Annotated in this window: 111 protein-coding genes and 1 pseudogene (1 of these 112 running past the window's edge); 55 read left to right on the plus strand and 57 right to left on the minus strand. The window is 69.6% G+C overall.

Translation table 11 applies throughout. From position 1 onward, the window contains the following. The 3 genes from urtC to urtA form a co-directional block, all read right to left on the minus strand. A protein-coding gene (urtC, locus tag OIE13_RS20575; protein ID WP_326637422.1) for an urea ABC transporter permease subunit UrtC crosses the window boundary here: on the minus strand, positions 1–1,003 show its 5' portion. Its footprint begins 107 nt before the window's first position; only the first 1,003 of its 1,110 coding nucleotides appear in the window; the start codon lies at positions 1,001–1,003; its stop codon lies off the left edge, out of view. Then, entirely contained in the window at positions 1,000–1,866 is an 867-nt protein-coding gene (gene urtB, locus OIE13_RS20580) for an urea ABC transporter permease subunit UrtB (RefSeq protein WP_326637420.1), read from the minus strand. The genes urtC and urtB overlap by 4 nt, the downstream gene beginning before the upstream one ends. Before the next feature lie 119 nt (positions 1,867–1,985). Next, a complete protein-coding gene (urtA, locus tag OIE13_RS20585) occupies positions 1,986–3,221 on the minus strand; it encodes an urea ABC transporter substrate-binding protein (protein ID WP_326637418.1) in 1,236 nt (411 codons plus the stop codon). A gap of 330 nt (positions 3,222–3,551) precedes the next feature. Here urtA and OIE13_RS20590 point away from each other — a divergent pair, with 330 nt between their 5' ends. The 6 genes from OIE13_RS20590 to OIE13_RS20615 all read left to right on the plus strand — a co-directional run bounded on the left by OIE13_RS20590 (position 3,552) and on the right by OIE13_RS20615 (position 8,082). After that, positions 3,552–3,854: an urease subunit gamma gene (locus OIE13_RS20590; RefSeq protein ID WP_326637416.1), complete on the plus strand. Its 303-nt coding sequence runs from the start codon at positions 3,552–3,554 to the stop codon at positions 3,852–3,854. A 22-nt stretch (positions 3,855–3,876) separates the two neighbouring features. After that, positions 3,877–4,203 (plus strand): urease subunit beta, encoded by a 327-nt coding sequence (locus tag OIE13_RS20595; RefSeq protein ID WP_326828578.1) that lies wholly within the window; start codon positions 3,877–3,879, stop codon positions 4,201–4,203. Next, entirely contained in the window at positions 4,193–5,908 is a 1,716-nt protein-coding gene (locus OIE13_RS20600) for an urease subunit alpha (protein ID WP_326637413.1), read from the plus strand. Before OIE13_RS20595 ends, OIE13_RS20600 begins: the two co-directional genes overlap by 11 nt. A gap of 29 nt (positions 5,909–5,937) precedes the next feature. Next, the gene (locus tag OIE13_RS20605) at positions 5,938–6,573 is read left to right on the plus strand and encodes an urease accessory protein UreF (RefSeq protein ID WP_326828579.1); all 636 of its coding nucleotides are present in this window, start codon (positions 5,938–5,940) and stop codon (positions 6,571–6,573) included. A 27-nt stretch (positions 6,574–6,600) separates the two neighbouring features. After that, positions 6,601–7,272, plus strand: a complete 672-nt coding sequence (gene ureG, locus OIE13_RS20610) for an urease accessory protein UreG (protein WP_326828580.1) — start codon at positions 6,601–6,603, stop codon at positions 7,270–7,272. A gap of 93 nt (positions 7,273–7,365) precedes the next feature. Beyond that, positions 7,366–8,082 (plus strand): urease accessory protein UreD, encoded by a 717-nt coding sequence (locus OIE13_RS20615; RefSeq protein WP_326637409.1) that lies wholly within the window; start codon positions 7,366–7,368, stop codon positions 8,080–8,082. Positions 8,083–8,173: 91 nt separating this feature from the next. Here OIE13_RS20615 and era read toward each other — a convergent pair whose 3' ends face one another. From era to OIE13_RS20650, 7 genes are all read right to left on the minus strand, one after another. After that, positions 8,174–9,094: a GTPase Era gene (gene era / locus OIE13_RS20620; protein WP_326637407.1), complete on the minus strand. Its 921-nt coding sequence runs from the start codon at positions 9,092–9,094 to the stop codon at positions 8,174–8,176. A gap of 17 nt (positions 9,095–9,111) precedes the next feature. Next, positions 9,112–9,444, minus strand: a complete 333-nt coding sequence (locus tag OIE13_RS20625) for a cytidine deaminase (protein WP_326637405.1) — start codon at positions 9,442–9,444, stop codon at positions 9,112–9,114. A gap of 81 nt (positions 9,445–9,525) precedes the next feature. After that, positions 9,526–10,086, minus strand: coding sequence for a hypothetical protein (locus OIE13_RS20630; RefSeq protein ID WP_326828581.1), 561 nt, complete (start codon positions 10,084–10,086; stop codon positions 9,526–9,528). Between the two features lie 434 nt (positions 10,087–10,520). Next, positions 10,521–11,822 carry a hemolysin family protein gene (locus OIE13_RS20635; RefSeq protein ID WP_326637401.1) on the minus strand — a complete coding sequence of 434 codons (1,302 nt, stop codon included), beginning with the start codon at positions 11,820–11,822 and terminating at the stop codon, positions 10,521–10,523. Further along, positions 11,819–12,301 (minus strand): rRNA maturation RNase YbeY, encoded by a 483-nt coding sequence (gene ybeY / locus OIE13_RS20640; protein ID WP_326637399.1) that lies wholly within the window; start codon positions 12,299–12,301, stop codon positions 11,819–11,821. Before ybeY ends, OIE13_RS20635 begins: the two co-directional genes overlap by 4 nt. A gap of 84 nt (positions 12,302–12,385) precedes the next feature. Continuing rightward, positions 12,386–13,450, minus strand: coding sequence for a PhoH family protein (locus OIE13_RS20645; protein WP_326637397.1), 1,065 nt, complete (start codon positions 13,448–13,450; stop codon positions 12,386–12,388). Positions 13,451–13,542: 92 nt separating this feature from the next. Continuing rightward, positions 13,543–13,893 (minus strand): histidine triad nucleotide-binding protein, encoded by a 351-nt coding sequence (locus OIE13_RS20650; RefSeq protein WP_326647007.1) that lies wholly within the window; start codon positions 13,891–13,893, stop codon positions 13,543–13,545. A gap of 283 nt (positions 13,894–14,176) precedes the next feature. Here OIE13_RS20650 and OIE13_RS20655 point away from each other — a divergent pair, with 283 nt between their 5' ends. Continuing rightward, positions 14,177–14,656 (plus strand): SigE family RNA polymerase sigma factor, encoded by a 480-nt coding sequence (locus OIE13_RS20655; protein WP_043655278.1) that lies wholly within the window; start codon positions 14,177–14,179, stop codon positions 14,654–14,656. Further along, on the plus strand, positions 14,653–15,348 hold the full coding sequence (locus OIE13_RS20660; protein ID WP_326637395.1) for a hypothetical protein: 696 nt from the start codon (positions 14,653–14,655) through the stop codon (positions 15,346–15,348). Before OIE13_RS20655 ends, OIE13_RS20660 begins: the two co-directional genes overlap by 4 nt. A gap of 202 nt (positions 15,349–15,550) precedes the next feature. Here the strand turns inward: OIE13_RS20660 and OIE13_RS20665 are convergent, their stop codons facing one another. The 3 genes from OIE13_RS20665 to hrcA all read right to left on the minus strand — a co-directional run bounded on the left by OIE13_RS20665 (position 15,551) and on the right by hrcA (position 18,558). Beyond that, positions 15,551–16,282, minus strand: coding sequence for a 16S rRNA (uracil(1498)-N(3))-methyltransferase (locus tag OIE13_RS20665; protein ID WP_326637393.1), 732 nt, complete (start codon positions 16,280–16,282; stop codon positions 15,551–15,553). Positions 16,283–16,393: 111 nt separating this feature from the next. Then, complete coding sequence (gene dnaJ / locus OIE13_RS20670) at positions 16,394–17,530, minus strand: molecular chaperone DnaJ (protein ID WP_326637392.1); 1,137 nt, start codon at positions 17,528–17,530, stop codon at positions 16,394–16,396. 14 nt (positions 17,531–17,544) lie between these two features. After that, positions 17,545–18,558 (minus strand): heat-inducible transcriptional repressor HrcA, encoded by a 1,014-nt coding sequence (hrcA, locus tag OIE13_RS20675; protein WP_326647003.1) that lies wholly within the window; start codon positions 18,556–18,558, stop codon positions 17,545–17,547. 183 nt (positions 18,559–18,741) lie between these two features. Here hrcA and OIE13_RS20680 point away from each other — a divergent pair, with 183 nt between their 5' ends. The 3 genes from OIE13_RS20680 to OIE13_RS20690 all read left to right on the plus strand — a co-directional run bounded on the left by OIE13_RS20680 (position 18,742) and on the right by OIE13_RS20690 (position 21,002). Beyond that, positions 18,742–19,482, plus strand: coding sequence for a hypothetical protein (locus tag OIE13_RS20680; protein WP_326637390.1), 741 nt, complete (start codon positions 18,742–18,744; stop codon positions 19,480–19,482). Positions 19,483–19,540: 58 nt separating this feature from the next. After that, positions 19,541–20,356 (plus strand): DUF3097 domain-containing protein, encoded by an 816-nt coding sequence (locus tag OIE13_RS20685; protein ID WP_326637388.1) that lies wholly within the window; start codon positions 19,541–19,543, stop codon positions 20,354–20,356. Between the two features lie 142 nt (positions 20,357–20,498). Next, complete coding sequence (locus OIE13_RS20690; protein ID WP_326637386.1) at positions 20,499–21,002, plus strand: DUF4870 domain-containing protein; 504 nt, start codon at positions 20,499–20,501, stop codon at positions 21,000–21,002. A gap of 13 nt (positions 21,003–21,015) precedes the next feature. Here OIE13_RS20690 and hemW read toward each other — a convergent pair whose 3' ends face one another. Then, positions 21,016–22,227, minus strand: coding sequence for a radical SAM family heme chaperone HemW (gene hemW, locus OIE13_RS20695; RefSeq protein WP_326637384.1), 1,212 nt, complete (start codon positions 22,225–22,227; stop codon positions 21,016–21,018). 264 nt (positions 22,228–22,491) lie between these two features. On the opposite strand from hemW, the pseudogene OIE13_RS20700 reads away from it, so the two are divergent. Continuing rightward, positions 22,492–22,931, plus strand: a pseudogene (locus OIE13_RS20700) (glycosyl hydrolase family 18 protein). A 90-nt stretch (positions 22,932–23,021) separates the two neighbouring features. Here the strand turns inward: OIE13_RS20700 and OIE13_RS20705 are convergent. Together OIE13_RS20705 and lepA are read right to left on the minus strand one after the other, a co-directional pair. Next, the gene (locus OIE13_RS20705; protein ID WP_326637382.1) at positions 23,022–23,657 is read right to left on the minus strand and encodes an MOSC domain-containing protein; all 636 of its coding nucleotides are present in this window, start codon (positions 23,655–23,657) and stop codon (positions 23,022–23,024) included. A gap of 234 nt (positions 23,658–23,891) precedes the next feature. Beyond that, a complete protein-coding gene (lepA, locus tag OIE13_RS20710) occupies positions 23,892–25,730 on the minus strand; it encodes a translation elongation factor 4 (RefSeq protein ID WP_326647001.1) in 1,839 nt (612 codons plus the stop codon). A 74-nt stretch (positions 25,731–25,804) separates the two neighbouring features. On the opposite strand from lepA, the gene OIE13_RS20715 reads away from it, so the two are divergent. Together OIE13_RS20715 and rpsT are read left to right on the plus strand one after the other, a co-directional pair. After that, a complete protein-coding gene (locus tag OIE13_RS20715) occupies positions 25,805–26,806 on the plus strand; it encodes a hypothetical protein (RefSeq protein ID WP_326637380.1) in 1,002 nt (333 codons plus the stop codon). A 168-nt stretch (positions 26,807–26,974) separates the two neighbouring features. Beyond that, positions 26,975–27,250: a 30S ribosomal protein S20 gene (rpsT, locus tag OIE13_RS20720; protein ID WP_326637379.1), complete on the plus strand. Its 276-nt coding sequence runs from the start codon at positions 26,975–26,977 to the stop codon at positions 27,248–27,250. Positions 27,251–27,492: 242 nt separating this feature from the next. Here rpsT and holA read toward each other — a convergent pair whose 3' ends face one another. After that, on the minus strand, positions 27,493–28,464 hold the full coding sequence (gene holA / locus OIE13_RS20725) for a DNA polymerase III subunit delta (RefSeq protein ID WP_326637376.1): 972 nt from the start codon (positions 28,462–28,464) through the stop codon (positions 27,493–27,495). A gap of 109 nt (positions 28,465–28,573) precedes the next feature. Here holA and OIE13_RS20730 point away from each other — a divergent pair, with 109 nt between their 5' ends. Further along, positions 28,574–28,729 (plus strand): hypothetical protein, encoded by a 156-nt coding sequence (locus OIE13_RS20730; protein WP_326637374.1) that lies wholly within the window; start codon positions 28,574–28,576, stop codon positions 28,727–28,729. Here the strand turns inward: OIE13_RS20730 and OIE13_RS20735 are convergent. The 4 genes from OIE13_RS20735 to hutI form a co-directional block, all read right to left on the minus strand. After that, positions 28,719–31,220, minus strand: a complete 2,502-nt coding sequence (locus tag OIE13_RS20735; protein WP_326637372.1) for a ComEC/Rec2 family competence protein — start codon at positions 31,218–31,220, stop codon at positions 28,719–28,721. The two genes, OIE13_RS20730 and OIE13_RS20735, sit on opposite strands and share 11 nt — an antisense overlap. Continuing rightward, positions 31,217–31,951 carry a ComEA family DNA-binding protein gene (locus tag OIE13_RS20740; protein WP_326828584.1) on the minus strand — a complete coding sequence of 245 codons (735 nt, stop codon included), beginning with the start codon at positions 31,949–31,951 and terminating at the stop codon, positions 31,217–31,219. Before OIE13_RS20740 ends, OIE13_RS20735 begins: the two co-directional genes overlap by 4 nt. A gap of 454 nt (positions 31,952–32,405) precedes the next feature. Further along, the gene (locus OIE13_RS20745; RefSeq protein ID WP_326828585.1) at positions 32,406–33,257 is read right to left on the minus strand and encodes a DegV family protein; all 852 of its coding nucleotides are present in this window, start codon (positions 33,255–33,257) and stop codon (positions 32,406–32,408) included. 58 nt (positions 33,258–33,315) lie between these two features. Further along, on the minus strand, positions 33,316–34,524 hold the full coding sequence (gene hutI, locus OIE13_RS20750) for an imidazolonepropionase (protein ID WP_326637366.1): 1,209 nt from the start codon (positions 34,522–34,524) through the stop codon (positions 33,316–33,318). 801 nt (positions 34,525–35,325) lie between these two features. Between hutI and OIE13_RS20755 the strand changes: the two genes are divergently transcribed. Further along, positions 35,326–35,517, plus strand: coding sequence for a hypothetical protein (locus OIE13_RS20755; RefSeq protein ID WP_326637364.1), 192 nt, complete (start codon positions 35,326–35,328; stop codon positions 35,515–35,517). 44 nt (positions 35,518–35,561) lie between these two features. Further along, positions 35,562–37,139, plus strand: coding sequence for a SpoIIE family protein phosphatase (locus tag OIE13_RS20760; protein ID WP_326637363.1), 1,578 nt, complete (start codon positions 35,562–35,564; stop codon positions 37,137–37,139). 78 nt (positions 37,140–37,217) lie between these two features. Here the strand turns inward: OIE13_RS20760 and hflX are convergent, their stop codons facing one another. Continuing rightward, on the minus strand, positions 37,218–38,585 hold the full coding sequence (gene hflX, locus OIE13_RS20765) for a GTPase HflX (RefSeq protein ID WP_326647000.1): 1,368 nt from the start codon (positions 38,583–38,585) through the stop codon (positions 37,218–37,220). Positions 38,586–38,820: 235 nt separating this feature from the next. Further along, complete coding sequence (locus OIE13_RS20770; RefSeq protein ID WP_326637362.1) at positions 38,821–39,510, minus strand: DUF4097 family beta strand repeat-containing protein; 690 nt, start codon at positions 39,508–39,510, stop codon at positions 38,821–38,823. Between the two features lie 230 nt (positions 39,511–39,740). Here OIE13_RS20770 and aceB point away from each other — a divergent pair, with 230 nt between their 5' ends. From aceB to OIE13_RS20800, 6 genes are all read left to right on the plus strand, one after another. Continuing rightward, the gene (gene aceB, locus OIE13_RS20775; protein ID WP_326637360.1) at positions 39,741–41,327 is read left to right on the plus strand and encodes a malate synthase A; all 1,587 of its coding nucleotides are present in this window, start codon (positions 39,741–39,743) and stop codon (positions 41,325–41,327) included. 109 nt (positions 41,328–41,436) lie between these two features. Next, positions 41,437–42,033 carry a DUF1016 N-terminal domain-containing protein gene (locus tag OIE13_RS20780; RefSeq protein WP_326637358.1) on the plus strand — a complete coding sequence of 199 codons (597 nt, stop codon included), beginning with the start codon at positions 41,437–41,439 and terminating at the stop codon, positions 42,031–42,033. 137 nt (positions 42,034–42,170) lie between these two features. Continuing rightward, a complete protein-coding gene (locus OIE13_RS20785; RefSeq protein ID WP_326828586.1) occupies positions 42,171–43,628 on the plus strand; it encodes an FAD-binding oxidoreductase in 1,458 nt (485 codons plus the stop codon). Next, positions 43,628–44,884, plus strand: a complete 1,257-nt coding sequence (locus tag OIE13_RS20790) for an FAD-binding oxidoreductase (protein WP_326828587.1) — start codon at positions 43,628–43,630, stop codon at positions 44,882–44,884. The genes OIE13_RS20785 and OIE13_RS20790 overlap by 1 nt, the downstream gene beginning before the upstream one ends. A 1-nt stretch (position 44,885) precedes the next feature. After that, on the plus strand, positions 44,886–46,133 hold the full coding sequence (locus OIE13_RS20795) for a (Fe-S)-binding protein (RefSeq protein WP_326828588.1): 1,248 nt from the start codon (positions 44,886–44,888) through the stop codon (positions 46,131–46,133). 61 nt (positions 46,134–46,194) lie between these two features. After that, entirely contained in the window at positions 46,195–46,965 is a 771-nt protein-coding gene (locus OIE13_RS20800) for an IclR family transcriptional regulator (RefSeq protein ID WP_326637353.1), read from the plus strand. Positions 46,966–46,998: 33 nt separating this feature from the next. On the opposite strand, the gene OIE13_RS20805 is transcribed toward OIE13_RS20800, so the two are convergent. Continuing rightward, the gene (locus tag OIE13_RS20805) at positions 46,999–47,931 is read right to left on the minus strand and encodes a hypothetical protein (protein ID WP_326637351.1); all 933 of its coding nucleotides are present in this window, start codon (positions 47,929–47,931) and stop codon (positions 46,999–47,001) included. A gap of 197 nt (positions 47,932–48,128) precedes the next feature. Here OIE13_RS20805 and OIE13_RS20810 point away from each other — a divergent pair, with 197 nt between their 5' ends. Beyond that, positions 48,129–48,425, plus strand: coding sequence for an RNA polymerase sigma factor (locus tag OIE13_RS20810; protein ID WP_326637348.1), 297 nt, complete (start codon positions 48,129–48,131; stop codon positions 48,423–48,425). Then, positions 48,397–49,074, plus strand: coding sequence for a CU044_5270 family protein (locus OIE13_RS20815; RefSeq protein WP_326637346.1), 678 nt, complete (start codon positions 48,397–48,399; stop codon positions 49,072–49,074). Before OIE13_RS20810 ends, OIE13_RS20815 begins: the two co-directional genes overlap by 29 nt. A 79-nt stretch (positions 49,075–49,153) precedes the next feature. Here OIE13_RS20815 and OIE13_RS20820 read toward each other — a convergent pair whose 3' ends face one another. Continuing rightward, entirely contained in the window at positions 49,154–49,699 is a 546-nt protein-coding gene (locus OIE13_RS20820) for a hypothetical protein (protein ID WP_326637343.1), read from the minus strand. A gap of 93 nt (positions 49,700–49,792) precedes the next feature. On the opposite strand from OIE13_RS20820, the gene OIE13_RS20825 reads away from it, so the two are divergent. Both OIE13_RS20825 and OIE13_RS20830 read left to right on the plus strand, forming a co-directional pair. Then, positions 49,793–50,476: a response regulator transcription factor gene (locus OIE13_RS20825; protein WP_326637239.1), complete on the plus strand. Its 684-nt coding sequence runs from the start codon at positions 49,793–49,795 to the stop codon at positions 50,474–50,476. Then, positions 50,473–51,732, plus strand: coding sequence for a sensor histidine kinase (locus OIE13_RS20830; protein WP_326828589.1), 1,260 nt, complete (start codon positions 50,473–50,475; stop codon positions 51,730–51,732). The genes OIE13_RS20825 and OIE13_RS20830 overlap by 4 nt, the downstream gene beginning before the upstream one ends. A gap of 87 nt (positions 51,733–51,819) precedes the next feature. Here OIE13_RS20830 and OIE13_RS20835 read toward each other — a convergent pair whose 3' ends face one another. Then, complete coding sequence (locus OIE13_RS20835; protein ID WP_326646999.1) at positions 51,820–53,676, minus strand: CheR family methyltransferase; 1,857 nt, start codon at positions 53,674–53,676, stop codon at positions 51,820–51,822. A 31-nt stretch (positions 53,677–53,707) separates the two neighbouring features. Continuing rightward, positions 53,708–53,947, minus strand: a complete 240-nt coding sequence (locus tag OIE13_RS20840; RefSeq protein ID WP_326637235.1) for a hypothetical protein — start codon at positions 53,945–53,947, stop codon at positions 53,708–53,710. Positions 53,948–54,053: 106 nt separating this feature from the next. Here OIE13_RS20840 and OIE13_RS20845 point away from each other — a divergent pair, with 106 nt between their 5' ends. Beyond that, positions 54,054–54,797 carry an STAS domain-containing protein gene (locus OIE13_RS20845; protein WP_326828590.1) on the plus strand — a complete coding sequence of 248 codons (744 nt, stop codon included), beginning with the start codon at positions 54,054–54,056 and terminating at the stop codon, positions 54,795–54,797. Positions 54,798–55,029: 232 nt separating this feature from the next. Next, positions 55,030–55,413, plus strand: coding sequence for a PepSY domain-containing protein (locus OIE13_RS20850; RefSeq protein ID WP_326828591.1), 384 nt, complete (start codon positions 55,030–55,032; stop codon positions 55,411–55,413). On the opposite strand, the gene OIE13_RS20855 is transcribed toward OIE13_RS20850, so the two are convergent. After that, a complete protein-coding gene (locus OIE13_RS20855; protein WP_326637230.1) occupies positions 55,414–56,088 on the minus strand; it encodes an HNH endonuclease family protein in 675 nt (224 codons plus the stop codon). 296 nt (positions 56,089–56,384) lie between these two features. On the opposite strand from OIE13_RS20855, the gene OIE13_RS20860 reads away from it, so the two are divergent. Further along, entirely contained in the window at positions 56,385–56,837 is a 453-nt protein-coding gene (locus OIE13_RS20860; RefSeq protein ID WP_326637228.1) for a peptidase inhibitor family I36 protein, read from the plus strand. 77 nt (positions 56,838–56,914) lie between these two features. Here the strand turns inward: OIE13_RS20860 and OIE13_RS20865 are convergent, their stop codons facing one another. The 5 genes from OIE13_RS20865 to miaA all read right to left on the minus strand — a co-directional run bounded on the left by OIE13_RS20865 (position 56,915) and on the right by miaA (position 62,343). Then, entirely contained in the window at positions 56,915–57,673 is a 759-nt protein-coding gene (locus OIE13_RS20865; RefSeq protein WP_326637227.1) for an SDR family NAD(P)-dependent oxidoreductase, read from the minus strand. A 150-nt stretch (positions 57,674–57,823) separates the two neighbouring features. Then, positions 57,824–60,100 (minus strand): tetratricopeptide repeat protein, encoded by a 2,277-nt coding sequence (locus OIE13_RS20870; RefSeq protein ID WP_326637225.1) that lies wholly within the window; start codon positions 60,098–60,100, stop codon positions 57,824–57,826. 171 nt (positions 60,101–60,271) lie between these two features. Further along, the gene (dapF, locus tag OIE13_RS20875) at positions 60,272–61,078 is read right to left on the minus strand and encodes a diaminopimelate epimerase (protein WP_326637223.1); all 807 of its coding nucleotides are present in this window, start codon (positions 61,076–61,078) and stop codon (positions 60,272–60,274) included. Between the two features lie 148 nt (positions 61,079–61,226). Continuing rightward, positions 61,227–61,421 carry a hypothetical protein gene (locus OIE13_RS20880; protein WP_326828592.1) on the minus strand — a complete coding sequence of 65 codons (195 nt, stop codon included), beginning with the start codon at positions 61,419–61,421 and terminating at the stop codon, positions 61,227–61,229. Positions 61,422–61,437: 16 nt separating this feature from the next. Next, complete coding sequence (gene miaA / locus OIE13_RS20885; protein WP_326637222.1) at positions 61,438–62,343, minus strand: tRNA (adenosine(37)-N6)-dimethylallyltransferase MiaA; 906 nt, start codon at positions 62,341–62,343, stop codon at positions 61,438–61,440. Positions 62,344–62,417: 74 nt separating this feature from the next. Here miaA and OIE13_RS20890 point away from each other — a divergent pair, with 74 nt between their 5' ends. Further along, on the plus strand, positions 62,418–62,690 hold the full coding sequence (locus OIE13_RS20890; RefSeq protein ID WP_326637220.1) for an antitoxin: 273 nt from the start codon (positions 62,418–62,420) through the stop codon (positions 62,688–62,690). A 36-nt stretch (positions 62,691–62,726) separates the two neighbouring features. Here OIE13_RS20890 and OIE13_RS20895 read toward each other — a convergent pair whose 3' ends face one another. The 5 genes from OIE13_RS20895 to miaB all read right to left on the minus strand — a co-directional run bounded on the left by OIE13_RS20895 (position 62,727) and on the right by miaB (position 67,432). Continuing rightward, a complete protein-coding gene (locus tag OIE13_RS20895) occupies positions 62,727–63,242 on the minus strand; it encodes a methylated-DNA--[protein]-cysteine S-methyltransferase (protein WP_326637219.1) in 516 nt (171 codons plus the stop codon). A gap of 171 nt (positions 63,243–63,413) precedes the next feature. Beyond that, positions 63,414–63,977 carry a hypothetical protein gene (locus OIE13_RS20900; RefSeq protein WP_326828593.1) on the minus strand — a complete coding sequence of 188 codons (564 nt, stop codon included), beginning with the start codon at positions 63,975–63,977 and terminating at the stop codon, positions 63,414–63,416. A 285-nt stretch (positions 63,978–64,262) separates the two neighbouring features. Further along, positions 64,263–64,931 (minus strand): hypothetical protein, encoded by a 669-nt coding sequence (locus tag OIE13_RS20905; protein ID WP_326828594.1) that lies wholly within the window; start codon positions 64,929–64,931, stop codon positions 64,263–64,265. Between the two features lie 111 nt (positions 64,932–65,042). Beyond that, entirely contained in the window at positions 65,043–65,609 is a 567-nt protein-coding gene (locus OIE13_RS20910; RefSeq protein ID WP_326828595.1) for a hypothetical protein, read from the minus strand. A 329-nt stretch (positions 65,610–65,938) separates the two neighbouring features. Next, on the minus strand, positions 65,939–67,432 hold the full coding sequence (gene miaB / locus OIE13_RS20915) for a tRNA (N6-isopentenyl adenosine(37)-C2)-methylthiotransferase MiaB (RefSeq protein ID WP_326637215.1): 1,494 nt from the start codon (positions 67,430–67,432) through the stop codon (positions 65,939–65,941). A 173-nt stretch (positions 67,433–67,605) separates the two neighbouring features. Between miaB and OIE13_RS20920 the strand changes: the two genes are divergently transcribed. The 5 genes from OIE13_RS20920 (at position 67,606) to OIE13_RS20940 (ending at position 73,191) form a co-directional block, all read left to right on the plus strand. Further along, the gene (locus OIE13_RS20920; protein WP_326637213.1) at positions 67,606–68,361 is read left to right on the plus strand and encodes an amino acid ABC transporter ATP-binding protein; all 756 of its coding nucleotides are present in this window, start codon (positions 67,606–67,608) and stop codon (positions 68,359–68,361) included. Positions 68,362–68,427: 66 nt separating this feature from the next. After that, on the plus strand, positions 68,428–69,219 hold the full coding sequence (locus OIE13_RS20925) for a glutamate ABC transporter substrate-binding protein (RefSeq protein WP_326637211.1): 792 nt from the start codon (positions 68,428–68,430) through the stop codon (positions 69,217–69,219). Between the two features lie 59 nt (positions 69,220–69,278). Further along, complete coding sequence (locus OIE13_RS20930) at positions 69,279–69,947, plus strand: amino acid ABC transporter permease (protein ID WP_326637210.1); 669 nt, start codon at positions 69,279–69,281, stop codon at positions 69,945–69,947. Continuing rightward, positions 69,944–70,894: an amino acid ABC transporter permease gene (locus OIE13_RS20935; protein ID WP_326828596.1), complete on the plus strand. Its 951-nt coding sequence runs from the start codon at positions 69,944–69,946 to the stop codon at positions 70,892–70,894. Before OIE13_RS20930 ends, OIE13_RS20935 begins: the two co-directional genes overlap by 4 nt. A gap of 419 nt (positions 70,895–71,313) precedes the next feature. Continuing rightward, positions 71,314–73,191 carry a S9 family peptidase gene (locus tag OIE13_RS20940; RefSeq protein WP_326637206.1) on the plus strand — a complete coding sequence of 626 codons (1,878 nt, stop codon included), beginning with the start codon at positions 71,314–71,316 and terminating at the stop codon, positions 73,189–73,191. An 88-nt stretch (positions 73,192–73,279) separates the two neighbouring features. On the opposite strand, the gene rny is transcribed toward OIE13_RS20940, so the two are convergent. The 3 genes from rny to recA all read right to left on the minus strand — a co-directional run bounded on the left by rny (position 73,280) and on the right by recA (position 77,140). Next, positions 73,280–74,890, minus strand: a complete 1,611-nt coding sequence (gene rny / locus OIE13_RS20945; RefSeq protein ID WP_326637204.1) for a ribonuclease Y — start codon at positions 74,888–74,890, stop codon at positions 73,280–73,282. 284 nt (positions 74,891–75,174) lie between these two features. Next, positions 75,175–75,993, minus strand: coding sequence for a recombination regulator RecX (gene recX / locus OIE13_RS20950; protein WP_326828597.1), 819 nt, complete (start codon positions 75,991–75,993; stop codon positions 75,175–75,177). Between the two features lie 16 nt (positions 75,994–76,009). Then, a complete protein-coding gene (gene recA / locus OIE13_RS20955) occupies positions 76,010–77,140 on the minus strand; it encodes a recombinase RecA (RefSeq protein WP_326637202.1) in 1,131 nt (376 codons plus the stop codon). A 325-nt stretch (positions 77,141–77,465) separates the two neighbouring features. Between recA and OIE13_RS20960 the strand changes: the two genes are divergently transcribed. After that, positions 77,466–77,744 carry a hypothetical protein gene (locus tag OIE13_RS20960; protein ID WP_326637201.1) on the plus strand — a complete coding sequence of 93 codons (279 nt, stop codon included), beginning with the start codon at positions 77,466–77,468 and terminating at the stop codon, positions 77,742–77,744. 17 nt (positions 77,745–77,761) lie between these two features. On the opposite strand, the gene OIE13_RS20965 is transcribed toward OIE13_RS20960, so the two are convergent. Together OIE13_RS20965 and OIE13_RS20970 are read right to left on the minus strand one after the other, a co-directional pair. Continuing rightward, the gene (locus tag OIE13_RS20965; protein ID WP_030904097.1) at positions 77,762–77,956 is read right to left on the minus strand and encodes a DUF3046 domain-containing protein; all 195 of its coding nucleotides are present in this window, start codon (positions 77,954–77,956) and stop codon (positions 77,762–77,764) included. A 377-nt stretch (positions 77,957–78,333) separates the two neighbouring features. After that, positions 78,334–78,840, minus strand: a complete 507-nt coding sequence (locus OIE13_RS20970) for a VOC family protein (RefSeq protein WP_326637199.1) — start codon at positions 78,838–78,840, stop codon at positions 78,334–78,336. Positions 78,841–79,161: 321 nt separating this feature from the next. On the opposite strand from OIE13_RS20970, the gene OIE13_RS20975 reads away from it, so the two are divergent. Beyond that, on the plus strand, positions 79,162–84,156 hold the full coding sequence (locus tag OIE13_RS20975) for an ATP-dependent helicase (protein ID WP_326828598.1): 4,995 nt from the start codon (positions 79,162–79,164) through the stop codon (positions 84,154–84,156). Between the two features lie 247 nt (positions 84,157–84,403). Here the strand turns inward: OIE13_RS20975 and OIE13_RS20980 are convergent, their stop codons facing one another. Continuing rightward, positions 84,404–84,874 (minus strand): hypothetical protein, encoded by a 471-nt coding sequence (locus tag OIE13_RS20980; RefSeq protein ID WP_326828599.1) that lies wholly within the window; start codon positions 84,872–84,874, stop codon positions 84,404–84,406. A 95-nt stretch (positions 84,875–84,969) separates the two neighbouring features. Then, positions 84,970–85,695: a class I SAM-dependent methyltransferase gene (locus OIE13_RS20985; protein WP_326828600.1), complete on the minus strand. Its 726-nt coding sequence runs from the start codon at positions 85,693–85,695 to the stop codon at positions 84,970–84,972. A 211-nt stretch (positions 85,696–85,906) separates the two neighbouring features. Between OIE13_RS20985 and OIE13_RS20990 the strand changes: the two genes are divergently transcribed. Beyond that, on the plus strand, positions 85,907–87,349 hold the full coding sequence (locus OIE13_RS20990; protein WP_326828601.1) for a N,N-dimethylformamidase beta subunit family domain-containing protein: 1,443 nt from the start codon (positions 85,907–85,909) through the stop codon (positions 87,347–87,349). Positions 87,350–87,403: 54 nt separating this feature from the next. On the opposite strand, the gene OIE13_RS20995 is transcribed toward OIE13_RS20990, so the two are convergent. Continuing rightward, the gene (locus OIE13_RS20995; protein WP_326828602.1) at positions 87,404–88,135 is read right to left on the minus strand and encodes an alpha/beta hydrolase; all 732 of its coding nucleotides are present in this window, start codon (positions 88,133–88,135) and stop codon (positions 87,404–87,406) included. 410 nt (positions 88,136–88,545) lie between these two features. On the opposite strand from OIE13_RS20995, the gene OIE13_RS21000 reads away from it, so the two are divergent. The 6 genes from OIE13_RS21000 to OIE13_RS36775 all read left to right on the plus strand — a co-directional run bounded on the left by OIE13_RS21000 (position 88,546) and on the right by OIE13_RS36775 (position 93,438). Next, a complete protein-coding gene (locus OIE13_RS21000; protein ID WP_326828603.1) occupies positions 88,546–88,788 on the plus strand; it encodes a DUF4158 domain-containing protein in 243 nt (80 codons plus the stop codon). A 239-nt stretch (positions 88,789–89,027) separates the two neighbouring features. Continuing rightward, on the plus strand, positions 89,028–89,297 hold the full coding sequence (locus OIE13_RS21005) for a hypothetical protein (protein ID WP_326637189.1): 270 nt from the start codon (positions 89,028–89,030) through the stop codon (positions 89,295–89,297). 184 nt (positions 89,298–89,481) lie between these two features. Further along, positions 89,482–90,573: a tyrosine-type recombinase/integrase gene (locus OIE13_RS21010; protein ID WP_326828604.1), complete on the plus strand. Its 1,092-nt coding sequence runs from the start codon at positions 89,482–89,484 to the stop codon at positions 90,571–90,573. Next, complete coding sequence (locus tag OIE13_RS21015; protein ID WP_326637185.1) at positions 90,570–90,890, plus strand: helix-turn-helix domain-containing protein; 321 nt, start codon at positions 90,570–90,572, stop codon at positions 90,888–90,890. Before OIE13_RS21010 ends, OIE13_RS21015 begins: the two co-directional genes overlap by 4 nt. Further along, positions 90,887–93,205 carry a hypothetical protein gene (locus OIE13_RS21020; RefSeq protein WP_326637182.1) on the plus strand — a complete coding sequence of 773 codons (2,319 nt, stop codon included), beginning with the start codon at positions 90,887–90,889 and terminating at the stop codon, positions 93,203–93,205. Before OIE13_RS21015 ends, OIE13_RS21020 begins: the two co-directional genes overlap by 4 nt. Before the next feature lie 41 nt (positions 93,206–93,246). Further along, positions 93,247–93,438 carry a hypothetical protein gene (locus OIE13_RS36775; protein ID WP_442815985.1) on the plus strand — a complete coding sequence of 64 codons (192 nt, stop codon included), beginning with the start codon at positions 93,247–93,249 and terminating at the stop codon, positions 93,436–93,438. Between the two features lie 139 nt (positions 93,439–93,577). Here the strand turns inward: OIE13_RS36775 and OIE13_RS21030 are convergent, their stop codons facing one another. Continuing rightward, a complete protein-coding gene (locus OIE13_RS21030) occupies positions 93,578–93,766 on the minus strand; it encodes a hypothetical protein (protein WP_326828605.1) in 189 nt (62 codons plus the stop codon). Positions 93,767–93,823: 57 nt separating this feature from the next. Between OIE13_RS21030 and OIE13_RS21035 the strand changes: the two genes are divergently transcribed. After that, on the plus strand, positions 93,824–94,783 hold the full coding sequence (locus tag OIE13_RS21035) for a hypothetical protein (protein ID WP_326828606.1): 960 nt from the start codon (positions 93,824–93,826) through the stop codon (positions 94,781–94,783). Between the two features lie 92 nt (positions 94,784–94,875). Continuing rightward, on the plus strand, positions 94,876–95,043 hold the full coding sequence (locus OIE13_RS21040; RefSeq protein WP_326637160.1) for a hypothetical protein: 168 nt from the start codon (positions 94,876–94,878) through the stop codon (positions 95,041–95,043). A 232-nt stretch (positions 95,044–95,275) separates the two neighbouring features. On the opposite strand, the gene OIE13_RS21045 is transcribed toward OIE13_RS21040, so the two are convergent. Together OIE13_RS21045 and OIE13_RS21050 are read right to left on the minus strand one after the other, a co-directional pair. After that, positions 95,276–95,920 carry a M15 family metallopeptidase gene (locus OIE13_RS21045; protein WP_326828607.1) on the minus strand — a complete coding sequence of 215 codons (645 nt, stop codon included), beginning with the start codon at positions 95,918–95,920 and terminating at the stop codon, positions 95,276–95,278. Positions 95,921–96,173: 253 nt separating this feature from the next. Beyond that, on the minus strand, positions 96,174–97,361 hold the full coding sequence (locus OIE13_RS21050) for an ROK family transcriptional regulator (protein ID WP_326828608.1): 1,188 nt from the start codon (positions 97,359–97,361) through the stop codon (positions 96,174–96,176). Positions 97,362–97,570: 209 nt separating this feature from the next. On the opposite strand from OIE13_RS21050, the gene OIE13_RS21055 reads away from it, so the two are divergent. From OIE13_RS21055 to OIE13_RS21070, 4 genes are all read left to right on the plus strand, one after another. Continuing rightward, a complete protein-coding gene (locus tag OIE13_RS21055) occupies positions 97,571–98,908 on the plus strand; it encodes an extracellular solute-binding protein (protein WP_326637155.1) in 1,338 nt (445 codons plus the stop codon). Between the two features lie 2 nt (positions 98,909–98,910). Next, positions 98,911–99,924 (plus strand): carbohydrate ABC transporter permease, encoded by a 1,014-nt coding sequence (locus OIE13_RS21060; protein WP_326637153.1) that lies wholly within the window; start codon positions 98,911–98,913, stop codon positions 99,922–99,924. Further along, positions 99,921–100,802, plus strand: coding sequence for a carbohydrate ABC transporter permease (locus OIE13_RS21065; RefSeq protein WP_326637151.1), 882 nt, complete (start codon positions 99,921–99,923; stop codon positions 100,800–100,802). Before OIE13_RS21060 ends, OIE13_RS21065 begins: the two co-directional genes overlap by 4 nt. A gap of 109 nt (positions 100,803–100,911) precedes the next feature. After that, positions 100,912–102,366, plus strand: coding sequence for a glycoside hydrolase family 3 protein (locus OIE13_RS21070; protein ID WP_326637149.1), 1,455 nt, complete (start codon positions 100,912–100,914; stop codon positions 102,364–102,366). Between the two features lie 66 nt (positions 102,367–102,432). Here the strand turns inward: OIE13_RS21070 and OIE13_RS21075 are convergent, their stop codons facing one another. Then, complete coding sequence (locus tag OIE13_RS21075) at positions 102,433–102,807, minus strand: DUF6875 domain-containing protein (RefSeq protein ID WP_326830305.1); 375 nt, start codon at positions 102,805–102,807, stop codon at positions 102,433–102,435. On the opposite strand from OIE13_RS21075, the gene OIE13_RS21080 reads away from it, so the two are divergent. Continuing rightward, the gene (locus tag OIE13_RS21080; RefSeq protein ID WP_326828609.1) at positions 102,697–103,239 is read left to right on the plus strand and encodes a glycoside hydrolase family 3 N-terminal domain-containing protein; all 543 of its coding nucleotides are present in this window, start codon (positions 102,697–102,699) and stop codon (positions 103,237–103,239) included. The genes OIE13_RS21075 and OIE13_RS21080 overlap by 111 nt on opposite strands. Positions 103,240–103,364: 125 nt before the next feature. On the opposite strand, the gene OIE13_RS21085 is transcribed toward OIE13_RS21080, so the two are convergent. After that, the gene (locus OIE13_RS21085; RefSeq protein ID WP_326828610.1) at positions 103,365–104,543 is read right to left on the minus strand and encodes an ROK family transcriptional regulator; all 1,179 of its coding nucleotides are present in this window, start codon (positions 104,541–104,543) and stop codon (positions 103,365–103,367) included. Between the two features lie 135 nt (positions 104,544–104,678). Here OIE13_RS21085 and OIE13_RS21090 point away from each other — a divergent pair, with 135 nt between their 5' ends. From OIE13_RS21090 to OIE13_RS21100, 3 genes are all read left to right on the plus strand, one after another. After that, a complete protein-coding gene (locus OIE13_RS21090) occupies positions 104,679–105,191 on the plus strand; it encodes a hypothetical protein (protein WP_326637144.1) in 513 nt (170 codons plus the stop codon). 20 nt (positions 105,192–105,211) lie between these two features. Further along, the gene (locus OIE13_RS21095; protein ID WP_326637143.1) at positions 105,212–105,661 is read left to right on the plus strand and encodes an RrF2 family transcriptional regulator; all 450 of its coding nucleotides are present in this window, start codon (positions 105,212–105,214) and stop codon (positions 105,659–105,661) included. Positions 105,662–105,739: 78 nt separating this feature from the next. Continuing rightward, entirely contained in the window at positions 105,740–106,531 is a 792-nt protein-coding gene (locus tag OIE13_RS21100; RefSeq protein ID WP_326637141.1) for an Fpg/Nei family DNA glycosylase, read from the plus strand. Here the strand turns inward: OIE13_RS21100 and OIE13_RS21105 are convergent. The 6 genes from OIE13_RS21105 to OIE13_RS21130 all read right to left on the minus strand — a co-directional run bounded on the left by OIE13_RS21105 (position 106,528) and on the right by OIE13_RS21130 (position 113,224). Continuing rightward, positions 106,528–106,875: a helix-turn-helix domain-containing protein gene (locus OIE13_RS21105; RefSeq protein WP_030904158.1), complete on the minus strand. Its 348-nt coding sequence runs from the start codon at positions 106,873–106,875 to the stop codon at positions 106,528–106,530. The genes OIE13_RS21100 and OIE13_RS21105 overlap by 4 nt on opposite strands. A 207-nt stretch (positions 106,876–107,082) precedes the next feature. Continuing rightward, positions 107,083–107,586, minus strand: coding sequence for a CinA family protein (locus OIE13_RS21110; RefSeq protein WP_326637137.1), 504 nt, complete (start codon positions 107,584–107,586; stop codon positions 107,083–107,085). Beyond that, positions 107,583–108,188 (minus strand): CDP-diacylglycerol--glycerol-3-phosphate 3-phosphatidyltransferase, encoded by a 606-nt coding sequence (gene pgsA / locus OIE13_RS21115; protein WP_326637134.1) that lies wholly within the window; start codon positions 108,186–108,188, stop codon positions 107,583–107,585. Before pgsA ends, OIE13_RS21110 begins: the two co-directional genes overlap by 4 nt. Positions 108,189–108,213: 25 nt before the next feature. Next, the gene (gene rimO / locus OIE13_RS21120; RefSeq protein ID WP_326637133.1) at positions 108,214–109,623 is read right to left on the minus strand and encodes a 30S ribosomal protein S12 methylthiotransferase RimO; all 1,410 of its coding nucleotides are present in this window, start codon (positions 109,621–109,623) and stop codon (positions 108,214–108,216) included. 218 nt (positions 109,624–109,841) lie between these two features. Beyond that, positions 109,842–110,597, minus strand: coding sequence for a helix-turn-helix domain-containing protein (locus OIE13_RS21125; RefSeq protein ID WP_326637131.1), 756 nt, complete (start codon positions 110,595–110,597; stop codon positions 109,842–109,844). A gap of 98 nt (positions 110,598–110,695) precedes the next feature. Then, on the minus strand, positions 110,696–113,224 hold the full coding sequence (locus OIE13_RS21130) for a DNA translocase FtsK (RefSeq protein WP_326637130.1): 2,529 nt from the start codon (positions 113,222–113,224) through the stop codon (positions 110,696–110,698). Positions 113,225–113,251: the final 27 nt, after the last annotated feature.

The raw sequence follows: 113,251 nt of genomic DNA on the forward strand, positions 1-113,251 counted from the left end.
CCGCCAGCCCGAGGATCCCCTTGGGGGCCAGGGTCATGACGAGGATGAACAGCGCGCCCTGCAGGTAGAGCCAGCCGTCGGCGAACTGCTCGCTGAAGGACGTCTTGGCGTACCCCATGACGACCGCGCCGAGGATGGCCCCGGCGAGGGCGAACCTGCCGCCGACCGCGACCGCGACGACGAGTTCGAGCGAGGGGACCACCCCCAGCAGCGCGGGAGAGATGATGCCGACCAGCGGTACGAACAGGGCGCCCGCGAGCCCGGCCATGCCGGCGGAGATCGCGAAGACGACGGTCTTGACCCTGGCCGGGTCGTAGCCGAGGAACCTGACGCGGTCCTCGCCGTCCCTGATCGCGACGAGCAGCCGCCCGAAGCGGCTGTTGACCAGCTGGCGGGCACCGAGGTAAAGCAGCCCGGTGACGATCGCGACCACGAAGTAGAGCCCGCGCTGAGTGGAGTCCGCCGCCAGGTCCTGGCCGAACAGGTCGAAGAAGTTGGTCAGGCCGTTGGTGCCGCCGGTCAGGCCCTGCTGTCCGACGAGCAGGATGACGAACGCGGCGGCGAGCGCCTGGGTGAGGATCGCGAAGTACGCGCCGCGCACCCGCTGGCGGAACACCAGCAGGCCCAGCACGGTGGCGATCAGCATCGGCCCGAGTACGACCATGGCCAGCGCGAACACCGGGTTGGCGAACGGTTTCCAGAGCGCGGGCAGCTGTTCGACCCCGCTCCAGACCATGAAGTCGGGCAGGTCTCCCTGGGCGTCCACCAGCTTCAGGTGCATGCCCATCGCGTAGCCGCCGAGCCCGAAGAACACGCCCTGGCCGAGGACGAGCATGCCGCCCTGCCCCCAGGCCAGACCGATGCCCAGGGCGACGATCGCGAAGCAGAGGTACTTGGCCAGCAGGCCGAGGCGGAAGGGTTCCAGCAGCAGTGGTGCGACGACCAGGGCGAGCACGGCCACCGCCGCGAAGAGCGCCGGCCCTCTGAGGCGGGTGAGATTCACGTGAGCGCCCTCGATCGGAGTACGAACAGGCCCTGCGGGCGGAACTGGAGGAAGGCGATGATCGCGGCGAACACGATGACCTTCGCCAGGCTGGCGTCGCTCCAGAACTCGGCGTAGGAGTTGAGCAGGCCGAGGCCGGCGGCGGCGATGACGGCGCCGCGCAGCTGGCCGAGCCCTCCGGCGACGACCACCAGGAAGGCGTCGACGATGTAGTAGGTGCCCAGCGCGGGACCGACGGGGCCGATGAGGGTGAGCGCCACCCCGGCGACTCCGGCCAGCCCTGAGCCGATGAAGAAGGTCCGCTGGTCCACCCGGGCGGTGTTGATGCCGCTGACCGCGGCCAGTTGCCGGTTCTGCATCACGGCCTGCATCCGGCGGCCGGCGCCGGTGCGGTTCATGTAGGCCCAGATGCCGATGACGGTGGCGATGGCGAGACCGAAGATGAACAGCCGGTTGTACGGCAGGGAGGCGATGCCGCCCTGCAACCAGGTGGGCGCCTGGACCTGCACGTTGGGTGCCCCGAACAGGTCGCGGGCGAGCTGCTGGAGCACGAGGCTGACGCCCCAGGTGAGCAGCAGGGTGTCGAGCGGGCGGCCGTAGAAGTGGCGGATCGCGGTCCGTTCCAGGATGAGCCCCATCAGCCCGGCGACCAGGAAGGCGACGGGCAGGGCCACGATCACGGCCATCCGGCCGGTGAGGTCCTGGAGCAGGTAGGCGGTGTACGCCCCGGCCATGATGAACTCGCCGTGGGCCATGTTGATCACGCCCATCTGGCCGAACGTGAACGTCAGGCCGAGGGCGATGAGCAGCAGCACGGCACCGATGGACAGGCCGATCGGGAGCTGGTTGAGAAAGGCCTCCACCGAAGGTCCCCTTCCTACGAGTGTGTGGCTCCGGAGCCGGGCCGCGCCGCGTCGTGGACGCGCCACGGTACTTTCCGCGATCTGGTCACGGCCCGGTCCGGAGCCGGTCTTGAGGGGGATCAGCCGGTGGCCAGGTCACTCGCCCAGGGGTAGCCCTTGAGGTAGGGGTCGGGCTTGATCGGCTTGCCGGAGTTCCAGACCTCCTTGATGAGACCGTCGGGCTGGATCACCCCGATCCTGGCCGTCTTGTACATGTGCTGGTTCTCGCCGTCGATGGTGACGAGGCCCTCGGGACGGTCCAGCGCGATGCCGCCCGCCGCCTTCCTGACGGCCTCGACCTCGACGGTCCCGGCCTTCTTGGCGGCCTCGGCCCAGAGGTAGACGGCGTTGTATCCGGCCTCCATCGGGTCGGAGGTCACCTTGTCCGCGCCGTACTTGGCCTTGAACGCGGCGACGAACTTCTCGTTGGCCGGGTTCTCGGTGGTCTGGTAGTAGTTCCAGGCGACGGGGTGGCCGGCGATGTTGTCGACGCCGATGCCCTTGACCTCCTCCTCGGCGACGCTCACCGACAGCACGGGCATCTTCTCCGCGGTGATCCCGGCGCTGTTGAGCTGCTTGAAGAAGGCGACGTTGCTGTCGCCGTTGAGGGTGTTGAACACGGCGTCCGGCTTGGCCTGGACGACCTTGTTGGTCAGCGTGCTGTACTCGGTGTGGCCGAGCGGGGTGTACTCCTCACCGAGGATCTCCATGTCGTTCGCCGCCGCGTACGCCTTGATGATCTTGTTGGCGGTTCGCGGGAAGACGTAGTCGCTGCCGACCAGGAAGATCTTCTTCTTGCCCTGTTCCTTGAGGTAGTCCAGGCCCGGGATGATCTGCTGGTTGGTGGTGGCACCGGTGTAGAAGATGTACGGCGAGCTCTCCAGGCCCTCGTACTGCACCGGGTACCACAACAGGGCCTTGCTCCGCTCGAAGACCGGCAGCATCGCCTTGCGACTGGCGGAGGTCCACCCGCCGAAGGTGGTGGCGACCTTGTCCTGGCGGATGAGCTTGGTGGCCTTCTCCGCGAAGGTGGGCCAGTCGGACGCGCCGTCCTCCACCACGGGTACCAGCTTCTTGCCGAGCACTCCCCCGGCGGCGTTGATCTCCTCGATGGCGAGCAGTTCGGCGTCCCTGACGGTCACCTCGCTGATGGCCATGGTGCCGCTCAGCGAGTGCAGGATGCCGACCTTGATATCGCCGTCACCGCCACTCGCGGCGGCCGCGTCCTTGTTCGCAGGGGCTTCAGTGCCGCAGGCGGTCAGTGTCGCGGTCAGCGCCGCGACGGCCACCACGGAGCACCATGCTGTCTTCCTCAATGAACTTTCCTCCTTGCCGGTACGGCCCCCGCACCGATCTATCTGCCGCCAAGGTGACTGAGTGAGATTTCCCGTCTAGTTCGCGATTGTTAATTGCGGTTTACCGGAATATCACCGCCGTGACAGGACGCGGCGCCGCGGATAACCGCCGCCCACTTATCCAGATAAATCGACAAATTTCGTGGTACCAGCGTCAGAACGCCTCGGCAGACCCACGAGAAAGGGGCGCCGATGGACGGCTCTCCCCTCTCACACACCTCACGTCACCTGGAAACCCGCATGACATCGACGTGCAACGTCGCCGAAACCATCGGTTCCTATGGTCCGGGAATGCGGCTCACACCACACGAGCAGGAACGCCTGCTCATCCACGTCGCCGCCGGTCTCGCTCGCGACCGCAGGTCACGGGGCCTCCGGCTCAACCATCCCGAGGCCACCGCGATCATCGCGTCCTTCCTCATGGAGGGGGCCAGGGACGGACGGACCGTCGCCGAGTTGATGGAGGCGGGGCGCGAGGTGCTCTCCCGCGACGACGTCATGGAAGGGGTGCCCGAGATGCTGTCGTCCGTACAGATCGAGGCGACCTTCCCCGACGGCACCAAGCTCGTCACCGTCCACCAGCCGATCCCGTGAACCCAAGGAGCGGTGAGCGCCGATGACACCCGGCGAGATCCAGTACGGCGACACGCCCATCCCGCTCAACCCGGGCCGCGAGCGCGTCACCGTCCGCGTCGTCAACACCGCGGACCGGCCGATCCAGGTCGGTTCGCACTACCACTTCTCCGCGTGCAACCCCGGCCTGGAGTTCGACCGCCAGGCGGCCTGGGGCACCCGGCTCGACGTCCCCGCGGGTACGGCGGTGCGGTTCGAGCCCGGCGTGGAGCGCGACGTGACCCTCGTGCCGATCGGCGGGCTGCGGATCGTCCCCGGTCTCCGCCCCGAGTGGGCCGGACCTCTCGACGGGAGCCCCGGTGTTCATTGAACGATCCCGCTACGCCGCGCTCTACGGCCCCACCGCCGGCGACCGGATCAGGCTGGCCGACACCGACCTGCTCATCGAGGTCACCGAGGACCTGTCGATCGGCCCCGCCGGAGCGGGCGACGAGGCGGTCTTCGGCGGCGGCAAGGTGATCAGGGAGTCGATGGGCCAGGCCAGGGCCACCAGGGCCGAGGGCGCGCCCGACCTGGTGATCACCGGCGCGGTGATTCTCGACCACTGGGGAGTGGTCAAGGCGGACATCGGGGTCAGAGACGGCCGCATCATCGCGATCGGCAAGGCCGGAAACCCCGACACCATGGACGGTGTCCATCCCGATCTGGTGATCGGCCCCTCGACCGAGATCCTCGCGGGCAACGGGAAGATCCTGACCGCCGGGGCGATCGACTCCCACGTCCACCTGATCTGCCCGCAGATCCTCGACGAGGCCCTCGCCGCCGGGGTGACGACCATCGTGGGCGGCGGCACCGGACCCGCCGAGGGCACCAAGGCCACCACCGTCACCGGCACCTGGTACCTCGCCCGGATGCTGGAGTCCCTCGACTCCTACCCGATCAACGTCGCGCTGCTCGGCAAGGGCAACACGGTCAGCCGCGAGGGGTTGCTGGAACAGCTCCGCGCCGGGGCCTCCGGTTTCAAGCTGCACGAGGACTGGGGCACCACCCCGGCCGCCATCGACGCCTGCCTGTCGGTGGCCGACGCCACCGGCACCCAGGTCACGATCCACACCGACACCCTCAACGAGGCCGGGTTCGTGGAGTCGACGCTGGCGGCGATCGGCGACCGGATGATCCACGCCTACCACACCGAGGGAGCCGGCGGCGGTCACGCGCCCGACATCATCCGGGTCGCCTCCTACCGCAACATCCTGCCGTCCTCGACCAACCCGACCCGCCCGCACACCGTCAACACGCTCGACGAGCACCTCGACATGCTGATGGTCTGCCACCACCTCAACCCGTCCATCCCCGAGGACCTGGCGTTCGCCGAGTCCCGGATCCGGCCGTCCACGATGGCGGCCGAGGACATCCTGCACGACATGGGCGCGATCTCGATGATCGGCTCGGACTCGCAGGCGATGGGCCGGGTGGGCGAGACGATCATCCGAACCTGGCAGACCGCGCACGTGATGAAGCGCCGGCGGGGGGCTCTGCCGGGCGACGGCCCCGCCGACAACCTCCGGGCTCGACGCTACGTCGCCAAATACACGATCTGCCCGGCGGTGGCCCACGGCCTGGACGGCGAGGTCGGCTCGGTGGAGACCGGCAAGCTGGCCGACCTGGTCCTGTGGGACCCGGCCTTCTTTGGTGTCAAACCGGACCTGGTGGTCAAGGGCGGTGTCATCGCCTACGCCCAGATGGGCGACGCGAACGCCTCCATCCCGACCCCGCAGCCGGTCATGCCGCGCCCGATGTTCGGTGCCGCCCCGGTCACCGCCGCCGCCACATCCGTCCACTTCGTCGCCCCGATGGCGATCGAGGACGGTCTCGCCGACCGGCTGGCCGTACGCAGGCGCCTGCTGCCGGTGGCCGACGTCCGCCGCAGAGGCAAGGAGAGCATGCCGCTCAACGACGCCATGCCCAGGATCGACGTCGACCCCGACACCTTCGCGGTCAGCGTCGACGGCGACCTGATCGAACCCGCCCCCGCCGAGAGCCTGCCCATGACCCAGCGCTACTTCCTGTTCTGATCTCCTGCCCGGCCGAAGGGAGGCCTCGGATGAACGCCGCGCTGCTACTGCTGGCCGACTCCCGGCTGCCCGCCGGGGGGCACGGTCACTCCGGTGGTGCCGAGGAGGCGGTCAGGATCGGCGCGATCCACGACCTTGTCGGCCTGGCCGCCTTCCTGCGGGGCCGCCTGGCCACCGCGGGCCTGGTGACGGCCGCCCTCGCCGCCGCGGCCTGCGATCTCGGCACGTCTCCCCCCGTGGAGACGTGCCGTTCGGAGTGGACGCGGCTGGACGCGGAGGCCGACGCCAGGATCTCCTCTCCCGCCCAGCGGGAGGCGAGCCGCACCCAGGGCAGGCTGCTGCTGCGGACCTCGCGGAGGATCTGGCCCTCCCCGGTGCTCGACACGCTGGCCGGGGCCCTGCCCCAGGGTGCCCACCACCCCCTCGCGCTCGGCGCGGTGGCGGCCTACACCTCCGTCACCGGACCCGCCACGGCGGCGGTACGGCTGCTCGGCCTCGACCCCGTCGCCGTCCACCGACTGCTCGCCGATCTCGCCCCGGCCCTGGAAAGGGTCGCGGCCACCGTCCCCGCCGACTGGGAGGCGCTGCCCGCACATGCCTCCCCCGCGCTCGACCTGCTCGCCGAACACCATATTCGTGCAGATCTGAGGCTTTTCGTCTCCTGACGGCCACCTGAAAGGACGGTGACCCACGTGGGCGCCAACCACGACGACCACCACCACCACGCGGCCGACCCGCACGGCCGGGCGTTACGCCTGGGCATCGGAGGCCCCGTCGGCAGCGGCAAGACCGCGCTGACCGCGGCACTGTGCCGGACACTGGGCCCGTTCATGCGCCTGGGCGTGGTCACCAACGACATCTACACCACCGAGGACGCCGACTTCCTGCGCAGGGCGGGCGTGCTCGCCCCGGAGCGGATCGTCGCCGTGCAGACCGGCTGCTGCCCGCACACCGCCATCCGGGACGACATCGCGGCCAACCTCGACGCGGTGGAGACCCTGGAGGAGCGGTTCGGCCCGCTCGACCTGGTGATCGTGGAGAGCGGCGGGGACAACCTCACCGCCACCTTCAGCAGGGGGCTGGCCGATCGGCAGATCTTCGTGCTGGACGTGTCGGGCGGCGACAAGGTCCCGCGCAAGGGGGGCCCCGGCGTGACGACGGCCGACCTGCTCGTGATCAACAAGACCGATCTGGCCCCGATGGTCGGTGCGGACCTCACGGTCATGTCACGCGACGCGGCGGCCGTACGGGACGGCAAACCCGTACTTTTCACCTCGATCAGGGAGGATCCAAGCGCGTACGCGGTCTCCGACTGGGTCACCGGGCTCGTCGAGTCCTGGGCCTACGAGCACTCCCACGCCTGACCCATGCCCCTCACCAACCCGGCTCCCGCCCCCGCCGGTGCTCCGGCGCCGGCGGGGTCCGTCCGACGGCCGCAGCGGGCAGGACGACGGTCGATGAAAGCGCGGGCGGCCATCGCCACCCGGCGGGACGCGGCCGGCCGGACCATCCTCGCCACGATGCGTTCCGACCCACCGCTCACGCTGCGGGCGACCGCGCCCGGCCGGGTGCATCTGGTGTCCACCGCGGCGGGTCCGCTGGGCGGCGACGACCTGGCCCTCGACATCGAGGTGGCGCCGGGAACCGCGCTGGAGGTGCGGTCGGTCGCGAGCACGCTGGTGCTGCCCGGTTCCACGGGGGCCGAATCGCTGATGACGATCACGGCGCGGGTCGGGGCGGGGGCCTCGCTCAGGTTCGCACCGGAACCGACGGTGCTCGCGGCGGGCTGCCTGCACCGTATGGTCGTCCGGCTCGACCTGGCCGAGGACGCGCGGGTGCTCTGGCGCGAGGAGATCGTCTTCGGCCGGTACGGCGAGCGCCCCGGACGCTGCCACTCACGCTTCGACGCCGTTCTCGGCGGGGTCCCACTGCTCCGGCAGGAGTTCGTGACGGGCGACGCGGAGATCGACGGCAGTCCCGCCGTCTACGGCGACGCCCGCTGCGTGGGCAGCACCCTGATCACCGGCCGGGCACCGGAGACGGTGGTCGGGGCGGGCTGGGCCGTCCTGCCCCTGGCCGGACCGGCCACCCTGGTCTCCGCGCTCGGCCGGGACGCCGTCGAGCTGCGGCGACGGCTCGGGCACGGAGAGGAGGCCGTCACCGGCCGCCTCTGAGGGCCACGGCCCGGCTCCCATGGAACAAGACAGCGTCCCGGCCACAGCCCGGCTCCGATGAACCAGGGCGGCCGTCCCGGCCCTGGAACCGTCAGTCGTAGAAACCCAGGCGGCGGAGCTGCTTGGGGTCGCGCTGCCAGTCCTTGGCGACGCTGATGCGCAGGTCGAGGTAGACGCGGGTGCCCAGCAGCGCCTCGATCTGCCCGCGGGCCCGGCTGCCGACGTCCTTGAGCCGGGAGCCCTTGTGCCCGATCACGATGGCCTTCTGGGACGGACGCTCGACGAACATGTGAGCGTAGATGTCGAGGAGGTCGTCACGACCCTCCCTCGGCAGCATCTCGTCGACGACCACCGCGATCGAATGCGGCAGCTCGTCGCGAACCCCTTCCAGGGCCGCCTCCCGGATCAGCTCACCGACCAGCACCTGCTCGGGCTCATCGGTGAGCTGTCCTCCCTCGTACAGCGGCGGGCTCACCGGCAGGCGCTGGACCAGCACGTCGGCCAGCACGTCGAGCTGCTCGCCCGACTGCGCGGAGACCGGCACGATGTCATCGAACTCGGCAAGCTGGGAGATCGCGAGCAGCTGCGCGGCGATCTGCTCGCGGGTCGCCAGGTCGCACTTGGTCACCACGGCGACCACCGGGGTCTTCTTGATGCCCGCGAGCTTCTCGGCGATGAACCGGTCGCCCTTGCCGATGGACTCGTTGGCGGGCACGCAGAAGCCGATCACGTCGACCTCGGTGAGGGTGGAGAGCACCAGGCTGTCCAGCCGCTCGCCCAGGAGCGTGCGGGGCCGGTGCAGACCCGGCGTGTCGACGATGACGAGCTGGGAGTCGGGGCGGTGCACGATGCCGCGGATGGCCCGGCGGGTCGTCTGGGGCTTGGAGGAGGTGATCGCCACCTTCGTGCCGACCAACGCGTTCATCAGCGTGGACTTGCCGACGTTGGGCCGGCCGACGAAGCAGGCGAAACCGGCATGGAAATCAGCAGCTGAGGAACTCACGTCAACCATTGTCGCCGATGCCGGACTCAGCTCTGACGCGGTGTCCCGTCAGGGCCGGCCACGAGCAGGGTCCCACCGCCCAGATCGCGGACCGTCCGCGTGTCGGCGTCGGAGGGTCCCTCACCGGCGGTGACCAGCGCGGCGGCCTCCAGCGACTCCGCTCCACCGGACACCGCCATCGCCACGGCGACCTGGATCGCCGACAGGGTCAGCGACGGCAACGCCACGTTGGTCGCCGAGTAGGTCCGGCCGGTCTCGTCCCGTACGGCCGCGCCCTCGACGGCACCGTTGCGTGCACGGGCGGAACGGGCCAGCACGATGATCTTCTTGTCCTCGGGGTCGAGGCTCGCGTCACTCACAGCACAAGGGTATTCAGCTTCCCGCGTCCAGGACGACACCGGTGCGGCCCCGGCACCAAAACGACACGGCTGCCGCCTCGCTCAGGCGGAGACCTCGTCGACCAGCAGGCGGGCGAGCTCCCGGGTGCGCTCGGTGTCGACGTCCCTGACACCGGCGTGCACCAGCGAGATCAGGGTGTGGCCGCTGAGGGCGAACACCAGGTGCATCTCGTACGGATATCCGTTCAACCTGCCGTTCAGCCGCCTGGCCTGCACCTCGCCGCCGACCTCGTCCAGGTCCAGGGGGGAGACCCGAAGAGCGGTGCCGCGGCCCGCCAGTTGGGCGCGTGCGACCGGACAGCCGCTCAGCGCCGCTGTGAGCTCGTTGAAGTGAAGCTCGGCGTCGTCACCGTGGTAGGAGGCCAGGCCGAACCCGGCCAGCTCCCCGACCCCGTCCCCCTGGTAGGTCACGGCCGCCCGCGCCCCCAGCGCACGCTGCGGCGGCCTGCCTCCGGCGGCGTCGAGAACGAGCCGGCAGTCCTCGTTCACGGGCTGGAACGGGGCGCGCCAGCCGTCACGCGGGCGGGCCGAGAACCCCTCAGGCAGCGCCCGTGCCTCGTTGAGCAACCCCCGCAGCCGGTTCAGCTCCGCGGTGCCGTCCATGGCGTCGCCGGCCCCCGCCCCGCTTCCACAGCCGGCCGCCCCGCCCACCATAAGTCCACATAACACTGTAAAAACGACAATATTTATCCCTCGCGTCATGACCATCCCCCCGATGTCATGTGCGAGGCGTCTCGTCCTCGCCGACTCGCTTTCTTCCCCGTCGGCAAAAGCGGCAATCATTAAGAAACGCCTAAGGGTGCCCTCAACCGTATTTCACGGTCGAGAACACCCTCAAGCGAGTAACACAGGACAGCCTCCAGCCCTGCGTGACTCTTCTCCCCCACGGGGCCGACCCCTCGCGCCGCGAACCCCTCCGGACGCCGGGGATCCTCCCCACCGACTCCCGCGCGACCAGGTGCCGTGAGAGAAGCATCACCCGCACCACTTGCAGGGCGCTTGCGGACGACTTGGGACGAATCCACCACCCGAGCCCGTCACTGATCGGCGGAGGCCGAGACCGAGTCAGACTCCGCGGAGGCGATCCTGGTGACGAGGACCGTGCCGATCCGGTTGCGGCGCCCGGCGAGGCTCTCGGCCGTCAGGCTGAGCCCCTCCACCACCGCCTGGGAGCCGGCGATCGGCACCCGGCCCAGCGCGTGCGCCAGCAGCCCTCCGACGGTCTCGACGTCGTCGACCTCCAACTCGATGCCGAACAGGTCTTCCAGATCGTCCACCGGGAGCCTGGCGGTCACCCGGACCGCACCGCCCTCCAGCGGCTCCACCCTGGGGACCTCCTGGTCGTACTCGTCGGTGATCTCACCGACGATCTCCTCCAGGATGTCCTCGATGGTGACCAGGCCGGCCGTGCCACCGTACTCGTCGATGACGATGGCCTGGTGGATCTGGCGGGCCTGCATCTCGCGCAGCAGCTGGTCGATCGGCTTGCTCTCCGGCACGTAGGTGGCCGGACGCATGATGGACTCCACCGGCTCGGCGCGCCCGTCGTCACCGGTGTCCTGCACCCGGCGCGCGATGTCCTTGAGATAGGCGATGCCGATGACGTCGTCCTCGTTCTCACCGACCACGGGGATCCGCGAGAAGCCGCTGCGCAGGGCGAGCGACAGGGCCTGGCTCAGCGTCTTGCCCCGCTCGATGAACACCATGTCGGTACGGGGCACCATGACCTCGCGGACCAGGGTGTCGCCGAGCTCGAAGACCGAGTGGATCATCTCCCGCTCGTCCGGCTCGATGACCCTGCGTTCCTCGGCCAGGTCGACCAGGTCGCGCAGCTCGGCCTCGGAGGTGAACGGGCCCTCGCGGAAGCCCTTGCCGGGCGTCACCGCGTTGCCCAGCAGGATGAGCAGCTTGGGCAGGGGTCCGAAGATCCGGGTCAGGCCGTACACCAGGGGCGCGCTGGCGAGCGCGATCGGCTCGGCGTGCTGACGGCCCAGCGTGCGCGGGGAGACCCCGACGATCACATAGCTGACGACGATCATGACCGCCGCCGCGGCGGCGTAGGCCCGGCCCTGGTCGCCGAGCCAGTCGATGAAGAGCAGCGTGCCGATCACCGTGGCGACCAGCTCGCAGCTCAGCCGGAGCAGGAGCAGCAGGTTCAGGTAGCGCGGCGGATCGGCGACGATGGCCTGCAGGCGCACCGCTCCCCGACGGCCGTCGCGGACGAACTCCTCCGCGCGAACCCTTGAGATGCGGGTCAGGGCCGTCTCCGCGCTGGCGATCAACCCACCGACCACAACGAGGACGACAGCGGAGAACAACCACCCGTTGGCAAGGTTCACCGCTGGGGGCGCACCTCCCGCCACGATTCCAGAAGCTCGCCCTGAAGGCCGAACATCTCCTTGTGCTCCTCGGGTTCGGCGTGATCGAAGCCGAGCAGGTGGAGGATGCCGTGCGTGCACAGCAGCTCCAGCTCCGCCTCGGTGCTGTGCCCCGCCTCGGCGGCCTGCTTGGCCGCCACCTGCGGGCAGAGCACCACGTCACCGAGGAGTGCCGGGTCGGTGGGCGTGTCGCCCTCCTGCCGGGCTCCCGCGCCGGGACCGGGCCGCAGCTCGTCCATCGGGAAGGCGAGCACGTCCGTGGGGCCCGGCTCGCCCATCCACTGCTCGTGCAGCGCCGACATGGCCTCTTCGTCGACGACCAGGATCGACAGCTCGGCGAGCGGGTTGATGCCCATCCGCTCCAGCACGTGCCCGGCCAGCGAGACGATGAGCCCCTCGTCGATCTCGACACCGGACTCGTTGTTGACCTCAACGCTCATGGGTCACCCCCTGCTTCTCACGTGCCGCGCGACCGGCTCGTGCCGCGCGACCGGCTCGTGCCCCGCGCCGGAGTCGCTCCGCGCTCATGTTCTCTCCCGGGGACGCTGCTTGACCACGCCCTTGATCTGCTGCGGCGCGCTCTGGCGCTGCCTCTCGTCATAGCGCCCGTACGCGTCCACGATGTCGCCCACCAGCTTGTGGCGCACCACGTCGTCGCTGGTCAGACGGCTGAAGTGGATGTCAGAGATGCCTTCGAGGATGCCCTGGACGACCCTGAGACCGCTCTGCGTGCCGTTCGGCAGGTCGACCTGGGTGACGTCGCCGGTGACGACGATCTTCGAGTTGAACCCCAGCCGCGTCAGGAACATCTTCATCTGCTCCGGCGAGGTGTTCTGCGCCTCGTCCAGGATGATGTAGGCGTCGTTGAGCGTGCGGCCCCGCATGTAGGCGAGGGGTGCCACCTCGATCGTGCCCGCGGCCATCAGCCGGGGGATCGACTCGGGATCGAGCATGTCGTGCAGCGCGTCGTAGAGTGGGCGCAGGTAAGGGTCGATCTTCTCGTAGAGCGTTCCCGGCAGGAAGCCCAGCCGCTCGCCCGCCTCGACCGCGGGGCGGGTGAGGATGATCCGGTTGACCTTCTTCTCCTGGAGGGCCTTCACGGCCTTCGCCATGGCGAGATAGGTCTTGCCCGTGCCGGCCGGGCCGATGCCGAAGACGACGGTGAACTTGTCGATCGCGTCGACGTAACGCTTCTGGTTCACGGTCTTCGGGCGGATGGTCCGGCCCCGCGAGGAGATGATGTCCAGGGAGAGCACCTCGGCGGGACGGTCGGAGGTCATCCGCAACATGGCGATGCTGCGCTCGACCGCGTCGGCCGTGAGCTGCGCGCCTCCGCGGACGAGTTCGGACATCTCCTCGAAGAGCCGCACCACGGTGCTGCTCTCCTCCGGGCTGCCGGTGACGGTGATCTCGTTGCCCCGGACGTGGATGTCGGCGCGGAAGGCGCCCTCGATGACACGCAACAGCTCATCGCGCGAGCCCAGCAGGCTGACCATCGACTGATCGTCCGGAATCACCACCTTCGCCTGAGTCCGGCTGGCACCCCTGGACCTCGGCGACATTCTGCTGGAATCGTTTGTCTCGGACATGAGCTGGCCTTACGGCCTGTTCGCCTCCAGATATAGGCGCGGAACTTCAACGCCATCGTATCCGTGATCGACGGGATCGCGCCTACCGGTTTTCAGCCGGGCGGCCACTTCAGACCGCGCCCCCCGATCACGTGTCCGTGCACGTGGAAGACGGTCTGACCGGCCTCGGGTCCGGTGTTGAACACCAGCCGGTAGCCCGATTCCGCGACTCCCTCCTGCCTGGCGACCGCGTGCGCGGTCTTGAGCACCTCGTCGGCCAGTCCCTGGTCGGCGGCCGCCAGTGCCGCGGCGTCCCGGTGGTGCTCCCTGGTGACCACCAGCACGTGGGTCGGCGCCTGGGGGTTGACGTCACGGAAGGCCAGCGTGCGATCGGTCTCATAGACGATCTCCGCGGGAATCTCGCTGGCCACGATCTTGCAGAACAGGCAGTCGGCTTCGCTCACCATGCGGGCACCTTACCGCTTGAGGACGTTGTGAATCGGTGATGGTTCCCGTCGGCAAACAAAGATCCACCCAGATATGGTGGGTGTGCAAAACTTCAACCAAGACAGCCTTTGCGCATAGCACCATATGGCCGCCTGGCGAGGACACGACTGGGTCATGCCCCTTAATGAACCGGAAGAGCGTAAACCCTCTGGGAAGGCCGAGCGTCCCACTGATGTGACCACCGAGACCCTCGTGGCAGACAGATCGCTCGGGGCGGTGCCCGTCGGGTGGGATGCCGACATGGCCGTTACCGCGCTCTACAGCGCGCACTATCGGTCTCTTGTCCGTCTCGCCGTACTGCTCGTCCGCGATATGGCAACCGCGGAGGAGGTCGTGCAGGACGCGTTCGTCGCCATCCATGGCGCCTGGCGTCGCCTGCGCGACACCGACAAGGCACTGGCCTACCTGCGGCAGTCGGTCGTGAACCGATCACGTTCGGTGCTTCGGCACCGGGCGGTCGTCGAGAAGTACGCGCCCAAGGGCATGCCCGACGCGCCGAGCGCGGAGAACGGGGCGATCGGCGAGTTCGAGCGCTCCGCCGTCATCGAGGCGCTCCGCGGGCTGCCCGCGCGCCAGCGGGAGGCCCTGGTCCTGCGCTACTACGGAGACCTGTCCGAGGCGCAGATCGCCCACGCGATGGGCATCAGCAAAGGCGCGGTCAAGAGCCACACGGCTCGCGGCATGGCCGCCCTACGAACCTCACTGGAGCAACTGTCATGACCGACTCCCCGGATGAGTACGGCGAGCTGCTCCGCCGTGCGCTCAGCGCGGAGGCGAACTCGGTCGTTCCCTCCCCTGACGGGCTGGAGATAATTCGCGCCCGCATCGAGCGACGCGGGTTTCGCTGGCTGACGTGGTGGCGGACCGGAGCCTCCGTCGCCGGCGCGCTCCTCGTCGCGGCGACCGTCGTCATGGTGGTTCCCCAGTTCCGAGAACAGGTGATCCCCCAGGTGAGCACCGGCACGGTCAACTTCACCGAGTCGACGCCTCCTCCGGACGGATCCGCCACCTCAAGACCCCCGGCTCCGCCCCAGCCGTCGTCCGGCCCCGCCCAGCTCCCCACCATCGGCAGGCCGGAGGCAGGCGGCACCACGCTCCCGCCGACGCCCACACCGTCCAGGAGTACGACGCCCAGCACGAAGCCGACCTCCAAGGCGACCTCGGCGCCACCGACTCCCAGTCCGACGCCGACGCCCACCTGCCCCACGCCTCTCGACGATCCACCCGTCGACCCCAACGGGATCTCCAAGCAGTGTGAGGAGGCCGAGGCGACACCCGCACCGACGAGGACGCGGCCCCCGGCTCCCTCGGAGAGCCCGTGCTCGGCCGATGAGTGCGACACGTCGGACGACGTGTCGCCCCCGATGCCGACGGAGGCGAACGTCCCCGCGCCGATCCCGGTCAGCAGCTAGGGCACCGTCCGGCGGATCCTGCCGTGGCGAGGATCTGCAGGGTGGCCTCTCGGCGCGCAGATGGGGGCCTCGGCCTACCGTGGTGGCCGGCGGCAACGCGGCGGGGCGCCGTCCGACCGGCCGCGGCAGACAGAAGACCCAAGGGACCCCAAGGGACCCCAAGGGACCCCAAGGGACAGGGCCAAGGGGCGCCGTCCGGGGATCACCAGCGGCCGCTGCGCGTCTGGAGCACCGCCGCCGCGACGACACCGGCCGTCGAGGTACGCAGCACCGTCGGCCCGAGCAGCGCCGGCACCGCCTTGACCTCGCGGAAGACGGCGATCTCCTCCTGCGACACCCCGCCCTCCGGGCCGACCACCACGACGATGTCGCCGCCCGCGGGGAGCGGAAGGCCGGACAGCGGGGAGGCGGCCTCCTCGTGCAGCACGACGCCGAGCGCCGCCGCCGACAGCAGGGCGGCGACCCCTGCGGTGGAGACGAGCTCCGTCACCTCGGGCAGGCGGAAGCGGCGTGACTGCTTGCCCGCCTCACGCGCCGTGGAGCGCCAGCGGGCCAGCGCCTTGGCCGCGCGCTCGCCCTTCCACTGGGTGACACACCTGGCCGCGGCCCAGGGGACGATCACGTCCACCCCCGCCTCGGTCATCATCTCCACGGCCAGCTCGCCCCGGTCGCCCTTGGGCAGTCCCTGGACCACGACCAGGCGAGGGGACGGCATAGGCACCTCGTGACGGCGCAGTACCTGGACCCGGAGCGAATCCCTGCCCGCCTCGATCACCACGCACTCGGCGACGGAACCCGCCCCGTCTGTCAGGTCAAGCCGCTCCCCGGCCCGCAGCCGCCGTACGGCCGCCGCGTGACGCCCCTCGGGGCCGCCGAAGACGAACTCCGGCCTGACCAGGTCGGCGGGTTCGGCCAGGAAGACCGGAACGGTCATGGGCCGTCGGGGCGGGCCGTATCGTGGCGACACGACCGGGAACGGGCCGCGTTGCCGCGGCGCGGCCAGGAACGGACCGCGCCACGCCCACGCGACCCGGGGCGCTCCGGGTCAGCGGCCATTGAAGGCATCCCGCAGCCGGGAGAAGAAACTCTGCTGCCCGGGGGCGAACTTGCCGGGCGGGCGCTCCTCGCCGCGAAGCCTGGCGAGCTCCTTCAGGAGGTCCTCCTGGACCGTGTCGAGACGGGAGGGGGTCTCCACGTTCACATGGATCAGCAGGTCGCCGCGGCCGGTCTCGTTCAGGCGCTGCACGCCGCGGCCGTAGAGCGGGATCGTCTGCCCCGACTGCGTGCCGGGACGGATGTCCAGATCCTCGGCGCCATCGAGCGTCTCCATGGTCAGGATGGTGCCGAGCGCCGCCGCGGTCATCGGGATCTGCACCGTGCAGTGCAGGTCGTCGCCGCGCCGCTCGAAGATCTCGTGAGGGCGCTCGACGATCTCCAGGAACAGGTCGCCGGGCGGGCCGCCACCCGGGCCGATCTCGCCCTCGCCGGCGAGCTGGATGTGGGTGCCGTCCTCCACCCCGGCCGGGATGCGGACCTTGATGGTCCGCCGGGTGCGGACCCGGCCGTCGCCGGAGCACTCCTGGCAGGGGTGGCGGATGATCGACCCGAAGCCACCGCACTGGGGACAGGGCCGGGAGGTCATCACCTGACCGAGGAAGGAGCGGGTGACCTGGGAGACCTCGCCCCGGCCATGACACATGTCACAGGTGTCGGGGTGGGTGCCGGCGGCGGCGCCGGAGCCCGTGCAGACCTCGCAGACCACCGCGGTGTCGACGACCAGCTCGCGGGTCGTGCCGAAGCCCGACTCCCGCAGGTCGAGCTCGACCCGGATTGTGGCGTTGCGCCCGCGACGGGCGCGCGAGCGGGGGCCGCGGCCACCGCCGCCGGCCGCGCCGAAGAAGGCGTCCATGATGTCGCTGAACGGGAAGCCCGCGCCGAAGCCACCGGCCCCCGCACCACCCGAGGCGAACGGGTCGGCACCCATGTCGTACATCTGCCGCTTGCTGGAGTCGGACAGGACCTCGTAGGCCTGAGTGATCTCCTTGAAGCGCTCCTGAGTCTCAGGGTCGGGGTTGACGTCGGGATGCAGTTCGCGCGCCAGGCGTCGGTACGCCTTCTTGATCTCTTCCGCACTGGCGTCACGGCGCACCCCGAGGGTGCCGTAGTAGTCGCTCTTAGCCACTTTTCGTTGACCTCTTATGATGCAGCCAGGATCTGGCTGACGTAGCGTGCCACCGCGCGCACCGCGCCCATCGTGACCGGGTAGTCCATACGCGTCGGGCCCAGCACACCGAGCCGGGCCAGTTGCTTGTCCCCAGAACCGTATCCGGCGGCGACGATAGACGTGCCCTGGAGTCCGGTGTAGGGGTTCTCCGAGCCGATCCGCACGGTCAGCGCCGACAGGTCGGAGGTCTCACCGAGCAGTCGCATGAGCACGACCTGCTCTTCCAGAGCCTCCAGCACATCGCGGAGCCCGACGGTGAAGTCGGCTCCCGCAAGGTTGGCGGCCCCGGCAAAAACAATCTTTTCATCGTGCCTGTCCACCAGGGACTCCAGCAGCACCGACAGGATCGTGGCCGCGAGCGGCCGGTCCTCTGCGGGCAGCCGCTCAGGCAGGTCGGCGACCTTGTCGGGGACGCTGGTGAGCCCGCACCCGTCGAGGGAGGTGTTGAGCACCGCTCGCAGATGGGCCACACGCTGCTCGTCCGCGACGTCGGGCAGCTCGACGACGCGCTGCTCGACCCGGCCGGTGTTGGTGATGAGCACGAACATCAGCCGGCGCTCGTTCAGCGGCACCAGCTCGACGTGCCGGACCGTCGAATTGGTCAGCGTCGGGTACTGCACCACGGCGACCTGACGGGTGAGCTGGGCAAGCAGCCGCACCGTCCGCATGACGACGTCGTCGATGTCCACCGCACCCGCGAGAAAGCTCTCGATGGCCTTACGTTCCGCGCTCGAGAGGGGTTTCACCTGCGAGAGCCGGTCGACGAAGAGCCGGTAGCCCTTGTCCGTGGGCACCCGGCCGGCGCTGGTGTGAGGCTGGGCGATGTAGCCCTGCTCCTCCAGCACCGCCATGTCGTTGCGGATCGTCGCCGGGGACACCCCCAGACTGTGCCGATCCGCGAGGGCCTTGGAGCCCACCGGCTCGTTGGTGGACACGTAGTCCTCGACGATGGCGCGAAGCACGGCGAGCTTCCGGTCGTCGACCAACGTGGTCACCTCCCTGCCTGCGTTCAAATGGGAAACACGAGGCCTGGCACTCTGTGTTCCCGAGTGCCAAGTGTACGGCCCCCGTGCGGAAGGCGCGATAAGCAAGAGCTGCGGATGATGATGCCAAGCCTTTGGCAAGTCAACTGCTATCGCGCTTCAAGCGGCCCCCTGCACAATTCGTACATGTCCAACGATTTTGGTTCTTTTCCGGGCGACGCCCCCCGCGGCCCCGGTTACGGCTCCCCCCAGCAGCCGTATGGCCAGCAGTCCCACCAGGGCGGCCCCTCCTACGGTTACGCACCTCCCGGCTACGGCGCCCCGCAGGGACCGCCGCCCACCGGGAAGATCAAACCCGGTATCGGGTGGATCGTCGGCGTGTGGCTGCTCGCCCTGCTCAGCATCATCGTCGGCATCGGCGGCTTCGCCGGTGGCGTGCTGGGTGCGGTCAACAGCGCGGCACCGACGAAGACGTTCGCCCCCGGCGAAAACGCGACGGTCACGCTCAACCCGGCGGACAAGCCGGCCATCTACGTCTCCACCAGCGGACCCACCAACTTCGAGTGCACGCTGACGGGTGGCACCGGCACGCCCCGCCTGCAGAAGCCGACCATCCAGCAGACCGTATCGGGCTCCAACGGCGTCGTCTGGGAGATGGGCCTGCAGATCGGCGTGGACCAGGCAGGCGACTACCAGGTCACCTGTACCGCCGACCCCGCGGAGGGCACCACGTTCGGCGTGGGCCGCGAACTCGCCGCCGAATCACTGGTCGGCGGGACGGTCGCCCTGTTCGCAGTGCCCTCCGCCGGGATCCTGCTGGCCATCATCGTGACGATCGTCGTACTGGTGAAGCGGAGCAACGCCCGCAAGCGCCGGGCCGCCGCGTCGGCGGGGCAGTGGGGGCAGCCGGGACCCTACGGCAGGTGACGCCCGCGTTTGCTAGCGTCCCAGGTGATCCCTGGCGAGAGATGGTGGGCGGTCGGTGATGTACGAGCGTGATGTTCTGGCGGGAGACTGGCGGCGCCCCCGCAGGGGGAGGATTACCCAGGTGCCCGCCGAGCTCGACCTGGTCGTCGAGGACGCCGACGGCGGCTTCTGCGGTGCCGTGGTGGCCTGCGACAAGGAGGCCGTCACCCTGGAGGACCGCTTCGGCCGCCGGCGGATCTTCCCCCTGGAGCCGGCCGCGTTCCTCCTGGAGGGCAAGACGGTGACGCTCGTGCGACCGGCCACCGCGCCGCGCGGCCCCCGGCGGAGCGCGTCGGGCTCCATCGCGGTGGAGGGCCTGCGGGCCCAGGTGGCCGGGGAGAGCCGGATCTACGTGGAGGGCGTGCACGACGCCGCGCTCGTGGAGAAGGTCTGGGGCCACGACCTGAGGGTCGAGGGTGTGGTCGTGGAGTATCTGGAGGGGATCGATCACCTGCCCTCCGTCGTCGAGGAGTTCGGCCCGGGCCCCGGCCGCCGCCTGGGTGTGCTCGTCGACCACCTGATCCCCGGTTCCAAGGAGAGCCGGATCGCCGCGCGGATCTCCTCACCTCACGTGCTGATCGTCGGGCACCCGTTCGTGGACGTCTGGCAGGCGGTCAAGCCGCAGGCGCTCAAGATCTCCTCCTGGCCGTCGGTGCCGCGCGGCGTGCCCTGGAAGGAAGGCGTCGTCGCCGCGCTGGGATGGCGGATGGAACCCGGCGACGCGTGGCGCCGCATCCTCGGATCGGTGACGACGTATACCGATCTGGAGCCCGAGCTGCTCGGTCCGGTCGAAGAGCTGATCGACTTCGTCACGGTTCCCGGCGAGGATGGCTAGTGTTCTGTTCCTCAACGGAGGGTGCGCACGCGCGGCCGAAAACCTGATGCTGTCAGGGTGGCCTCCCCGGCCGCCTGGGCCGGTGTGGATCTGTGCTTCCGATAAGGACGTCGCACTAGGCCGTCAACCCGTCAGGAGGGCCATGAGCGAGAATCTCGGGGAATCACCGGGCGAGGACCGGACAAGGCGCTTCGGCGCCCCTCCACCCGGCCAGTACGGTGGCCCCGGCCAGTACGGCGGGTACGACCAGTACGGCCAGTATGGCGGGTACGGCCAGCCGGCGGGTTACGGCTACCAGGCGCCGCCGGGAACCTACGGCCCGCGGCCCGACAGCGACGACACCACCATGGCGATGCTCGCCCACCTGCTGGGCCTGCTGACCAGCTTCGTCGGCCCGCTGGTGCTTTACCTCGCCAAGAAGGACGAGTCACCCTACGTGCGGGACCAGGCCGCCGAGGCCCTCAACTTCCAGCTCACGCTGTTGATCGCCTATTTCGTCTGCATGATCCTGGTGCTGGTGCTCATCGGCGTCGTGCTGATGTTCCTCCTCTGGATCGGGTCGATCATCATGGTGGTCATCGCCGCGGTGGCGGCCAACAGGGGGGAGAACCACCGCTATCCGATGAGCATCCGCTTCGTCGGCTGACCGGGGCCGGAGCTCAGGTGAGGTCGCGGACCAGGGCGTCTGCCAGCAGGCGTCCGCGCAGGGTGAGCACCGCCTGGCCCGCCTTGAACGGCCCCGTCTCCAGCAGGCCGTCGGCCAGCGCGCGGGCGACGACCCGGGGACGTTCGAGCTCCCTGAGCGGGAAACCCTGGGCGAGCCGCAACTCCAGCATCAACCGCTCCACCGCCCGGTCCTCGGGCCCCAGCACCTCTCGGGCGTGGGCGGGCGAGGTGCCCGCGGCCAGCCTCCTGGCGTAGGCGGCGGGGTGCTTGACGTTCCACCAGCGGGTGCCGCCGACGTGGCTGTGCGCCCCGGGACCGACGCCCCACCAGTCGCCGCCGGTCCAGTAGAGCAGGTTGTGCCGGCATCGCCCGGCCTCGGAGGTCGCCCAGTTGGACACCTCGTACCACTCGAACCCCGCCTCGGCCAGCATGGCGTCGGCGATCAGGTAACGGTCGGCGGCCACGTCGTCGTCGGGCATCGGGAGCTCGCCCCGCCTGATCCTGGCGGCCAGCCTCGTCCCGTCCTCGACGATCAGCGAGTACGCGGAGACGTGGTCGGGTCCCGCCTCGATCGCCGCGGCCAGCGAAGCGCGCCAGTCGTCGTCGCTCTCCCCCGGCGTGCTGTAGATCAGATCAAGGTTGACGTGCTCGAACCCCGCCTGCCTCGCCTCCCGTACGGCCAGTGCCGGGCGGCCGGGGGTGTGGCGGCGGTCCAGCACCGCGAGCACGTGCTCGCGGGCGCTCTGCATCCCGAAGCTCATCCGGTTGAACCCGCCCGCGCGAAGCTCCGCCAGGTAGGCGGGATCCACCGACTCGGGGTTGGCCTCGGTGGTCACCTCGGCGCCGGGAGCGAGCCCGAACTCCTCCTCGATCGCCCCCAGGATCCGTACCAGGTCTCCGGCCGGCAGCAGGGTCGGGGTGCCCCCGCCGAAGAACACGGTCTCGACCGGGAGGCGCGCGGCGCCGAGGTTCGCCCGCGCCCGCCGTACCTCGTCGACGGCGGTGTCCCCGTAGTCCCGCTGCGAGGCACCGGGGCCGAGCTCCGAGGCCGTGTAGGTGTTGAAATCGCAGTAACCGCACCGGGTCACGCAGAAGGGCACGTGGACGTAGAAGCCGAAGGGCCGCTCGCCGAGCCCGGCGAGCGCGCTCTCGGGGAGCTCGCCCGAGGCGGGTACGGGATCCCCGTCGGGAAGTGTGGATGGCACGCCCCAAGTCTGCCGCTCCCGGCGCGATGCCCGGGACGTCGCCCCGGTCGCGGAACGCCTGCCGTTCCATGTCCTGCCGGGTGATCCGAGGCGCCCGGCCGTCCACCGGTCAAAACGCCGCAGGCCGTTGACGGCCGGATCGCACAGGTCTACGATCCGGGAAAACTTAAAGGAAAGTTTCCTATAAGTTACTATTCCGACGCCACGGTCCAGGGCTATGACCTGCACGGCCCGTGGGAGAAGATCACCGGCCACAACGGCAACCTGTTCAACGACCGGCGCGACCCCAACCCGGTGAAGTACAGCGTGGACCAGACCGTCCGCGACTACCTGACCCGCGGCGCCCCGGCCAAGAAGATCGTGGTGGGCGTGCCCGCCTACGGTCAGGGCTGGACCGGCGTCACCGGCGGCAGGAACGGCCTGTACGGCACCGCCACCGGTCCCGCGCCGGGCACCTTCGCCGCCGGGAGCGAGGACTACAAGATCCTGGTGAACAAGCCGGGCAAGCGCTACCGCGACCTGCTGACCGGGTCCGTGTGGCTCTACGACGGCAACGAGTTTGGTCCTACGACGACCCGACCTCGCTGCTCCAGAAGGCGGCCTACATCCGCCTGAAGGGCCTCGGCGGCTCGATGATGTGGTCCATCGACCAGGACGACACCTCGGCGTCGCTCACCTCGGCGCTCTACAAGGTCCTGCGCTGAGCGACCCTCTCATACCGGGCGGGGCCGCAGGATCTGGGTCACCGGCGGCCCCGCCCGCGCGTCCGTTCCCCCGGTGCCGGCCCCGAACGCTCATCCGCGCTCGCGGCCCAGCACCCGCTCACCGACCCTGTCCCACCGCTCGGGGTGGCCCGGGTGAGCGAGCAGGCGGCGCAGCAGGTCCCTGTCACCGTGATAGGCGCGGAAGGACTCGGTGACCGTGACACTGGCCTCGGGGCGCGAGACGACCTTGACCTCGTCGCCCCGGCCCAGCTCACCCGGCTCGACCACCCGCAGGTAGGCACCGACCCGCCCGGCCTGGGTGAAGCGCTTGAGCCAGCCCTGCTCCCCGATCCAGCCGCGGAACACCGAGCACGGCACCCTCGGGCCGGTCACCTCGGCCAGCACCGTGCCCATCCGCCAGCGCTCCCCGATCTTGGCCCCGTTGACGTCGAGCCCCGCCGTCGTGAGGTTCTCCCCGAACATGCCGTCACGCAGTTCCCGGCCCATCTCGGCCTGCCACCAGTCGTAGTCCTCCCGCGCGTAGGCGTAGAGCGCCTGATCGGAAGAGCCGTGGTGCTCAAGGTCGGCCCTCTCGTCTCCGGCCAGGCCGCTCTCCGACACCCCGACCCGGCCCTCCACGGAGGTCTTGTCTATCGCGGTGCGCTTGAGACGGCCGGCCCACTCCGCGTCGACGGCGCGGCCCACGTTCACCGAGACGATGTGCATAACCGGACGGTACCGGAGCCCTCGATCGGAAGGCGAACCGGTATCCACCGCCTGACCTGGCTTGGCTTGAACTAGTGGCCCCACACCGAACGTTGACCGGGAAACCCGCAGCGGGGAACAGGCGTTCCGGCCCGGAAAAGCCCGGCAAGGTTCGGAGACGCCCCACTAGCCCGACCTGGCTCGGCCTGACCTGACCTGACCTGACCAGGCCTACCCCTCGGCCGGAAGTCGCCGCTACTTCTTGGGCTTGTCCGTGGAGGACTCGGTGGACAGCGCGGCGACGAACGCCTCCTGGGGCACCTCGACGCGGCCGACCATCTTCATCCGCTTCTTGCCCTCCTTCTGCTTCTCCAGCAGCTTGCGCTTGCGGGAGATGTCGCCGCCGTAGCACTTGGCGAGGACGTCCTTGCGGATGGCGCGGATGTTCTCACGGGCGATGACCCGGGCGCCGATGGCCGCCTGGATCGGCACCTCGAACTGCTGCCTGGGGATGAGCTCGCGCAGCTTCTTGGCCATCTCGACGCCGTAGGCGTAGGACTTGTCCCGGTGAACAATGGCACTGAAGGCGTCCACGGCCTCGCCCTGGAGCAGGATGTCGACCTTGACCAGATCGGACTCCTGCTCGCCCGAGGGCTCGTAGTCCAGCGAGGCGTAGCCACGCGTGCGGGACTTGAGCTGGTCGAAGAAGTCAAAGATGATCTCGCCGAGCGGCATCGTGTAGCGGATCTCGACGCGGTCCTCGGACAGGTAGTCCATGCCCTGCAGGTTGCCCCGGCGGTTCTGGCAGAGCTCCATGATGGCGCCGATGAACTCCGAGGGGACGAGCACCGTCGACTTCACCATCGGCTCGAAGACCTTGTCCACCTTGCCGGTGGGGAACTCCGAGGGGTTGGTGACAACGATCTCCTTGCCGTCCTCCATGATCACCCGGTAGACCACGTTGGGCGCGGTGGAGATGAGCGAGAGGTTGGACTCGCGCTCAAGCCGCTCGCGGACGATCTCCATGTGGAGCAGCCCGAGGAAGCCACAGCGGAAGCCGAAGCCCAGGGCCGCCGAGGTCTCCGGCTCGTAGACCAGCGCGGCGTCGTTGAGCTGGAGCTTGTCCAGGGCCTCGCGGAGCTCGGGGTAGTCGTCGCCGTCGATGGGATACAGGCCCGAGAAGACCATGGGCTTGGGGTGCTCGTACCCGCTGAGCGCCTCGACGGCCGACCTCGTCACGGAGGTCACCGTGTCGCCGACCCGCGACTGGCGGACGTCCTTCACACCGGTGATCAGGTAGCCCACCTCACCGACGCCCAGCCCCTTGTCGGCGATCTTCGGCTCGGGCGAGATGACGCCGATCTCCAGCGTCTCGTGGGCCGCGCCGGTGGACATCATCAGGATGCGCTCGCGCTTGCCCAGGTGACCGTCCATGACCCGGACGTAGGTGATCACACCGCGGTAGGTGTCGTAGACCGAGTCGAAGATCAGCGCGCGGGCCGGCGCGTCGGCGTCGCCGACCGGGGCCGGGATGTTCGCGACCACGTGGTCCAGCAGTTCGCGAACGCCCACACCGGTCTTGCCGGAGACCCTCAGCACGTCCTCCGGATCGCAGCCGATGAGGTGGGCGATCTCCGCGGCGTACTTCTCCGGCTGGGCGGCGGGCAGGTCGATCTTGTTGAGCACCGGGATGATCGTCATGTCGTTGTTCATGGCCAGGTAGAGGTTGGCCAGGGTCTGCGCCTCGATGCCCTGTGCGGCGTCGACCAGCAGGATCGCGCCCTCGCACGCCTGGAGCGACCGGGAGACCTCGTAGGTGAAGTCGACGTGCCCGGGAGTGTCGATCATGTTGAGGACGTAGTCGGTCTCGCCGACCTGCCACGGCAGCCTGACCGCCTGCGACTTGATGGTGATGCCGCGCTCGCGCTCGATGTCCATCCGGTCGAGATACTGAGCACGCATGGAACGGTCGTCGACCACTCCGGTGATCTGCAGCATGCGGTCGGCTAGCGTCGACTTGCCATGGTCGATATGCGCGATGATGCAGAAGTTGCGGAGCACCGCGGGGTCGGTCTGGCCAGGCTGAATGCGCACCGGGGTCCGTTTCAACAGATTGATGACGATCACACGGCTGGCATGCCAGCCGCCTTCCATGGTGACATGTCCGGGTGATTGCCCGGACCAGAGCACGGCGCGGCCTGCGTTTTCTCGCCACGGTGGTGGCCCTGCTCCTTGCGCTTCCAGGGGTGGCCGTGGCCACCCTCACCCTGCAGTTTACCGGGACACCCGCCCCATGGGCGAAGACGACCGGTCATGACGCCCTGTGGCTCGGCCACGCGTGGGTCGACGGCCGGAAGACCGCCGACGACGTCCGAACACTCGCCACCAAACTCCGCAAGACCGGCATCAAGGACGTCTACCTCCACTCAGGACCGTTCGACCGCGACGGGACGCTGCCCATCGAGAAATATCCCAGGGCTGTCGACTTCCTGAAGTGGTGGCGCGAGGAACTGCCCAAGGTCAGGGTGTCCGCCTGGCTCGGCCAGAAGGTCGACGGCACCCTGGACCTCGACGACGCGGCCTCCAGGCAGCGCGTGCTGGACGGCGCGCGCGCGATCATGGCACTCGGCTTCGACGGCGTCCACTACAACTTCGAGCCGATCGGCGACGGCGACACCGAGTTCCTCGATCTGCTGACCCAGACCCGCGCGATCGTGGGCAAAGGCCTGCTCTCCACCTCGACCCCGCAGATCGAACCGTTCCCGCTCACCCGCCCGGCCGCGCGCGCCGTCCTCGGCCACGACAAGTACTGGTCGCCCGACTACTTCCGCCAGGTGGCGAACCTCACGGACCAGGTGGCGATCATGACCTACGACTCGTATCTCCCCTTCCCCGCCGTCTACGGCGGCTACGTCGTGCGGCAGAGCACGCTGGCGCTGGAACTCGTCCCCGAGGAGAAGACGCTGCTGATCGGCGCCCCGGCCTATCACGACCACGGCCCCTCCTGGGCCGATGAGGCCGAGAGCGTCGAGAAGGCCGCCAGGGGCGCCCGGCTGGCGCTCACCTCGTACGGCAAACCCCGCGAGCGGTTCGGGCTGGCACTCTACGTCGACTTCGCCGCCACCAAGGAGGACTGGGCGGAGTACGACAAGTTCTGGTTCAAGCCATGAGGATTACGGTCCGAGCGATCGAAATCACACGCTAAACTGATCAGGCATCCCTCTGCCCGGCCTGTCGATTTGAGCGACGACCTCGGCAGTTGGTAGTCTAGTCAACTGCGTGTGGCGCGCCCTCTCTGCCCGCGCGCCCCATCCAACGACATTCACCGAGGCTTCTTCGTGGCGAACATCAAGTCCCAGATCAAGCGCAACCGGCAGAACGAGAAGGCCCGGCTGCGCAACAAGGCTGTCAAGTCTTCCCTGAAGACGGCCATCCGTAAGTTCCGCGAGGCCGCCGACCAGGGTAACGTCGAGCAGGCCGCTGTGCTCCAGCGCGCCGCCGCCCGTCAGCTGGACAAGGCGGCCAGCAAGGGCGTCATCCACAAGAACCAGGCCGCCAACCGCAAGTCGGCGATCGCCCAGCGCGCCGCCGCCCTGCCGGCGGCCGCCAAGTAGTTTCAGGTTTCGCGTAGTTTCAGGTTTCGCGGACGCCGCACCCTTCACGGGGTGTGGCGTTCTTGCGTTTCATCGACCCCGTGACGCCTGGCCCATCGAGGTTCTCACCCCCGGCGCTCCGTGATACGTCGCCACCGGCGCACCCCTGCGGGCACGCCGAGAGGCCCAGGCAATGCAGTACCGAACGCGCCCCTTTACCCGGCTAACATCCGACGCAGTACCGAACGCGCCCCTTTGCCCGCCTAACGTCCGGTACGGCTGGCGACCACGGTCTGGACCATGTGCTCCAGCGCGTACCCGGGGTCGGCACCGCCGCCCTTCACCTGCGCGTCGGCGGTGGCGACGGCCTGGATCGCGCGGGCGAGCCCCTCGGGCCCCCAACCGTTCAGCTGCCGCTGGACCCGTTCGATCTTCCAGGGCGGCATGCCGAGGTGACTGGCGAGTGGACCACCCCTCAGGTTTCGGGGAGCTCCGCCCACCTTCGCCAGCGAGCGCAGGCCTCCGGCGAGCGCGCTCACCAGCAGAACCGGTGCCGTACCGGTCGAGAGCGCCCAGCGCAGTTGCTCCAGGGCGTCGCCCAGGCGTCCCTCGACTGCCGAGTCTGCCACGGTGAACCCGCTGACCTCGGCCCTGCCCCGGTGGTAGCGCGCCACGGCGGCCTCGTCGATCGCCTTGCCGGGGGTGTCGAAGGCGAGCTGGCTGCACGCGGCGGCAAGCTCGCGCAGGTCGTTGCCCACGGCTTCGAGGAGCGCGGCGGCCGCGTCGGCCCCGATGGTGCGCCCGGCCCGTTTCAGCTCCGCCTTGACGAACGCCAGCCGCTCGGCGGGTTTGGTCACCTTGGTGACGGTGACCACCTGAGCTCCGGTCTTCTTGACCCCGTCGACCAGGGCCTTCCCCTTGACGCCTCCCGGATGGACGAGGACCAGCACGGTCTCGTCGGCCGGGTGGGCCGCGTAGGAGACGACTTCGGCGATGACGTCCTTGCCGAGATCCTGGGCAGAGCGGACGACCACCACGGACCTGTCGCCGAACAGCGAGGGCGACGTCATGCGGGTGAGCTCCCCGAGCTCCATCTTCGCGCCGGGGAGGTCGTGCACCTCGGTGGTCGGATCGGCCGCCCTGGCCGCCGAGGTCACCTCGCTCACCGCGCGGTCGGCCAGCAGTTCCTCATCGCCGAGTATCAGGATCACGGGTGCCGGATCGGTTGCCGCCATGCCGAGCAGCATGCCACGTCTCGGTGGCGGGAGAGGCATCGGCAAGTCGTTCGCAATTGGAATGCAGGTGCCGTGGGGCACTCTGGGAACATCACAGGAGGTGAGAACAATGACAAACTCCGCCATTCGCCGCCACGCCTGCCCCCGCTGCGGAACATCCCTTGACGAGGGCCCGATCATGTACCGCTGCGCGCGCTGCAGCCGGTCGGTCTACGCCGCCGACGTGGACACCGAGTTCCGCCGCCCCGCCAAGATCACGTCCTAGGCCCCGGGAGAGACCCACCGGCCGGAGCGGCTCTTCCGGGGACGACCGTCAGGGTTCCCCCGCCGTCCACCACGGCGAGGTCCCCCGACAGGTCCGTCCGGTGGACGCGCATACCGAGCCGGTGCAGCGTGGCCACGGTCGACGGAGCGGGATGGCCGTAGTCGTTGTCCGCCCCCACGCTGATGAGGGCGGCACGAGCACCGGTCGCGGCGAGGAAGGCCGGATCGTACCTGCCGGACCCGTGATGCGGAACCTTGAGAATCTCGGCGGGCGGCAGGCCCCTGCGGAGCAGCTCCGCCTGAGCCTCGGTCTCGATGTCGCCACTGAGCAGCGCCGACCCCGCGGCCCAGCGGACATGCACCACGACGCTGGCGTTGTTGACGGCCGCCCCCTTCCCCGCGCCGGTCAGGGATGCCTCGGCCGCCGGGCCGATGACCGTCAGCTCGGAGGGTCCGAACCGCCAGCTCGCCCCCGGACTCGCCGCCCACTCGACCACGCGGCGGCGGGCGAGATCCTCGCTCAGCCTCGCCTCCTCGTGCTCTCCGGCATCGCCTCCGGTACCGTGCGGGGTCACCAGCACCGCGCCCACGGCACGCCCGCGAAAGACACCGTCGAGCCCTCCCACATGGTCGAGGTGCGGATGGGTGAGAATGACCAGTGGCACCTCCCTGACTCCCATGGAACGCAGGCAACGGTCCACCAGGACGGGATCGGGCCCCGCGTCCACCACCACGGCTCGCCCCGGCCCCGCCGCGACCAGTAACGCGTCTCCCTGGCCGACGTCACAGGCCACCAGTAGCCATCCGCGAGGCGGCCAACGAGTCACGATCGGCACGGCCACCGTCACGGCGAGAACCAGCCCGGCGACGGCCGCCAGGGCGATCAGGCGTGCCCTCCGGTGTCGCAGCGCCAGCACGGCGAGCGGAACGGCGCCGGCCAGCAGGAGCAGCCCGGTGACGCCGCCCGGCCACGGGAGCACGCCCAGCGGGAGCCCCGCGGTGTGCTCGGCCACCTCGATGATCCATCCGGTGGCCAGACCCGCCGGCCGGACCAGCAGCTGGGCGAGCCCCATGTGCAGGGGGGCGACCAGCGCCACCGCGAAGCCGAGCAGGGTGGCCGGGGCCACGGCCGGACCCGCGAGCAGGTTGGCCGGGATCGCCACCGGTGCGAGCTGCCCGGACATGAGGACCAGGACGGGGGTGACAGCGGCCTGGGCCGCGGCGGCCACGGCGATCGCCTCCGCCGTCCATCGGGGCATTCGGGCCGAGAGCCGGTCGCGCCAGCGCGGGGCGAGGACCAGAATGCCCGCGGTGGCGAAGACCGACAGGGCGAAGCCGTAGGAGCGGGCGAGGTCGGGGACGAAGAGGATCAGCCCCAGGACCGTCGCCGACAGGGCCGCGACGCCGTCGCGCGAACGGCCCGTACCGAGCGCCACGGCGGCGACCCCTCCCATCAGGAGGGCCCTGAGCACACTGGGCGAGGGCCGGGCGACGACCGAGAAGGCGACCATGGCCGAGATCGCCAGCACCGCCCGCACCGCGAGTGGCAGACCGGCCATCCTGGCCATCGCGACCGCCGCGCCGGCCACGATGGCGAGGTTGGCGCCGGAGACGGCGAGCAGGTGACTGAGGCCCGCCGCCTTGAAATCGGCTCTGACCTGATCGTCCATTCGGGACACGTCACCGACCACCAGGCCGGGTAGCAACCCGCGTTGCGCCGGTGGCAACACCTCGGCAGCCTTCCTCAATCCCGATCTGAGCGCCCCGGCCGCGCGTTGCTCCCAGGAGGGCCCGCTCAGGACTCGCGGTGCTCCCCTGACCAGCACCACCGCCGCGAGCAGCTCACCGGGGTCCGCCGGGCCGAAGCGCCCGCTGATCTCGACCCGCTGGCTGGGCAGTAGCGAGCGCCACTCCGCGCCGGAGACGAAAAGCACCACCGGAGCCCGCAGCGTCACCCTGCCCGCCCCCGTCCCGACCGACTCGACCCGGGCGGGCACCACGAAGCTCTCCCGCCGGAACAGCCCCCCACGCCGGGCCACCTCCCGGGGGTCGTCGGTCACCACCACCTCCATCACCGCCGAGGCGTGCCTCCCTGCCAGCTCGGCGACCGGTCCCGTACCGGCCGCGTGCACCCGGAAGGCCACCGACCCCGCCACCGCGGCCGTGCACCCCAGGACCGCGATCACCGCGTTCCGCCGGCCCGCGGTTCTCCCTGTCCGGACCAGGAGGGCCACGGCCAGGGCGCCCACGGCCGTGAGGGCGGCCACCACGGCGCCCGTCGCCGCCGGGCGGCCCAGCAGGACAAGAGCGGTCACCCACGATGCCGCCGCGGGCAGGACCAGATACGCGGCGTGCGCCCCCCGCTCCTCTCCTGAACTCCTGAAACCACCGACCTCCCCGAGAACACCGGAACCGCCAGGGCCCTCGGTCTTCCCGGCGCACTCGACCGTGCCGGTCCGCATCGTGACCGGCTTTCGCAACCGGCGGGTCACACGCGGACCCTGTCGCGCATCTCGGCGTACTTACGGTCACCTATGCCACTCACGTCGCGGAGCTGCTCAACGGTGCGGAAGCCGCCGTGCGCGGCGCGGTATTCGGTGATGCGCCGGGCGAGCACCTCGCCCACGCCCGGTAGCCGATCGAGCTGCTCGGCCGTGGCCGTGTTGAGGTCGACGGCGGCGGTGGCGGGGTCCGCTGGATCCACAAGGGCGGGTGCCGCCGCGACGGCGGAGCCGACGACGATCTGCTCACCGTCGACGAGCCTGCGCGCGAGGTTGAGAGATCCCGTGGCGGCTGCCCCGCGAACGCCTCCGGCCGCCCGGACCGCGTCGGCGACCCGGGACCCCCCGGGCAACGTGATCACCCCGGGACGACGGACCTTGCCGGTCACGTGAACCGTCAGCTCGATGGCCGGCCTGGACAGCGGCCGTGAGGTGTTGACAGGTTCCGACAGCGGAGACCCGGAGATCGGCACCGGCGGGGCCAGGGGCTCGGGCTCCGGCTGGGATCTCCAGGCGTACGCACCACCGGCGACGGCGGCCGTCAGGGCGACGAGCAGCAGGAGACGCAACCCCGGCCTGCCCGGGCCGAGAGCCTGTCCCTGTGCGGCCACGACCTTACGCAGTGCCTCGAAGGCCGGGGGAACCGGCGCGGAACGCGTGTGCGCGGCGGGCCCGTCGAGGGAAACGGCATCCTGCGGCCCGCTCTGACCACCTGGCCACACATCTCCCGCCGAACAGGGCATACCAGCCGGATCGGCCACTCCGCGTGAGAGGGACGGAACGGCCGTGCCGCCCGGCGGAGGCGGGTGACGCGGATCTCCCGAATCGGCAGGGCTCGCCGGCCGGGACAGACATAACGGATCAATCTGCCGGAATGGCGAGAACCGATCGTCCAGCAGCGGCGGCGCAAGCGAATCGGTCGCCCTGCGAGGGAGCGGAACCGCGTTCGGCGATCCACGCCCCGTCAAGATCCGCAGCCGCGACTCGGCTCGGAACCGCTCGATGTTCTGGCCTGTGGTCCGCACCCGCAGGACGCTACGGCGGCGGCACCGGGAGGATCCTCACCGAATTCCGTTCTGTGGATATCCGGCCGGTCATACGGCCAGGCTGTGGACGGCGATCCGGCGGACGGGTTCCCGGACGTCGGAGAGGCGCGGGCCGGAGCGCCCGCAGGTGTCAGGAGTGCGGGAGGGAGACGGTGATGCCGAGCATCCCGGGGCCGACATGGGCGCCGATGACCAAGCCGACCTCGACGACTGCGACCTTGACGAGTGCGGGGATGCGCCGGGGCAGGCGCGCTGCCAGTGCCTCGGCACGGGCCGCGGCACCGAGATGCTGGACGGCGACCTCCACCGGGGCGGTGCCCGCCGCCTCGACCGCGAGGTCCTCAAGACGGGCGATGGCACGGCTCGCCGTACGGACCTTCTCCAGGGGAACGATCGCCCCATCAGAGATGTGCAGGATCGGTTTGATCATCAGTGCCGAGCCGAGGAGGGTCGCCGCCGCACCGATCCGGCCTCCCCTTCGCAGGTATTCCAGGGTGTCGACATAGAAGAAGCTGCGGATCGACTCCGCGCGGCGGCGGGCGGCGTCCGCCACCTCCGTCCGGGTCGCGCCCGCGGCGGCGGCACCCGCGGCGGCGAGGACGGGGAATCCGAGGCCCATGGCGATGGATCTGCTGTCGACGACGTCGACCGGAACGGGCGAATCCTCGGCTCCCGCGCGGGCGGCCTCGACCGTACCGGACATCTCCGAGGACAGGTGGATGGAGACGATGCCGGTCGCGCCCCGGGCCGCCGCCTGCCGGTAGGCGTCCGCGAAACGCCGCAGGGCGGGCCTGGAGGTCGTCACCGGGGCCCGCTCCCCGAGCATGTCGTCCATGCTCGCGCCGTCGGGCCACGCCGTGTCGTCGAGCGACCTGCCTCCCACGACCACCTGGAGCGGTACCACGATGATTCCCAGGCCGGAGACCTGCTCTCGCGGGAGGTAGGCGGTGGAATCCGTGACGACGGCGACCGGTGGCGACATGTCCAGAGGTTACTCGGAGAAGATCAGACGAAGGAGGCAGGAGGCAGGAACGCTGGACCTACTGGACAGGGGTGCCTCCGCGCCAGACCCGGCGGGGCTTGAGTCCGAAGGCCCAGGCGAAGGCGCCCTCGTGGTCGGCGTCCCACTGGACGATGTCGGCCAGGCGTCCGGGGGCGAGAACACCGCGGTCGGAAGCCCCGAGGACCGTGGCGCCACCGAGAGTGGCGGCGCGCAGGGCGTCGCCGACGCTCATCCCGAAGGCCGCCACCGCGAGGCTGATGACCAGCGACATCGAGGTGATGCCGCAGTGGCCCGGGTTGTGATCGCTGCCGAGGGCCACGGTGACCCCCTGGGCGAGCATCCGGCGGACAGGAGGCAGGCTGCCGCGCTGGAGGGCGGTTCCGGGGCAGACCACGGCGGGGACTCCGTAGCGGGCCAGGATCGCGATGTCCTCGTCGGTGGTGTGGTGGAGCAGGTCTGCGGAGGCGCAGCCGAGTTCGGCGGCGAGCTGGACGGCACCGCGGCGGGTGTAGGCTCCGGCGTGCACGCGGGGCTGCAGGCCGACGTTGCGCCCGGAGGCCAGGACCCAGCGGGCCTCCTCCGCGGTGAAGTGGCCCTCGTCGCAGTAGACGTCGACGCCATCGGCTCCCGCCGCCGCGGCGTCGGCGCACCAGGCGCCCACGGCCTCGACGTAGTCGCGCTGGCGGCCGAAGTATTCGGGCGGGACGACGTGCGCGGCCATGAAGGTCACGTGCACCCGCGGCATCATCGGCTCCTTCTCCAGCTCGCGCAGGAGCCGCACGTCGGCCAGTTCGCCGTCGCGGGTGAGGTGGTAGCCGGTTTTGGCCTCGATGGTGGTGGTGCCGCTGAGCAGCCAGTCCCGGAGTCGCTCACGGACACCGTTGCAGAGTGTCCAGGGGTCGGTGCCCCGGGTGACCGTCACGGTGGAACCGATGCCGCCGCCCGCCGCGGTGATCGCGGAAGGGGTGGAACCGCCGGAGCGCATCGCCATCTCGGCGTAGCGGTTGCCCGCGTAGACCGGGTGGGTGTGCGCGTCGATCAGGCCTGGGGTGACCAGCGCGCCACCCAGGTTCTCGACGTGGTCGACGTCGACGATGTCGTCGACGACGCCGGGCACACTCTGCGGCAGATCCGCGGCTCGGCCGACCCAGGCGATCCGGTCGTTGTGAACGAGGATCGCCGCGTTGCTGAACACATCGTTTCCGGTCCAGAGCCGGCCGATGTTGGTCAGAAGGCGGACCGTCATCGCATCACCGCCTTGTGTTCAGGGGAAGACGCTTGGAGGAGGACCGCCCCCGGACGGGGCGAGTCGCCCCTGACACTGCCGGGCACCGTGCCCTTCAAGCCCGCTGTGAGTCCGGACGGCATCGGGGGTCTCCTGCTCTCATCCGCTTATCTGTTGTGCGGCGACAGTATCGCCAGGATCATGATCGGGCGATTTCAGTTCAGTTACGTTATTTCACAAGTCGGCCCGTTGTACAGGCTAATTGGGAAGAACGCCGCCTCGCCGCGACCCTACCTCGCCTGCCGGCTCGACGATCACGCGTGGCGTTGAGCACCTTTCCACAGCTCAGACTACTTCTTCATCATCCGTAACAGTAGTCACCAGAGCAACTCGCGTCATAACATCTCGCTAGATTTGCCTTATGGTAGCAATCTAAACCCCGGTCGACCACTGCAGTTTTCGCGGCTTTTGTACGTTTTCGCGACCACAGTGCACCTCACCGAGCCGTCCAGCGCAAGCCCAGCCATTGAAACGCGATTCGCGATCAACGTAGGCTGGTAATCGGGAGCCCTGGGCCGTGATCCTTGACCGCCTCCGCATCGGCGGCGGGCGACTGCGGCACCGTGAGGGCACCTGGGATGGGGCCGCGACATTGACCCGACACTTGCCGACCGAAACCTCAGAAAAGGCCGTAAGCAGGACGCTCCATGTAGCCTTTCGTGCGAGTTGCCCGCAGGTCACACGCATAGGAGTTGCCTTGCCCGTCCACGCGGACGTCGGCCGGCGTCGCATTGAAGAACTCCTCCAGGCGACATCACCGCCGTGGAGATCGTCGACTCCTTCATCGGCCGGATGCCGGCCACCATCGCGGCGATCTTCCGTATGCCCGACGCCGAGACGATCGTCGTCGGCATGCGACCGACGGCGGCGATCACCCTCGTCGAGCCGAGCCTCTCCCCCGGTGGCGTGCGCACGGCGCCAGGCCCCGGAGGGAGCACACATGGTGATCTCTAGTGACCTCCTGCCGGAGGCGATCGGAAGCGTTCCTGGACACGCCCATGGGTAGCGGCGGGGCGACGGTGCTGGTCGTGGACGACACCCCGACCAAGCTGTACATCCTGTCGAGCTGGCTGCGCCGCTCGGGACACCAGGTCGTGCAGGCCACCGGCGGCATGGAGGCGCTCGCCAAGGTCAGGGAGCTCCAGCCGGACCTGGTCGTCCTCGACGTACGGCTGCCCGACATCAGCGGTTACGAGGTCTGCGAGCAGATCAAGGCCGACGCGGCGACGTCGTCGATACCGGTCATCCAGATCTCCGGGGCGGCGATCACCCCGGCCGACCGTGCCCAGGGGCTCGAACGCGGAGCCGACGCCTACCTGGCGGAGCCGGTCGAGCCTGACGAGTTCGCCGCGACGGTCGAGGCCACGCTGCGCTACTACCGCGCCCGGCAACGAGCCGAGCTGATGGCCCGGCGGCTGGCCGCCCTCACCGAGGTCACGCTCTCGATGAACTCCGCCGAGACGTTCGACGAGCTTCTCACCACGGCCGTCGAGGGGACCTCCCGGATCCTGGAGCGGCAGGCGGGCACGCTGGCCCTGCCTCCCGACGGCCGGACCCGCAGGTTCGTCGCCATGCCTCCGGAGAACGTCGCCGTCGCCAAGGTCGCGGCGCCGGAAACGCTGGACAGGTTGAGCGCGATGTCCCTGGGCGACTCCGCGGGCACCCAGGTTTTCACGGTCCCCACCGCCGACTGGATGGGGCTGATACCCGACGCGAAGATCGGCGGTGATGTCTCGGCCGTGGTCTGCCGCACCAAGCTGGGCAGGCCCCCCGTCTACCTCGGGGTGGAGGGGGTCCCGCCGCTCGACACCGACGAGTCCAACGTGCTGCGCCAGCTCGGCCAGGCCCTCGCCCTCGCCGTGGACGCGCTTCGGGCGTACGCCGAGGAGCACGCGATCGCCCTCACCCTGCAGCGCAGCCTGCTGCCGGCGCGGATCCCCGAGATACCCGGGCTCACGATCAGCTGGCGGTACCAGCCGGCGGTCGACAACGTCGAGGTCGGCGGCGACTTCTACGAGGTCCTGCGGCCGGACCACCGGGTGCTCATCGCCATCGGCGACGTCCAGGGACACTCGCTGCTGGCCGCCACCGTCATGGCGGAGCTGCGCCACGCACTGCGTGCCACCGTCATCGGCACCTCGGACCTCGGCACGTCGACGGCCCTGCTCAACGATGTGCTGCGGCGCTATCACCCCGGTATGACCGCCACCGTCTGCCTGCTCCTGCTCGACCCGGTGAGCGGGGAGATGGAGGTCGCCAACGCGGGGCACATCCCGCCCCTGCTCATCGCCGACGGCCAGGCCCGCTACCACCGCCTGGGCAATCTCCTGCTGGGCGTGACCGAGGAGAGCTACCGGGTCGACCGGGTGAACGTGCCGCGGGGAGGCTCGGTGCTGATGTTCACCGACGGACTCATCGAGGACCGCGACAAGCTGCTCGACGAGAGCCTGGAGATCGTACGGCAGCTGGCCGAGGGGGCGGAGGAGGACCTGGAGGTCTTCTGCGACCGGCTGATCGAGAGGTTCGGCGCGAGGGAGGACGACGTGGCGCTGGTCATGTTCCGCCGCGAGAGGTGAGCGGTCCGCGCGGCGGGGGAAGGCGCCACCGTCCCGCCGTACCGCTCCCCAAGGAGGCGGTACGGCGGGAGGAGTCGATCAGACGGTCTCGACCGGCTTGGCGGTCTTCTCCAGCTCCGCGAAGAGGCCGGGCAGGACCCTGGCGTGCAGGATCGTGCCGTCCTCGGTGTGCTCGATGCCGAGGACCTCACCCTCCCCGTGCACCCTGGAGATCAGGTCGCCGCGCTCGTACGGCACGAGAAGCCTGACCTCCTGGTCGAACCGGGGCAGCTCCCGCTCGATCACGGCTCTCAGCTCGTCGATCCCGGCGCCCGTGCGGGCCGAGACCACGACCGTGTGCCTTTCCCGCGCGGTCAGCTGGGCCAGCACCACCGGGTCGGCGGCGTCGGCCTTGTTGATGACCACGATCTCCGGAATGTCGCGGGCGCCCTCGATATCGGTGATCACCTCACGCACCGCGGCGAGCTGCGACTCGGGGTCGGGGTGCGAGCCGTCGACCACGTGCAGGATCAGGTCGGCATCGCCGACCTCCTCAAGCGTGGAGCGGAATGCCTCGACGAGCTGGTGCGGCAGGTGCCGGACGAACCCGACGGTGTCGGCCAGCGTGAACAGGCGGCCGTCGGGCGTGTGCGCCCTGCGGACCGTCGGGTCGAGCGTGGCGAACAGGGAGTCCTCGACCAGCACTCCGGCGCCGGTCAGCCGGTTCAGCAGCGAGGACTTGCCCGCGTTGGTGTATCCGGCGATGGCCACGGCGGGGACCTCGCGCTGCAGGCGTCGTGCCCGCTTGGTCTCGCGGGCGGTGGTCATCCCGCCGATCTGGCGGCGCAGCTTGGCCATCCGCTCGCGGATCCGGCGGCGGTCCAGCTCGATCTTGGTCTCACCGGGACCGCGACCGCCCATGCCGACGCCGCCCGCGGCACGCCCGCCGACCTGGCGGGACAGGTTGCCACCCCAGCCTCGCAGGCGCGGCAGGAGGTAGTTGAGCTGTGCGAGCTCGACCTGGGCCTTGCCCTCGCGGCTCTTGGCGTGCTGGGCGAAGATGTCGAGGATCAGCATGGTCCGGTCGATGACCTTGACCTTGACCGTCTCCTCAAGCTGGCGGAGCTGGCCGGGGCTCAGCTCACCGTCGCACACCACGGTGTCGGCACCGGTGGCGGAGACGATGTCGGCGAGCTCCTGCGCCTTGCCCGCACCGATGTAGGTCGCCGTGTCGGGCTTCTGGCGGCGCTGGATCAGCCCCTCCAGCACCTCTGAACCCGCGGTCTCGGCGAGGAGCTTGAGCTCCAGGAGGGAGTTTTCGGCGTCGATCGCCGTACCGGAGGTCCAGACGCCGACCAGGACGACCCGCTCAAGTCGCAGCTGGCGGTATTCGACCTCGGTGACGTCTTCCAACTCCGTGGAGAGGCCCACCACCCGGCGGAGCGCCTGGCGCTCGGCCAGGTCCATCTCGCCGGTGTCGAGCAGGTCGTCGAATCGATCGATGTCCAGCGGCTCACGAGTGTCTATGTCGTCGCTCCATTCAGATGGTGGGTCCGTATGCGTCCTTCTCATATGAGTGAACGCCCGACCACCCCGGGTCTCTTCCCTTCGATGGTGCCATGGGAACCGCTCCGTCATCACCTGGTTATCACCGCTCCGTCCGCCGACCGGCGCGGCCCTGATCTCAGGATCGGTACCGGGGTCAGGGGACCAGGACCCGGGCGTCGCCGGAGCCGGTCTTCAGCGTGATCTTGCGCGGTGCCGAGGGGTCCCTGACGACCTCCACGGTCTCGTCGCCGGAGCCGGTCTCGGTGGTCACGTCGTAGCTGCCCTTGGGAAGGTACGCGGCGACGTCGCCCGAGCCGGTCTTGATCTCCACCCTGTCGGGCATGGCCGCGAACCTCGCCTCGACGTCGCCGGAGCCGGTGTCGGCGATGAACTCCTTGGAACCCAGGTTTCCCGCCTCGACGTCGCCGGAGCCGCTCGCGGCGTTCACTCCCCCGGTCAGGCCGCGCAGCGTGATGATGCCGGAACCGGTGTCGAGCTTGGCCGTCAGGCCCGGCGGGACCTCGACCTTGTAGTCGACCGAGCAGCTCATCCCATCGCAGCTGTGACGCAGGGTGAGCGTTCCGCCGTCCACCGGGTGCTCGGTGGTGGGCCTGTCGCCGCCACGCCAGTGGATGGTCTCGGTCACGTGGACGGCCGGCCGGTCCGACTCGGTGACCACGATGTCACCCGAGCCCGTGGCGACGTCCAGGGCCGTCACCTTGCCGGTGACGTCGTAGGAGACGACGTCCTGCTGCCGGCCACGGAAGTCCAGGGCGAACTCGCATCCCGAGAGCATGAAAACCGCCCCCAAGAGCCCCCCGGCGACGAGCGTGTTCTTCTTCATGCGCTCATTCCTCGACTTTCCGGGAAGTTTCTTCCCGCTCGCGACTGGATCCGCCCTCTCCCGCTGCCGAGAGACGCTGATCCAACTGTCTCCGAGTACGTCCCCCGGATCATCGGGGAATTCCCCGGCCGAGCCCTGAGGAGAACCCTGCCTTTGACCGAGAACTGGCCGTCGAGTAGCGTCTATTCCACAATTCAGAAGTGATTTTCCACGATACGGAAAGAGGCCTCATGGACGGCGTTGAGATCAATGGCCCCGGCCAGGACCGCTTCGACGAGATCCTCACGCCGGAGGCACTGGCCTTCGTGGCCACCCTCCAGCGCGAGTTCGACGGCCGGCGGCTGGAGTTGCTCCAGGCCCGCCAGGCCCGCCAGGCGGAGCTGTCGGCGGGCGGCACCCTCGACTTCCTGCCCGAGACCAGGCACGTGCGCGAGTCCGAGTGGCACGTCGCCTCGCCCGCGCCCGGCCTGGAGGACCGCCGCGTGGAGATCACCGGCCCGGTCGACCGGAAGATGACGATCAACGCACTGAACTCCGGCGCCAAGGTCTGGCTGGCCGACTTCGAAGACGCCAACGCCCCCACCTGGGAAAACACCGTCAACGGCCAGCTCAACCTTCGCGACGCGCTCGACCGGACCATCGACTTCTCCGCCGGGGAGAAGAGCTATGCCCTCAAACCCGACACCGAGCTGGCCACCATCGTGGTCCGCCCCCGCGGGTGGCACCTGGAGGAGAAGCACCTCACCCTCGACGGAGCCCCGTTCTCCGCCTCCCTCGTCGACTTCGGGCTCTACTTCTTCCACTCGGCGCAGCGGCAGATCGCCAAGGGCAAGGGCCCCTACTTCTACCTGCCGAAGATGGAGTCGCACCTGGAGGCCCGCCTCTGGAACGACGTCTTCGTCAGGGCCCAGGAACTGCTCGGCATCACCCAGGGCACGATCCGGGCGACGGTGCTCATCGAGACCTATCCGGCCGCGTTCGAGATGGAGGAGATCCTCTACGAGCTCCGCGACCACTCCGCCGGCCTCAACGCGGGCCGCTGGGACTACCTCTTCAGCGTGATCAAGAAGTTCCGCACCCGCGGCCGCGAGTTCCTGCTGCCCGAGCGGAACGCGGTGACGATGACCGCCCCGTTCATGCGCGCCTACACCGAACTCCTGGTCAGCACCTGTCACCGGCGCGGGGCCCACGCCATCGGCGGGATGGCCGCGTTCATCCCCTCCCGTCGCGACCCCGAGGTCAACAAGATCGCTCTGGAGAAGGTCACCGCCGACAAGACCCGCGAGTCCGGCGACGGCTTCGACGGCTCCTGGGTCGCCCACCCCGACCTGGTGCCGATCTGCCGCGACGTCTTCGACGCCGTACTCGGGTCGCGGCCGAACCAGCTCGACCGCCTGCGCGAGGACGTCTCCGTCTCCGCCGCCGACCTGCTCGCGGTCGCCAAGACCCCCGGCGACATCACCGAGGCGGGGCTGCGCAACAACGTGGACGTGGCACTGCGCTACCTGGCCGCCTGGATGGGCGGGCTGGGCGCGGTCGCGATCCACAATCTGATGGAGGACGCGGCGACCGCCGAGATCTCCCGCTCCCAGATCTGGCAGTGGATCCACAACGACATCAAGCTCGCCGACACCGGTGCCGTGGTGACCAGGGAACTGGTCGAGCAGATCATCGACGAGGAGCTCACCAAGATCAAGGAAGAGCCCGGATACGACGAGGCCCTTTACGACCAGGCGACCGCGCTGTTCAAGGAGGTCGCCCTGGACGACGACTTCGCGGAGTTCCTTACTCTCCCTGCCTATGCGCGTATGCCATGACATGACCGGCCCGACGGTGAGGAATCCTCATCCCCTGACGAGGATTCCTCACTCCAGGCGGTCACCGGCGGCGGATGCGGAGGCCGGGCCGAGTGGATACTTTGCGTGCATGAGTGATGACAGGAACGGCGAGGGAGCCGGGCGGGGCGACTACGGATCGCTGCTCGACGCCGTCAAGCGCGAGATCACCGGTAGCCGGGGGCGGGTGGCCCTGCTCACCACCGATGCCGAGCTGATCCGGCAGTACTGGCGGATCGGCCGCCACATCCTCGAACGGCAGACGGACGATGACTGGGGCAGAAAGGCGGTACCCCGGCTCTCCATCGACCTGCGCGGCGCGTTCCCCGAGGCCATGGGCTACTCGCGGACCAACCTCCTCTACATGAGGGCGTTCGCGGCGGCCTGGCCGGACTCCGTCCCGCAGACGGGGCGGCCGATCCCGTGGGGCCACCACATCGTCCTGCTGGACATGCTGGACAGCCGGGCGACGAGGGAGTTCTACGCGCGCAAGACCGCGGACGAGGGGTGGGCCAGGGGCGTCCTGATCACGATGATCAAAGGCCGGCTCCATCTCCGCATCCGTCACTCACCGCCGGGCCCCGCCCGTACGTCACCGGTCCCCGAGTGCCGGTCGGCGCAGCGGGGGTTCGCCGGGCTCCTGGACGAGGGCCCCAGGCACGGCAGGAACGCCGGCGCCCCGCGCTGAGCGAGAATTGAAGACGAGGACGATGTCCTCGATCGGCCGATGGAGGCCGGACGACGACGGCGGACGACGGCGGACGACGGCGGACGACGGCGACGTCACTGTCGTCGCCGGGTCCCGGTCGCGCCGGAGGAGGAACGATGGCGACGAAGACGCTGGACGAATCGGCCCGCAGGTTCGAGGAGCTCCTCGGCCCCGGGTCGGTGATCACCGATCCCGTACGGCTGCGCACCTACGAATGTGACGGGCTGACCCACCATCGGGCCACTCCCGGCGTCGTGGTGCTTCCGGAGAGCGCCGAGCAGATCGCGGCCGTGGTGCGGATCTGCAACGAGTACGGCCTGCCGTTCGTCGCCAGGGGCGCCGGGACGGGTCTGTCCGGCGGGGCTCTGCCGAGGACCGACGGGGTGCTGGTCGTGACCTCGAAGATGCGGCGGATCCTCTCCGTCGACGTGCCGAACCGGCGGGCGACCGTGGAACCGGGGGTCACCAATCTGGCGATCACCGAGGCCGTCCGCGACCTGGGCTACTACTACGCACCCGACCCCTCCAGCCAGCAGGTCTGCACGATCGGCGGCAACGTGGCGGAGAACTCGGGCGGCGCGCACTGCCTCAAGTACGGCTTCACCGTCAACCACGTGGTCGGCCTGGAGATCGTCACCCCCGACGGTGACATCGTCGAGCTCGCCGACGTCGGTCCCGGCTACGACCTGCTGGGCGCGTTCGTCGGCTCGGAGGGCACGCTCGGCATCGCGACCAAGGTCGTCGTACGGCTGAGCCGGCTTCCGGAGGCCGTGACGACGCTGCTGGCGGCGTTCGAGGACATCGAGCGGGGCGGGCGGGCGGTGTCGGCGATCATCGGCGGCGGCATCGTGCCGGCCGCGATCGAGATGATGGACGCCCTGGCCGTCGAGGCGGCCGAGGCGGCCGTGGCGTGTGCCTACCCCGAGGGTGCCGGCGCGGTGCTCATCGTGGAGCTGGACGGCCCGGCCGAGGAGGTCGCGCACTCCTTCGGCGAGGTGACCCGGATATGCCGGGAGAGCGGCGCGTTCGAGATACGGGTCGCCGACGACCCGGCGGAGCGGGCGGCCATCTGGCGGGGCCGCAAGTCGGCGTTCGCCGCGGTGGGCCGGATCAGCCCCGCCTACATCGTCCAGGACGGCGTCGTGCCGCGGACCGCGCTGCCCGAGGTGCTGGCGAGGATCGACGGGCTCTCCCGCGAGTACGGGATCAGGGTCGCGAACGTCTTCCACGCCGGTGACGGCAACCTGCACCCGCTGGTGCTGTTCGACGACGCGGAGCCCGGCGCGGGCGAGCGGGCGGAGATCGTCTCGGGAAAGATCCTCGATCTGTGCATCGAGCACGGCGGTTCCATCACCGGTGAGCACGGCGTCGGAGTGGACAAATCCCGATATATGACAAAAATGTTCTCCGACGACGACCTCGACACCATGCAGTTGGTGCGCTGTGCCTTCGACCCCCGTGGCCTGTCGAACCCGGGCAAGGTCTTCCCGACCCCGCGGCTGTGCGGCGAGGTTCCCGGGGTCCGCAAGGGCGTGCACCCGCTGGTCGAGTCGGGACAGGCGGAGCACTTCTGATGGAGGCGCTGCACGAGACGGGTGTGACGGTCCGGTCGGCGACCCCCGACGACACGGTGGGCGGGGTCCTGCCCCGCTGGGTCGCCCTGCCCGAGAGCACCGCCGAGGTCGCCGCGCTGATGCGCGTCTCGGCCGCGCACGACCTGGCCGTGGTTCCGGCGGGGAACGGCACGAAGCTCGGCTGGGGAAATCCCCCCGAGCGGTGCGACCTGCTGATCGACACCCGCCACATGCTTCTCGATAACGGATCGACGGTCGAGCACTCCTTCGGCGACCTCGTGGCACAGGTCGGCGCCGGACTCCCCCTCGACGTCCTCAACTCCACGCTCTCACGGTTCGGACAGGAACTGGCCCTGGACGGCACCCCGCGCGCCGGCACGGTCGGCGGCACACTCGCCACCGCGATCGCCGGCCCCCGCAGGTTCCGCTACGGCACCGCCCGCGACCTGTTGATCGGCGTCACGGTCGTACTGGCCGACGGCACGATCGCCTCCTCGGGCGGCAAGGTGGTCAAGAACGTCGCGGGCTACGACCTGGGCAAGCTCTTCACCGGCTCGTACGGCACGCTCGGTGTCATCACGGAGGCCACCTTCCGCCTCCACCCGATCCTCACCGACCGCCGCTGGATCACCGTGGAGCCGCACGCCTCCGGTGAACCGGCGTCCCCGGCCGGAGGCGGCCACGGGGCTGCCGCGCTGGTCACCGAGCTCGCGTCCGCCCTGGCCGAGCCGAGCGCGATCGAGCTGGAGTGGCCGGACCTCCTGGGCACCCCCACCGTGTCCGCGCTCGTCGAAGGGGTGGCGGCCGGTGCCCGGGCGGAGGCCGTGCGCCGGCTCATGGACGGGTACGGGAATGCGCTGATCACCGCGGAGGCGCCCGCCTGGTGGGCGGTGCCGCCCGGCGAGGACGTGCTGCTGGAGTTGCGGGTCCCGCCCGCCGCCGCGTACCCGGCGCTGCGGGCGGTCGCCGCTCGCGGGCTGCCCGCGCGCGTGCGCGGTTCGGTGGCCTCGGCGGTCCTGTGGGTCGCCCTGCCCGCCGACGTCGACGAGGCGGCCTTCGCCGGGTTCGTGACGGGCCTGCGCGACGACCTCCGCCGGCTCGGCGGCGCTCTGACCGTGCTCACCGCACCCGGTGAGATCACCCGCGGGGTGGATCGCTGGGGCCCGTCGGGCGCGCTGCCGCTGATGCGGCGGATCAAGGAACGGTTCGACCCCGGCCGGAGGATGTCCCCCGGCCGGTTCGTGGGAGGGATCTGACATGGATCCAGAGCTGATCAACGACTGCGTGCACTGCGGATTCTGTCTGCCCTCATGCCCGACGTACACCCTGTGGGGCGAGGAGATGGACTCCCCGCGCGGCCGGATCCATCTGATGAAGCAGCATGTCGAGGGCACGCCGCTGACACCGGAGATGGCCGGGCACTTCGACGCGTGCCTGGGGTGCATGGCGTGCGTGCCGGCCTGCCCGTCCGGGGTGAGGTACGACCGGCTGATCGAGCAGACCCGTGCCGAGGTCGAGCGGACGCACGTGCGGAAACCGGACGACCGGGCGCTGCGGGCGCTGGTCTTCCAGCTGTTCCCCTACCCCCGGCGGCTGCGGGCGATGCGGCTGCCGCTGCGGCTCAGTGCCGGGTTGCGCCGCGCGATCGCCCCGAGGCTGGAGCGGATCAACCCGTCCCTGGCGGCGATGGCCGACCTCGCTCCCCCGGCCACCACCAGGGAGAGACTGCCGCGCGTGCTCCCGGCGCGGGGCCCGCGCAGGGCGACGGTCGGGATGCTCACCGGATGCGTGCAGGGGGAGTTCTTCCCGCAGGTGAACGCGGCCACGGCCCGGGTGCTCGCGATGGAGGGCTGCGACGTGGTGATCCCGCCGTCGCAGGGCTGCTGCGGAGCGCTGTCCCTGCACTCGGGCCAGGAGAGACAGGCCCTGCGGTTCGCGAAGCGGACGATCTCCACCTTCGAGCGGGCGGGCGTCGACACGATCGTGGTCAACGCCGCCGGTTGCGGGTCGACGATGAAGGACTACGCGGAGATCCTCGACGCCGAGGGAGGCGAGTGGGCCGACAGGGCGCGGGCGATCAGAACCGTCGATCTGGCCGAGTATCTCGTCGCGCTCGGCCCCGTGGCCGAACGGCACCCGCTGCCGCTCACCGTGGCCTACCACGACGCCTGCCACCTGGCCCACGCGCAGGGGATACGCTCCGAGCCCCGCAGGCTCCTGGAAGGCGTGCCCGGCCTGGAGCTGAGGGAGATCGCCGAGTCGGCGATCTGCTGCGGCTCGGCGGGAACCTATAACCTGTTCCAGCCTCAGACCGCCAGGGACCTCGGCGACCGCAAGGCGGAGCGGGTGCTGGCCACCGGCGCCGACCTGCTGGTCTCGGCCAATCCCGGCTGCACCATGCAGATCGTCTCGGCGATCCGCCGCCGGGGGGCCGAGCCCATCCCCGTGGCGCACACCGCCCAGGTCCTCGACGCCTCGCTGCGCGGGCTCACGGAGGTGCCGTGAGCGAGCCGTCCGGCGGCCACGGGACACGCACGGATCCGGGGTCGCCCGGCGAGGAGGTCACATGAGCGCTGTGCAGTCGGTCGATCGGACGCTGGACGTGCTGGAGGCGCTGGCCGAGCAGGGCGGGGAGGCAGGGCTCTCGGAGATCGCGGCCAGGACCGGCCTGCCCTACGGGACGATCCACCGGCTGCTGCGCACGCTGCTCGCGCGGGGCTACGTGCGCCAGGAGTCCGACCGCCGCTACGCCCTGGGCGGCGCGCTGATACGACTCGGCGGGGTGGCCGAGCGCATGGTCGGCGTATGGGCGCAACCCCACCTGAGGAAGATGGTCGAACTGTGGGGCGAGACGGCCAACCTGGCGGTGTTGGAGGGGGACTTCGTGGTCTACGTCGCCCAGGCGCTCTCGCCGAGGCGGCTGCGGATGTTCGCCGAGGTCGGAAGGCGGGTGCTGCCGCACAGCACCGCGGTGGGAAAGGTCCTGATGGCCGACCGGCCGGATGCCGAGGTGGCGTCGCTGGTCGAGCGCACCGGCATGCCCCGGCGGACCGCCAACACGATCACCGACCTGCCGGGGATGCTCACCGAGCTTGAGCGGGTGCGCGAGCACGGGTACGCGATGGACCTGGGCGAGGAGGAGATCGGCGTGCACTGTCTGGCGGTGGGCGTACACGACGGGGTGCGGACCGTCGCCGCGCTGTCGGTCTCCGGACCCGCCGAGCGGATCTCCGCACTCGACCGGCGGGACCTCACCGAGGGGATGCGCAGGATCGCGCGCGACTTCGGCGCCGAGCTGGGTCCGGCCACGTCCACCAAGGCGGATGGCACGGCATGAACCGGTCACCCGTGACGGTTCCGGCCACCGGGGTCAGCGGCCGGGAGGGGTGATGTTGAGGTTGCTGCCCTGCGGCACCGGGACCACGCTGACCTGCCCCTTCTGGATGGCCTGCCAGAGCACGGCGCCCTGCGGGCCGAGGACTTTGACAAGGTCCTTGATCGATTCGATCTCGGTGCGGACCTTGGCGTTGCGCTGGGTCTGTGCGACGTTCTCCGCCTTGGCCGCCTGCTCCGAGGCCAGGGCGTTGACCAGGGCCTCCGGCGGCTCGGGCTTCTGGATGGTCAGGGAGATGTCACCGCACTGCCCACTGCCCGCGTAGTTCTGGCTGCAGAAGTAGTCGCCCCCCGCCGTCCCCTTGATGAACTCCCTGGCGAGCTGGCCGACCCGCGTCTCCCACGCCTGCTTCACCTTCGGGTCGTTGAACAGCCCCCGCCACTCGAACTCCTGCGAGGCGGCGTCCATGGCCCGGTCCAGCGGCACCCGCATGTAGATGTTGAGCATCCGCCGCCAGCCGTCGGACGACTCGCCCTCCTCGTAGTAGGCGCGGAACTTCAGCCCGATCTTCTCGTGGAAGTGCTGGAGCGTCCTGCAGTCGGTGTTCAACGTGAACGTCGCCACCCCGGACACGATCATCTCCACGTTGTCCTTGGAGACCACGGACAGCGGCTTGGACTCGGCCTCGTCCGCCCCGGAGAAGTCGAAGGTCCGCTGGCCGAACGGGTAGGAATATCCTCTGTCGCCGGGACCGAGGAGCGTGGCGCCGCTGGAGGGGTTGATGCACTTCTCGAACTTGATGGCCTCGAAGGTGCCGCCCGCGTAGTGCAGGACCACCTCGTCGGGCTGGGTGCTCACGCGCGAGCAGCCGCTGAGGGCGAACCCGGAGACCACCAGAACGGCGACCGCGAGGAGGAACCACTTCAACAGCGGTCGCCTGCCGCCACCGGCCTTCTGAGCGCTCATCATCTCTCCCTTTGCACCCGTTTCGTGAAAGCGGATCCTAGTGGCGGCTGATCGCGAGCGCCGGAACCACCGACGACCGACACCCAAGGGAGACATATCCGTCTATGGAACCCGATGGAGCCGGTCGGCGGAGTAGGGAGTGAGAGTGCGTACACGCTCCGGAAGGATTCCCTCCTGATGACGACTGGACGAAACAGGTGGTGACACTGGATCACCCCCAACGGACCGGGGCGTTCCCGCTGTCCCCTCCCGCCGACGACGCGACCGACGCGACGCTGATCGGGGAGTCCCTGACGAACCCGGACAGGTTCGCCGGGCTCTTCGACCGGCACGCCGACGAGATCCACCGGTACGTGGCGCGGCGGCTGGACGACGTGACCACGGCCGACGACATGACGGCCGAGACGTTCCTCGTGGCCTTCCGCAAGCGGACCCGGTACGACGTACGGCTCCTTCGGCTTCGAGGCGATGAACCCGGAGACGGGCGAGCCAGATGAGGAGACCCGCTACCTCTACCGGACCAGGCGAGCCATCTGGCTGTCCGCCGACGGGACGAGGAACGGCGTGCTGCGGATCGAACACCTGGAGCCCAGGGCCTACCCGGGCTGGCCGATCCCCGAGACGGCGTACAAGGAGCCCGGAGTCGAGACGATGCCGCTGGTGAACTGCGCGAAGACCCCCGAATACCTGCGTACCGACCACGCGGCGCTCAGGAGGCTCCCCACGGACGCCGACGGGATGCGCGCCCACCTCTACACCGGCGACCGGGGCGGCAACTCCAAGGACGAGGCGGCCTTCACCGCGGCGGGCGACATGCTCAGGGAGACCTACATGCCCCCGGCGCAGCGGGCGGCGCTGTTCAAGGCGGTGGGCACCATCCCCGGGGTCGACGTCACCGAGCGGGCCGAGGACGCGGCCGGACGCGAGGGGATCGGCGTCGGCAGGGTCGGCCTCGACGGCGTCAGGCAGGATCTGATCTTCGACGCGAAGACGTACGATCTGCTCGGCGAGCGCGGGATCGTGGTCGACGAGAAGGCCGCCAAGTCCCCCAGGGGCAGCCTGGTCGCCTCGACCGCCCAGCTCTCGGTCACGGTGGCCGACGAGGCTCCCGAGGTGGAGGCCGGGGACGCGGACCGCTGCGGCTGACAGCCGCTCCTGCCTGCCCCCCGCCCGCCGCGGCGCCGTGGACCCGACTTCGCGGACGGGGAGCCCCGGCCACGGCCGATCAGCTGTGGACGCGGTGGACGGGTGATCCGTCGGCCGCGCAGTTGACCTCGACCTTGACCTCGGTCTCCTCGGACTCGAACTCGACGCGGGCCCGGTCGGCGGGTCCACGCTCGACGTCGTCGGTCTGGAATCCCTGGGCCGGGCTCCACGACCGGAGGGTGACCAGGCCGTCCTTACACCGGGCGATGACCCTGCCGCCCGCCGTGGTGATCACCCGGCTCTCGCCGGGCTCCGCGACGGGCGTGGCGGTGACGGTAGCGGCCGGCTGGGGAGCGGACTCGGCGACGGTCGGTTCGGAAGCGGACCCGGCGGGATCCGAGGTGACCCCGGACGTGGGGACGGCCGTGGGAGCGGCGGTGGGAAGACCGCCGGGAAGGGACGAGGCGAGAGCGAGAGCCTTGTCGACCTCGGCCGCGGAGAGAGGCCGGAGCCCGGCGGTCGTCAGCGGCTCGCTGAGACGGTCGATCACCGCCACACCCGCTCCGGTCGCGAGAAGCCCGGTGACCAGCCATCCGGCCACGACCAGGGGAAGACGCTTGCGCATGCGCTCACTGTGCCACCTGAAACGATAAGACGAGGTTAAGGGGCCGATAACCCGCTTTGGAGGTGGCACGGCGGAAGGCTAACGTGGCGGCAAATGTCAAACGTACTGCTCATCGAGGACGACGTCGCGATCCGCACCTCCCTCACCCGGGGCCTGCGCGACCGCGGCCACGCCGTGTCGTCCGCTCCCGCCGCTCTCGACGGCCTCCGGCTGGCCGTCGAGGAACGCCCCGACCTGGTGGTACTCGATCTCGGCCTGCCCGATATGGATGGGCTGGATCTCCTTCGGATGCTCCGGGCGGTGAGCCGGGTCCCGGTGATCGTGGCGACCGCGCGGGACGGCGACGCGGAGATGGTCAGGTTGCTGGACGCGGGCGCCGACGACTACGTGGTCAAGCCGTTCAGCGCGACCCAGCTCGACGCCCGGATACGGGCGGTGCTCCGGCGGGTGGCCGGTGAGAACCGCGCCGACAGCTCGGTCACCGTCGGGGGCCTGCGGATCGACCCGCGCACCCGGGAGGCGACCTTGGACGGTACGCCACTGGATCTGAGCCCCCGGGAGTTCGACCTGCTCCACTACCTGGCCACCCGCCCCGGCGAGGTGGTCACCAAGCGGGAGCTGCTCACCCACGTCTGGCAGATCCCCTACGGCGGAGCCGACAAGACCGTGGACGTCCACCTGTCGTGGCTCCGCCGCAAGCTGGGCGAGACCTCCCAGGAGCCCCGCTACCTGCAGACCGTCAGGGGTGTAGGCGTGCGACTGGCCGCCCCGGCATGAGGCGCTGGCTGACCCTGCTGGTCGCGGCGACCACCTCCCTCGTACTGATCGCGCTGATGGTCCCGCTGGCGCTCCTGGTCCGCACGGTGGCGGTGAGCGGGGCGGTCAGCGAGGCCGAGAGCGAGGCCGAGTCGGTGGCCGTCGCGGTCGGCGCCGTGGACACCGAGACCCTGCGGCTCACCACGGAACAGACCTCGCATCCGGTCACCGTCTTCCTCCCCGACGGCCAGGTGATCGGTGCCCCCGCCTCGCGCTCCACCGCCGTGGAGCTGTCCTTCCTCGGTCGCAGCGTCACCGCCGCCGTCCCCGGCGGGCGGGAGATCCTGGTCTCGGTCCAGGGAGCGCCCGGGGGCACCGCGGTGGTCCGGGTGTTCCTGGACGACGACCGGCTGACCAGGGGGGTGCCCCAGGTCTGGGCCGGACTGGCGGCGCTCGGCCTGGCCCTGGTCGGTCTGGGCGTGCTGGTCGGCGACCGGCTGGCCCGCGCGGTGATCAGGCCGATCACCGCGCTGGCGGGGGTCTCGCACCGGCTCGCCGCGGGCGATCTGTCCGCCAGGACCGTGCCCGACGGCCCGGTCGAGGTGCACGCGGTCGGCCTCGCCCTCAACCACCTGGCCGAGCGCATCACCGGCCTGCTGGCGGAGGAGCGGGAGAGCGCCGCCGACCTGTCACACCGGCTGCGCACCCCGCTGACCGGGCTGAGACTGGAGGCGGAGTCCCTGACCGACCCGGAGGAGTCGGCCAGGATCGAGGCCCGGGTGGACGCCCTGGAACGCGCCGTCACCTCGGTGATCACCGAGGCCAGACGGCGGGTGCGGGAGCGGGCCGAGTGCGACGCGGCGGCGGTGACCGCGGCCCGGGTCGCGTTCTGGTCGGTGCTCGCCGAGGATCAGTCGCGGCATTTCACCCTCGACCTGGCACCGGGCCCGCTGCCGGTCGCCGTCGCCGCGGACGAGCTGGCCGCCTGCGTGGACGCGCTGCTCGGCAACGTGTTCGCGCACACACCCGAGGGGGTCTCGTTCTCCGTACGCTTGGAGCCGGCCGAGGGTGGCGCGCTGCTGACCGTCGCCGACGCCGGTCCCGGCTTCGCCACCTCCGACCCGCTGCAGCGCGGTGAGAGCGGGGCCGGGTCGACCGGCCTCGGCCTCGACATCGCCCGCCGCACCGCCGAGTCGGCGGGCGGCTCGCTGTCCCTGCGAACATCCTCCGCGGGCGGAGCGGGCGTGACCCTGTTCCTGCCCGCCGTCCCGTCCTGAGGAACGGCCGGTCCTGAGGAAAGGCCGGTCCTGAGGAACGGCCGGTCCTGAGGAACGGCCGGTCCTGAGGAACGGCCGGTCCTGCTCCTAGTGGAGCAGGTTCATCACCATGATCACTCCATCCGGCGACATGTCGTCGGTGTGCAGCCGGGAGAGATCGACACGGAGCCTGGTGGGACGTCCTCTCCGGTTCACGCCGTCCAGGGTGACGCTGTCACCGCGATCGTTTCCCGGGCCGGGCTCCGCGTCCAGCATCCGCTGCACCTGAGCCAGGATCTCCCCGACGGGAAGACCGATGTCGAGAGAGGCCAGCCGGCAACCGAGCGCCTCGTCCGTGCGGAGCCCCCACAGCTCCTCGGCTCCCGGGCTCCAGACCAGCACCCTCAGGTCCGTGTCGACCACGGCCACGGCGTCGCCAAGGCTGCGCACCACCGAGGAGACGAGGTCGGTGGCCCGCTTGAGCTCGTCGCTACAGGAATTCAGGGTGTCGTTGATCTGCTGGAGCTCGTCGTTCGTGGACTGCAGCTCCTCGTTCATCGTCTCCAGTTCCTCGTTCGTGGACTGCAGCTCCTCGTTGGTGGTCTCCAGCTCCTCGTTGGTCGACTGCAGCTCCTCGTTGGTGGTCTCCAGCTCCTCGTTGGTCGACTGCAGCTCCTCGTAGGCGTGCTCCAGCTCCCTGTTCGTCTGCTCCAGCCGGTCGCGGAGCCGACGGTAGCGCGTCACGTCGTGGAAGTTGACGCCGACGCCCACCAGCTCACCGCCCGGCTCGACAAGCGGGACGACGGCGATGTCGAAGACGCTCGCCTCCGGCGCGTCCGGCCGGCGCCAGGTGACGTCCTGCAACTCGGCGACGCGCAGGTCCTGCTCCACCTGGTCGATCACCGAGCGGAGCTCGACCGGCCGGTAGGAGATCTCCAGATCCTGGAACGGCCGCCCGATGTCGCGCGGATTGAGGTTGAAGAGCAGCTCGGCCCGCGAGTTCGCCAGGGCGAGGTTCCTGGAACGGTCGAGCGCTATCTGGGCGACAGGACCGGTGGCGAGCGCCGCCGCCTGCAGCACCGTGTGCCGCACGTACGGGTGGCTCTGCGACACACCGGTGCCCGGCGCCCAGGTGACGCGGTTGCCGGGTGGCGGCGATCCGATCTTCTTGAACAGCCTCATCCGGAGGTTCACCGGCTCGAACCTGTCACCGTGATTGAGCAGCATCTCCGCCTTGCCCAGGAAGAGGTAACCGGGGTCGGAGAGCGCGAAGTGGAATCGGCGGACGATGCTGAGCTGGGTCTCGCTGTTGAAGTACATCAGCGTGTTGCGGGCCAGCATCAGATCGACCCGGGAGATCGGCGCGTCGCGCGTGAGGTCGTTACGACCGAAGATCAGCTGGCGTCGCAGGTCGCGGCGGAACGCGAAGCCGGCGTCCGCCGGCTCGAAGTACTTCTGGCGCAGCCCGTCCGGCAACTCGGAGAGCCGGCGCTCGCTGTAGACCGCCGCGCGCGCCGTTTGGAGGGCCTTCTGATCGAGGTCCGTGGCGTAGATCTTCACCCGTTCACGGAAGGCGTCCATGCCGAGCTCCTCGGCCAGCAGCATCGCGAGGCTGTAGGCCTCCTCTCCCGTCGCACAGCCCGCGCTCCAGATCCGGATCACCTTTCCCGGCCCTTTGCTCTCCAGCAGGGAGGGGATCACGCTCTCGCGGAGCGTCTGCCAGGCGGGCGGATCGCGGAAGAAGGCGGTGACGTTGATCAGCAGGCTGTCGAAGAGCCTGCCGAACTCCTCGGGTTCCAGCTCTAAATAATCACGATACTCACCGTAGTCACGCAGCTTGAGCGCCCCGAGCCTCCTGCTGATGCGACGCATGAGGGTGGTGCGCTTGTACCCCGTGAAATCGAAACCGCGCGTCTCCTTCAACATGAGCAGGAGATCGTCGAATTCACGTTCGTCGCCGGGCATCACACTGCCAGCCTAGGCCCGTCACCGACCGCTACGTGAGGGCAAAGCCATCACCGGTGCCGTCGATGCGGCTTTGTGGCATTCGCATCGTCTCCACTGCCCGTCTGGTCTGCGCGGCGTCCTCCAGCAGCCGCTGCGAGGAATGTTTCCTTCCCTGCGCCTCCGCACGCTCCAGCATGCGCGGCCACTCCGCCGGCAGGGTGCGCAGGGCCGCCACCCCGCCCGTGGAGGCGGCGACGACCGCCAGGTCACGCCCATTGGAACCTGCCACATTTAGCTTCTATCCCACCGGGACCCATTCATACTGGGGAACCATAGGATTGTCGGCGGAGCCCGGAAAATCCCTTGAAGGGTATGTGGCCAGCATGGATATGTCGGTGTATGTCATTCACCAGTACGGCGACACGGCTCTGGTGGCCGTGACGGGCGAGGTGGACGCCTTCAATTACCGGCTGCTGGAGTCGGAGCTGGAACACCTCATTCGCACAGGTGCGCGGCATATTCTCGTGGACGCCGGCGAACTGCTCTTCTGTGACATCCGCGGGGCTCGGGCGCTGGAGCGGATCCACCAGGGTCTTCGCGTGGCCGGAGGAGAACTGTTCGTCGTCCCCTCCCCGACCGTCGCCCGGTTGTTCAACATGCTCTGGGGGGCGCAGGGGCCCGAACACCCGGGCCTGGTCACCGTCTCCCATCTGGACCAGTTCCCCGAACCCCCGTCGCTCCCCCTGCGGCACGCCCCTGTCCTGCGTCGCGTCGGCGGCGGGCGCCGCGCGCGCAGGGCCGCCACACCGCCCGTCGACACCCTCGCCTCCAGGCCGGGAGACGGCCCGGAGACGAGGGCGTCCCCGCCTGCGGAACGCCCGGTGCATCCTGCCCTGGAGAGGTCGTCGCGCCTGAGGCGGGAGGCCGCGGCACGCCTGGAGACGCTGCGTCTCCAGGCGCAGACGACCTGCGCGATGCTCGCCGAGATCCAGGACCGGATGGCCATCCTGCACGCGGAGCTGGATACTCACATCGCGGTGCGGGCCGCGGTGAGACTGGCCTGCGACGACCACTCCCGGCAGGCGAAGGTGGATCGGACGCGCGACCTCACCACGTCGTTCTCGATCGGAGCCGACTAAGCGATCCCGGCCGGCGACCCCGGGGGCCGCGGGCCACGAGCGGACCGCGGAGACGGGCAGCGGAGGCGGGCAGCGGAGAGGCGGGGAAGCATCCGGTCCCAGGCTCTGAAGCACCGGCCCCAGGCTCTGAAGCACCGCCACCAGGCCGTCCGCGGCGACGCCCGGGAACCGGTTCTCCTCACTTAACGATCTCTTAGCGTGCCCCTAGCAAAATCTCCGCAAATCATGACTCATGAAGCGAATCACCAGAATCACCATCGGAACCCTCGCAACCGCCGCCCTGCTGACCGGAGGGGGCGGCATCGCCCTCGCCGCGCACCAGACGGACAGCGCGGCGATCACCGCCACCGCGGCCGCCGGCACGACCGGCGCCACAGGCACCACGGGAACCACAGGCACCACAGGCACCACCGCGGCGGCCATCTCCTCCCGCAAGGCCGTGCAGATCGCCAAGAAGCGCCTTCCCGGCGCGCGCGTGAGCAAGGTCGAACGCGAGTGGGAGCACGGCCGGCGCGCCTGGAAGGTCGAGCTGCACAAGGGCGCCTGGGAGTACGACGTCTACGTGTCGGCGAGGACAGGAAAGATCATCAAGTTGAAGCGCGAGTACGACGACTGATCAGCAGGCCTCGAGTACGGCCTGCATGGCGTCCTTCTCCGCGGGCGTCACCCACAGGCCGTACTTGACCTTCACCTTGATCTGGCGCTCGACGTAGGGGCACCGGTAGGCGTGGCGCGGCGGGAGCCACGTCGCCGCGTCACCGGCGCCCTTCTGGCTGTTCAACGGTCCGTCGACGGCCAGCAGGTTCAGCGGGTCGTTGGCCAGCTCCTTGCGCTTGGTCTTGGTCCACCCCTGGGCGCCCTTCTGCCAGGCGTCGGCGAGCGCGATCACGTGGTCGATCTGCACCGCCGAACTGGTCCGCGTGCCACGCTCGAACTTGATGGTCTTGCCGCTGTAGGGGTCGTCGAGAATGCCGGACTGCACAATGCAGTTCTTGCCGCCCTCCTTGAAAGTCTCGTCCTTCAGGTCGCGAATGAGAATGTCGTTGCGGGTGTCACAGCCGTTCTTGTCGACGTCCGACCATGCGGGACCGAACTCGTCACGGTCGAAACCGGTCATCGGGGCGCGGCCCTTGACATCAAGGCTCTTCAGGTCCTTGAGCGCCTCGGACGCGGACTGCCCGCCGCCGGCAGACGTCGGCCCGCCGTCCAGATCGCCCGGAATCGGGCCACAGCCCGCCACCGTGAACGCGATCGTCGCGACGACCATGCCTCGTGCCAGCGCAGCCCGCACTGTGCCACCTCTCCCGCGCGTTCACTACCTCTGAAGCGGCAAATTATTCCAGATACCTCCTTCAATCCTAAAAGCCTCAAGCAGCCTTCGGAGCACCGAGAGGATTTTCAACGCGTCAATCCGCACCTCAACCACGTCTCTCACCTGACCCGCACAAATGCATTACGAGCAGCACCTCACTGGAAGCGCGCCTCAGAATTTTTACTCAACGCGACTATCGACTACGTAAAGTAACGGTGCTCTAATGGCCAAGAGCGCTCACGACGGGTGAGTGAACGACTACGAAGAGGATTCGCATGGGTAAGATCTCATCGCGTCATCCCCGCCTCGCACGAACCACGACAGGGCTGGTCACCACCACGGCCGCCCTGCTCCTGGCCTCCGGGACCGGCGTCGGCACGGCGGCGGCGCAACAGTCCTCCACCCTGCCACCGAGGGTGATCCAGCTCGAAGAGAACGCGAGCTGCCCCTTCAACAGCCTCTGCCTCTACCGCGACTACGGCTTCAACGGACCGGGATACAGCATCCCCGCGGGCTACCCGACCGATCTGAACAACGTGCCGATGCCGGGCGGCGTGGGCGGCACCTCCACCGCCGCGAACAACGTCTCATCGTGGATCAACAACACCGGCTACTACGTCCAGCTGATCGACTACGAGGGTGCGGAGCGCACCCTGTATCCCGGTTACTCGCTGGAAGAGCCGCCGGACACCAACGACAGCGTCGACGCCATCGACTGGCTCTACTGACGCCCTCGACCCCTCCCCTTCTCCCCGCGCGCCCGCTCACCCAGGCCTCGGGGAGAAGGTCTCCGCGGCCTCCCAGGTCAGGTGATCAGGATCCCGCCGTCGACCGGGATCACCGCACCGGTGACGTACGAGGCGGCGTCCGAGGCAAGGAAGATCGCCGTTGCGACGAGTTCGGCCGGATCGCCAGGGCGCTTCATCAGCACCCGGTGCTCAAACTGCCAGGCCAGATAGCCCTCCGCGTACTGGTCGGTCATCTCCGAGGCGAAGAAGCCCGGCTCGACACAGTTGACCCGGATGCCGCGACGCCCCGTCCACTGCTGAGCGAGATCGCGGGTGAGGCCGACGACCCCCGCCTTGGAAGCGCTGTAGGCGGCCTGCGGCAGCCCGGCGGTCGTCTCGCCCAGGATGCTGCCGACATTGACGATCGAGGAGCCGGGCTTCATGACCCTGGCACAGGCCTGCGCCATCCAGTAGGTGCCGTGCAGGTTGATCTCCACCACCTGCCTGAACTGCTCGGGCGTCTCCCTCAGTGCCGGGATCGCGGCGCCCACACCCGCGTTGTTGATCAGAATGTCCACCGCGCCCAGTTCCGTGACCGCCGCTTCAGCCAGGGCCTGGCAGTCCTCGGGCTTGGTCACGTCGGTGACGAGGGCCACGCATCGCCTGCCGGTCTCCTCGACCAGGGCGCGGGTCTCCTCAAGACGATCCTTCCTGCGAGCGCCGATCACGATGTCCGCACCCGCCTCGGCCAGACCCCTCGCGAACGCGACGCCGAGCCCCGAGGACGCGCCGGTAACGACCGCGACCTTGCCGTCCAGCCGGAATCGTTCCAGCATTCGGATCCCTCCCTAGTCCACCCCATATGCCGAATGAGACTCTAGTGACCGGGAAAGGAACCACCCGCGAGGGGTCTCCTCACGGGCGGTGCGGTTTTCCTGACTCCGAGCGGCGCCGCGGGCTTCGGGCGCGGCCCGTGACGATCCGTCCTACAGGCCGTACTCCTTGGTGATCCGCTCGTGCCGCTCCACCTCGACATCGACGGCCTTGGCCAGATCGAGCCAGGCCAGCGGGTGCACCCAGCGCTCGGTGGCGTCGTCCAGGAGCGCGTCGACCTCGACCGGGCTGACGTCCGGCGGGACCGCGACCCAGCCGAACACGCCGGGCAGCGGCTCACCCGTGGTCGGGTGGGTCACGGTGTAGTTGTCATCGCTGTAGACCCACATCGGCCAGCCGCGCTCGGCCATGACGTCGTTGAACTCCGTCCAGTCGGCCTGGCTGGGAGCGGCGCCGTCGAAGAACCAGCTGGTGTAGCCACCGGGGCGGAGCATGCTCACCGCGGCGAAGGGCGGAACGAACTTCTCCTGCTCCTCGGCGCTCTCCGGAATCGGCTCCAGCAACTGCGGCTCGAAGACGACCAGGTCACCGGCGTTGTACTCCATGCCGGGAGGCTGGGGAATGGCCAGGCGCGCCGTCGCGGGGCCCGTGCGCACGCTCAGGACCTGACGCTGGCTGCCGTCGGGAGCCGGAAGGATGATGCGCACCAGCCCCATCTCCTCCTCGATCGGTCCCTCGCTCGACTTCAGCGGAATCCCGATCTTGGTGGCGCCCAGGCGGACGGTCTCCCAGTCTTCGGCGGCCGTCGCCATGACGACCATCCTCCAGAGGTCCTGCTGCTCGATCTCCTCGGAGTCGAGGAGATCGAGCAGGATGCCCGCCCCCTTGGCGTTGTCGCCGAGTTGCTGCGTCGCGGCCGACCACAGCCTGGCCGCCTCGATACCGCCGCCGGCGGCGACCGCCGCCTCGCCCTCGGCCGCCGCCTGCTCCCAGCGCTCCCGCGCGGTGTGCAGGCGCCCCAGGGCCATGTGGCGCTGCGCGGCGGGCAGCCGCTCGGCCAACTGCTCCAGGCGCTCGTCCTGACGGGCCTCGATCAGCAGGCTGCTGAGGTAGAGGGAGTCCTGCGGGTCGGCGTTCTCGATGTCGCCGGACTCGACCAGCATGGTCCAGTAGATGTCGGCGCCCCTCGCCGGGTAGCCGAGGAAGCCCAGCGTGGTGGTGTGGCGCCGGGTGGCCTCCACGTCACGACCGGACAGCGGGGCCAGCCAGCCCACCCAGCGCTCCGGGTCGGCGTTGAAGCCGTCGGCGGCGTCGAAGGAGCCGACCAGTTCGGCCTCGGACCCAGGAGCGGGAAGCGCGGTGGCCTCGTCGGTGGCGACGCGCAGCGCGGCGATCCGCTCGGCGACGTCACCGGGGTTCCTGAGCTCTCCCGCCGCGGACTCCGCCAGGTCGGCCAGGAGACGCGCCTGCCAGATCCCCTGCCGGGCGACCGCCAGTTGCCCGGCGACGAGCGCCAGCTCGACCCGGGCGCGGTAGCCGCCCATCATCGCGAAGTAGTCGATCCACTGCTTGAGAACCCGGCCCAGCTGCCAGGTGTTGGTGATCTGTGCCGATCCGGCGAGCGCGCGGACGGCGTACGACCACTCGACCCAGACGCGGGGATGCTCACCGACCACGTCGAGATCGGGCAGGGCGTCGACGGACTCCTGCACGCGATCGAGGGCGGCGAGCACGAGCGCGCGGAGCACTCCCTCGCGATACTCCTTGGCCACCGGGTCGTCGGGCTTGAAGTCGGCCGCGGCGTCGAGCGCGGTGAGCGCGTCCTCGGCGCGGCCCGCGGCGAGGAGCGCGCGGGCCGAGGCGGCTCCCAGCTCCCAGCTCGCCTCGTGGCCCACGCCGCCCAGCGCCGCCACGGCGGTCTCGGCGTGGGAGACGGCCTCCTCGACGCGCCCCGCGTCGAGAAGCGCCGCGACATAGTGCTCGGCGACGGAGGCGAAGGCCGGCGAGCCGGGCTCCACGTCCAGTGCCGAGAGCTCGGCCAGCCGCTCGGCGGCGTAACCGGGGCCGTCGGCGTTCGCCTGGGCGAGGGCCAGCGCCACGACGGCACCGGGCGCGGCCGGGCATTCGCGGACGTCCTCGCGTCTGGTGAACTCGACCAGTGCCTCGGCGTCGGCGATCGCGACCGCCCCCTGCGCGCGGTCGCCGATACGGCCGATCAGGTGCCAGTAGCGGGCGTAGAACTCCAGCCAGGGCATCTGCAGGTTCTCCGCCTGCTGCGCGATCGCGGGCGCGAGCACGTCGAGCTGCGCGTATCGGCCTTCCAGCGCCTGCGCGGGCACATCTCCGATCGCCATAGCCAGACCGGTGTTACCTGCTTCGTGCAGTTGCCGCTGGGTGTCGCTCACCCAGGCCCAGATGTCCACGTCCATGAGACGTCAGTCTGCCAGGTCGGGAAGCATGCCCCAAACGACTTGGCGATCCCGCACGGCCCGGAGGGGCGGCGTTACGGCTCCCGCCTGCCCGGCTCGGAGCGTGATCTCACCGGATACGACGCACCCGCGACGATGCCCGCACGAGTCATGGAAGACCCACCCCGCGGCTCAGAGCGTGATCTCACCGGACGCGACCAGGACGGCGGGCCCTGCCAGATAGCTGGTCCGCTCGTCGAGGGTGACGGTGACGGTGCCGCCGAGCACCTCGACCGCCCAGGTGCCACTGGTCTCACCGGCCAGTCGCGCGGCGGCCACGGCCGAGGCGACCGCGCCGGTGCCGCAGGAACGCGTCTCGCCCGAACCGCGTTCGAAGACCCGCATGACGACCCGGCGCGGGCCCACCGGATTGAGCAGTTCGATGTTGACCCCGCCGGGGAACACCTCGGGGTCGAACGCGGGCTGGTGGCTCAGGTCGAGCTGGGCCACCGGATCACCGATGACGCAGGCCAGGTGCGGGTTTCCCATGTCGACGTGGATGCCCTCGTACTCGCGGCCCGCGACGATCGTGCGGCTCGGCCCCAGCACCCGGGGCGGGCCCATGTCGACGGTCACGTCACCCGTCTGGGCCAGCCGTACGCGTCTGACGCCCGCGCGTGTCGCGACGCCGAACTCCCCGGGCGCGGCGAGACCCTCGTCGACCAGGTAGCGGGCGAAGACCCGCACCCCGTTGCCACACATCTCGGCGAGGCCGCCGTCGGCGTTGCGGTAGTCCATGAACCACTCGGCCTCATCCGCCTGGCCGGACACCTCCGTGCTGAGCTTCGTCCGCGTCACCCGTAGCACGCCGTCCGCGCCGATCCCGGCGCGCCGGTCGCACACCGCCGCCACGAGTGTCGCGGGCAGCTCCAGCTCACCGTCCGGGTCAGGGAGGATGACGAAGTCGTTCTCGGTGCCGTGCCCCTTCGCGAATCGCATGCCCCAACTCTATCCAGGCCCGCGTCCGCCCCCGTCGCCCCGGGGAACGGCCGCCCCTCCGGCATACCGCCCCCGAAGCCCCGGAGCCCCCGGAGCCCTGGTCGGCACGTCAGAGCGAGTCGTCCGGTTCAGGGTGGTCCGGGGTGGTTCAGGATGGTTCCCGGTCTCGCCCAGCCAGAGCGGTCAGGGCGGTCAGAGCGGTCAGGGCGGTCAGAGCGGTCAGGGCGGTCAGAGCGGTCAGGGCGGTCAGAGCGGTCAGGGCGGTCAGAGCGGTCAGGGCGGTCAGAGCGGTCAGGGCGGTCAGAGCGGTCAGGGCGGTCAGAGCGGTCAGGCACTCAGGCACTCAGGCACTCAGGCGCTCAGGCGCGAATCGCGGCGAGCGCGCGGCCCAGGAGGTCGGGTTCCTGCTGGGGGAGCCAGATCACCCGGGGATCGCGGCGGAACCACGACTCCTGACGGCGGACGAACCTGCGCGTCGCCCGTACCGTCTCCTCCTGCGCCTCCTTCTCGGTGCACTCACCGCCGAGGAAGCGCAGCACCTGCGCGTACCCGAGGGCGCGACTGGCCGTGCGGCCTCCGGCGAGCCCGTGTGCGGCGAGTCCCCGGACCTCCTCAACCAGCCCGGCCCGCCACATGTGCTCGACCCTCGCCTCGACCCGGGCGTCCAGCACCTCCCTGGGCACCTCCACCCCCAGCTGGACACTGTCGTAGACGGCGTCGTACGACGGCATCGTGGCCGAGAACGGCCGCCCGGAGATCTCGATGACCTCCAGCGCGCGGACGATCCTGCGGCCGTTGCTCGGCAGGATCGTCTCGGCGGCCTTCGGGTCGCGCTCGCGGAGCCGCTCGTACAGCGGGGCGGGGCCGCGCAGGTCGAGCTCGGCCTCCAACCGGGCGCGGACCTGTGGGTCGGTGCCGGGGAACTCCAGGTCGTCCAGGGCGGCCCGCACATACAGTCCGGACCCGCCCACCAGGATCGGCACCACCTCCCTGGCCCGCAGGTCGTCGATCAGCGGCCGGACCAGCGACTGGTACTCGGCCACGCTGGCGGCTCTGGTCACCTCCCAGATGTCCAGCAGGTGGTGGGGAACCCCCCGCCGCTCCCCCACGGAGAGTTTCGCCGTCCCGATGTCCATTCCTTGGTAAAGCTGCATCGAGTCGGTGTTTATCACCTCGCCCCCCAGTTCGAGGGCGAGATCCACGGCCAGATCGGACTTTCCGCCGGCGGTCGGGCCGACGACGGCGATGACGGGTAGCTGAGGCACGGGGTAATTCTGCCAATCCGCTGGGTATGGGTGAGAGGCGATGCGTCCTGTGCATCGGAATTGGGGGATACATCATGTCGATCCTCGACAAGGTCAAGAACATGCTGGGCGGCAACGCCAAAACCGAAGAGATCGTCAAGAAGGGCATCGACAAGGCGGAGCAGATCGCCAGGAAGAAGACCGGCGGGAAGCACGATCAGCAGATCAGCACCGCCGCGCAGAAGGCCAGGGAGATGGCCGACAAGATCGACAATCAGCCGGACACCGGTCAGCCGGGCACGACACCCACTCCGGGCCGGCCCGACCAGCAAGGTCGGCCCGACACGCCTCCGCCCTACGGCCCATAGGCACGGTCCGCACAGCGGAGCGGGTCCCGATCCCGGTCAGTCCCAGTCGAGCGTCGGCTGCAGGTAGCCCTCCAGGGTCAGCAGCCACCGCTTCGACTCCACGCCCTCGCCTCCGCTGAACCCGCCGAGGCCGTTTCCGGCGACCACCCGGTGGCACGGCACGATGACGGGGATCGGGTTGGCTCCCATGATCGACCCGATGGCCCGCGCCGGAACACCCGTCCCGCTCCGGGCCGCCAGTTCCCCGTAGGTCACCGCCTTACCGTACGGAACCGTTTCGTACAGTGTGCCGAGCACCCTGCGCTGCACCGGCGAGGTCAGCCGCCAGTCCACCGGCACCTCGAAGACCTTCAGCCTGCCCGCGTAGTAGTCGCCCAACTCGCCGACCGCCCCGGCCGTCCTGACCGGATCGTCCACCTCGTCCAGCCTCAGCCGCTCAAGCGCGCGGGTCCTGAACGCCTCCGGGTCACCCCAGCCCACGCTCACCACGCCCTCCTCGGTCACCGCGACGACCATGTCCCCCAACTGCGTCGCAACACTCCCGAACGCCACGGTTCCCACCATCAACCTCGTATCCCCTCGCGACCTCGTCACCCCCGTCATCTCAGGCACGGCGCCCATCCTGCACCATAACCACAACGGGCAGGCATCTTTCCTAAGGAAGAACTCCTCGTCGATCCTCTTTTCTTCCCGTTCCAGGCAGAGCACTCATTTCTTCAACCCTCAGATTCCGAGCTTTTGTCCTACGTACGCCACAGTGACAGTACGATCTTCCGAGGCAAGCCGGAAATGCAGTCGACCTGCTCCTGGGGTAAACCGAGCATGCAACTCAAAGGTGCGGACGGCTCCGTCAAGGTCGACGAATTCACAGAGGTGCTCACGACCTTGGTATTCGCCGGTGACCTTTGTCTCCCACTGTGGCGCGGCGGTGCCATCGCGATGCCAGACCACGACCGCCCTGTTAATACTGATCAACCGATCCACAACTGGCTCCAACCAGTCCAGGCGAAGATTCCGTAAATCGTTCTCGACTCGAGGAAGAAACCGTATATGTGTGAACAGTTCCGTTCGATTCTCCCACAGTTCGACGCCCGAGCTTAGTTCGGCCAATCCACTCTGTTTGATCCTGTCCTCGTGTTGCGTGGCATGATCCCTGGTCGCCACATGGCGAACTTCGACATCGTCCGTGCGCAGCACCGGGTCTCCGTGATCATCCTCTTCGAGGATCTCCCGGGTCGCTGTGACCCAGGCGGTATCCCACTCGGAGTCAAGAAGAAGACCGACCACGACGCCGTCCAGGAGATGCGCTGCTCCAATGGCCTCTGCGCGGCGTCCGTTATGGATGTAGTCGACACCGCCACCCGCGTCGGGAGGCAGTACCGAGTAGCGGCCAAGCCATCTGGCTTGGGCAGACGAAGCAGAGTTACCGGTTACACAGGTCTCGGATCAGCGCAAGGCCGTTCAGGGCGGGCGGGGCCCTCCGACGGTCGGGTTTGTTTTCACACCCGCTTGGGCAGGGTCGCTCACAGTGCGGGGGATCCGCTCGCGTCCCGGATCCGCTCGCGTCCCGGATCACTCCGTCCAGCGAGCGACGAAGTAGCCGACGCCGTAGGGTGCGTCGTCGTAGAGGACCTCTCCGCGCAGGACGCCGCCGCAGCCGCCCAGGACCTGCAGAGCCGCACGGCCGGCGACCCACAGCTCGGCGGCCTCGCCGGGATCGAGCGGCGGGACCTCGGCGCGGGCGAGCGCCCGGACGATCGCCCTGTCGTACGGCTCGGCGCGCGGGTCCAGGTATCCGGGGGACTTCTCGGTGAGGCGGGCCGAGCCGTCGGCCGTGACGAGCATCGCCACGCGACCGGCCGTGGCCGCCAGTCGCTCGCCCAGGGCCGTGCACTCCGCCGGGGGCGCGTCGAAGGAGATCGCGTGAAATGCCGAGGCGGTCAGGTGCTCCCCGTCGAGGAGCAGGCGACCGACCGAGAGCGACAGCGGCAGGACGGGCTCCCCCTCCCCGCTTCGGACGTCAACGCCCCAGGGAGCGAGGCTTCCGGCGGCGTCCGCGCCGTACGCGGCGGTCCGGTCCGCGCCGCCGACCACCACGATCGTGTCGGCTCCGGCATCACGCAGCGCTCCGAGCGCGGCCGCGCAGGCCGCCCTGAGGTCGTCAAGCTCCACGGCCGCCGCCCCGGCCAGTTCGGGTAACAGCAACGGGGGATGCGGGCACACGGCCGCGGCGACAAGCACCCGGCCAGACTAACCGAGTCCTCCCGGGGAGCCGCCCCGGCTTCCCCGCGCCGGCCTCACCCGGAGGAGGACCACCACGGAGAGGTACGGGCCGGTGCCCACCAGCCCTCGTCAGCCGCCGAGGGGCCCCTGGGGGTGCACGTAGCCGGTGTCGCCGTCGGCGCGGGGGTCGTCCGGGACCTCCTGTGACTGCTGAGGGCTGCTCTGCTGCTGCTTCGACGGCTTGTCCGCCGTCGGCTTCCCCGCGGCCGAATCGGCTCCCGGCCCGCTCTCGCCCGTCCGATCGACGCCCGCGCCCCCGCCTGCGCCGGCGCCCGCGTCGGCACCGGCACCTCCGGTGGAGGTGTCATCGCCGCCGGAGGCGGTGTCCGCCGCCTTCTCGGGCTGCTGCTTCTCCTCCTGCGGCGCGTTCTGGTCGGGCTCGGGGTTCTGAGCGGCCTCCTGGGTGCTCTTCGGCGCCCTTGGCGGCGGCGCTCCAGGATCGTCCTGGCCGCCGTTCATGAAGGCGAAGGCTGCGCCCCCGCCCAGGAGGGCGGCGGCGAGGACGGAGAAGACGGCTATGGCCGGGCCGCTTCTCCGCTGGGACTTGCGGGACCTGCGTGGCTTGCCGGGCCCACCGGCGGGGCCGGTGAGGATCTCTGGCTCTCCGGGACTGCCCGGAGACGGAGGGACATGCATGGGGAAAACTCCCTGCGGTTCTCGGGGGGAAACCTCCACGGTTTCCGAAGGGTGCCGAACCACAGTAGCCACAGCGGGGAAATGCTCGCACACCAATCACAAATGAATCACGAAATATCGCCTCTTAGAGCACTTGCCGGGCCGCCGCGCGCGTATACCCTGGCAGGAGCGGTGGGAGCACCGGGATCGCCGCTCTCGCAGGGGATTCCAACTCTTCGATCATGGGCATATGCCACCCGGAACGGCCACTTCGGAAAGGGCCGTCCCGGGAGAACGCTTCAGCGAAAAAATCTCAGCGGAGGCGTGCCCGAGGTCCCGCGTAGCGGACCTCAGGAGACGGAACAGCCCGAGGTGTCCGGAAGCGGGGCCGGGCGTCCGATCGAGGGCATGCCGAGCATGACACCGGAGCCGGAGCCCGCCGGTGCGCCCTGGCGAGCCTCCCAGGCGGCGCCCGCGCGGGTACGGCGGAGCCTCAGGGCGGGACCGTCGGCGACCAGGTGGTGCGGCGCCGCGTAGGTGACCTCGGCGCTCACCACGTCGCCGGGGCGCGGAACCTCGGCACCCGGGGTGAAGTGCACCAGGCGGTTGTCGGGGGCCCGCCCCGACATGCGCCTGGTCGCCTCGTCCTTGCGGCCCTCGCCCTCGGCCACCAGCACGTCGAGGGTCCGCCCCACCTGCTTCTTGTTCTCCGCCCAGGAGATCTCGGTCTGCAGGGCGACGAGCCGCTCGTAACGCTCCTGCACGACCTCCTTGGGGACCTGGTGCTCCATGGTGGCCGCGGGGGTGCCCGGCCGAATGGAGTACTGGAAGGTGAAGGCGTTGGCGAACCGCGACTCGCGCACCACGTCGAGGGTGCCCTGGAAGTCCTCCTCGGTCTCGCCGGGGAAGCCCACGATGATGTCCGTGGAGATCGCCGCGTCGGGCATGGCGGCACGGACCCGCTCGATGATGCCGAGATAGCGCTCGGCCCGGTAGGAGCGGCGCATGGCCTTGAGGATCCGGTCGGAGCCCGACTGCAGTGGCATGTGGAGCTGGTGCATGACGTTGGGCGTCTCGGCCATGGCCGCGATGACGTCGTCGGTGAACGCCGCCGGGTGCGGGCTGGTGAAACGGACCCTCTCCAGGCCCTCGATCTCGCCGCAGGCCCGCAGCAGCTTGCCGAAGGCGAGCCTGTCTCCGAACTCCACACCGTAGGTGTTGACGTTCTGGCCGAGGAGGGTGATCTCCAGCACGCCCTGGTCGACCAGGGTGCGGACCTCGTTGAGGACGTCGCCGGGGCGGCGATCCTTCTCCTTGCCGCGCAGGGCGGGCACGATGCAGAACGTGCAGGTGTTGTTGCACCCCACGGAGACCGACACCCAGGCGGCGTAGGCGGACTCGCGCTTGGTCGGCAGCGTGCTCGGGAAGGTCTCCAGGGATTCCCTGATCTCGACCTGGGCCTCCTGCTGGACGCGCGCGCGCTCAAGGAGCACCGGCAGCGAGCCGATGTTGTGGGTGCCGAACACCACGTCCACCCAGGGTGCCCTGCGGACGATCTCTCCCTGGTCCTTCTGCGCCAGGCAGCCGCCCACGGCGATCTGCATGCCGGGATTGCCGACCTTCGAGGGGCGCAGGTGCCCGAGGTTGCCGTAGAGCTTGTTGTCGGCGTTCTCCCGTACGGCACAGGTGTTGAACACGACCACGTCGGCCGTCTCCCCCTGGGCGGCCGGAACGTATCCGGCGTCTTCCAGCAGGCCGGACAGGCGCTCGGAGTCGTGCACGTTCATCTGGCACCCATAGGTACGAACCTCGTACGTGCGGGCGCTCTCCACGGTGGCAGTCATCTCAAGACAAGGGTAGGCGCTCCGCCGGACCTTCGGGTACGGCCCGGAACCCGCCGGACCCGGGGTGAGGAGCCGGTCACTCCAGGTTGATGGCCAACAGGTAAGTGGGCTGTGATCTGATCGGTACCGCAGGGTTAGTGCGGGGTGCCCTTTACAGAATTACGTTATCCACCATGACGGAGAACGGGGACAAGACTCCTTTGGTGGTGCTCGAAGGCGTCAACAAGCACTTCGGCAGCCTGCACGTCCTTCGGGACATCAATCTGACGATCTCCCGCGGTGAGGTCCTCGTCGTCATCGGCCCCTCGGGGGGCGGCAAGTCGACCCTCTGCCGGACGATCAACCGGCTGGAGGCGATCGACCAGGGGACGATCACCTTCGACGGGCAGCCACTCGCCGTCGAGGGTAAGGCGCTGGCCAAGCTCAGGTCCGAGGTCGGGATGGTGTTCCAGTCCTTCAACCTGTTCGCCCACAAGACGATCCTGGAGAACGTCACGCTAGGCCCGATCAAGGTTCGCGGCATCGCCAGGGCCGACGCCGAGCGGCGGGGCATGGAGCTGCTGGAACGGGTGGGCATCGGCGCCCAGGCGTCGAAGTATCCCGCGCAGCTCTCCGGAGGCCAGCAGCAGCGCGTGGCCATCGCCCGCGCCCTGGCCATGGACCCCAAGATGATCCTGTTCGACGAGCCGACCTCGGCACTGGACCCCGAGATGGTCCAGGAGGTGCTCGACGTCATGATCAGCCTTGCCCAGGAGGGCATGACGATGATGGTCGTCACCCACGAGATGGGCTTCGCCCGCCGCGCGGCGGACCGCGTGGTGTTCATGGCCGAGGGCCAGATCGTGGAGGAGAACACCCCCGAGGAGTTCTTCACCAACGCCCGTACCGACCGGGCCAAGGATTTCCTTTCCAAGATCCTCACTCACTGACGGCTCTGCTCATCCCCGATGGAAGACGAGGTAGTGAAAATGCGTGTACGTCGTATTGGAGCCGTGGTGATCGCAGCCGCCGCGGCGGTGGCCGGCCTGACCGCGTGCGGTGACGGCGGCAGTGGAAGCGACAAGTTCGTCGTGGGTATCAAGGTCGACCAGCCGGGGCTCGGGCAGAAGCAGCCCGACGGCTCCTTCAAGGGGTTCGACGTCGACGTGGCCAGGTATGTCGCCAAGGAGCTCGGTTACTCCGAGGACAAGATCGAGTTCAAGGAGGCCATCTCGGCCAACCGCGAATCCTTCATCCAGCAGGGCCAGGTCAACGCGGTGATCGCGACCTACTCGATCACCGACGACCGCAAGAAGAAGGTCGCTTTCGCCGGCCCGTACCTGGTCACCGGCCAGGACATCCTGACCCGGGCGGACGACACCACGATCAACAGTGTCGAGGACCTCAAGACCAAGAAGGTCTGCGGCGCCCAGGGCTCGTCCTCTCCCGCGCGCCTGGTCGAGAAGTTCGGCGACGAGTGGAAGAGCCAGTTCCTCACCGAGCAGCAGGGCTACGGCGCCTGCCTGCCGCTGCTGGAGAACAAGCAGGTTGACGCGATCTCCACGGACGCGACGATCCTGGCCGGCTTCGCCGCCCAGTCCCCCGGCAAGTTCCGCCTCGTCGGCCAGCCCTTCTCCGAGGAGAAGTACGGCATCGGCCTGAAGCTGGACGACAAGGACACCCGCGAGAAGGTCAACGCGGCGGTGGAGAAGATGTTCAAGGACGGCAGCTGGAAGAAGGCCGTCGACACCAACTTCGGCGAGTTCGGGAAGTTCTTCACCACCCCGCCGACTGTCGAGCGCTACTGACCGGTCACATCTCGGCCGGGGCGTGCGGACGCCCCGGCCGGTGACCACTGGAGGAATGAGTGCAGGCACTCTCCGAAGAATTCCGGGTCATTCTGGAAGCTTTCTGGTTGACGATCCGGCTCACCCTCACCAGCGGGCTGGTGGCGCTGGTGCTCGGGACGATCCTCGCGGGGATGCGGGTCAGCCCGCTGCCTGTGTTGCGCGGAATCGGCACGACGTACGTGAACGTCCTGCGGAACACCCCGCTGACCCTGGTGATCGTGTTCTGCGGGCTGGGCCTCGGCCTGGTCCTGGACGTCTCGTTCTCCCCGAGCCTGTCCACCAACTACATGTGGCTCTCCATCATCGGCCTGTCGGCCTACACGGCGGCGTTCGTCTGCGAGGCGATCCGGGCCGGGATCAACACGGTGCCGGTCGGCCAGGCCGAGGCGGCCCGCGCCATCGGGCTCACGTTCGGCCAGAATCTGAGGCTGATCGTGCTGCCCCAGGCGTTCCGCGCGGTGATCGCCCCGCTGGGCAGCATCCTGATCGCGCTGACCAAGAACACCACGATCGCCGCCGCCATCGGGGTCGGTGAGGCGTCCCTGACGATGAAGACGCTCTTCGAGGCGCACGGCGACGCGGTCGTGCAGATCTTCGCCGGGTTCGCTCTGGGCTTCCTGATCCTGACCCTGCCGACCGGGCTGCTGTTCGGCTGGCTCGCCAAGCGCCTGGCGGTGGTCCGATGACCGCGGTGACCACCGAACGCGAGCGGCGCCCGGCGCGCGGGCGTGCCGAGAGCTCCGAGCGCGTCAGCGTCCTGTACGACATTCCCGGCCCCAAGGCCCGGATCCGCAACAACGTGCTCACCGTGCTGGTCATCGGTGTCACGCTGTTCGCGGTGTACGTGTTGGTGACCAAGCTCGACGAGAAGAACCAGCTCAGCGCCGAGATGTGGACGCCGTTCCTCCGCGGCGACGTGTGGCTCAACCTGATCCTGCCCGGCCTGCTGAACACGCTCAGCGCGGCCGCGGTCGCCGCCGTGATCGCGGTGCCGTTCGGATTCGTCTTCGGCATCGGCCGGCTCTCGGAACGGACCTGGATCCGCCTGGCAGCGGGTGCGGTCGTCGAGTTCTTCAGGGCGATCCCGCTACTGATCATGATCTTCGCGGTGATGTTCGGCGGGAGCGCGGTCTTCGGGCTCACCGTGACGCCGTTCGCCGCGGTGGTCGTCGGCCTGGTCCTGTACAACGGCTCGGTGCTGGCGGAGATCGTACGGGCGGGCATCCTGTCCATCCCCCGGGGACAGCGGGAGGCCGCGCTGGCGGTCGGCCTGCGTCCTGGTCAGGTGATGCGGATGATCATGCTCCCGCAGGCGGTCACCGTCATGATGCCGGCGATCGTCGCGCAGCTGGTGGTGTTGCTGAAGGACACCGCCCTGGGCTTCATCGTGTCGTTCGAGGACCTGCTGAACGCGGGGGCGCGCGTGCTGCCCTCCAACTTCAACAACATCATTCCCGCCGTGATCGTCATCGCGATCATCTACATCATCATCAACGTGATGGTGGGCACCGTCGCCACCTGGCTGGAGAGGCGGAGCCGTCGCAGCAGGAAGACGGCGGCCCAGCCGATCGCCCGGCCCGGCTCGCCGACCGCGGTCGAGGTCGAGGTCGGCCAGGGGAACCCGAAACCGTAGACACCACAGCGATCGGGGGCGGTCACCGGGGTCCGGTGGCCGCCCTCTTTCATGCCGGAGCCATCGATCTGGGTGACCGGGCACGGATTGTAGCCGCCCTTTTTCATGCCGGACCCGAACCGGGTGACCGGGCACGGAATCCGGTAGCCGCCCTCTTTCATACCAAACCCGGACCCGAACCAGGTGACCAGGCGCGGAGTCCGGTGGCCCCCGCTTTCGTACCGGGCCTCGAAGCAGGTGACGGTCCCACCAACGGTGAAAACACCCGAAGGCCGACTTATGGAAAAGGTCAGATCAACTACCTCTCTCCCGCTCATTCCTCCCGATCCTGCGGCCCGCGCCGACTGGCGATGGCATATCTCTGGTGACGCGAGCGTGATACCGGCGACACGGAGCGGGTTATCGGGCAGGATTGCGCCATGTCCCCCGAGCAGGCCGTCCTGCCGTACGCCACCTGGCCCTCGCCGATCTCCACGTCCGACGTCGCCCGTTCCGGGCTGCGCCTCGGGTTCCCGACGGTGCTCGGCGAAGAGGTCTGGTGGACCGAGGACCGTCCCGCCGAGGGCGGGCGGACCACCATCGTGCACAGAACTCCAGACGGTGCGCAGCGCGAGTTGCTGAGCGCGCCGTGGAGCGCCAGAACCAGGGTTCACGAGTACGGCGGCCGGTCGTACGCGGTGGTGCCCGGCGAGGGCGTGGTGTTCACGAACTTCGCAGACCAGCGGCTCTACCTGCTGCCCACCGGCGGCGAGCCACGGCCGCTCACACCTGAGCCCGAGCAGCCCACGGACCTGCGCTACGCGGACCTTCTCGTCCACGACGGCCAGGTCTGGTGCGTCAGGGAACGCCACGACGACGGCGAGGTGAGCCGGTCGATCGTGTCCATCCCCCTCTCCGGCGAGGACGCGCCCCGCGAGCGGATCGGCGGGCACGACTTCTACGCCTCCCCCGCCATCTCCCCCGACGGCGAGCACCTGGCCTTCATCTGCTGGAACCATCCGCAGATGCCGTGGAACGGCACCGAACTGCGGGTCTGCCGGCTGGCCGACGGCACCTCCTGGAAGGTCAAGGGCGGCATCTCCGAGTCGGTGCTCGCCCCACAGTGGCGTGACGAGCGGCACCTCTACGTGATCTCCGACTGGTCGGGCTGGTGGAACCTCTACCTGGTCGGGATGTACGGCACCTCAACCAGGGCGCTCTACCCGATGGAGGAGGAGTTCGCGGGCCCGCTGTGGCAGCTCGGCGCGATACCGTACGCGCCGATGGCCGACGGCAGCCTCGCGGTCCTGCACGGGCTGGGCGACCTGAGGCTGGGCGTCTTCGACCCCGACAGCGGTGTGCTGAGCGACCTGGACGTGCCCTACGACGGCTGGGATCCGGTGCTGGCCACCGACGGGCACGCCCTGGTCGGTATCGGGTACGGCCCGGTGCTGCCCCGCTCGATCGTCCGGGTCGACACCGTGACCGGCAGGGCGCAGGAGTTGCGCGGGGACGTCAACGGGCTGCCCGACACCGCCTACCTGCCGCTCCCCAGAACCGTGAGGTTCGAGAGCCGATTCGGGCGCGAGGTGCACGCGTTCCTCTACCCGCCGTCCAACCCCTCGGCACGTGGCGAGGGCCCCCCGCCGTACGTCGTGTTCGTGCACGGCGGGCCGACGGGACACAGCGCCGGAGCGCTCGACCTGGAGAAGGCGTTCTTCACCAGCAGGGGCATCGGAGTGATCGACGTCAACTACGGCGGTTCCACCGGCTACGGCCGCGCCTACCGCGAGCGGCTGCGCGGCCAGTGGGGCGTGGTCGACGTCGAGGACTCGATCGCCGCGGCCGAATGGCTGGCCGCGGAAGGGCTGGCCGACCCTGCGCGGATCGCGATCCGGGGCGGCAGCGCGGGCGGCTGGACGGTCATGGCGGCCTGCTGCACGTCCGACGCGTTCGCCGGGGGCGTCTCCTACTACGGCATAAGCTCGCTCGCCACGTTCAGTGCGACCACCCACGACTTCGAGTCACGCTACATCGAGTGGCTGATCGGCCCGGAAGACCCTGTTCTGTACGCTTCGCGTGAGCCCATCGGCCAGGTGGCGGGGGTGAGCTGCCCGATGCTGCTCCTGCAGGGCCTGTCCGACCCCGTGGTCCCCCCCGAGCAGTCGCAGGTCTTCGTCGACGCCCTCGCCGAACGTGGCGTTCCCTGCACCTACCTCACGTTCGAGGGCGAGGCCCACGGCTTCCGCCGCGCCGAGACCCGCAGCGCGGCACTGGCCACCGAGCTCGCCTTCTACCAGCAGATCTTCCACGTCTGAGCGCTCACCCGAAAGCTCGCCTCACGGCTCCCCGCTCCCCACCCGCGCACCTGTCCGTCCGGCGGGCGACTTTCAGGTGTCGGGCCGGTCAGCGGGCGAACTCGGTGGCCCGGGACTCACGGACGACCGTGATGCGGATCTGACCGGGGTAGGTGAGCTCCTCCTCGACCTGCTTGGCGACATCGCGGGCGATCACCTGAGCCTGGATGTCGTCGACCGCTCCCGGCTTGACCATGACCCTGATCTCACGGCCCGCCTGCATGGCGAAGACCTTCTCGACCCCCTCGTAGGAGGTGGCGATCTCCTCCAGGCGCTCCAGGCGCTTGACGTAGGCCTCCAGTGACTCTCGGCGGGCGCCCGGGCGTCCGCCGCTGATCGCGTCGGCGGCCTGGGTGAGGACGGCTTCGACGGTCTTGACCTCGACCTCGTTGTGGTGGGCCTCGATGGCGTGGACGACGTCCTCGTGCTCGCCGTACCGTCTGGCGATCTCGGCGCCGATGAGCGCGTGGCTTCCCTCGACCTCGTGGGTGAGGGCCTTGCCGATGTCGTGCAGGAGCGTGCAGCGCTTGAGCAACGTCGTGTCGAGCCGCAGCTCGGCCGCCATGATGCCGGCGATGTGGGCGGACTCGATGAGGTGCCCGAGCACGTTCTGGCCGTAGGAGGTGCGGTAGCGGAGCTGGCCGAGGAGGGTGACCAGCTCAGGGTGCATGTCGGTGATGGCGAGCTCCACCAGGGCGTCCTCACCCGCCCGCACGCACAGCTCCTGGACCTCGGCCTTGCTGCGCTCGTGGGCCTCCTCGATGCGCTGCGGATGGATGCGGCCGTCGAGGACGAGTTTCTCCAGAGTCAGCCGCGCGGTCTCGCGGCGGACCGGGTCGAAGCACGACAGCAACACGGCTTCCGGCGTGTCGTCGATGATCAGGTTGACTCCGGTGGTCGACTCGAAGGCACGAATGTTACGACCTTCGCGGCCGATGATGCGCCCCTTCATCTCGTCACCCGGCAGGTGCAGGACGCTCACGACGGACTCGGCGGTCTGCTCGGTGGCCACCCGCTGAACCGCCAATGTGACGATCTTGGTGGCGCGCTTCTCGCCCTCCTTGCGGGCCTCGCCCTCGATCTCCCTGACGATCAGCGCGGCCTCGCGCTTGGCCTGGTTCTCGATCTCCCGGACCAGCTCGGTTCTGGCCTGGTCGCCGGTGAGCCCGGACACCCGTTCCAGGATGGCCTTGCGCTCCTCGGCCACCCGTTCGAGATCCTCGCGTCGGTCGGCCAGCTCGGTCTCCGTCTCGGCGAGCTTGCGTGCCCGGTCGGCCTGGCGCCTGGCCTCATCGTCGAGGCGCTGCTCCCGCTCGGCCAGCCGGTTCTCCCTGCGTTCGAGGTCTGCCCGGAGCTCCTTGAGCTCGTATTTCAGCACCTTGCCCTCGGCCTCGGCCTCCTTGCGCATCTCGGTCGCCGCCTCGACCGCCGCCTCCGATTTGCGCAGAAGCTCTCCGGCGTCGTCCTGGGCCTTCGCCCGGATACCGGCGGCCTCACGCCTGGCCTCCTCCAGCTGAGCCGAAACCTCGGCCTCCTGCTCCGGGGTGAGGCCCTTCGGCCCGGCTCCCCCGATGCGACGCAGCAACACGACCAGCACGGCTGTCATCAAGGCGAGAGCCACAACCGCCACTGCCAACATGACGACCACGACCGGATCCATGCGCGCCCCACCTTCCTCGCGTCGCAAATATCAGGCACACGAGGGGTCACACGCACGGCACGGAAAGCTCAAGAGACGGCGCTGTCGGGACAGAAGTGAACCCAGAGGGATCACTTACCGGCTTTTCCCGCCGGCCCGTTGTCCCGCCCTAATCCGCCAAGCCTGCTTGTCCGTACTACACCGCTATGACAATCCGCACTGCGCGGAGTAACTCCTCACTGCCGTTGAGATTAAGCGTCAGAGAGGTAACGAGCAAGCAAAGACCTAGTGTCAGACCACTTGAACTAGTCGAGGGGATAACCCGAATCTTCCAGGAATGACGTTGTTTCTACCTCATCATCCTCCAGCACTTCGCGGATCACGCGAAACGCCAGGCCAGGACCGTACCCCTTCCGGGCGAGCAGGCCGGCCAGCCTACGAGTCCTGACCGCAGGGTCCAGGCCGCGAGTCGAGGAGAGCTTGCGCCGCACAAGGCGACGGGCGGTCTCCGCCTCCTGCTCGGGGTCGAGCTGCTCCACCGCGTCCTTCACGGTCTCCTCATCCACCCCCCGGTGCCGGAGCTCGGAGGCAAGGGCCTTTCTGGCAAGCCCCCGCCCGGCATGGCGGGAGCTCACCCATGCCGCGGCGAACGCCTCATCGTCGATGAGCCCGACCTCGGAGAAGCGCTCCAGCACGGCGTCCGCCGCCTCCTGGGGCACCTCACGCTTGCGCAGCGCCTCCGCGAGCTGGGCTCGGGTGCGCGGTGCCATCGTCAACAACCGCAGGCAGATCGCCCGCGCCACCGCCTGCGGATCGGCCCCGGCTCCCCGGCTCGCGGGAGAGCCCTCGGCCGGTCCGTCAGGAAGGAGGCCCTCAGGAAAGGCACCCGGGGAATCACCCCCGGACCGCCGCTCACCACGCCGGGAGCCACGTCCCTTCCGGCTTCGCGGCTCGCCACCGACGGAGCCTGCGCCCTCCCCCTGAAGTCCCCCCTCGGGAGCGGGGGCACCATCACCTCGCCCGCGCCCACTCCTGCCCGGCGAGTCGGTCCGAGGCTCGTCGGGCCAGGCGCCCCAGTCTCTCGGCCCGAGTTCGCCCGCCGGACCGAGATCGGCTCCCATCATCAGCGGTCAGCCCGAATCAGGCGTCACCCGGCTTGGGGGTGGCCGCCTTGGAACCGCGACCGGACGCGGCGGCTGCCGGAGCCGAGCCGGAAGCACGGCCGGACGCCGCGGTCGCAGGAGCGGCGGGCGGCGGAGTGGCCGGGCTGTCGACGCGCGGGCCGACGCCGAGCTTCTCCTTGATCTTCTTCTCGATCTCGTTCGCCATGTCCGGGTGGTTCTTGAGGAAGTTTCGCGCGTTCTCCTTGCCCTGGCCGAGTTGGTCCCCCTCGTAGGTGTACCAGGCTCCGGACTTGCGGACGAAGCCGTGCTCCACGCCCATGTCGATCAGGCCGCCCTCGCGGGAGATGCCGACGCCGTAGAGGATGTCGAAGTCGGCCACCCGGAAGGGCGGGGCCATCTTGTTCTTGACGACCTTCACCCGGGTGCGGTTGCCGACCGCCTCGGTGCCGTCCTTCAGCGTCTCGATGCGGCGGATGTCGAGACGCACCGAGGCGTAGAACTTCAGCGCCTTTCCACCGGTCGTGGTCTCGGGCGAGCCGAACATGACGCCGATCTTCTCACGGAGCTGGTTGATGAAGATCGCGGTGGTGCCGGTGTTGTTGAGCGCGCCCGCGACCTTGCGCAGCGCCTGGGACATCAGGCGTGCCTGGAGGCCGACGTGGCTGTCGCCCATCTCACCCTCGATCTCGGCCTTGGGCACCAGGGCCGCGACCGAGTCGATGACCAGCAGGTCGACGGCGCCGGACCGGATCAGCATGTCGGCGATCTCCAGCGCCTGCTCGCCGGTGTCGGGCTGGGAGACGAGCAGCGCGTCGGTGTCGACGCCCAGCTTCTGGGCGTACTCCGGGTCGAGCGCGTGCTCGGCGTCGATGAACGCGGCGATGCCGCCACCGCGCTGGGCGTTGGCCACCGCGTGCAGGGCGACCGTGGTCTTGCCCGAGGACTCGGGACCGTAGACCTCGACGATGCGGCCACGCGGGAAGCCCCCGATGCCGAGGGCCACGTCGAGCGCGATGGAGCCGGTGGGGATCACCTCGATGGGCGCCCGGGTCTCGTCGCCCAGGCGCATGATGGAGCCCTTGCCGAACTGCCGCTCGATCTGAGCGAGCGCGGTCTCGAGCGCCTTCTCGCGGTCGTTAGCTGCCATGGGAGCCCCCCTGGAGGGTCGCGGGTTGGATCGGTTGCCAGAAAGCTACGGGGTGCCGCCGACAATTTCGGGAGGGCACGCCAGGAGTGACGGCCCGTTCAATATAGCCGAACGACTGTTCGATCGTGGCCTGTTGGCGCCACGCGTTCCAGGAACCGTGATCCGCCGCGGAACTCTCCCGCGTGGCCGGGTACAGATGAAGGGGCCGTGGCCGCGAGGAGCGCCACCCCATCCGGGAGGCGACATTTCCGATAATTGCCCTGAGCCTGTTGCAACCAGGCTGACCTGGGGTGATCCTGAGGGGAAACGACCCGAGGTGTCCGACGTGCCCAACACGTTCACGCAGCAACGCCTAGCCCATCTCGACTCCCTGGCCGCCGAACTGCAACGACGAGGGCTGGTCAGCCGCACCCTCGGAGGCACCACTCCGGTGCTGTGGGTATGGCATCCGGACAGCGGCCGGCAGACCATCGTCTTCGCCACCCCGGTCAAGGACGGCTGGCTGTTTCTGTGGTCACCGGACGGCGAGGAGAGCACCGACGACCCCGTGCACGCGGCCGACTCGGTGGAGAGGCTTCTCGCTCCGCCTGTGGAGCCCTCCTGACCGCCCCCGGGTCACCCTCAGCGGAGCCTGGGAGAGACGTCGGTCACCCCGCACACGGCGTGCCAGACCTCCTTCGCCCCGACCCCCTCGGCCAGCGCCTGGATCACGGTCCGGCCGCCGAGGTCGGCGATGACGTAGTCATGGGCCCACGACTCGGCGTACTGGTCGCCGAAGTGCAACTTCATCCGCTTCCAGAAATCCGACAGGCGCATGCCCCAAGTATGGGACCACACCGGCGTGCCGCGGCCCACGCCCGGAACACCGCCGGGCACACCGCCGGGCACACCACTGAGCACACCGCCGGAACACCGCCGGGCACACCACTGAGCACACCACTGAGCACACCACTGAGCACACCACTGAGCACACCACTGAGCACACCGCCGGGCCGCGAGTCGGCCCCGTCCCGATCACCCGGTCCCGATCACCCGGTCCCGGTGGAAGAGAGACGGGCTGTCGGGCGGGGGGCGGGGGGCCGTCAGCGGCCGGGTACGCGCGCCGGGCGGGAGTACGCCCCCCCAGAAGGGGACGCTCCCCAGAAGGGTGGCGCTCCCCAGAGGGGTGGCGCACGTCAGAGGGGTGGCGCACGTCAGAGCACCCGGGAGCCGTACATCTCGCCGAGGGGGTCGGCGAGCAGTTCCACGCGCGCCCCATCCGGGTCGGCGAAGTAGATGGAGGTACCGCTCTCCACCTGGTGCGGCACGCCCGCCGCCGCCAGCTTGCCCCGCAGATGCTCCCAGGTGGAGGGGGCCACGGAGATGGCGACGTGGTGGAGCCCGCCGAGGACCTCCCGGTAGGGGCCGAGGTCCAGACCTGGGAAGTCGAAGAAGGCAAGGAGGTTGCCGTTGCCGATGTCGAAGAAGAAGTGGTTCGACCCCCGGTAGTCGCGGTTCTCGAAGATCTCCGTGAGGGGGAACTCCAGAAGGTCCTGGTAGAACCTGATCGTCGCCTCGACGTCGGAGGAGATCAGTGCGAAGTGGTGCAGCCCCCTCGCGCTGCTCGGCGGACGGCCCTCCCTCAGGTGTTCCGCTCTGATCCGCTCGCGTTTCGCCTCGATGGCCTGATAGTCGATGCTCACCGTTCGCTCACCGCTCATAAGTCGTATGTTCGCCAAAGCATGCCCTCCACATCTTTCCCCGCCCGAACTCCGAGGCATCCTCCGGTGTTCGGCTGACGACGGAGAGCGACCCGCCTCGGGGCAGGTCATGGTGGCAGAGCCTCGTCGAACCCCTCCGGTGTGGAGAGCGCGCGATCCGGCCGTGAGACCGGTGGATCACGTATCCGCAGGTGATGAACCGGCCTCCGGCCTCTCTCCGCCTCTGGCCCGTGGCAGGCGGCGACGGGTTCTGTCGGTGCCGCCGTGCAGTATGGACGGTGGCCCGGTTGGTCGGCCGAGCCGGGAGGCAGGGGGCACGCGATGAGCGAGACGGCAGGCGCGGACGGGGCGCTGGGGCACTTCACCCGGATGACCAGGGACTGGTTCACCGGGGCGTTCGCCGCACCGACCGCGGCGCAGGAGGGGGCGTGGGCGGCGATCGCCCGGGGTGACAACACCCTGGTGGTCGCCCCCACCGGCTCCGGCAAGACGCTGGCCGCCTTCCTGTGGTCGCTCGACCGGCTGGCGGCCGGGCACCCGGCCACCGAACCCCCCGGAGACAGCGGGTCTCTCCGGGATGCCGCCTCTCCCACGTCCGGCGAAGACGCCGGCTTCCCCGCGAGTGCCGGAGGCGCCAGATCTTCCCCCTCCGCCGGAGACACCGGATCTCCGGCGGGCACCACCGCGATCGCGGACGCCCCGGCGGGCGCCACCGTCGCGGGCGTGACGAACGGTACGGGTGCCGGTGGGAGGCGCAGGCGTTCGCAAGGGGGCGACGAACCGCCGAGGCTGTGCCGGGTCCTTTACGTGTCGCCGCTCAAGGCTCTGGCGGTCGACATCGAGCGCAACCTCCGGGCACCGCTGGCCGGGCTGAAGCAGACCGCGAGAAGGCTCGGCCTCCCGGTGCCGGAGATCTCGGTGGCGATCCGCTCCGGCGACACCTCCCCCGAGGAGCGACGCCGGTTCGCGACCAGGCCGTCCGACATCCTGATCACTACCCCCGAGTCGCTGTTCCTGCTGCTCACCGGCCAGGCCCGGGAGGCACTGCGCGGTGTGGAGACGGTCATCGTCGACGAGGTGCACGCGGTGGCGGCCACCAAGCGCGGCGCGCACCTGGCCCTCAGCCTGGAGCGGCTCGACGCTCTCCTGCCCCGGCCCGCGCAGCGCGTCGGCCTGTCGGCGACCGTGCGGCCGGTGAGCGAGGTCGCCGCCTTCCTGGGCGGCCCCTGTCCGGCGACCGTGGTCCAGCCGCCCTCGGGGAAGGAGATCGAGGTCGAGGTGGTCGTCCCGATCGAGGACATGACGGAGCTCGACACGCCCCCCACCTCCCCCACCCCCGGCGAAGACCTGTGGCCGACCGAGACTCCGGCCAAGCGGTCGATCTGGCCGCATGTGGAGGAGCGGCTGTTCGACCTGATCGGGAATCACGGTTCCACGATCGTGTTCGCCAACTCGCGGCGGCTGGCCGAACGGCTGTGCACCCGTCTCAACGAGCTGGCGTGGGAGCGGGGTGCAGCCGAGGCGGAGCGGGCCGGAGGCGACACGGAGGCGGGCCCGGTGCACTGGGCCGAGGGCTTCCCCAAGCCCCCTGCCTCCCTGTCCACCCCGGCGGCCATGATGGCGCAGGCCGGCTCGGCCAAGGGGGTCGTCCCGGAGATCGTACGGGCCCACCATGGGTCGGTGTCGAAGGAGGAGCGCTCCCAGATCGAGGAGGCGCTCAAGTCCGGACGGTTGCCCGCCGTGGTCGCGACCTCCAGCCTGGAGCTCGGCATCGACATGGGCGCGGTGGACCTGGTGGCCTGTGTGGGAGCGCCGCCGAGCGTGGCGAGCGGCCTGCAGCGGATCGGCCGGGCCGGGCACCAGGTGGGAGCCGTCTCACGCGGCGTGATCTTCCCCAAATACCGGGGGGACCTGGTCCAGACGGCCGTGGTGGCCGAGCGGATGCGGAGCGGGGAGATCGAGGAGCTGCGCTATCCGCGCAATCCTCTCGATGTCCTCGCCCAGCAGATCGTGGCGATGACCGCGCTGGACGAGTGGACCGTCGACGAGCTGGAGGAGGTCGTGCGGCGAGCCGCCCCCTACCGGACGCTGCCCAGAAGCGCGCTGGAGGCGACGCTCGACATGCTCGCCGGGCGCTACCCGAGCGAGGAGTTCGCCGAGCTGCGACCGCGCGTCGTCTGGGATCGGGTGGCCGGCACCCTGCGGGGTCGTCCCGGAGCCCAGCGGCTGGCGGTCACCAACGGCGGCACGATTCCCGACCGGGGGTTGTTCGGTGTGTTCCTGGTCGGCGAGAAGTCCTCCCGGGTGGGCGAGCTGGACGAGGAGATGGTCTACGAGTCGCGGGCCGGGGACGTGTTCGTGCTGGGCGCGACCTCCTGGCGGATCGAGGAGATCACGGCTGACCGGGTGCTGGTCACTCCCGCGCCCGGGCAGCCGGGGAAGCTCCCGTTCTGGCACGGCGACACCGCGGGGCGTCCGGCGGAGCTGGGGAAGGCCATCGGCGCGTTCCTCCGCGAGATGTCCGCGGCGGGTGCGGACGCCCAGGCGGGAGGCGGTGGTACGGAAAGTGCGAGGCCGGGGGACACGAAGGCGGGAAGGGCACAGGCCGGAACGGGAAGCCCGGGAACGGGAAACGCGGCACGGGACGGAGCCCTGGAGAGGATCAGGTCGGCGGGGCTTGACGGGTTCGCCGCGGCCAACCTGCTCGCCTACCTGGCCGAGCAACGGCAGGCGACCGGTTACGTGCCGGACGACCGGACGTTGCTGGTCGAGCGGTTCCACGACGAGCTGGGCGACTGGCGGGTGGTGGTGCACTCCCCGTACGGAGCACGGGTGCACGCGCCGTGGGCACTGGCGATCGGGCGGCGGCTGCGAGAGCGCTACGGCGTCGATGTGCAGGCCGTGCACTCCGATGACGGGATCGTGCTGCGCATCCCCGACACGCTCTCGGAGCCCCCATCCGACGTCGCCACCTTCGACGCGGACGAGATCGAGCGGATCGTCACCGAGGAGCTCGGCGGCTCGGCGCTGTTCGCGGCGCGGTTCCGCGAGTGTGCGGGGCGGTCCCTGCTGCTGCCGCGCCGCGTGCCGGGCAGGCGGTCACCGCTCTGGCAGCAGCGGCAGCGCGCGTCGCACCTGCTGAACGTGGCCGGCCGCTACGAGTCGTTCCCCGTGGTGCTGGAGACGATGCGCGAGTGCCTTCAGGACGTGTTCGACGTTCCGGGGCTGGTCCGGCTGATGCGCGACATCGAGGCGCGGCGGGTCCGGTTGGTGGAGGTCGAGACCGAGAAGGCGTCGCCGTTCGCGGCGTCGCTGCTGTTCAACTACGTCGGGGCGTTCATGTACGAGGGGGACGCCCCGCTGGCCGAGCGCCGCGCTCAGGCGCTCGCGCTCGACACGAGCCTGCTGGCCGAGTTGCTGGGCCAGGCCGACCTGCGCGAACTGCTCGACCCCGACGTGATCGCCGACACCGAGCGGGGGCTGGCCCGGCTGGACCGGCCGCTGCGCGACGCCGAGGATCTGGCCGACCTGCTCCGCTCGCACGGTCCCCTGGTGTCCGAGGACGTGAGCGTGCGCGGGGGTGACCCGGCCTGGCTGGCCGCGCTGGAGGACTCCCGGCGGGCGATCAGGGTTCGGGTGGCCGGGCAGGAGCGGTGGGCGGCGATCGAGGACGCCGCCCGGCTACGCGACGCTCTCGGCGTGCCGTTGCCCGCAGGGGTGCCGCACGCGTTCCTGGAACCGGTGGACGATCCGCTGGGCGACCTGATCGCCAGGCACGCCCGCACGCGCACCCCCTTCCCCGCGAACACGGCCGCGGCCAGGTTCGGCCTCGGCGCCGCGGTCGTCACCGACGCGTTGCGCCGCCTGGCCTCCTCGGGGCGGGTGGTGAGCGGGGAGTTCAGACCGGGTGGCCGGGGCGAGGAGTGGTGCGACGCCGAGGTGCTGCGGATGCTGCGCCGCAGGTCCCTGGCCAGGCTCCGTAAGGAGGTGGAACCGGTCTCCGCGGAGACTGTGGCCGTCTTCGCCCCCGCCTGGCACGGCATCACCGACTCCCCGCTGCGGGGCAGGCCGCCGATCGACGCGCTGGTGAGCGCGATCGAGCAGTTACAGGGCTCGGCGGTGCCCGCGTCGGCGCTGGAGACGCTGATCCTGCCCTCGCGGGTGCCCGGATACGACCCGTCGCTGCTGGACGAGCTGACGGCCTCCGGCGAGGTGATCTGGGCGGGGCAGGGGTCCCTGCCCGGTGGCGACGGCTGGGTGTCGCTCTACTTCGCCGACACCGCGCCGCTGCTGATGCCCGCTCCCGCCGACATCACGCTGACCCCGGTGCACGGGGCGGTGCTGGAGGTGCTGAGCGGTGGGGGCGCGCTCTTCTTCCGCGAGCTGGCGAGCCGGGCCGGCGTTCTGCCGGCCGGTTCGGTCCCGGACGACCGTACCCTGTCGTCCGCCGTGTGGGATCTGGTGTGGTCGGGCCGGATCACCGGTGACACGCTGGCGCCGTTGCGGGCCACGCTCGGGACGGGACGCCCCGCGCACCGCCCGGCCCCGACCCGGCGGCGGCGGGCGGTGCTGCCGAGCCGGAGCGGCCCGCCCACGGTGGGCGGGCGCTGGTGGACGCTGCCCGCCCTCGCCGAGGACGCCACCCAGCGCGCCCACGCCCAGGCCGAGGTGCTGCTGGAGCGGCACGGCGTGGTGACCAGGGGCGCGGTGACCGCCGAGCGGCTGCCGGGCGGGTTCGCCGCGGTCTACCAGGTGCTTCGCGCCTTCGAGGAGAGTGGCCGGTGCCGCAGGGGCTACTTCGTGGAGGGGCTGGGCGGCGCCCAGTTCGCCCTTCCCGGTGCCGTCGACCGGATGCGCGCCATGTCCGTCTCGCTCACCTCACCGCCGAACACGGCACCGGTGTCCGACCCGTGGAGCACCCGGAGACCTGAGAGGGCGGGGGAAAGCGCCCGGCGAGCGGTGGTGCTGGCGGCGACCGACCCGGCCAACCCGTACGGGGCGGCCCTGCCGTGGCCCGCCCATCCTGGCGAGGTGTCCCACAAGCCGGGCAGGAAGGCCGGGTCCCTGGTCGTGCTCGTCGACGGGCATCTGATCCTCTACGTCGAGCGCGGCGGTAAGACCCTGCTGTCCTTCTCCGGCGACGACCGCCTCCGGCCTGCCGTCGACGCCCTCGCGCTCGCCGTGCGTGACGGCGCCCTCGGCAAGCTGACCGTCGAGCGCGCGGACGGCACCGCCATCAACGACTCCCCTCTGGCCGCCGCCCTGGAATCCGCGGGCTTCCACCCAACCCCCCGGGGGCTGCGCCTGCGCGCCTAATGCTCCGTTCCCAATGACGGTGTGGGCGCGTTCCCCGATCCGGTCGGGGGGCCGGATCTCTACTCCGTTCCAGGATCTTCGAGTCCTCAGCGGAGGTCGCGAACGCGCTGCGGGGAAACCGAGATTGTCGGGCCTGCCTTCCTGATGCCAGGACCGTGGTGGATCTGTACTTCCGATGAGGAACGTCGCACCAGGAACTGCCCGCACCGCTGTGGTGATCGCCTCATGACCCCGCAGGTTCACGGACTCACGGCCGGGCGGTGAAGTCGCGGGCGGTGAAGTCGCGGGCGGTGGAGTCGCGGGCGGTGAAGTCGGGGGCGGTGGAAGCATCCGGCTCCGGTGCCGGCGTACTGGCCGCGGAGGCGATCTCGACCTCTCGGGTGGCGTGCAGGATGTCCATCCAGACCCGGTTGAGCAGCGTGGCGAGTGACAGGAGCAGTCCCACGAGCACCACCACACGCATTGCGACACCGTCTGGCAGGAGGTTGGCGAGCACGAGCGCGCAGAGGGCGAGATCGGTGATGATCATCACGGCGATGACCAGTGAGTAGACGCGGACGCGCTGCTTGGTCCAGAAATACACGCCGTTCACCGGGTCCTCACGGCGAGGTCTCCGGCGCTGGTTCCTGAGGTTGTGGAGGAAGCGCGAATCCCAGATGAACGCCAGCAGCAACACCGGAAGTATCTGGGCGACGGTGGCATAGAAGTCTCTGGGCACTGCTTTTCTCCTCTGAGGTTTCGCGGGCCCTGACCAGCCCGCGTACCGGACCCGCGTACCGGACCCGCGAACGGAGCCGGCCCCGAAAGAACCCGTCACGCCTTCGCCCGGTAGAAGACATGTCCGGCCAGCGCCTGGACTCCCAGGTCGGCGCCGCCGTCGAAACACTCCCACTCGGCGAAGCCCGCTCTCCGTAGGGCGTCGTCGATCTGCTCGGCGGGAAAACAGACCATGTGCAGCCTCGCGTCGACACGTGTCCACGAATCCCCGTCACGACTGAACAGGGTGATGTCGCTCACCGCCGCTCCGGTAGCCGCGTCAAGGTGTGCCCTGACCACGCAGACGTCGTCGTCGGACGTCTCGGCGAACGTCCCCCTCCAGTTGACGGCCGCCGCGGCCGGCGTGTTGACGTCGAAGACGAGGAGGCCACCCGGCCGTAGTACCCGCCGCGCCTCCACGCAGAACCGTCGCAGGTTCGGCGTCCCGCCGAGGTGGTTGACGCTGTTGTACGTCGACAGGACCACGTCGTAGTCGTCGACGGGCCCCATGGCGAGCACGTCGGCCCGCCAGACCCGGGCCGACGGGGCGTTGCGCGTCGCCAGTTCGACCATGGCGCCGGAGATGTCGATCGCGTCCACGGTGAACCCTCGTCCGGTCAGCGCGGCGGCGATCCGGCCGGTACCGCAGCACAGGTCGAGAACCCTGGCCCCTGGCGGAACGGCCGGCGCCATCAGGGCCAGCAGCGGATCGAGCGCGACCGAGACGAACTGCGGAGCCCAGTGGCGGTCGTAGTAGGCCGCGACGGGATCGAACTCGGCCATCTCTACTCAACCTCCATACGGGCGACTCGGAAGCCGGTCGCCTCTCCTCGCGTGGCCGGATGGCTGGAGACCCGGAAGCACGCCGTCCGATCAGGGGGCCGCCACCGAGATCCCTTGGTGACGCGCAGGATCTCCTCGAAACTCTCCCCGCCGACGGAGTCGGAGGCCGCCGTGTACGGGTACCCCTCCGGGCCGGCGGGAGGAACACCGTATGGGCTGCTCACCCGATTACTGGACCGAGCAGGCCACCCGGGCCTCGCGCGTCTCCTTCGACCGGCCAGGCGGCGGGCCGCCGCCCGAGCGCTGGGAGGAGGGCATGATCCGCTGGCTGGGCCCCGCCGGGTACGACGTCGACTACTGCTCGGCCCTGGACCTGCACGCCGGACGCGAGCTACTGGCCGGCTACCGGCTGCTGATGGTCAGCGGACATGACGAGTACTGGTCGGCGGGGATGCGCGACAGCGTCGAGGAGTTCGTCCGCCGGGGTGGCAACCTGGCCGTCTTCTCCGGCAACACCTGCTGGTGGCAGTTCCGGCTGGAGGACGACGGGCGCACCATGGTCTGCTACCGCGACGCGATCGCCGACCCGATGGCCGCCGTGGACCCCGCCCTCACCCCGGTCGAGTGGTCGAGCGCGCCGGTGAACCGTCCGGAGAACGGCCTGACCGGGGTCAGCTTCCGGCGCGGCACCGGGACCTGGGGACCGTACATGCGGCTCATGCACGAGGAGTCCTCCACCGTCCGCTTCCCCGAGCACTGGGTGTTCGAGGGCACCAAGCTGGGCGAGGGCGACACGTTCGGCAAGGGCGCCATCGGCTACGAGACGGACGCCTGCGACTTCGTCGAGGAGGACGGGGTGCCGGTGGCCACCGGGCGCGACGGCACCCCGCCGTCCTTCGTCATCCTGGCCACCGCGGACCTGCGGCACTGGCATCGGTACGGCCAGGGCGGCATGGCCACCATGGGCGTCTTCAGCCTCGGCGCCGGGACGGTGTTCACCGCCTCCACCGTGAACTGGGGAAACACCCTGCACGACCCGATCGTGGACCGGATCACCCGCAACGTGCTGGACCGGCTGTCGGCGCGCGCGGGCGGCTGGGAGACCATCGGCGGCGCGGACGAGATCCGTGCGCTGACCGTGTTCGGCTCCCTGCTGTACGGCGCCACCCGGGACGGCTCGCTGCTCACTCGCGAGGTCTCGGGCCAGAACCTGCGCTGGCGTCCCGCGGGCACCGCCCCCGCGCTGGTCGCCCTGGCCACCCCCAGGGAGGCCACCGGCGTCCACCCGATCGGCCTGTACGGTCTCACCTCCGACGACCGGCTCGTCTACCGCGACCCCGAGCACGACTGGGTCACCCTCGCCGACGGGCCCTGCGGCGGGGTCGGCCTGGGCATGGTGAACGGCGAGCTGTTCGCCGCCGCCGCGGAGGGCCTGTGGCTGTCGGTCAGCGAGGCGAGGGAGTCGCCGAAGACGTACTCGCAGTCTCCCTCGGTCCTCTCGTACAGCAGCGGCCTTGGGGAACAGTGGAGGCGCTGGTGGCAGAGCACCGCCCCGACCGGCCGGTACCGCCGATGGCCGGTACCGCCACGGTCGGGGCGGTTGTGCATCTGCTGGCCACCGCCATCGAGGAGGGCCGGGACCTGTCCTCGATGAGCGGCATCCTGGCCGACAGCTCCTATCGTCCGCTACCGGCCTGACGGCCCGGCCTCACTTCAGGTGCCGGGCGAAGAACCGGTTCCCGTCGTCCCCCTCGAACTGCGGGACGCCGGTGTGCCCGCCCATATTGGCGTGCAGCGTCTTCTCCTTGGAGCCGAAGGCGTCGAATAGGTCCAGGGCCAGCTGCCGGTCGTTCCCTTCGTCGTCCCACTGCAGCAGGACCTGCAGCGGAATGGTGACCTGCCGGGCCTCCTCGAACATGCTGCGGGGTACGAAACTCCCGGCGAACAGAAGGGCGGCCGAGATGCGCGGCTCGACCACCGCCAGCCGGAGGCCGATGGCGATCACCCCTCCCGCGTACCCGACCGGGCCGCCGATCTCGGGCAGCGAAAGGAGGGCGTCCAGGGCGGCCCGCCATTCCGGGACCGCCTTTTCGACCAGCGGGAGGACGAGCCGGTCGACGATCTCGTCGTCGACCGGCTCGCCGGCCTCCAGCGCCCGGTGCAGGTCGGCGCGGGCCTCCTCTGCGGCGGCGAAACGGGGCCGGTCACCGCCCCCTGGGAGCTCGATGGTGGCCGCGGCGAAGCCCTCCGCCGCGGAGTGCCGGGCCCGGGCCACCAGTCGGGGGTACATCTTGTGCAGTCCGCCGGGGTGGCCGACCAGGATCAGCGGCGCCGGTGCGGATGCGGATGCGGGCGTCCACAGGATGCCGGGGATCTCGCCGAGGGTGAATTCGCGCTCGAGGACACCGTCGTCGAGGCGCTGTTCAGAAGTGAATCGCACGGTCGTGCCTTTCGGGAGTGCTCTTGAACGGCGCTCCCGGACGACCTATCGCCCGACCGTGACCCCGGAGGGGAGCACCCATGTCGATACGTTCACGGGTACCACCTCCTCGGTCTCTCGCACGGCCTCCGGAAAACTAGCAGTGGTCGCCGTGGTCCGCCAACAGGTTTTCGCGGAGGCTCCGTGGCCGGACGCCACGGAGCCACTCGCCTGAAGGCCAGAGCCGTGTGGTCAAGGGCTTTGGGCCTGTGACGTGATCGCAACGCGGCGAAACCGGAACACCACGCAGAGCTACCAGAGGTCTCATCGCGGCTTCCCGAGTGGAGGGCCGTTCAGTGCATGATCCGCTCGTTCGTTGGGGTTCGGCGAAACCCCGTTGGGCGGTCCCTGGGTCTGGCTAAGGTCCGGTCGTGCCGGTGGAGTTTCTGAGTGATGAGCAGGCCGAGGCGTACGGGACGTTCGCCGAGGAGCCGACGAGGCCCGAGCTGGAGCGGTTTTTCTTCCTGGACGACGTCGACCGGGACCTGATCGCGCTGCCGCGGACCAAGCACCATCAGCGCGGCGCCATCGCCGAAGTACTTCGGGTTCAAGCGCGGCATCACCTGGCTCAACGCCGTCAAATGGGCCGAGTTGCATCGGATACAACGTGCTGAATGTCCGTTGTGGGGGATGGCTCGGCCTGGTTAAACGTGGTTGTCCTTTGGCTTCGCAGCCGGAACCGGAGGATTGCCCAGGTTCGTCTCAGCCGCTGATAGTTGGCGGCTGAACGGCGAACGCCTGGCCTTGTAGGGGCCAGGCGTTCGGTGCGGCACTGAACTGATGTCAATGCGCTGGGTCAGATCACGCATGACATCAGCTTTCGGGTCGCGATGCAAATTAGACCCGGAGGGGGGTGTTGATCATTCCAAAGAATCCTCGTCAGACCGGCGCAAAGGCTGCTTCAGCCGCTGCTAAGGCCCTGACCAGCGCGAATGCGACCAAGGCGGAGAAGTCCGCTGCGGCCAGCGCACTGTCGCAGGCTCCCAAGAGCACCGGCCAGACCGGCGCGAAGGCCGCTTCGGCCGCCGGCAAGACGCTGGCGAACCCGAATGCGACCAAGGCGGAGAAGGCTGCCGCAGCCAGCGCGCTGGCGCAGACGCCGGTCCGCCCGAAGAAGAAGTAGCACGCGGCTGCTCGGGGCCTACACCCGGGCAGCCGCCCCGCTGAACGCCGTCTCCGACGGCTGCTCCGCATACTCAGAGCTTGCCGTGTCCTTGTCTTTTGATCACATCAACCACAACAATGTTGCGGTGAATGCAACGGAAGCTCGTGAGGGTCATGTCAGCCGCTTGGCCGGGTCCGCCGGCTTGGAACTCGTCGATGGAGTGGTCCACCTCGACCCTTCAAGCGCGGTGTTCGAGGCGATGCTGCTGGGCTGGGCACGCCAGCAACGCACTCGTTTCCTCAACGAGGAGACGACGATCAAACCGCGGATGTCGCTGGTGCGGCGTTTGGCTGACTTCACGAACCAGTACCCGTGGCAGTGGCAACCTGCCGATGGTGAGGCGTTCATAGCTCACCTGCGGTCCCCGAACCGCAAGAAGCCGGTCGTTCTGTCGACAGGGCGGGGCTACGAGACCACCCTCGCTCTGTTTATGGACTTCATCACCGACCGCCGCTACGGATGGGCGGCGGAGTGCCTGGAGCGGTTCGGACAGACCCCGCAGCAGATCTTCCACGAGGACAATCGTGTCGCCCACGTGGCCGAATACGAGGGCCAGCCTGATCGCCGCCCGTTGACCTACGACGAGGTCCAAGCCCTGTTCGACGCCGCCGACAGCCGAGTTGAGGAGGCCCAGACTCGGGGCCGCAAAGGCGCGTTGACCGCGATGCGCGACTCCGCCCTGCTCAAGACGGTCTACGCCTACGGGCTGCGGCGCAACGAGGCGCGGATGCTCGACCTCGCCGACCTTCGGCGGGCTCCGAAAAGACCGCAGTACGGCAAACACGGCGGCCTCTACGTCCGCTACGGCAAGGCCTCCAACGGCAGTCCGCCCAAGCGCCGCACGGTGTTCACGGTCAAGGAGTTCGACTGGATCGTTGACGTGCTCGACCACTGGTGCACCGAGGTCCGCCCCGCCTTCTCACCTGGCAAGCTCGCCGCACTGTTTGTCACCGAACGCTCCAGCCGCATGTCCCTGCGCGGCGTCAACATGGCTTTCACCACGGCCAGAGACGCCGCTGGCCTACCGCCCGAACTGGATCTGCACTGTCTGCGGCATTCGTACATCACGCACCTCGTGGAGTTCGACTATCCCGAGAAGTTCGTGTCCATGCAGGTCGGCCACAGCTACGCCAGCACGACCGCGATCTACACCGGTGTGTCCGACGAGTACCGCAACCGGGTGATCCAGCGCGCCCTGAAGGACCGCCACCCTGACCTCTGGGAGAGTCAATGATCAAGAAAATGGGGATCACCTGGAACCTGCGCAAGCTCATGGCCGACCGCGACATGTTCCAGACGACGGACATGGTCCCGCTACTCGCCGAACGAGGCGTCCATCTCTCCCGCGAGCAGGTCTTCCGGTTGGTCACCCAGCCCCCGCAGCGGCTGTCGATGGACACCCTCGCTGCGCTCTGCGACATCCTTCAATGCACCCCGAACGACTTGATCGAAGTCGAGACGGTCAATGCCCAGGTCAGCAAGGCTGTCGGAGACACGGACCGTCCTGCGCCGCAGGTTCGGCGGACCACGATCCGTCGACCGGGCCAGTGAGCCGCACCCGCGACGAGCGCAGAGTCGCAGAACGCCACGAACGACGCGTCCGGATCATCAATGCGCTCACCACCCGCCTGCCTGACCTGGACGCGGAGGCCGCGTCGGACGCACTGCTGCAGGCGCGGGCCGAACGCGGCGTCGCCCAGCGGGAGCTCGACGAGCACTTGGCCGCGCATCCGGACGCGCTCACCTCCGGCGATCCACGTTGCCCGGCCGTGATCGTGCGCCTCGCGCAGGCCCTGCTCGCCGCCGGACACACCGGTGTCACCTCGCCCGGTTGCTCGGAATGTCGACGCACCGGCATCACGCTGCCCCGCAGCGGCCCGGGCGGCCGGATCTGCCAGGCATGCGCCGCACGAAGCTCCCTGAACAAGAAGCCGTGCGGGCGCTGCGGTCGCACCGCCAGGATTTCCGCTCGGCGCGACGAAGGTGGCATCTGCTATTCCTGCTACCGCAAGGATCCGCAGGTCACCGAGGACTGCGCGGGCTGCGGACGTTCGCGGATGCCCGCCACCCGGCGCTCGGATGGCAAGCCGCTCTGTGAAGCCTGCTGGACTCCGCCCGCGCATACCTGCACCGCCTGCGGTCGCGTCGGCCGCGCCCATTCCCTCGGCTCGGCCGGGGCGCTCTGCCCGACCTGCTACCGCCACCTTGCCCAGCCTCGCCGGACCTGCGGGAACTGCGGCAGGCACCAGCAGATTGTCCGCCGAGCCACTACCAACAGCCCTGACCTCTGCTGGAACTGCGCGACCCCGGCCGCAACCCCGTGCTCAACTTGTGGGCAGGTCCGCCCCTGCACCAAGAACTCTCAAGGGCGGCTCGTCTGCCGCACCTGTCGGCCCCGGCCCACCAGTGTGTGCTCTGCTTGCAGCCAGGTTCGCCCCGTGCACGCCCACTGGCCCCGCGGACCGGTCTGTGGCGCCTGCTATGTCCGCATCCTCGACCACTCCGATGAGTGCCACCTCTGCCACGAGCAGCAACCTCTGATCGCAAGGGACGACAGCGGTCACAACATCTGCGGCCCATGCGCCGGCATGCCCGGCATCTACACCTGCCTGGCCTGCGGCAAGGGCGGACGCCTCTACGCTGATGGCCGCTGCCCCCGCTGCGTGCTCTTGCTCCGCCTCGAAGAACACCTCGCTGGACCCGATGGCCAGGTCTCCTGCCAACTCCGTCCGCTGCAGGACGCGCTGGCCGCCGCAAACGACCCCCGCGGTGTCCTGTGCTGGCTGCGGCGAAGCCCGAACGCACACCTACTGGGCGAACTTGCCGCAAGCGGAAAGCCGCTTAGTCACGACCTTTTAGACGAACTCCCGCCCAGCCGCTACGAGCACTACGTCCGGCAGACTCTGGTTCACACCGGCGTGCTGCCCGAACGCCACGAAGACCTCGACCGGATCCCCGCCTGGCTGGATCAACTCCTGGCCGACCGGCCTACCCAGCACGCCGCCCTGATCCGACCGTTCGTCCACTGGTTCCTGCTCAAACGGGCCCGCCGCCGAGCCGCCCACCGGGGACGACCCGCCATGGCGGGCACCTACGTCCGCACCCGGGTCCGCGTCGCCCTGGAACTGCTGACCTGGCTCGACGAGCACCGACTCGCGCTCGGGGACCTCACCCAAGACCGCCTCAACCAGTGGCTCGCGGACGGCAGCACGCGCAACTACTCCATCCGCTACTTCCTAAGCTGGGCCGCCAAACGCGACCTCCTGCCGGAGATGACCATCCCGTCCATCCCTCGCCAGGATCCAACGCGGATCTTGGACGAGGATGAGCGCTGGCACCAGCTCAGCCTCTTGCTGAACGACGCCACACTGCCGCTGGACGTCCGGGCCGCCGGCGCTTTGGTGCTGCTTTTCGGGCTTCCGACCTCACGCATCCGGCATATCCACACCGGGCACCTGCACGAGCATGACGGTCAGATGCACCTCAACGTCGGCTCACCTGCGTTGCTGATCCCGCCCAAGCTGGCCAGGCTGTTGAGCCAACTCGCTGAAGGCCAGAGCCGACAAGCCAGGATCAAGACCGACGGCCCCGGGCAGCGTTGGCTCTTCCCCGGCCTGCTACCAGGGCGCCCAGCCGCCCCGTCTGGGTTCAGCCGCAAGCTCCTCGACCACGGGATCGACGCTCGGCCGGCCCGCAACGCGGCCCTCATCGCGCTCCTGGAGGATGTTCCGCCCCCGATTCTGGCCGATCTCCTCGGCCTCCACATCAACACCGCAGTTCGATGGGCCAACATCGCCAGACGCGACTGGACCGACTACCTTGCCGCCCGTGACCAGGACACGACGAATACCGCACCCTCTGAATAAGTGCACGTCCCCAGTAAAACACGACGCGGTGGGTCTCGCCCTTGAAGTCGACGGCCTGGCCGCCGGGACGGAGCACGGGCGCCTTCTCGACGACGGTGACGGTGTGGCCGGAGCGGCTCGGCCAGTGGGCGAGCGCGGGTCCGGCGATGCTCGCACCGGAGATGAGGACCGTGGTGTTCTGCATGGTCACGAACTTCGGGGAGAGCGCTGACAGCTCACCGACCATCGGCTGACAGTCGGGCGCCCTCGGCGTCGAACACCGTCAGCCGTCTTCGGCGCCGAACGCTTTCAGCCGCCCTCGGGATCGAGCGCAGCGCGCACCTCGTCGCGACGCATCGCACAAAATGATCTCCGCTTACCGAGAACAGATCATTACACGCCCGATATGCCGATCAACAAAATCTTCAGGCGCCCTCCTGCAACTTCCTTAATCCCGGCAATCAGCGCCGACGACCTCGCCGCGCCGTCACGATAAAGAAACGAGGACACTTCAATCCAGCTTAACGTCGAAGAACCAGAATAAATCGCTTCACCCAACGGAGGGAACTTCATATCATCCATACGAAGGGGTGATTGACAATGGCGGTGCGCAGAAGAACTCACATCATCCTCGCCACCTTGGCCGTGCTGCTGGCCGTCATCGGCGGGTACGGCGTTGTCCGGGCCGTCGTCGACACCTCCCCCACCGCGTCCTCGTCGGACCCGGCCGCCGACAACCCCCAGGACTCCCCGAATTCCTCGGACTCCCCGACCTCCCCGAAATCCCTGGATCCCTCGCAATCCCCCAGGCCCTCACGGTCCTCCGCGACTCCGGAACCATCCCGATCCTCGCGTTCACCCGATAACGGAGGAGGGGGCGGCGGATTCGGGGGATCCGGCACGGCCCGGATTCCCGGTCCGACCCTAAACAACGTTTACCCACAGGACAAAGACAACGAGGGGAGATTTTCCGCGACGGGCGGCTGCCTGGTAATGGTTAACACCAATGCCGACATTCCCGTGCAAATCCGGTCAATAAGGATGCGAGGGGGTACGCAGGCAAAGATCCCGGATCAACCGTGCGATACACCTGCGGACGGAAGCTCCTGGAACGACGAGACTCTCGGCGTGACAGGCCCGGTGAACCCCTGCTCGCCCGGGATCACGCTGGAGCCCGCGTCGGTGTCTCCACGACATGCGTGCAACATCCGCATCGTCAGAGTGCCCGGCCTCGGCGCCGAGACGGCACTCCTCGACATCGAAGTGGTGGCGCGATGCACCTCGAAGACTCCCCGCCCCTGCTCCCTGCTCGGTGAGAAATACTTCCCGTCCGCCGAGCATCCCGTCACCGCGATCGTCCACATGACATATCCCGCGCTCTTTCAAGCGGACACCGAGAACAACACCCCCGAGGGCGCGACCCCGGAGGAATCGCCCGACACCGAGGAGACGCAGGATCCGCCCACTGAAAACGTTCCGACCGAGACCGACACCCCCCACAACACGACCCCGGAGGAGTCACCCGATACCGGAGAACCACAGGATCCGCCCACGGAGGCCGTCCCGACGGAGGAGATACCCACCGAGAGCGAGACGTGACCCAGACTTCCGAATCCGAATCCGAATCCGAATCCGAATCCGGAGCCGCGGCGGCGCCATGGGGGAGCCAGATTCGGGAACGCCTGGGGGCGGTGGCCAACGTCATAGCGCCTACCACCGTGGTGACCACGCTGCTGTTCTACTTCGGCTATGTGGCGACGACGGCGCGCTTCGGGCATTTCGGCGTCTACGCCGGGAACAGCAGGACCCTCGTCGTCCCCTACGACAACACCGTCCGGATCCACCTCATCGCGGGATGACGGCGTTACGTGGTGGAGGCCGTGTACGCGATCGTGGACATCGTGCGTACCGGCCGCTCCTGGCCCCGGCTGCCGGGTGGTGTTCGCCGGCCTGGGCTTTGCCGGGCGACCGGTGCCCTGGGCCCGGCAGGTGTGCTGAACCTCATCTCCCGGCCTCCGCGAGAAAGGGCCGTTCCGGGGCGAGTCGATGCCGTAAGCACGGAGTCGCGCCACCCGGCGGTGCCGTACCGGGTCAGATGGAGACCGGGCCGTAGCGGGCGGCGGGGGCGCCGGTGGTCATGGCCCAGTAGCGGTCGCCGTAGGACCAGTGCCACCACTCGGTGGGGTAGTTGACCAGGCCGGCCGTCTCCAGGGCCGCGCCGAGGATCTTGCGGTGGTGCCGGGCCTCGGCGGACAGGCCGGGGGCCTCGGTGTAGCAGGCGCCGCCGCTCTGCTCGGGGGTGGCGTTGAGCGGGGTGCCCATGTCGATCTCGGTCCCGTCCTCGGTGGACAGGGTCAGATCGACCGCCGCTCCCGCGGTGTGCGGGGCGATCTCGACGGGCGAGACGTAGCGGCTCGCCGCACTTCGGAGCTCAGCGGGCGACATTTCCGGAAATGTCGCCCGCAACTCCGCCGAGTAGTCATCGAAGATCTTTTTCTGGGTCACCAGCGGCCGGTAGCCTTCCACGACCAGCAGCCGGTATCCCCCGGGAAGCTGCGCCTGCGCCTTCTCCAGCCGGTCCAGCAGTCCGAGCCGCAGGTGGGCGAAGGCCCCCTCGGCGTCGGCGAGCCGCCCGTCCGTCTCCAGCCGCCCCCGCACGTCGATCAAGGGCTCACCGGACTCCTCGACGGGGATCGAGGCGACTCGGGCGTCGGAGATCAGCACGATGTCACGCATGACGGCAATTCTTCACCAAATACCTGCCTGCTGGAGACCCGGTCCTCCAGAGGAGGTCACGGAACGGTCGGCGGCTCGTCAGCTTCGGCCTGCCCGGCGGAGGGGTGCTCCGGAACTCCGCCGGCCGCTGTCGTCGGCCGCTGTCGTCGTCCGCTGTCGTCGTCCGGCAAGGAACCCGCGAAGATCGAGAACGGATCGGCCGCCGGCCTCCTCCGGGCGGAAGAACGTCAGACGGTGACATCAGACGGTGACATCAGACGGTGTCGGAGAACACCTGCTCCCGAGCCTGCTGCAGTGCCGACACCAGGGCGCCGCGCAGCACCGGGTTGCCTCTGACCCGCGAGACCACGACCTTGGGCTGGCTCGGGCAGACCCGGGCCACCGCATCCTGCACCCTGGTGGCGAGCGCGTCCCCCCCTGCCCTGCCGACATCGCCGCTGAGCACGATCAATCCCGGGTCCAGGACCACGGCGACCGCGGCGACGCCGACCGCCAGCCGCCCGGCCAGCTCGTCCAGAAAGGCCTCGGCACCCTCCGCGACGGCCGTACGGACGTGGTCCCCCACCGAGTCCGTGTCGGGGTCGTACGGCCCCGAGGCGGAGCCGATGCCGTGGGCACCGGCCAGCCCGGCCACGGCGTCGCCGCCGACCAGGCGCTGGAACGAGCCCGACTGGGGCTCGCTCACATCCGTGGGGAGCGGCTCGCCGGGAACGGGAAGCCAGCCGATCTCACCGGCGCCGCCGGTGAAGCCCCGGTGCAACCGCCCACCCAGCATGACGCCGAGGCCCTGGCCGACCCCGGCCCAGACGAGCACGAAGTCGTCGACGCCCAGCGCGGCGCCGTGCGCACGCTCGGCCAGCGCGGCCAGGTTCACGTCGTTCTCGATCGTCACCGGGACGCCGAGGTCACGGCGGAGCTCGGCGAGCACGCCGTTGTGCCAGGAGGGCAGGTCGAAGGAGAACCGCACGTCGCCGGTGCCGGGGTCGACGACGCCCCGGGTGCCGATCACGAAGGCCCGGAGCCGGTCCACCCCGATGCCCGCCGACGCGCACGCCTGGCTCACCGCGCTGCGGACCAGCCGTACCGGGTCGTCGTGCCCGCTGGGGTCGGCCGAGACCTCGGCGACGAGCGTGCCGGTGATGTCTGCGACCCCGGCGCTGATCCGGTCGGGGAGCACGTCAAGCCCGACCACGTAGGCGCACGAGGGCACCACCCCGTAGAGCGCCGCATTGGGGCCGCGCCCGCCGGCCTGCTCGCCGACCACCGCGACCAGGTCGCGTTCCTGGAGTCTGGCGAGCAACTGCCCCGCGGTCACCTTGGAGAGCCCGGTGTGTTCTCCCAGCTCAGCCCGGGTGAGAGGGCCACTGGACAGCAGGAGCTCAAGTGCCGCGCGGTCGTTGAGCTGGCGCAGCAACCGGGGTGTCCCCGGGCGTGTGGACAAGGCCGTCCTCCCCGTCACGATCCGCTAACGATCGTTTCTTTTAAGAAAGTTTCTTGTTAGTTTAGCCATAGTCAGCCCGCAGGCAAGCGATCGGAACCGCGGGTTGCCACAAGTTCCGGCAGCTCCCAGTGAGTGCAGAGGGTCGCGGGGACCCCGGCCATAACAAGACGAGCGCAAACCCCGGCGAAAGCCTGAAAGGGAGAACTCCAGTGAAGTTCGCGAGAATCGCCACCACGACGGCCACCACGGCCGCCCTCGCCCTGGGTCTCGCCGCGTGTGGCAGCAGCGAGCCCGCCACCCCGGCCGCCGGTTCCGACGCGTCGGCTCCCGCCGCGTCCGGGCCCAAGTTCGCAGGTCAGAGCCTGACCGTCTGGCGCCTCGGCGCTCCGGACGAGAAGCAGAACAAGCTCATGAGCGACCTGAACGCCAAGTTCAAGGAGACCACCGGCGCCGACGTCAACCTCCAGTGGGTGCCGTGGCCCGACGCGCAGGCCAAGTGGACCGCCGCGCTCGCCGGCGGTGAGGGCCCCGACGTCACCGAGTTCGGCAACGACCAGGTCGCCGCCTGGGTGGCGCAGGACGCGCTGACCGACATCACCGACATCGTCAAGGCCGCCCCCGACTTCCAGCAGATCCCGCAGAACCTGTGGGGCTACGAGACGGTGGACGGCAAGATCTACGCCGCCCCGTGGGGTGGCGGCACCCGCGCCGTCCTCTACCGCAAGGACTGGTTCGAGGACCTGAAGATCGAGGTGCCCAAGACCTGGGAGGACCTCGTCGCGGCGGGCAAGAAGATCGTCGCCGACAAGGGCAAGGACGTCGACGGCTTCGCCTTCAACGGAGGCTCCGACGCCAACATGTCGCTCTCCCCGTTCGTCTGGTCGGCCGGTGGCGACTTCGCCGCCTTCGAGGGCGGCAAGTGGGTCGGCAAGCTGACCGAGCCCGGTTTCAAGGAGGGCTTCCAGTACTACACCGACCTGGTGACCAAGCACGGCGTCTCCCGTAAGTCCGCGCTGACCCAGAACTCGGTGGACATCGCCACCCGCTTCGCCAACAGCAAGGTCGGCATGTACGTGACCGGCGGCTGGGACATCACCACCATCAAGGAGCAGAGCGGCGGCAAGGTCGACGACGCCAAGATGGCCTTCTTCTCGCTCCCGGCCAAGGACGGCAGCGGCCCGGCCCCGGCCTTCCAGGGCGGCAACGACATCGCCATCTGGAAGGACACCAAGAACGTCGAACTGTCCGCCGAGTACGTCAAGCTGGCCGCCGGCAAGGAGTTCGGCACCCGCTACGCCAAGGAGGGCGGCCTGCTGCCGCTCTACCCGGAGGCCCTGACCGAGTACGCGGCCGACCCGCTGCAGGCGCCGTTCGCCGAGACCTTCAAGGTCGCCAAGGGCTTCCCGAACGACACCAACTGGGCCGAGGCCAACGACACCAAGGCGGTCCTGCAGAGCGCGGCCCGCTCGGTCATCGAGGGTAAGAAGGACGTCGACACCGCGCTGGCCGACGCCAACAAGGAACTCGAAGAGATCCTGAACCAGTAGACATGGCGAACACCTCAACCATCGCCCGGGACGGGGGCTCCCCCTCCGTCCCGGCGCGGGGGCACCGAGGCGCCACGCCCCCGCGCGGGTCCAGCGGGCTGCCCGCCTGGGCGGTCCCCTACGCGCTGCTCGTCCCCGGCCTGCTCGTCATCGCGGGCCTGCTGCTCTACCCGCTCTTCCAGATGGTCGTCATGTCCTTCCAGAACGTGGGACTGCGGCAGATCCGGGGGGTACCGGCCGAGTCCGTCGGCCTGGAGAACTACCAGAAGCTCATCGAGTCCGAGCTGTTCTGGACCTCGCTGCGCAACACGGTGGTCTTCGCCGTCGTCACGGTGGCGCTCACCCTGCTGCTCGGCACGCTGGTCGGCCTGCTCCTGCACAAGCTGGGCAAGAAGATGTCGACCTTCCTGATCATCGGCATCATGGCCGCCTGGGCCACCCCGCAGATCGCCACCGCGATCATCTGGCGCTGGCTGTTCGACGCGGAGTCGGGCGTCATCAACCGGGCGCTCAACGCGCTGCCCGACTGGTTCTCCTCCCTGCTGTTCGGCCGCTCCGACTGGACCGGCGAGCCGTGGCTGAACGACGCGTTCACCATCTACCTGGTGCTGATCATCGCGGTGGTCTGGGCGTCGTTCCCGTTCATCGCGGTCTCGGTGCTCGCCGGGCTGAAGAGCATCTCCAAGGAGTTGTACGAGGCGGCCAGGGTGGACGGCGCCTCCGCGTGGCGGATCTTCTGGAAGATCACCTTCCCGCTGCTGAAACCGGTCTTCGCGGTACTGACCGTGCTCTCGGTGATCTGGGACTTCAAGGTCTTCACCCAGCTGTTCGTGCTGGCGGGCGGCACCTCCAACCGGGAGGCGTTCAACCTGTCGCTGTACGCCTTCACCCAGGCCTTCAGCGCGCCGCCCAAGATGGGCATGGGCGCGGCCATCGCGGTGGTGCTGACGCTGATCCTGCTCGTCATCACCTTCTTCTACGTCCGCCAGATCGTGAAGACGGAGGACGTTCGATGACCACCTACGACATGCGCCACCGGACGAAAAAGGCCAGGAAGCGCAGGCGGCTCGGCAAGGTCGGCCTGAACACCGCGGCCATGGTGGTGTTCCTGTTCGCGGTGTTCCCCGTCTACTGGATGGTGACCACCGCCTTCAAGAGCAGCGAGCAGATCTTCACGACGGACTTCATCCCGTTCCCCACCGACCCCACGCTCGAACACGTGCGGCGGGTCTTCACCGAGGGCGTCGCGGGCCATTCCATCTGGCGCTACCTGCTCAACAGCTCCATCGTGGCCCTCGGCACCGTGCTCGTCGGCGCGGTCTTCTCGCTGCTGGCGGCGACCGCGGTGGCCCGCTTCCGCTTCCGCGGGCGCACCTCGTTCCTGATCCTGCTGCTCATCGTGCAGATGGTCCCCGGCGAGGCGCTGCTCATCCCGCTGTTCATGATGGTCAGGCGGGCCGGACTGTACGACCAGCTCCTCGGCCTCGTCGTGGTGAACGTCGCGATGACGCTGCCGTTCGCCATCTGGATGCTGCGCACCTTCGTCGCCGCGGTTCCCAAGGAACTTGAGGAGGCGGCCTGGATCGACGGCGCGAGCCGGTTCGCCACCTTCTGGCGGGTGCTGTTCCCGCTGGTGGCCCCCGGTCTCGTCGCGACGAGCATCTTCTCGTTCATCACCGCGTGGAACGAGTTCGTGTTCGCGCTGACGCTCATCGGCGACCAGGGCAGCTACACCATGCCCGTGGCGCTGCGCTACTTCGTCAGCCAGCGGTCGGTGGACTGGGGCGCCATCATGGCCGCCTCCACCCTGATGACCATCCCGGTCATCGTCTTCTTCCTCCTGGTGCAGCGGCGGATGGTCTCCGGACTCGTCGCGGGCGCCGTCAAGGGCTGATCCCCCATCGGTGCTGGTACGGCTCGCACCCACAAGCGCGGGCCGTACCAGCCCTACCTGTTCCCTTCATGTCCCACCCCCACATCTCAGGTAAGGAACACCTACCGCCATGTCTGAGCTCATCGCGAATCGCGGCGATCAGGGGCTGCGTCGTCTCGCGGTCGGCACACTGCTCGCCGCGTTCCAGGGCACCGAGGCGCCCGAGTGGGTCCTGCGGGAGCTGGAGAACGGTCTCGGCGGCGTCACACTCTTCGGCTTCAACGTCGCCGACGCCGCGCAGCTGTCCGCCCTCACCTCCCGGCTGCGCGAGACCGGCGACCCGGTCATCTCGCTGGACGAGGAGGGAGGCGACGTCACCAGGCTCGCCTACCACGTCGGCAGCCCGTATCCCGGCAACGCCGCCCTCGGCGCCGTGGACGACGTCGAGCTCACCCGGCGCGTCTACCGGTCCATCGGCGACGACCTGGCCCGGTGCGGCGTCAACCTGGACATGGCCCCGGCCGCGGACGTCAACACCGCCGACGACAACCCGGTGATCGGCACCCGCTCGTTCGGGGCCCAGGCCGCGCTCGTCGCCCGGCACACCGTCGCAGCGGTCCACGGCCTGCAGTCGGCGGGCGTGGCCGCCTGTGTCAAGCACTTCCCGGGCCACGGCGCGACCCGGCAGGACTCCCACCTGGAGGTCCCGCTCGTCGACGCCTCCGCCGAACTGCTGCACAAGCGCGAACTCGTGCCCTTCCGCGCCGCGATCGAGGCGGGAACCAGATCCATCATGACCGCGCACGTGCGGGTCCCCGCCGTCACCGGCGGGCTCCCCGCGACGCTCTCCCCCGCCACCCTGACCGGCCTGCTCCGCGGCGAGCTGGGCTACGACGGTGTGATCGTCACCGACGCCCTCGACATGCGGGCCGTCACCGACACCTACGGCCTGGCAGGCGGCTCGGTGCTCTCCCTCGCCGCCGGAGCCGACCTGCTCTGCCTGGGCCCGATCCCCACCGAGGACGACGTCCACCTGATCGTGGACGAGATCATCGCCGCCGTACTGGACGGGCGGCTGCCCGTGACCCGTCTGGAGGAGGCGGCCGAGCGGGTGTCCGCCCTGCGCGCCTGGTTCGGCACGCCTCGCACGGGTGAGGCCGAGCCGGACGTGATCGGCCTCACCGCCGCCCGCCGCGCGGTCAGCCTCACCGGCTCGGCGCCTCCCCCGGTCGACCCGCTGGTGGTCGAGGTGGACACCCCGCCGACCATCGCGGTCGGCGACGTACCGTGGGGTTTCACGCCGCTGCCGACGCGGGCGGAGGTGCTGCGGGTCAAGCCGGAGGCCGCCGACGTGCCGGGCATCCTGGAGCGCGCCTCGGGCCGCTCCCTGATCGTCGTCGTCAAGGACGCCCACCGCTACGAGGCCAGCAAGTCGGTGATCTCCGCGCTGCTGGCCGCCCGCCCCGACGCCACGGTGGTCGAGATGGGCCTGCCGATCTGGCGCCCCGAGGGCGTGACCTACGTGGCCACCTACGGCGCCGCCCGCGCCAACGCGCAGGCCGCCGCCGAACTCCTCGGCGTCTGACCGCCCCCCGTCACGACGCGGCCCGCCCCCCGTGGTTCTCACGGGGAGCGTGCCGCGTCCTCGTTCTCAGGACGCGTTCGCGGGCACAAGTCCGTAGCGGTCGGCGACGGCCTGGACCTCGGCCCTGAGCGCGGCCGGCGGGCGATCGCCGAAGCGTTCCAGGTAGGCCGCGACCTGCTCGGGATCGTCGCGCAGGAACGGGAAGCCGGTGGGGACCATGTGCCGGATCGCCAGCAACGGGACCGGGCTGCCCAGCGGGAGGTAGAAGGTGCCGCGTTCCAGCGCGGTCTGGGTGTACGGGCAGACGGGCCCCTTCCTGCCCAGTTCCGCATGGGGGCGGCAGAGATACTCCCGCGCCCAGGTGACGATCTGCGGAGGCGGCTCACCGAAGGGCTCGGCGGGGTCGCGCTCTACTCCCGGAACCTCGTGGACGGCGAACAGGTCAGAACGCTGACCGCCGCCCTGCGCGCGGAGAACCCCGATGTGGTGATCGCCACCGACGAGGAGGCGGGCGACGTCACCCGGCTGGAGGCGCTCACCGGCAGCTCGCGCCCCGGCAACCTCGCACTCGGCGCGATGGACGACCCCGAGCTGACCGAGCTCATCGCCCGAGAGGTCGGGCTGGACATGGCCGCCGCGGGCATCGACCTCAACTACGCCCCCGTGGTCGACGTCAACTCCGGCCTGGACAACCCCGTCGTCGGCACCCGCGCGTTCGGCACCGACCCCTGGCTGGTCGCCCGGCACGCCCGCGCCTGGGTCACCGGCCTCCAGTCCGCCGGGGTGGCCGGCTGTGCCAAGCACTTCCCCGGCCACAGCGCGACCGCCGCCTCGGGCCGGGCCGCCGCCGAACTCCTGGCCGGCCACCGCTGACCGGGGGAGCAGGCCGTCCCCCTGGATCCACGGCGCCGCGGCGCCGCCGGTCACCGCGGCTTCCTCCCCCTCCCGCGAGGCGCCGTCCACCGCTCCTCGCCACGGCAGGATCCGCAGGACCGGGCCTAGGAGGCGAAGATCTCCTCCCGGGCCTGCTCCAGAGCGGCTATGACGGCCCCGCGCAGCACCGGGTTGCCGGTCACCTCGCTGGCCACCACCTGCGGCCGGACCGGGCAGATCCTGGCCACCGCCTCCTCGATCCTGAAGGTGAGCGCGTCACCTCCGGCCCTGCTGACCTCACCGGCGAGCACCACGAGCCCGGGGTCGAGCACAACGCACACCGACGCCACGCCCAGCGCCAGCCGCCCGGCGATGTCGTTGATCAGAGGTTCTCCCCGCTCCCCCGCCGCGACCGCCGCCGCGACACACTCGGCGGCGTTCTCCCCCTCGAAGCCGTACGTCGCGGCGAGTTCGACGACCGCCTCGGCGCTGATCAGGGACTGCAGGCCACCGGCGAGCGACGGCAGCCTGCCGGGCACGGCCCGCACGTCCTCGGCCAGCGGCACGCCGGGCACCGGCAGGTAGCCGATCTCACCCGCGCTGCCGGACCGGCCGCGGTGCAGTCGCCCGCCGAGCACGACGCCGAGGCCGATACCGCGGCCCACCCACAGGAGCACGAAGTCGTCGGCCTCGCGGGCGGCACCCAGGGTGCGCTCGGCGATGGCGACGAGGTTCACATCGTTCTCTATCTTGACGTCGCGACGCAGGTCACGGGCGAGCGCCTCATGGATGCCCTCGTGCCAGCCCGGCAGGTCGAAGGAGAATCGCACGTCGCCGGTGCGGGGGTCGACCACGCCCGGAGTGCCGATGACGACCGAGCGCAGTTTGGAGAGCGCGACCTTGGCAGACCGGCAGGCCTTGACCACCCCGCTGTGCACGAGGGCGACCGGATCCTCATGCCCGTTCGGCGCCACCCGCACCTCGGCGATGATCTCCCCGTGGATATCCGCGATGGCGGTCGCAACGAATTCCGGACCGACATCCAGGCCCGCCACATAGGCCGAGGAGGAAATAATCCCATAAAGCGCAGCATTAGGCCCACGACCCCCCGCCTGCTCCCCCGCCACCTCCACCAGGCCGCGCCCTTCCAGACGGGCGAGCGTCTGGGACGCCGTCACCTTGGAAAGACCTGTGAGCTCCCCGATCTGCCCCCGTGTCAGCGGCCCGGAGGCGAGTAACAACTCCAGGGCGGCCCTGTCGTTGATCTCCCTCAATAGCCTGGGCACGCCAGGACGTCGCTCCATACGCATGCTCTCTTGTTCGCCGTTTCCCCGTCGCAATTACATTCAAGCAAGAATAACGGTTCTATTCATTAATAAGACTTCCTGATAGTTTAGCCCGGCGGCGGCCCGGCGGCGGCCTCGCTTCCCGCACACCTCGTGCTCTGGGCCGACCGGCTGGAGGAGGTGGTGGACCTGACACTCTGGATCGATCCGCGAGTGATGAACCGGGAGCAGGCGGAGGGCTTCGGGACCGGGCTCGCCCGGCTCCTGATCGCGGCCGGAGACGGGGACGTCCAAGCTTGCGACATTACGAATATATCGGGAATTTCGCCTATCGAGCGTGATGCGGACTGGATCTACACCGACTCCTGCTGGGTGAGCCTCCGCGCGGTGGAGCGGCTCGTCGGTGAGGCGGTCCAGGGAAGGCCCCATCTCGTGACACGCACTCCGGATGGGCTCCTGACCTGCCACGTCACCTCAGAAACCGCCGAGGAGATCCACGCGGCCTGCCTCGCCCTGCTGCCGGGCCGCACCTCCGCGATGGCCCCCCACCGCTATGTCGTGCACGCGCCGGAACCCACCGGCGTGTCGCCGTACGGCCCCGTCCTCACCGAGGGCGACGGACGTCGTTCGACGTCCCAGTACCCCTCGCGCGTAAGTAGCCAATAGCAGGCGGGATAATCGGTTACATGCGCCTATCTGCTCGTGTCGACTATGCCCTCCGTGCCGCCGCCGAACTCGCCGCCGCGGGTGACGGCCCCACCACGGTAGGGGAGCTGGCCAAAGAGCAGGACATGCCTCCCAAGTACCTTGAGAACATCCTGCTCCAAATGCGCCGCGCCGGGCTGGTGCGCGGCCAGCGTGGCCCCGAGGGAGGCTACGTGCTGGCCCGCCCGCCCGCCGAGATCAGCCTGGCCGATGTGATCCGTGCCGTTGACGGCCCACTCGCCAACGTCAGGGGGGAGCGGCCCGAGCACGTCGGCTACCGGGGCCCCGCCGAGTCGCTGCAGCAGGTCTGGATCGCGCTGCGCGCCAGTGAGCGGGCGATCCTGGAGGAGGTCACGCTTGAGAACGTGGCCACCGGGGCCCTCCCCGAGCGGGTTCGCAGCCTGTCCGCCGACCCCGCGGCCTGGGACTGACCGTGCCCGCCGTGACGTCCGCCGTGATCGTGCCGGTACCGCCCACCCGGAACCGGCACGTATCTCATGGCGGGTGCCATGCCCGAGGGTGATGTCGTCCACCGAGCCGCGCTGCGGCTCGGCCGGGCGCTCGACGGACGGACGCTGACCCGCTCGGACTTCCGTGTGCCGCGCCACTCCACGGCCGATCTCACCGGGCGTGCGGTACTGGAGACCGTCTCACGCGGCAAGCACCTGCTCACCCGTGTCGAGGGCGGCCTGACCGTCCACACCCATCTGAGGATGGACGGGAGCTGGCAGATCTCGCCCTCGGAGCGGGGGCTGCCCCGAGGCGACGTCGTCCGCCTGGTGCTGGCCAACGCGGAGTGGCAGGCCGTGGGGGTCCGGCTGGGCATGGTCGACCTGGTCGGAGCAGAAGAGGAGTGGCGGCTCGTCGGGCATCTCGGACCCGACCTGCTCGGAGAGGACTGGGACGCGGCCGAAGCCGTACGACGGCTGGCACGGCGGCCTGAGACGAGCATCGGGGTCGCGCTGCTCGATCAGCGCAACCTGGCGGGAATCGGCACCATCTATCGCGCCGAGACGCTTTTTCTCACCGGGGTGTGGCCGTGGCGACCGGTGGGGGCGGTAAAGGATCTGGAAGCGATCGTGTCGCTCGCGCGGCGGTTGATGGACGCGAACAAGGAACGCCAGAGCAGGACCACGACGGGTGACCTCCGTCCAGGGCGGAGCACCTGGGTCTACGGCAGGGCCGGGCGGCCTTGCCTGCGCTGCGGGCAGCGGATAAGTCACGGGGAGATGGGCGCACAGCCGCAGGAACGGCTGATCGTCTGGTGCCGTCACTGCCAGCCGGAGGAACCGACCGGCTAGGCGGCGACCATGTCGTTGACTTCGGGAAAAACGGAATCGGGCACGGTCTCGGGAATCGGCAGACGCTCCCGCTCGGGGACATCGCCCGCCAGCACCGGAGCGTGCTGGAGCTCGGCCAACGCGAACTGGTCGGAAACCTCACGGAGAACCTGTGAAAGCGGCACGCCCAGGGCACCGCAAATCGACGCGAGCAGCTCTGAAGAGGCCTCCTTCTGGCCACGCTCCACCTCGGACAAGTAGCCAAGAGAAACCCGAGCCAGTGTGGACACCTCACGCAGGGTGCGACTCTGCCGCACCCTCAGCCGCCGCAGCACGTCACCGAGCAGCTGACGCAGCAGGACCATCTGTCGCTCCCTCCCCGGCGCGGATGCCTTCGCGACACTCCGCGCTATCGGTTCGTGCCGCCCGTTCTTCGAACGCGACCCTTGGTACATACTCCTCGCCGTCATCATCGCTTGACCTTTACCTCACTCACAGTTCCACCGTACCTGTATCCACCGATGCCGCGGCAGACCATGGGGAGCATGTTCGCTGGGGACGTAACGCGGTAATCACCCGGAATGTTCCCCCACGTTCGCCTCCAGCACACCTAGAAGAAGGTCCACAGCCTCATTCACCGTCGATTCTCGAATCTGCTCACGAGTCCCCGCGAGTTGCGGATCCCGGTGCCATACCCGTCCGTCCGGACCACTAACGGCGAGGTGAACCGTACCGGCCTGTTTACCGTCCTGTGGGTCGGGACCGGCCACACCGGTGACGGCCAGACCGTAGGTGGAACCGGCCAGGAGACGCACCCCGGTCGCCATGGCGGCGGCGACCTGCGGGTGCACGGCGCCCTCGCGGTCGAGCAGGTCCGCGGGGACGCCCAGCAGCCGCCGCTTGAGCTCGGTGGAGTAGGAGACGACCCCTCCCACGAAGGCCGCGGAGGCTCCCGGCGGATCGGTGAGGGCCGCCCCGATCAGCCCGGCGGTCAGTGACTCGGCCACCGCCACCGTCTCTCCCCTGCGGATGAGGAGGGAGAGGACCGTGGTGGTCGCGAGCAGGCGGTGGCTCATACGGCCCGCGCCCGCTTCGCGACCTGCCGGAGCTTGATCGCCCGGATCACGTAGTCAAGGCCGGTGCCGACGGTGACGACGGCAGCCGCTCCCATGACGACCCAGCGGATCACCTCGGGCACACCCGGCCAGATGTATGAGACTATCGCGGCGATCTGCAGGACGGTCTTCACCTTCCCACCGTAACTGGCCGGGATGACGCCGTGCCGGATGACCGCGAACCTCAGCGCGGTGACGCCCAGCTCCCTGCCCAGGATCACGATGGTGACCCACCAGGGCAGCTCCTCCAGCACCGACAGGCTGATCAGCGCGGCACCGATGAGGGCCTTGTCGGCGATCGGATCGGCGATCTTCCCGAAATCGGTGATCAGGCCGTAGCGGCGGGCCAGCTCGCCGTCGAGCAGGTCGGTGAACGAGGCCACCATGAAGACCACCAGCGCGGCGACCCTCCAGCCGGATCCCGGCAGGAAGAGGCAGGCCGCGAAGAAGGGAACCATCGCCAGTCGTATCACCGTCACGACATTGGCGATGTTCCACGCGCTCACCTTGGGGCGCACGGGTGCCGCTGTCGAGTCGGTGCCGGTCTCTGGCGTGTTGGTCATACGCTCTCCCGGCCCGGTGGCGCGCTCATGGGGCCGCCTTGATGCGGGCGATCAGGTCGACCCCCTCCGAGTCGACCACGACGGCCCGGACGATCTGGCCGGGGACCAGCCCGATGCCCTGGACCGTCACCGAGCCGTCGACCTCGGGCCCCTGATGGGCTGCGCGGCCCTCGTAGCCGCCGTCGCCCAGGTCCTCCTCGATCAGGACGTCGACCTCGGTGCCGATCCGCTCCTCGGCCCGCTGGGCCATGAGCTCCTCGGCCAGCTCGGTGAGCGCGGACAGGCGGGCGTCGACGATCTCCTGGTCAAGCTTGCCGGGGAGTGCGGCCGCCTCCGTGCCGTCCTCGTCGGAGTAGCCGAAGATGCCGATCACGTCGAGCCTGGCCTTCTCCAGAAAGCCCACCAGCTCGCCGAACTCCTCCTCGGTCTCGCCGGGGAAGCCCACGATGAAGTTGGAGCGCACGCCCGCCTCCGGGGCGTGCGCGCGGATCGACTCCAGAAGGTCGAGGAAGCGCGCGGGGTCACCGAAGCGGCGCATCCGGCGCAGCACCGGACCGCTGGCGTGCTGGAAGGACAGGTCGAAGTAGGGGGCAACCCCCTCGGTCGAGGAGATGATCTCCAGCAGCCCCGGGCGGAGCTCGGCGGGCTGCAGGTAGCTGACGCGCACCCGTTTGATGCCCTCGGTCGCGGCGAGCGAGGGCAGCAGCTTCTCCAGCGCCCGCAGGTCGCCCAGGTCCTTGCCATAGGAGGTGGAGTTCTCACTGACCAGCACCAACTCCTTGACGCCCTGCTCGGCCAGCCACGCGGCCTCACCGAGGAGTTCCTCGGAGCGGCGCGAGACGTACGCCCCGCGGAAGGCGGGGATGGCGCAGAACGTGCAGCGCCGGTCGCAGCCGGAGGCCAGCTTCAGCGAGGCCACCGGCCCTTCGCCCAGGCGCTTGCGGAGCGGCCGGGGGCCGCTGGCGGGTGCCAGGCCCTCGGGCAGCTCGCCGTGGCCGGGAATGGCGGTCTTGGGGGCGGCGGCGCGCTCCACCGGCGAGATGGGCAGCAGGGTCCTGCGGTCACGAGGGCTGTGCGGGACGAGCGGCCTGCCCGCCAGCACGTCGTCGAGGCGGGGGCCGATCTCGGTGTAGTCGTCGAAGGAGATGACCGCCGCGGCCTCGGGCAGCGCGTCGGCGAGCTGGTCACCGTACCGCTCGGCCATGCAGCCCGCGGCGACCACCTTGGCCCCGGAGTCGGCCGCGGCGAGCAGCGTGTCGATGGAGTCCTTTTTCGCTGAGTCGATGAAGCCACACGTGTTGACGACGACGACGTCGGGATCGTCGTCGCCCAGCTGCCAGCCGGCAGCCTCAAGACGAGCGGCGAGCTCTTCGGAGTCGACCTCGTTGCGTGCGCAACCAAGTGTGATCAGCGATGCGGTTCGGCGGGATGACATGGTGAACACTACGGTATCGGGAGTTGGCCACTACCCGATGCACCTCCCCCGCTCCAGCACCGCGCATCCCCGTCTCGCCCCGGCCGTCCCGACGTGCGGGCGGGGAGCCCGAGAGGCGAGGCCCACCGCGCCGACCAGGGACGTTCGCCCTGCTGGACGATCCAGGAACCCGGCCGGAGCCGTTGCCGCGGCCCCGGCGAGAACTCCCGGTCGCCGCGTCAGCGCTTCTTGGCCGCGGGAGCCTCGTAGGAGCGGTTGATGATCTGCCCCGGAGTTCCCGGGGCTCCCAGGTTCTTGCCGTTCACCTTCAGCGAGAACGCTCCTCCGTCGCCGAAGGTGACCCTCATCTTGTCCTTCGCCTTCCAGGTCGAGGTCTTGCCCGCCTTGAGCGTTCCGGAGAAGAGCCTCTTGCCGCCCGCGTCCTCCACGTCGAGCCAGGACGTGCGCTCCGCCCTGACCTGGAGGACGACCATGTCCTTGTGCCTCCCCTCGGCCAGAGACGCCGCCCGGCCCGGTGAGCCGGGACCGCCGTCGGCCGGCGGCGGCAGCGCGGCGGGCACCGGAACGGGATGGACGTCCATCATGGGCGCGTCACCCCCGCCCATGGTCCGCACCACCCCGAAGATGACCACGATGCCCAGCGCCACCGCCATGGCCGTCGTCCAGTTGGGCGAGCGGCGCTCACGGATCTTCAGTGGCATGTCGGCCTGGAAGACGCTGGACGCCCGGACCGGCAGCGGGACACCCCCGTGCTGCTCGTCGTAGCGGTGCACCAGCGTCTCCGGATCAAGCCCGACGACCTTGGCGATGTTTCTTATATGGCCCCGCGCGTAGAAATCACCCCCGCACTGGGAGAAGTCGTTCCTTTCGATCGCCTGGATGAGCACCTCGCGGATGCGTGTCCGCGCGCTCAACTGCCCAACGGTCATCCCCATCGACCGCCTGGCATCCGCCAGATCGCTTCCAATGCCCATGGCGCACGCCCCTCAGCCCCCGACGTTGCGTAGCGATCCCCATTCAATCAGTAACCGGACGGAAGGTGTGCGGCGGGGGTCCGTTCCCTCCCGGTGTGTCATCCTCCACGCAGGTCGGCCAGCAGGCCGGGGAGTTCGTCGGGCTTTACCATGACCTCCCGCGCCTTCGAACCCTCGCTGGGCCCGACGACGCTCCTGCTCTCCAGCAGGTCCATCAGACGGCCCGCCTTGGCGAAGCCGACCCTGAGCTTGCGCTGGAGCATCGAGGTCGAACCGAACTGGGTGGTCACGATGAGCTCGGCCGCCTGGATCAGCAGGTCGAGGTCGTCGCCGATGTCCTCGTCGATCTCCTTCTTGGAGGCCGCCACGGCGGCCACGTCGTCGCGGTACTCGACGGCCATCTGGGCTTTGCAGTGCCCGACGATCTCGCCGATCTCCTTCTCGGAGACGAAGGCGTTCTGCAGCCGCATGGGCTTGCTGGCGCCCATCGGCAGGAAGAGCGAGTCTCCCTGGCCGACGAGCTTCTCCGCGCCCGGCTGGTCCAGGATGACCCGGGAGTCGGCCAGCGAGGAGGTGGCGAAGGCCAGCCTGGAGGGGACGTTGGCCTTGATCAGCCCGGTGACCACGTCCACCGAGGGGCGCTGGGTGGCGATGACCAGGTGGATGCCGGCGGCGCGGGCCAGCTGGGTGATGCGGACGATGGAGTCCTCGACGTCGCGCGGGGCGACCATCATCAGGTCGGCGAGCTCGTCGACGATCACCAGCAGGTAGGGGTAGGGCTGGTAGACCCGCTCGCTGCCCGGCGGCGGCACCAGCTTGCCGGCACGCACCGCCTTGTTGAAGTCGTCGACGTGCCGGAAGCCGCTGGCGGCCAGATCGTCGTAGCGGCGGTCCATCTCCCCGACGACCCAGTCCAGGGCCTCGGCGGCCTTCTTGGGGTTGGTGATGATCGGCGTGATGAGGTGCGGGATGCCCTCGTAGACGCTGAGCTCGACCCGCTTGGGGTCGACCAGGACCATGCGGACCTCGTCGGGGGTGGCCCGCATCAGGATCGAGGTGATCAGTCCGTTGACGCAGACCGACTTTCCGGCGCCGGTGGCACCCGCGATGAGCAGGTGCGGCATCTTGGCGAGGTTGGCCACTATCGTGCGCCCCTCGACGTCCTTGCCCAACCCGACGATCATCGGGTGGTGGTCCGCCTGGGCCACCGGGGAGCGCAGGATGTCGCCCAGCGAGACGAGGTCCTTGTCGGTGTTGGGGATCTCGACGCCGATCGCCGACTTGCCGGGGATCGGGGACAGGATCCGGACGTCGGCCGACTTGACCGCGTAGGCGATGTTCTTGGTGAGCGCGGTGACCTTCTCGACCTTGACCGCCGGGCCGAGTTCGATCTCGTAGCGGGTCACCGTCGGCCCCCGGGTGAAGCCGATCACCTGGGCGTCGATGGTGAACTGCTCCATCACGCTGGTCAGCGCGTTGACGACGACCGTGTTGGCCTTCGTCTGCGGCTTGGGGGCGGTGCCGGGGCGCAACAGTTGCGACTCGGGCAGGGTGTAGGGACCCGCCTGCGGGGACAGGACGAGCTGCTCGACCTTGCGCGGTGCCGGGGTCGGCTCGGGAGGCTCGGGCGCGTCGTTCCTGACCTGCGAGGGCTCGGACTCGTCCACCAGGCCGGGCACGATCTCCGGTGAGTGGCCTCCGAGCCCGCCCGGCGACTCGGCGACCACGGGCGTGTCGTAGGGCTTGACGTGGTCGCCCAGCTCGGCCCCGCCGGATTCCGGCTTCTTGCGGGTGGTGGGCCGTTTCCTGGACGCCCTCGGCGCGGAGGGCAGGTCACGGTTGAAGAGCATGTGCCTGATCTCGGCCAGCCGCTCGGGGACCCGGTGCACCGGGGTGGCGGTGATCACCAGAACGCCGAAGCCCGACAGGATCAGCAGCAGCGGGATGGTGACGAAGGAGGGCAGGATGCTCGCCGGGGGCGCCGAGACGATGAAGCCGATCATGCCTCCGGCGGCCGACACCTTGTCCATGCCGTCCGAGGCGCCCCCCGAGGGGTAGGGCGTGTCGTGGACGACGTGCACGACGCCGAGCACACCGACGGTGAGGGCCGACCACCCGATGATCATCCGGCCGGTGTCGGCGTTCTGGTCGGGGTGGCGCAGCAGCCGCCAGGCCAGCAGCACGAGAAGGATAGGGACCAGCCAGGTCAGCGATCCGAAGACTCCGCGCATGACCTCGTAGACCACGGTGGAGACCGTGCCGGTGCTCTCCCGCCATGTCATGGCCGCCAGCACGATCGCCCCGGCGAACACCGCCAGGCCGAGCCCGTCGCGGCGGTGGACGGGGTCGAGTTCGCGCGCGTTCTGCCCCAGTGCCCGCGCGGCGCTGCCGATGCCACCCGCGAGGAGCATCCAGATGCCCATGAACAGTTTGCCGATCATGGTGAGAACCCAGCTGATCGGGTCGTGCTGGGGCGAGGCCGGCCTGCGGGCCGCACCCGCACCCTTCCCCCGGTTGGCGGACGCCCGCCGCGCGGGGGCCGTACGGGCCTGGGAGGCGCCCGAGCGACCGGGGGACCCCTTGCCGGGGGGCTTTCCTGAGGAGCCTTTAGACGTACGGGTGGCCATGCTAGGGAGGTTAACGAGACGGGTGGT

The sequence above is a fragment of the Streptosporangium sp. NBC_01810 genome (assembly GCF_035917355.1).
In the GTDB taxonomy this organism is placed as follows: domain Bacteria; phylum Actinomycetota; class Actinomycetes; order Streptosporangiales; family Streptosporangiaceae; genus Streptosporangium.

What these genes read in the sequence shown, in the direction of transcription:
- OIE13_RS20975 (WP_326828598.1), top strand. Translation starts at nt 79,162, where the DNA reads ATGAGCGAGACGGCAGGCGCGGACGGGGCGCTGGGGCACTTCACCCGG.
- era (WP_326637407.1), bottom strand. Translation starts at nt 9,094, where the DNA reads ATGGTTGACGTGAGTTCCTCAGCTGCTGATTTCCATGCCGGTTTCGCC.
- OIE13_RS20990 (WP_326828601.1), top strand. Translation starts at nt 85,907, where the DNA reads ATGGGCTGCTCACCCGATTACTGGACCGAGCAGGCCACCCGGGCCTCG.
- OIE13_RS20655 (WP_043655278.1), top strand. Translation starts at nt 14,177, where the DNA reads ATGGCCGTTACCGCGCTCTACAGCGCGCACTATCGGTCTCTTGTCCGT.
- OIE13_RS20770 (WP_326637362.1), bottom strand. Translation starts at nt 39,510, where the DNA reads ATGAAGAAGAACACGCTCGTCGCCGGGGGGCTCTTGGGGGCGGTTTTC.
- miaB (WP_326637215.1), bottom strand. Translation starts at nt 67,432, where the DNA reads ATGACTGCCACCGTGGAGAGCGCCCGCACGTACGAGGTTCGTACCTAT.
- OIE13_RS20785 (WP_326828586.1), top strand. Translation starts at nt 42,171, where the DNA reads ATGGCGACGAAGACGCTGGACGAATCGGCCCGCAGGTTCGAGGAGCTC.
- OIE13_RS20680 (WP_326637390.1), top strand. Translation starts at nt 18,742, where the DNA reads ATGTCCAACGATTTTGGTTCTTTTCCGGGCGACGCCCCCCGCGGCCCC.
- OIE13_RS20965 (WP_030904097.1), bottom strand. Translation starts at nt 77,956, where the DNA reads ATGCGCCTGTCGGATTTCTGGAAGCGGATGAAGTTGCACTTCGGCGAC.
- OIE13_RS20745 (WP_326828585.1), bottom strand. Translation starts at nt 33,257, where the DNA reads ATGTCGCCACCGGTCGCCGTCGTCACGGATTCCACCGCCTACCTCCCG.
- OIE13_RS21110 (WP_326637137.1), bottom strand. Translation starts at nt 107,586, where the DNA reads ATGAGCCACCGCCTGCTCGCGACCACCACGGTCCTCTCCCTCCTCATC.
- recA (WP_326637202.1), bottom strand. Translation starts at nt 77,140, where the DNA reads ATGGCAGCTAACGACCGCGAGAAGGCGCTCGAGACCGCGCTCGCTCAG.
- OIE13_RS21105 (WP_030904158.1), bottom strand. Translation starts at nt 106,875, where the DNA reads ATGGTCCTGCTGCGTCAGCTGCTCGGTGACGTGCTGCGGCGGCTGAGG.
- OIE13_RS20985 (WP_326828600.1), bottom strand. Translation starts at nt 85,695, where the DNA reads ATGGCCGAGTTCGATCCCGTCGCGGCCTACTACGACCGCCACTGGGCT.
- OIE13_RS20970 (WP_326637199.1), bottom strand. Translation starts at nt 78,840, where the DNA reads ATGAGCGGTGAGCGAACGGTGAGCATCGACTATCAGGCCATCGAGGCG.
- OIE13_RS20690 (WP_326637386.1), top strand. Translation starts at nt 20,499, where the DNA reads ATGAGCGAGAATCTCGGGGAATCACCGGGCGAGGACCGGACAAGGCGC.
- OIE13_RS21030 (WP_326828605.1), bottom strand. Translation starts at nt 93,766, where the DNA reads ATGGATGATATGAAGTTCCCTCCGTTGGGTGAAGCGATTTATTCTGGT.
- holA (WP_326637376.1), bottom strand. Translation starts at nt 28,464, where the DNA reads ATGGCGGCAACCGATCCGGCACCCGTGATCCTGATACTCGGCGATGAG.
- rny (WP_326637204.1), bottom strand. Translation starts at nt 74,890, where the DNA reads ATGGATCCGGTCGTGGTCGTCATGTTGGCAGTGGCGGTTGTGGCTCTC.
- OIE13_RS20685 (WP_326637388.1), top strand. Translation starts at nt 19,541, where the DNA reads ATGTACGAGCGTGATGTTCTGGCGGGAGACTGGCGGCGCCCCCGCAGG.
- OIE13_RS20820 (WP_326637343.1), bottom strand. Translation starts at nt 49,699, where the DNA reads ATGCGCAAGCGTCTTCCCCTGGTCGTGGCCGGATGGCTGGTCACCGGG.
- OIE13_RS21130 (WP_326637130.1), bottom strand. Translation starts at nt 113,224, where the DNA reads ATGGCCACCCGTACGTCTAAAGGCTCCTCAGGAAAGCCCCCCGGCAAG.
- OIE13_RS20870 (WP_326637225.1), bottom strand. Translation starts at nt 60,100, where the DNA reads ATGGACGTGGACATCTGGGCCTGGGTGAGCGACACCCAGCGGCAACTG.
- OIE13_RS20865 (WP_326637227.1), bottom strand. Translation starts at nt 57,673, where the DNA reads ATGCTGGAACGATTCCGGCTGGACGGCAAGGTCGCGGTCGTTACCGGC.
- OIE13_RS21095 (WP_326637143.1), top strand. Translation starts at nt 105,212, where the DNA reads ATGCGCCTATCTGCTCGTGTCGACTATGCCCTCCGTGCCGCCGCCGAA.
- OIE13_RS21065 (WP_326637151.1), top strand. Translation starts at nt 99,921, where the DNA reads ATGACCACCTACGACATGCGCCACCGGACGAAAAAGGCCAGGAAGCGC.
- OIE13_RS20890 (WP_326637220.1), top strand. Translation starts at nt 62,418, where the DNA reads ATGTCGATCCTCGACAAGGTCAAGAACATGCTGGGCGGCAACGCCAAA.
- OIE13_RS20935 (WP_326828596.1), top strand. Translation starts at nt 69,944, where the DNA reads ATGACCGCGGTGACCACCGAACGCGAGCGGCGCCCGGCGCGCGGGCGT.
- OIE13_RS20590 (WP_326637416.1), top strand. Translation starts at nt 3,552, where the DNA reads ATGCGGCTCACACCACACGAGCAGGAACGCCTGCTCATCCACGTCGCC.
- OIE13_RS20830 (WP_326828589.1), top strand. Translation starts at nt 50,473, where the DNA reads ATGAGGCGCTGGCTGACCCTGCTGGTCGCGGCGACCACCTCCCTCGTA.
- OIE13_RS21015 (WP_326637185.1), top strand. Translation starts at nt 90,570, where the DNA reads ATGATCAAGAAAATGGGGATCACCTGGAACCTGCGCAAGCTCATGGCC.
- dapF (WP_326637223.1), bottom strand. Translation starts at nt 61,078, where the DNA reads ATGCGATTCGCGAAGGGGCACGGCACCGAGAACGACTTCGTCATCCTC.
- ybeY (WP_326637399.1), bottom strand. Translation starts at nt 12,301, where the DNA reads ATGAGCGTTGAGGTCAACAACGAGTCCGGTGTCGAGATCGACGAGGGG.
- OIE13_RS20850 (WP_326828591.1), top strand. Translation starts at nt 55,030, where the DNA reads ATGAAGCGAATCACCAGAATCACCATCGGAACCCTCGCAACCGCCGCC.
- OIE13_RS20665 (WP_326637393.1), bottom strand. Translation starts at nt 16,282, where the DNA reads ATGACCGTTCCGGTCTTCCTGGCCGAACCCGCCGACCTGGTCAGGCCG.
- OIE13_RS20940 (WP_326637206.1), top strand. Translation starts at nt 71,314, where the DNA reads ATGTCCCCCGAGCAGGCCGTCCTGCCGTACGCCACCTGGCCCTCGCCG.
- OIE13_RS20800 (WP_326637353.1), top strand. Translation starts at nt 46,195, where the DNA reads ATGAGCGCTGTGCAGTCGGTCGATCGGACGCTGGACGTGCTGGAGGCG.
- hflX (WP_326647000.1), bottom strand. Translation starts at nt 38,585, where the DNA reads ATGGACCTGGCCGAGCGCCAGGCGCTCCGCCGGGTGGTGGGCCTCTCC.
- OIE13_RS20730 (WP_326637374.1), top strand. Translation starts at nt 28,574, where the DNA reads ATGACAAACTCCGCCATTCGCCGCCACGCCTGCCCCCGCTGCGGAACA.
- OIE13_RS20760 (WP_326637363.1), top strand. Translation starts at nt 35,562, where the DNA reads ATGGGTAGCGGCGGGGCGACGGTGCTGGTCGTGGACGACACCCCGACC.
- OIE13_RS20910 (WP_326828595.1), bottom strand. Translation starts at nt 65,609, where the DNA reads ATGCATGTCCCTCCGTCTCCGGGCAGTCCCGGAGAGCCAGAGATCCTC.
- OIE13_RS20780 (WP_326637358.1), top strand. Translation starts at nt 41,437, where the DNA reads ATGAGTGATGACAGGAACGGCGAGGGAGCCGGGCGGGGCGACTACGGA.
- OIE13_RS21085 (WP_326828610.1), bottom strand. Translation starts at nt 104,543, where the DNA reads ATGGAGCGACGTCCTGGCGTGCCCAGGCTATTGAGGGAGATCAACGAC.
- OIE13_RS21060 (WP_326637153.1), top strand. Translation starts at nt 98,911, where the DNA reads ATGGCGAACACCTCAACCATCGCCCGGGACGGGGGCTCCCCCTCCGTC.
- OIE13_RS21045 (WP_326828607.1), bottom strand. Translation starts at nt 95,920, where the DNA reads ATGCGTGACATCGTGCTGATCTCCGACGCCCGAGTCGCCTCGATCCCC.
- OIE13_RS20795 (WP_326828588.1), top strand. Translation starts at nt 44,886, where the DNA reads ATGGATCCAGAGCTGATCAACGACTGCGTGCACTGCGGATTCTGTCTG.
- aceB (WP_326637360.1), top strand. Translation starts at nt 39,741, where the DNA reads ATGGACGGCGTTGAGATCAATGGCCCCGGCCAGGACCGCTTCGACGAG.
- OIE13_RS20705 (WP_326637382.1), bottom strand. Translation starts at nt 23,657, where the DNA reads ATGCACATCGTCTCGGTGAACGTGGGCCGCGCCGTCGACGCGGAGTGG.
- OIE13_RS20825 (WP_326637239.1), top strand. Translation starts at nt 49,793, where the DNA reads ATGTCAAACGTACTGCTCATCGAGGACGACGTCGCGATCCGCACCTCC.
- OIE13_RS20790 (WP_326828587.1), top strand. Translation starts at nt 43,628, where the DNA reads ATGGAGGCGCTGCACGAGACGGGTGTGACGGTCCGGTCGGCGACCCCC.
- hutI (WP_326637366.1), bottom strand. Translation starts at nt 34,524, where the DNA reads ATGACGGTCCGCCTTCTGACCAACATCGGCCGGCTCTGGACCGGAAAC.
- OIE13_RS21100 (WP_326637141.1), top strand. Translation starts at nt 105,740, where the DNA reads ATGCCCGAGGGTGATGTCGTCCACCGAGCCGCGCTGCGGCTCGGCCGG.
- OIE13_RS20605 (WP_326828579.1), top strand. Translation starts at nt 5,938, where the DNA reads ATGAACGCCGCGCTGCTACTGCTGGCCGACTCCCGGCTGCCCGCCGGG.
- OIE13_RS20660 (WP_326637395.1), top strand. Translation starts at nt 14,653, where the DNA reads ATGACCGACTCCCCGGATGAGTACGGCGAGCTGCTCCGCCGTGCGCTC.
- recX (WP_326828597.1), bottom strand. Translation starts at nt 75,993, where the DNA reads ATGATGGGAGCCGATCTCGGTCCGGCGGGCGAACTCGGGCCGAGAGAC.
- OIE13_RS20805 (WP_326637351.1), bottom strand. Translation starts at nt 47,931, where the DNA reads ATGATGAGCGCTCAGAAGGCCGGTGGCGGCAGGCGACCGCTGTTGAAG.
- OIE13_RS21080 (WP_326828609.1), top strand. Translation starts at nt 102,697, where the DNA reads ATGGGGGCGGCAGAGATACTCCCGCGCCCAGGTGACGATCTGCGGAGG.
- OIE13_RS20615 (WP_326637409.1), top strand. Translation starts at nt 7,366, where the DNA reads ATGAAAGCGCGGGCGGCCATCGCCACCCGGCGGGACGCGGCCGGCCGG.
- OIE13_RS20630 (WP_326828581.1), bottom strand. Translation starts at nt 10,086, where the DNA reads ATGGACGGCACCGCGGAGCTGAACCGGCTGCGGGGGTTGCTCAACGAG.
- OIE13_RS20815 (WP_326637346.1), top strand. Translation starts at nt 48,397, where the DNA reads ATGAACCCGGAGACGGGCGAGCCAGATGAGGAGACCCGCTACCTCTAC.
- OIE13_RS21125 (WP_326637131.1), bottom strand. Translation starts at nt 110,597, where the DNA reads ATGGGCATTGGAAGCGATCTGGCGGATGCCAGGCGGTCGATGGGGATG.
- pgsA (WP_326637134.1), bottom strand. Translation starts at nt 108,188, where the DNA reads ATGACCAACACGCCAGAGACCGGCACCGACTCGACAGCGGCACCCGTG.
- OIE13_RS21070 (WP_326637149.1), top strand. Translation starts at nt 100,912, where the DNA reads ATGTCTGAGCTCATCGCGAATCGCGGCGATCAGGGGCTGCGTCGTCTC.
- OIE13_RS20920 (WP_326637213.1), top strand. Translation starts at nt 67,606, where the DNA reads ATGACGGAGAACGGGGACAAGACTCCTTTGGTGGTGCTCGAAGGCGTC.
- OIE13_RS20595 (WP_326828578.1), top strand. Translation starts at nt 3,877, where the DNA reads ATGACACCCGGCGAGATCCAGTACGGCGACACGCCCATCCCGCTCAAC.
- OIE13_RS20835 (WP_326646999.1), bottom strand. Translation starts at nt 53,676, where the DNA reads ATGCCCGGCGACGAACGTGAATTCGACGATCTCCTGCTCATGTTGAAG.
- OIE13_RS20860 (WP_326637228.1), top strand. Translation starts at nt 56,385, where the DNA reads ATGGGTAAGATCTCATCGCGTCATCCCCGCCTCGCACGAACCACGACA.
- rimO (WP_326637133.1), bottom strand. Translation starts at nt 109,623, where the DNA reads ATGTCATCCCGCCGAACCGCATCGCTGATCACACTTGGTTGCGCACGC.
- OIE13_RS20645 (WP_326637397.1), bottom strand. Translation starts at nt 13,450, where the DNA reads ATGTCCGAGACAAACGATTCCAGCAGAATGTCGCCGAGGTCCAGGGGT.